At 60.1% G+C, this 113518-nt stretch carries 106 protein-coding genes and 2 pseudogenes (1 of these 108 running past the window's edge); 54 read left to right on the top strand and 54 right to left on the bottom strand.

Features of this window, described 5'->3' with window-relative positions:
* Positions 1–761, bottom strand: the 5' portion of a protein-coding gene (gene norW / locus H8F21_RS05185) for an NADH:flavorubredoxin reductase NorW (RefSeq protein WP_203584121.1). 373 nt of this gene lie to the left of the window's left edge; the window shows 761 of its 1134 coding nt (coding positions 1–761); its start codon is at positions 759–761; its stop codon lies beyond the left edge, outside the window.
* Complete coding sequence (gene norV / locus H8F21_RS05180; RefSeq protein ID WP_203584120.1) at positions 758–2200, bottom strand: anaerobic nitric oxide reductase flavorubredoxin; 1443 nt, start codon at positions 2198–2200, stop codon at positions 758–760. Before norV ends, norW begins: the two co-directional genes overlap by 4 nt.
* A 161-nt stretch (positions 2201–2361) precedes the next feature.
* Here norV and norR point away from each other — a divergent pair, with 161 nt between their 5' ends.
* Positions 2362–3885 carry a nitric oxide reductase transcriptional regulator NorR gene (gene norR / locus H8F21_RS05175; RefSeq protein WP_203584119.1) on the top strand — a complete coding sequence of 508 codons (1524 nt, stop codon included), beginning with the start codon at positions 2362–2364 and terminating at the stop codon, positions 3883–3885.
* 19 nt (positions 3886–3904) lie between these two features.
* Here norR and H8F21_RS05170 read toward each other — a convergent pair whose 3' ends face one another.
* The gene (locus H8F21_RS05170; protein WP_203584118.1) at positions 3905–4114 is read right to left on the bottom strand and encodes a hypothetical protein; all 210 of its coding nucleotides are present in this window, start codon (positions 4112–4114) and stop codon (positions 3905–3907) included.
* A gap of 388 nt (positions 4115–4502) precedes the next feature.
* Here H8F21_RS05170 and H8F21_RS05165 point away from each other — a divergent pair, with 388 nt between their 5' ends.
* From H8F21_RS05165 to H8F21_RS05125, 9 genes and pseudogenes are all read left to right on the top strand, one after another.
* Positions 4503–7151, top strand: a complete 2649-nt coding sequence (locus H8F21_RS05165) for a nitrate/nitrite transporter (protein ID WP_203584117.1) — start codon at positions 4503–4505, stop codon at positions 7149–7151.
* Positions 7152–7182: 31 nt separating this feature from the next.
* Positions 7183–10947 carry a nitrate reductase subunit alpha gene (locus H8F21_RS05160; protein WP_203584116.1) on the top strand — a complete coding sequence of 1255 codons (3765 nt, stop codon included), beginning with the start codon at positions 7183–7185 and terminating at the stop codon, positions 10945–10947.
* The gene (gene narH / locus H8F21_RS05155) at positions 10944–12500 is read left to right on the top strand and encodes a nitrate reductase subunit beta (RefSeq protein WP_136476754.1); all 1557 of its coding nucleotides are present in this window, start codon (positions 10944–10946) and stop codon (positions 12498–12500) included. The genes H8F21_RS05160 and narH overlap by 4 nt, the downstream gene beginning before the upstream one ends.
* Positions 12493–13260, top strand: a complete 768-nt coding sequence (gene narJ, locus H8F21_RS05150) for a nitrate reductase molybdenum cofactor assembly chaperone (RefSeq protein ID WP_136476755.1) — start codon at positions 12493–12495, stop codon at positions 13258–13260. The genes narH and narJ overlap by 8 nt, the downstream gene beginning before the upstream one ends.
* Before the next feature lie 13 nt (positions 13261–13273).
* On the top strand, positions 13274–13957 hold the full coding sequence (narI, locus tag H8F21_RS05145; protein ID WP_203479963.1) for a respiratory nitrate reductase subunit gamma: 684 nt from the start codon (positions 13274–13276) through the stop codon (positions 13955–13957).
* Between the two features lie 12 nt (positions 13958–13969).
* Positions 13970–14794, top strand: coding sequence for a peptidylprolyl isomerase (locus tag H8F21_RS05140; protein ID WP_203479964.1), 825 nt, complete (start codon positions 13970–13972; stop codon positions 14792–14794).
* Between the two features lie 188 nt (positions 14795–14982).
* Positions 14983–16177: pseudogene (locus H8F21_RS05135) on the top strand (GGDEF domain-containing protein).
* Positions 16178–16252: 75 nt separating this feature from the next.
* Positions 16253–17218, top strand: coding sequence for a DUF72 domain-containing protein (locus tag H8F21_RS05130; RefSeq protein ID WP_203479966.1), 966 nt, complete (start codon positions 16253–16255; stop codon positions 17216–17218).
* Positions 17202–17570: a Rho termination factor N-terminal domain-containing protein gene (locus tag H8F21_RS05125; protein WP_203584115.1), complete on the top strand. Its 369-nt coding sequence runs from the start codon at positions 17202–17204 to the stop codon at positions 17568–17570. The genes H8F21_RS05130 and H8F21_RS05125 overlap by 17 nt, the downstream gene beginning before the upstream one ends.
* Before the next feature lie 20 nt (positions 17571–17590).
* Here the strand turns inward: H8F21_RS05125 and H8F21_RS05120 are convergent, their stop codons facing one another.
* The gene (locus tag H8F21_RS05120) at positions 17591–17785 is read right to left on the bottom strand and encodes a hypothetical protein (RefSeq protein WP_136476761.1); all 195 of its coding nucleotides are present in this window, start codon (positions 17783–17785) and stop codon (positions 17591–17593) included.
* A gap of 226 nt (positions 17786–18011) precedes the next feature.
* Between H8F21_RS05120 and H8F21_RS05115 the strand changes: the two genes are divergently transcribed.
* Positions 18012–18842, top strand: a complete 831-nt coding sequence (locus H8F21_RS05115) for an alpha/beta fold hydrolase (RefSeq protein WP_203479968.1) — start codon at positions 18012–18014, stop codon at positions 18840–18842.
* Positions 18843–19376: 534 nt separating this feature from the next.
* On the opposite strand, the gene H8F21_RS05110 is transcribed toward H8F21_RS05115, so the two are convergent.
* Positions 19377–20183: an alpha/beta fold hydrolase gene (locus tag H8F21_RS05110; RefSeq protein WP_203584114.1), complete on the bottom strand. Its 807-nt coding sequence runs from the start codon at positions 20181–20183 to the stop codon at positions 19377–19379.
* Positions 20184–20296: 113 nt separating this feature from the next.
* On the opposite strand from H8F21_RS05110, the gene H8F21_RS05105 reads away from it, so the two are divergent.
* Complete coding sequence (locus H8F21_RS05105) at positions 20297–20557, top strand: GFA family protein (RefSeq protein ID WP_203584113.1); 261 nt, start codon at positions 20297–20299, stop codon at positions 20555–20557.
* A gap of 60 nt (positions 20558–20617) precedes the next feature.
* On the opposite strand, the gene aceE is transcribed toward H8F21_RS05105, so the two are convergent.
* Positions 20618–23287: a pyruvate dehydrogenase (acetyl-transferring), homodimeric type gene (gene aceE, locus H8F21_RS05100; protein WP_203584112.1), complete on the bottom strand. Its 2670-nt coding sequence runs from the start codon at positions 23285–23287 to the stop codon at positions 20618–20620.
* Between the two features lie 130 nt (positions 23288–23417).
* On the opposite strand from aceE, the gene H8F21_RS05095 reads away from it, so the two are divergent.
* Entirely contained in the window at positions 23418–23864 is a 447-nt protein-coding gene (locus H8F21_RS05095; RefSeq protein WP_203541585.1) for a MarR family winged helix-turn-helix transcriptional regulator, read from the top strand.
* Positions 23865–23992: 128 nt separating this feature from the next.
* On the top strand, positions 23993–24619 hold the full coding sequence (locus H8F21_RS05090; protein WP_203584111.1) for a hypothetical protein: 627 nt from the start codon (positions 23993–23995) through the stop codon (positions 24617–24619).
* On the opposite strand, the gene H8F21_RS05085 is transcribed toward H8F21_RS05090, so the two are convergent.
* The 7 genes and pseudogenes from H8F21_RS05085 to H8F21_RS05055 all read right to left on the bottom strand — a co-directional run bounded on the left by H8F21_RS05085 (position 24620) and on the right by H8F21_RS05055 (position 33886).
* A complete protein-coding gene (locus tag H8F21_RS05085) occupies positions 24620–26179 on the bottom strand; it encodes a GGDEF domain-containing protein (protein ID WP_203584110.1) in 1560 nt (519 codons plus the stop codon).
* Positions 26180–26234: 55 nt separating this feature from the next.
* On the bottom strand, positions 26235–27791 hold the full coding sequence (locus H8F21_RS05080) for a DUF2272 domain-containing protein (protein WP_203584109.1): 1557 nt from the start codon (positions 27789–27791) through the stop codon (positions 26235–26237).
* 143 nt (positions 27792–27934) lie between these two features.
* On the bottom strand, positions 27935–30286 hold the full coding sequence (locus H8F21_RS05075; protein ID WP_236042903.1) for a TonB-dependent receptor: 2352 nt from the start codon (positions 30284–30286) through the stop codon (positions 27935–27937).
* A 151-nt stretch (positions 30287–30437) separates the two neighbouring features.
* Positions 30438–30659, bottom strand: a pseudogene (locus H8F21_RS05070) (YbaK/EbsC family protein); the annotation flags it as partial.
* Positions 30660–30710: 51 nt separating this feature from the next.
* Positions 30711–31220 (bottom strand): GNAT family N-acetyltransferase, encoded by a 510-nt coding sequence (locus H8F21_RS05065; protein ID WP_203584106.1) that lies wholly within the window; start codon positions 31218–31220, stop codon positions 30711–30713.
* Between the two features lie 117 nt (positions 31221–31337).
* On the bottom strand, positions 31338–32513 hold the full coding sequence (locus H8F21_RS05060) for a trans-sulfuration enzyme family protein (RefSeq protein WP_203584105.1): 1176 nt from the start codon (positions 32511–32513) through the stop codon (positions 31338–31340).
* The gene (locus tag H8F21_RS05055; RefSeq protein WP_203584104.1) at positions 32510–33886 is read right to left on the bottom strand and encodes a pyridoxal-phosphate dependent enzyme; all 1377 of its coding nucleotides are present in this window, start codon (positions 33884–33886) and stop codon (positions 32510–32512) included. Before H8F21_RS05055 ends, H8F21_RS05060 begins: the two co-directional genes overlap by 4 nt.
* 258 nt (positions 33887–34144) lie before the next feature.
* Between H8F21_RS05055 and H8F21_RS05050 the strand changes: the two genes are divergently transcribed.
* Positions 34145–34474, top strand: coding sequence for a hypothetical protein (locus H8F21_RS05050; protein WP_203479980.1), 330 nt, complete (start codon positions 34145–34147; stop codon positions 34472–34474).
* 211 nt (positions 34475–34685) lie between these two features.
* Here H8F21_RS05050 and H8F21_RS05045 read toward each other — a convergent pair whose 3' ends face one another.
* The 5 genes from H8F21_RS05045 to H8F21_RS05025 all read right to left on the bottom strand — a co-directional run bounded on the left by H8F21_RS05045 (position 34686) and on the right by H8F21_RS05025 (position 39008).
* Positions 34686–35660 carry a 5-oxoprolinase subunit C family protein gene (locus H8F21_RS05045; protein ID WP_136476776.1) on the bottom strand — a complete coding sequence of 325 codons (975 nt, stop codon included), beginning with the start codon at positions 35658–35660 and terminating at the stop codon, positions 34686–34688.
* On the bottom strand, positions 35657–36529 hold the full coding sequence (locus H8F21_RS05040; protein ID WP_203479981.1) for a 5-oxoprolinase subunit B family protein: 873 nt from the start codon (positions 36527–36529) through the stop codon (positions 35657–35659). Before H8F21_RS05040 ends, H8F21_RS05045 begins: the two co-directional genes overlap by 4 nt.
* A complete protein-coding gene (locus H8F21_RS05035) occupies positions 36526–37908 on the bottom strand; it encodes an acetyl-CoA carboxylase biotin carboxylase subunit (RefSeq protein ID WP_203584103.1) in 1383 nt (460 codons plus the stop codon). The genes H8F21_RS05040 and H8F21_RS05035 overlap by 4 nt, the downstream gene beginning before the upstream one ends.
* A gap of 9 nt (positions 37909–37917) precedes the next feature.
* On the bottom strand, positions 37918–38163 hold the full coding sequence (locus tag H8F21_RS05030) for an acetyl-CoA carboxylase (RefSeq protein WP_203584102.1): 246 nt from the start codon (positions 38161–38163) through the stop codon (positions 37918–37920).
* A gap of 89 nt (positions 38164–38252) precedes the next feature.
* Entirely contained in the window at positions 38253–39008 is a 756-nt protein-coding gene (locus H8F21_RS05025) for a 5-oxoprolinase subunit PxpA (RefSeq protein ID WP_136476780.1), read from the bottom strand.
* Positions 39009–39124: 116 nt separating this feature from the next.
* Here H8F21_RS05025 and H8F21_RS05020 point away from each other — a divergent pair, with 116 nt between their 5' ends.
* From H8F21_RS05020 to H8F21_RS05010, 3 genes are all read left to right on the top strand, one after another.
* Positions 39125–40042: a LysR family transcriptional regulator gene (locus H8F21_RS05020; protein WP_203584101.1), complete on the top strand. Its 918-nt coding sequence runs from the start codon at positions 39125–39127 to the stop codon at positions 40040–40042.
* A gap of 121 nt (positions 40043–40163) precedes the next feature.
* Positions 40164–40496 carry a YegP family protein gene (locus H8F21_RS05015; protein ID WP_136476782.1) on the top strand — a complete coding sequence of 111 codons (333 nt, stop codon included), beginning with the start codon at positions 40164–40166 and terminating at the stop codon, positions 40494–40496.
* A 231-nt stretch (positions 40497–40727) separates the two neighbouring features.
* The gene (locus tag H8F21_RS05010) at positions 40728–41969 is read left to right on the top strand and encodes a DUF1835 domain-containing protein (protein ID WP_203584100.1); all 1242 of its coding nucleotides are present in this window, start codon (positions 40728–40730) and stop codon (positions 41967–41969) included.
* 342 nt (positions 41970–42311) lie between these two features.
* On the opposite strand, the gene H8F21_RS05005 is transcribed toward H8F21_RS05010, so the two are convergent.
* The 6 genes from H8F21_RS05005 to H8F21_RS04980 form a co-directional block, all read right to left on the bottom strand.
* A complete protein-coding gene (locus tag H8F21_RS05005; protein WP_203584099.1) occupies positions 42312–43259 on the bottom strand; it encodes a FecR domain-containing protein in 948 nt (315 codons plus the stop codon).
* Entirely contained in the window at positions 43256–43765 is a 510-nt protein-coding gene (locus H8F21_RS05000) for a sigma-70 family RNA polymerase sigma factor (RefSeq protein WP_203541600.1), read from the bottom strand. The genes H8F21_RS05005 and H8F21_RS05000 overlap by 4 nt, the downstream gene beginning before the upstream one ends.
* A 98-nt stretch (positions 43766–43863) precedes the next feature.
* The gene (locus H8F21_RS04995) at positions 43864–44187 is read right to left on the bottom strand and encodes a hypothetical protein (RefSeq protein ID WP_203584098.1); all 324 of its coding nucleotides are present in this window, start codon (positions 44185–44187) and stop codon (positions 43864–43866) included.
* Positions 44188–44357: 170 nt separating this feature from the next.
* Complete coding sequence (locus tag H8F21_RS04990; RefSeq protein WP_203584097.1) at positions 44358–44693, bottom strand: DUF2790 domain-containing protein; 336 nt, start codon at positions 44691–44693, stop codon at positions 44358–44360.
* Between the two features lie 65 nt (positions 44694–44758).
* The gene (locus H8F21_RS04985) at positions 44759–45511 is read right to left on the bottom strand and encodes an anti-sigma factor family protein (protein ID WP_203584096.1); all 753 of its coding nucleotides are present in this window, start codon (positions 45509–45511) and stop codon (positions 44759–44761) included.
* The gene (locus H8F21_RS04980) at positions 45508–46017 is read right to left on the bottom strand and encodes a sigma-70 family RNA polymerase sigma factor (RefSeq protein ID WP_203479993.1); all 510 of its coding nucleotides are present in this window, start codon (positions 46015–46017) and stop codon (positions 45508–45510) included. The genes H8F21_RS04985 and H8F21_RS04980 overlap by 4 nt, the downstream gene beginning before the upstream one ends.
* 131 nt (positions 46018–46148) lie before the next feature.
* On the opposite strand from H8F21_RS04980, the gene H8F21_RS04975 reads away from it, so the two are divergent.
* From H8F21_RS04975 to H8F21_RS04960, 4 genes are all read left to right on the top strand, one after another.
* Entirely contained in the window at positions 46149–47195 is a 1047-nt protein-coding gene (locus H8F21_RS04975) for a catalase family peroxidase (RefSeq protein ID WP_203541604.1), read from the top strand.
* Complete coding sequence (locus tag H8F21_RS04970; RefSeq protein ID WP_203584095.1) at positions 47192–47740, top strand: cytochrome b; 549 nt, start codon at positions 47192–47194, stop codon at positions 47738–47740. Before H8F21_RS04975 ends, H8F21_RS04970 begins: the two co-directional genes overlap by 4 nt.
* Before the next feature lie 80 nt (positions 47741–47820).
* A complete protein-coding gene (locus H8F21_RS04965) occupies positions 47821–49050 on the top strand; it encodes an MFS transporter (RefSeq protein ID WP_203584094.1) in 1230 nt (409 codons plus the stop codon).
* A 57-nt stretch (positions 49051–49107) separates the two neighbouring features.
* On the top strand, positions 49108–49656 hold the full coding sequence (locus H8F21_RS04960) for a cupin domain-containing protein (RefSeq protein WP_045183137.1): 549 nt from the start codon (positions 49108–49110) through the stop codon (positions 49654–49656).
* Positions 49657–49766: 110 nt separating this feature from the next.
* Here the strand turns inward: H8F21_RS04960 and H8F21_RS04955 are convergent, their stop codons facing one another.
* On the bottom strand, positions 49767–51257 hold the full coding sequence (locus H8F21_RS04955; RefSeq protein ID WP_203479997.1) for a DASS family sodium-coupled anion symporter: 1491 nt from the start codon (positions 51255–51257) through the stop codon (positions 49767–49769).
* A 355-nt stretch (positions 51258–51612) separates the two neighbouring features.
* Here H8F21_RS04955 and H8F21_RS04950 point away from each other — a divergent pair, with 355 nt between their 5' ends.
* Together H8F21_RS04950 and H8F21_RS04945 are read left to right on the top strand one after the other, a co-directional pair.
* On the top strand, positions 51613–51945 hold the full coding sequence (locus tag H8F21_RS04950; protein ID WP_203479998.1) for a hypothetical protein: 333 nt from the start codon (positions 51613–51615) through the stop codon (positions 51943–51945).
* Positions 51946–52046: 101 nt separating this feature from the next.
* Positions 52047–52469 carry a group II truncated hemoglobin gene (locus tag H8F21_RS04945; protein ID WP_203479999.1) on the top strand — a complete coding sequence of 141 codons (423 nt, stop codon included), beginning with the start codon at positions 52047–52049 and terminating at the stop codon, positions 52467–52469.
* Here H8F21_RS04945 and H8F21_RS04940 read toward each other — a convergent pair.
* The 3 genes from H8F21_RS04940 to H8F21_RS04930 all read right to left on the bottom strand — a co-directional run bounded on the left by H8F21_RS04940 (position 52460) and on the right by H8F21_RS04930 (position 53575).
* Positions 52460–52762, bottom strand: coding sequence for a hypothetical protein (locus H8F21_RS04940; RefSeq protein ID WP_203480000.1), 303 nt, complete (start codon positions 52760–52762; stop codon positions 52460–52462). The two genes, H8F21_RS04945 and H8F21_RS04940, sit on opposite strands and share 10 nt — an antisense overlap.
* 142 nt (positions 52763–52904) lie before the next feature.
* A complete protein-coding gene (locus H8F21_RS04935; RefSeq protein ID WP_203480001.1) occupies positions 52905–53093 on the bottom strand; it encodes a hypothetical protein in 189 nt (62 codons plus the stop codon).
* Between the two features lie 161 nt (positions 53094–53254).
* On the bottom strand, positions 53255–53575 hold the full coding sequence (locus H8F21_RS04930; RefSeq protein WP_136476798.1) for a YbjQ family protein: 321 nt from the start codon (positions 53573–53575) through the stop codon (positions 53255–53257).
* A gap of 163 nt (positions 53576–53738) precedes the next feature.
* On the opposite strand from H8F21_RS04930, the gene H8F21_RS04925 reads away from it, so the two are divergent.
* On the top strand, positions 53739–55169 hold the full coding sequence (locus H8F21_RS04925; protein ID WP_203584093.1) for an MFS transporter: 1431 nt from the start codon (positions 53739–53741) through the stop codon (positions 55167–55169).
* A 12-nt stretch (positions 55170–55181) separates the two neighbouring features.
* On the opposite strand, the gene H8F21_RS04920 is transcribed toward H8F21_RS04925, so the two are convergent.
* Entirely contained in the window at positions 55182–56072 is an 891-nt protein-coding gene (locus H8F21_RS04920; RefSeq protein ID WP_203480003.1) for an EamA family transporter, read from the bottom strand.
* A gap of 269 nt (positions 56073–56341) precedes the next feature.
* Between H8F21_RS04920 and moaA the strand changes: the two genes are divergently transcribed.
* The 4 genes from moaA (at position 56342) to H8F21_RS04900 (ending at position 60365) form a co-directional block, all read left to right on the top strand.
* Positions 56342–57355, top strand: coding sequence for a GTP 3',8-cyclase MoaA (gene moaA / locus H8F21_RS04915; protein ID WP_203480004.1), 1014 nt, complete (start codon positions 56342–56344; stop codon positions 57353–57355).
* Positions 57356–57555: 200 nt separating this feature from the next.
* The gene (locus tag H8F21_RS04910) at positions 57556–58977 is read left to right on the top strand and encodes a purine-cytosine permease family protein (protein ID WP_203480005.1); all 1422 of its coding nucleotides are present in this window, start codon (positions 57556–57558) and stop codon (positions 58975–58977) included.
* Between the two features lie 124 nt (positions 58978–59101).
* Positions 59102–59734 carry a hypothetical protein gene (locus H8F21_RS04905; RefSeq protein ID WP_203480006.1) on the top strand — a complete coding sequence of 211 codons (633 nt, stop codon included), beginning with the start codon at positions 59102–59104 and terminating at the stop codon, positions 59732–59734.
* Positions 59735–59747: 13 nt separating this feature from the next.
* Entirely contained in the window at positions 59748–60365 is a 618-nt protein-coding gene (locus H8F21_RS04900; RefSeq protein ID WP_203480007.1) for a helix-turn-helix transcriptional regulator, read from the top strand.
* On the opposite strand, the gene H8F21_RS04895 is transcribed toward H8F21_RS04900, so the two are convergent.
* Positions 60360–60575: a TOBE domain-containing protein gene (locus tag H8F21_RS04895; RefSeq protein WP_136476805.1), complete on the bottom strand. Its 216-nt coding sequence runs from the start codon at positions 60573–60575 to the stop codon at positions 60360–60362. The two genes, H8F21_RS04900 and H8F21_RS04895, sit on opposite strands and share 6 nt — an antisense overlap.
* Positions 60576–61025: 450 nt before the next feature.
* On the opposite strand from H8F21_RS04895, the gene fdnG reads away from it, so the two are divergent.
* From fdnG to H8F21_RS04865, 6 genes are all read left to right on the top strand, one after another.
* Positions 61026–64076 carry a formate dehydrogenase-N subunit alpha gene (gene fdnG / locus H8F21_RS04890; protein ID WP_203584092.1) on the top strand — a complete coding sequence of 1017 codons (3051 nt, stop codon included), beginning with the start codon at positions 61026–61028 and terminating at the stop codon, positions 64074–64076.
* A gap of 10 nt (positions 64077–64086) precedes the next feature.
* Positions 64087–64983, top strand: coding sequence for a formate dehydrogenase subunit beta (gene fdxH, locus H8F21_RS04885; protein ID WP_136476807.1), 897 nt, complete (start codon positions 64087–64089; stop codon positions 64981–64983).
* The gene (locus H8F21_RS04880; protein WP_203584091.1) at positions 64980–65624 is read left to right on the top strand and encodes a formate dehydrogenase subunit gamma; all 645 of its coding nucleotides are present in this window, start codon (positions 64980–64982) and stop codon (positions 65622–65624) included. The genes fdxH and H8F21_RS04880 overlap by 4 nt, the downstream gene beginning before the upstream one ends.
* Positions 65621–66532, top strand: coding sequence for a formate dehydrogenase accessory protein FdhE (gene fdhE, locus H8F21_RS04875; protein ID WP_203480009.1), 912 nt, complete (start codon positions 65621–65623; stop codon positions 66530–66532). The genes H8F21_RS04880 and fdhE overlap by 4 nt, the downstream gene beginning before the upstream one ends.
* A 66-nt stretch (positions 66533–66598) precedes the next feature.
* Positions 66599–66826: a hypothetical protein gene (locus H8F21_RS04870; RefSeq protein ID WP_203480010.1), complete on the top strand. Its 228-nt coding sequence runs from the start codon at positions 66599–66601 to the stop codon at positions 66824–66826.
* A gap of 84 nt (positions 66827–66910) precedes the next feature.
* Positions 66911–68452, top strand: coding sequence for an FAD-dependent oxidoreductase (locus tag H8F21_RS04865; protein WP_203480011.1), 1542 nt, complete (start codon positions 66911–66913; stop codon positions 68450–68452).
* A gap of 20 nt (positions 68453–68472) precedes the next feature.
* Here H8F21_RS04865 and H8F21_RS04860 read toward each other — a convergent pair whose 3' ends face one another.
* Together H8F21_RS04860 and H8F21_RS04855 are read right to left on the bottom strand one after the other, a co-directional pair.
* Complete coding sequence (locus H8F21_RS04860; RefSeq protein WP_203480012.1) at positions 68473–68910, bottom strand: CopD family copper resistance protein; 438 nt, start codon at positions 68908–68910, stop codon at positions 68473–68475.
* 24 nt (positions 68911–68934) lie between these two features.
* The gene (locus H8F21_RS04855; protein WP_203480013.1) at positions 68935–70125 is read right to left on the bottom strand and encodes an NnrS family protein; all 1191 of its coding nucleotides are present in this window, start codon (positions 70123–70125) and stop codon (positions 68935–68937) included.
* A gap of 483 nt (positions 70126–70608) precedes the next feature.
* On the opposite strand from H8F21_RS04855, the gene H8F21_RS04850 reads away from it, so the two are divergent.
* Together H8F21_RS04850 and H8F21_RS04845 are read left to right on the top strand one after the other, a co-directional pair.
* Positions 70609–71292, top strand: a complete 684-nt coding sequence (locus H8F21_RS04850) for a Crp/Fnr family transcriptional regulator (RefSeq protein ID WP_203480014.1) — start codon at positions 70609–70611, stop codon at positions 71290–71292.
* The gene (locus tag H8F21_RS04845; protein WP_136476815.1) at positions 71289–71480 is read left to right on the top strand and encodes a protein DnrP; all 192 of its coding nucleotides are present in this window, start codon (positions 71289–71291) and stop codon (positions 71478–71480) included. The genes H8F21_RS04850 and H8F21_RS04845 overlap by 4 nt, the downstream gene beginning before the upstream one ends.
* A gap of 7 nt (positions 71481–71487) precedes the next feature.
* Here H8F21_RS04845 and H8F21_RS04840 read toward each other — a convergent pair whose 3' ends face one another.
* From H8F21_RS04840 to H8F21_RS04785, 12 genes are all read right to left on the bottom strand, one after another.
* On the bottom strand, positions 71488–73326 hold the full coding sequence (locus H8F21_RS04840) for a nitric oxide reductase activation protein NorD (protein ID WP_203480015.1): 1839 nt from the start codon (positions 73324–73326) through the stop codon (positions 71488–71490).
* A 77-nt stretch (positions 73327–73403) separates the two neighbouring features.
* Positions 73404–74831, bottom strand: coding sequence for a cbb3-type cytochrome c oxidase subunit I (locus H8F21_RS04835; RefSeq protein WP_203584090.1), 1428 nt, complete (start codon positions 74829–74831; stop codon positions 73404–73406).
* A 3-nt stretch (positions 74832–74834) separates the two neighbouring features.
* Positions 74835–75275: a c-type cytochrome gene (locus tag H8F21_RS04830; protein WP_136476818.1), complete on the bottom strand. Its 441-nt coding sequence runs from the start codon at positions 75273–75275 to the stop codon at positions 74835–74837.
* 97 nt (positions 75276–75372) lie between these two features.
* Entirely contained in the window at positions 75373–75621 is a 249-nt protein-coding gene (locus H8F21_RS04825) for a cytochrome C oxidase subunit IV family protein (protein WP_203480017.1), read from the bottom strand.
* A 9-nt stretch (positions 75622–75630) separates the two neighbouring features.
* The gene (locus H8F21_RS04820; protein WP_203480018.1) at positions 75631–76215 is read right to left on the bottom strand and encodes a cytochrome c oxidase subunit 3 family protein; all 585 of its coding nucleotides are present in this window, start codon (positions 76213–76215) and stop codon (positions 75631–75633) included.
* On the bottom strand, positions 76199–77002 hold the full coding sequence (locus H8F21_RS04815) for a CbbQ/NirQ/NorQ/GpvN family protein (protein WP_203480019.1): 804 nt from the start codon (positions 77000–77002) through the stop codon (positions 76199–76201). The genes H8F21_RS04820 and H8F21_RS04815 overlap by 17 nt, the downstream gene beginning before the upstream one ends.
* 101 nt (positions 77003–77103) lie before the next feature.
* Entirely contained in the window at positions 77104–78492 is a 1389-nt protein-coding gene (hemN, locus tag H8F21_RS04810; protein ID WP_203584089.1) for an oxygen-independent coproporphyrinogen III oxidase, read from the bottom strand.
* Positions 78476–79822, bottom strand: coding sequence for an oxygen-independent coproporphyrinogen III oxidase (locus tag H8F21_RS04805; protein WP_203584088.1), 1347 nt, complete (start codon positions 79820–79822; stop codon positions 78476–78478). Before H8F21_RS04805 ends, hemN begins: the two co-directional genes overlap by 17 nt.
* Positions 79823–79907: 85 nt before the next feature.
* A complete protein-coding gene (locus H8F21_RS04800; protein WP_203480022.1) occupies positions 79908–80351 on the bottom strand; it encodes a CopD family copper resistance protein in 444 nt (147 codons plus the stop codon).
* 256 nt (positions 80352–80607) lie between these two features.
* The gene (glgB, locus tag H8F21_RS04795; protein WP_203480023.1) at positions 80608–82815 is read right to left on the bottom strand and encodes a 1,4-alpha-glucan branching protein GlgB; all 2208 of its coding nucleotides are present in this window, start codon (positions 82813–82815) and stop codon (positions 80608–80610) included.
* On the bottom strand, positions 82816–86127 hold the full coding sequence (treS, locus tag H8F21_RS04790; protein WP_203584087.1) for a maltose alpha-D-glucosyltransferase: 3312 nt from the start codon (positions 86125–86127) through the stop codon (positions 82816–82818).
* Positions 86128–86140: 13 nt separating this feature from the next.
* Positions 86141–88165 carry an alpha-1,4-glucan--maltose-1-phosphate maltosyltransferase gene (locus H8F21_RS04785; protein ID WP_203480025.1) on the bottom strand — a complete coding sequence of 675 codons (2025 nt, stop codon included), beginning with the start codon at positions 88163–88165 and terminating at the stop codon, positions 86141–86143.
* Positions 88166–88309: 144 nt separating this feature from the next.
* Here H8F21_RS04785 and H8F21_RS04780 point away from each other — a divergent pair, with 144 nt between their 5' ends.
* The 5 genes from H8F21_RS04780 (at position 88310) to H8F21_RS04760 (ending at position 94231) form a co-directional block, all read left to right on the top strand.
* Positions 88310–88468: a hypothetical protein gene (locus H8F21_RS04780; RefSeq protein WP_203480026.1), complete on the top strand. Its 159-nt coding sequence runs from the start codon at positions 88310–88312 to the stop codon at positions 88466–88468.
* 201 nt (positions 88469–88669) lie between these two features.
* Complete coding sequence (locus H8F21_RS04775; protein WP_203480027.1) at positions 88670–89833, top strand: isovaleryl-CoA dehydrogenase; 1164 nt, start codon at positions 88670–88672, stop codon at positions 89831–89833.
* Between the two features lie 17 nt (positions 89834–89850).
* Positions 89851–91458, top strand: a complete 1608-nt coding sequence (locus H8F21_RS04770; RefSeq protein ID WP_203584086.1) for a carboxyl transferase domain-containing protein — start codon at positions 89851–89853, stop codon at positions 91456–91458.
* Positions 91459–91460: 2 nt separating this feature from the next.
* A complete protein-coding gene (locus H8F21_RS04765; RefSeq protein WP_203480029.1) occupies positions 91461–92279 on the top strand; it encodes a gamma-carboxygeranoyl-CoA hydratase in 819 nt (272 codons plus the stop codon).
* On the top strand, positions 92276–94231 hold the full coding sequence (locus H8F21_RS04760) for an acetyl/propionyl/methylcrotonyl-CoA carboxylase subunit alpha (protein WP_203480030.1): 1956 nt from the start codon (positions 92276–92278) through the stop codon (positions 94229–94231). The genes H8F21_RS04765 and H8F21_RS04760 overlap by 4 nt, the downstream gene beginning before the upstream one ends.
* 79 nt (positions 94232–94310) lie before the next feature.
* Here the strand turns inward: H8F21_RS04760 and H8F21_RS04755 are convergent, their stop codons facing one another.
* On the bottom strand, positions 94311–94970 hold the full coding sequence (locus H8F21_RS04755; protein ID WP_203480031.1) for a LexA family protein: 660 nt from the start codon (positions 94968–94970) through the stop codon (positions 94311–94313).
* Positions 94971–95101: 131 nt separating this feature from the next.
* Between H8F21_RS04755 and H8F21_RS04750 the strand changes: the two genes are divergently transcribed.
* The 3 genes from H8F21_RS04750 to H8F21_RS04740 all read left to right on the top strand — a co-directional run bounded on the left by H8F21_RS04750 (position 95102) and on the right by H8F21_RS04740 (position 97588).
* A complete protein-coding gene (locus H8F21_RS04750) occupies positions 95102–95434 on the top strand; it encodes a DUF6124 family protein (protein ID WP_203480032.1) in 333 nt (110 codons plus the stop codon).
* A gap of 444 nt (positions 95435–95878) precedes the next feature.
* On the top strand, positions 95879–96391 hold the full coding sequence (locus H8F21_RS04745; protein WP_203480033.1) for a DUF4880 domain-containing protein: 513 nt from the start codon (positions 95879–95881) through the stop codon (positions 96389–96391).
* A 48-nt stretch (positions 96392–96439) separates the two neighbouring features.
* Complete coding sequence (locus H8F21_RS04740) at positions 96440–97588, top strand: M14 family metallopeptidase (RefSeq protein ID WP_203480034.1); 1149 nt, start codon at positions 96440–96442, stop codon at positions 97586–97588.
* An 18-nt stretch (positions 97589–97606) separates the two neighbouring features.
* Here H8F21_RS04740 and H8F21_RS04735 read toward each other — a convergent pair whose 3' ends face one another.
* Both H8F21_RS04735 and H8F21_RS04730 read right to left on the bottom strand, forming a co-directional pair.
* Positions 97607–98104, bottom strand: a complete 498-nt coding sequence (locus tag H8F21_RS04735) for a PaaI family thioesterase (protein WP_203480035.1) — start codon at positions 98102–98104, stop codon at positions 97607–97609.
* Positions 98105–98213: 109 nt separating this feature from the next.
* Positions 98214–99626, bottom strand: a complete 1413-nt coding sequence (locus tag H8F21_RS04730) for an amino acid permease (protein ID WP_203480036.1) — start codon at positions 99624–99626, stop codon at positions 98214–98216.
* Between the two features lie 346 nt (positions 99627–99972).
* Here H8F21_RS04730 and H8F21_RS04725 point away from each other — a divergent pair, with 346 nt between their 5' ends.
* Together H8F21_RS04725 and H8F21_RS04720 are read left to right on the top strand one after the other, a co-directional pair.
* Positions 99973–100890 (top strand): LysR substrate-binding domain-containing protein, encoded by a 918-nt coding sequence (locus H8F21_RS04725; RefSeq protein ID WP_203584085.1) that lies wholly within the window; start codon positions 99973–99975, stop codon positions 100888–100890.
* Positions 100891–100970: 80 nt separating this feature from the next.
* The gene (locus H8F21_RS04720) at positions 100971–102221 is read left to right on the top strand and encodes a 2-aminoadipate transaminase (protein WP_203480038.1); all 1251 of its coding nucleotides are present in this window, start codon (positions 100971–100973) and stop codon (positions 102219–102221) included.
* Between the two features lies 1 nt (position 102222).
* Here the strand turns inward: H8F21_RS04720 and H8F21_RS04715 are convergent, their stop codons facing one another.
* Positions 102223–102471: a hypothetical protein gene (locus H8F21_RS04715; RefSeq protein WP_203480039.1), complete on the bottom strand. Its 249-nt coding sequence runs from the start codon at positions 102469–102471 to the stop codon at positions 102223–102225.
* Positions 102472–102587: 116 nt separating this feature from the next.
* Positions 102588–102875: a hypothetical protein gene (locus H8F21_RS04710; RefSeq protein WP_203480040.1), complete on the bottom strand. Its 288-nt coding sequence runs from the start codon at positions 102873–102875 to the stop codon at positions 102588–102590.
* A gap of 155 nt (positions 102876–103030) precedes the next feature.
* Here H8F21_RS04710 and H8F21_RS04705 point away from each other — a divergent pair, with 155 nt between their 5' ends.
* A complete protein-coding gene (locus H8F21_RS04705; protein WP_203480041.1) occupies positions 103031–103462 on the top strand; it encodes a hypothetical protein in 432 nt (143 codons plus the stop codon).
* 38 nt (positions 103463–103500) lie between these two features.
* On the opposite strand, the gene H8F21_RS04700 is transcribed toward H8F21_RS04705, so the two are convergent.
* Positions 103501–104067, bottom strand: a complete 567-nt coding sequence (locus tag H8F21_RS04700; protein WP_203480042.1) for a DUF4174 domain-containing protein — start codon at positions 104065–104067, stop codon at positions 103501–103503.
* A 221-nt stretch (positions 104068–104288) separates the two neighbouring features.
* Between H8F21_RS04700 and H8F21_RS04695 the strand changes: the two genes are divergently transcribed.
* Entirely contained in the window at positions 104289–104789 is a 501-nt protein-coding gene (locus H8F21_RS04695; protein WP_203480043.1) for an anthrone oxygenase family protein, read from the top strand.
* A gap of 8 nt (positions 104790–104797) precedes the next feature.
* Here the strand turns inward: H8F21_RS04695 and H8F21_RS04690 are convergent, their stop codons facing one another.
* Genes H8F21_RS04690 through H8F21_RS04685 form a run of 3 tightly spaced genes read right to left on the bottom strand, consistent with a single transcriptional unit; the run spans position 104798 to position 108309 of the window.
* Complete coding sequence (locus H8F21_RS04690) at positions 104798–107158, bottom strand: DNA polymerase II (protein ID WP_203480044.1); 2361 nt, start codon at positions 107156–107158, stop codon at positions 104798–104800.
* A gap of 41 nt (positions 107159–107199) precedes the next feature.
* On the bottom strand, positions 107200–107331 hold the full coding sequence (locus H8F21_RS29750; RefSeq protein ID WP_268963044.1) for a hypothetical protein: 132 nt from the start codon (positions 107329–107331) through the stop codon (positions 107200–107202).
* 57 nt (positions 107332–107388) lie between these two features.
* Positions 107389–108309 (bottom strand): LysR substrate-binding domain-containing protein, encoded by a 921-nt coding sequence (locus H8F21_RS04685; RefSeq protein WP_203480045.1) that lies wholly within the window; start codon positions 108307–108309, stop codon positions 107389–107391.
* A gap of 111 nt (positions 108310–108420) precedes the next feature.
* Here H8F21_RS04685 and H8F21_RS04680 point away from each other — a divergent pair, with 111 nt between their 5' ends.
* The 5 genes from H8F21_RS04680 (at position 108421) to H8F21_RS04660 (ending at position 111860) form a co-directional block, all read left to right on the top strand.
* Positions 108421–109041, top strand: a complete 621-nt coding sequence (locus H8F21_RS04680) for a LysE family translocator (RefSeq protein WP_203480046.1) — start codon at positions 108421–108423, stop codon at positions 109039–109041.
* 90 nt (positions 109042–109131) lie between these two features.
* Positions 109132–109899: a sel1 repeat family protein gene (locus H8F21_RS04675; RefSeq protein ID WP_236042902.1), complete on the top strand. Its 768-nt coding sequence runs from the start codon at positions 109132–109134 to the stop codon at positions 109897–109899.
* A 103-nt stretch (positions 109900–110002) separates the two neighbouring features.
* Entirely contained in the window at positions 110003–110701 is a 699-nt protein-coding gene (locus H8F21_RS04670; RefSeq protein WP_203480047.1) for an AzlC family ABC transporter permease, read from the top strand.
* On the top strand, positions 110698–111021 hold the full coding sequence (locus H8F21_RS04665; RefSeq protein ID WP_203480048.1) for an AzlD domain-containing protein: 324 nt from the start codon (positions 110698–110700) through the stop codon (positions 111019–111021). The genes H8F21_RS04670 and H8F21_RS04665 overlap by 4 nt, the downstream gene beginning before the upstream one ends.
* Positions 111018–111860 carry a helix-turn-helix transcriptional regulator gene (locus H8F21_RS04660; RefSeq protein ID WP_203480049.1) on the top strand — a complete coding sequence of 281 codons (843 nt, stop codon included), beginning with the start codon at positions 111018–111020 and terminating at the stop codon, positions 111858–111860. Before H8F21_RS04665 ends, H8F21_RS04660 begins: the two co-directional genes overlap by 4 nt.
* Before the next feature lie 69 nt (positions 111861–111929).
* Here the strand turns inward: H8F21_RS04660 and ahpF are convergent, their stop codons facing one another.
* On the bottom strand, positions 111930–113498 hold the full coding sequence (gene ahpF / locus H8F21_RS04655; RefSeq protein ID WP_203480050.1) for an alkyl hydroperoxide reductase subunit F: 1569 nt from the start codon (positions 113496–113498) through the stop codon (positions 111930–111932).
* Between the last annotated feature and the right edge of the window lie 20 nt (positions 113499–113518).

The raw sequence follows: 113518 nt of genomic DNA, 5'->3' as shown, positions 1-113518 counted from the left end.
CCACGGTCTACCCATAAGCCCGCCTGTGCGGCGATCGTGGTGTCGGGTTTCAGGCCAATCGAGGCAATAACCACATCGGTTGTGATCCGGCGACCGTTGGACAAGGTCGCCAGCAGGCCGTCGTTGGTTTTTTCGATGGACTCCAGGCCCTGGTTGAACAGCATTTCCACGCCCATCTGGCACAGCCGGTGCTGCAGGCGGCTGCTGACCTCGACGGGCAGCAACGACGCCAGCAGGCTGTGGCACTTGTCCAGCAGAATGACCTGCTTGCCGGCGCGATTGGCATCCATGGCCAGTTCGGTACCAATCAGGCCGGCACCGAGAATCAAGACACGCTGCGCCTCTCTCAGGGCGCCCTGCGCGCGACGGTATTCTTGCTGACTGTTGAGTGTCACCATCCACTCGCGCCCGGGGATCGGCGGCACAATGGCCTGCGCCCCGGTCGCGAGAATGAGCTTGTCGTAGCCAAAGGTTTCGTTGTCGGCAACGATACGCTTATTTTCACGATCGATTGCCGTGAGCTGACAGTGCGAATTCAATGTCAGCCGATACATTTCGGCAAAATCTCCGGCAGACTGGCGCGTCATGTCGTCGGCGCTCTGCTTGAGGCTGATGACGTGACTGAGGTCGGGCTTGTTGTACTCATCGCAGGTGTCTGCCGCGATCAATCGAATCGGTACATCGCTGTCGAGCTTGCGCAGGTTCTTGACCACCTGGCGCGCCGCAAAACCGGAACCGACAATGACAATATCCTTGTTCATTTTGCCTCCGACGGCAGTTCGTCAAACACCGATTTCCCTAGCGAACATTCCGGGCAGAGAAAGCTGTCAGGTACATCGCACCAGGCAGTACCCGGTTGCACATCCTGCATGGGCTCGCCAATTGCCGGGTCGTAGATCCACTGACAGACACTGCATTGCATGCGCGGGCCGTTATCGACCTGCGCTTGCACCTCGCACACCTCAGCATCCGCAAGCGGTGCTGGTTGTGCGTCGGTCAAGGGCTGCAGCGCCCATTGGCGCGCTACCTCACGGCCGTGCGCACGGCAAATTTCCAGGGCGTCGCTGTCGGGCCGCCACTTGGCCTTGAGCGCCAGCGTGGTTTCAAAGCCGGCGTCCATCAAGCGGGTCTGAATACGATCGACCGCGCCGCCGTTCCAGCCGAAACTGCCAAACGCTGAAGCCTTCTTGTTGCGAAAACGCAGGCCGGTGATCTCTTCGAGCATGGCGGCGACTTTCGGCATCATCACGTTGTTCATGGTCGAGGAGCCGACCAGAACACCTTTTGAGCGAAACACGTTGGTCAGAATCTCGTTTTTGTCGTGGCGTGCGACGTTGTAGATTTTCACTGCCACACCGGGATCGACTTCGTGAATGCCCTGGGCAATGGCGTCGGCCATCATCCGAGTGTTGTTGGACATGGTGTCGTAGAACAGCGTGATGCGGTCTTCCTGGTAGTCGGCGGCCCATTCCAGGTAACGATGGACAATCTGCGTCGGGTTATCGCGCCACACCACGCCATGGGCGGTGGCAATCATGTCGACCGGCAGGTTGAACCCGAGAATCTCGGTAATCTTCGGTGTCACCAGGCGACTGAAAGGCGTGAGGATGTTGGCGTAGTAGCGTTGGCATTGCTCGAACAGTTCGATCTGGTCCACTTCGTCGTTAAACAGATGTTCATCGCAGTAGTGCTGGCCAAAGGCATCATTGCTGAACAGCACCGCATCGCCGGTGATGTAGGTCATCATGCTGTCTGGCCAGTGGAGCATCGGCGTTTCGACAAAAATCAGTTGTTTGCCGTTGCCGATATCCAGCGTGTCACCGGTATGTACGACGTGGAAGTTCCACTCGGGGTGATGGTGATGGCCATTGATCGACTCCACGCCATTGGCGGTGCAGTAGATCGGCGTGTTGGGGATTTGCGCCATCAGCTCAGTCAACGCCCCGGCATGGTCCTCTTCGGCATGGTTGATAACGATATAGTCGAGGGTGTCGAGGTCGATTTCGGCTGCCAGGTTCTTGATGAATTCGCGGCTGAACTTGTGATCGACCGTATCAATCAACACAGTCTTCTCTTCACGAATCAGGTAGCTGTTATAGCTGCTGCCTTTGAGGGTTTTGTATTCGGTGCCGTGAAAATCCCGCACTTCCCAATCGCGCTGACCAACCCAGTGAATATTGCTTTTGACGTGAATGGACATGTAGCCGCCTCGGATGTCGAATTGAAAGTTCTACACCCGAGATGGCAAGGTCCGTGCCAGATCGTATGTCATTGATTTTTATTGAAAATAAAAATAGCTATTGTCGATATGACTATTCAAGCTTACTGTCTTTATGACTAATCATTGTCGAAGTGACCAACATGAGTCTCTCGGTAGAATCCCTGGCGCGCATTGCCATTGAGTTGCAAAGCGGCATTTCTCATCAAGACCGATTCCAACGCCTGATCAACACCCTGCGCCAGTTGCTGGGGTGCGACGCCTCTGCCCTGTTGCGCTACGACCATCAACACTTCCGTCCTTTGGCCATCGATGGCCTGGCCCCGGATGTGCTCGGGCGACGCTTCAGCCTTGATGCGCACCCGCGACTCGAAGCCATCGCCCGCGCGGGTGATGTGGTGCGCTTTCCGGCAGATAGCCATTTGCCTGATCCCTATGACGGACTGATCCCCAGCCAGCAAGCATTGAAAGTGCATGCCTGCATCGGCTTACCGTTGTTCGCCGACCAGACGCTGATTGGCGCACTGACCATCGATGGCATGGACCCGGCGCAGTTCGATCACTTCAGCGACGAAGAATTGCGCCTGGTCGGCGCCCTCGCCTCCGCAGCGCTGAACAACGCCCTGCTGGTGGAGCAACTGGAAAACCAGGCCATTACCCCGCTGTCCATCAGCAATGTACCGGCGAGCAAACCGGGCACCGAGATCGTAGGACTCAGCGGGGTCATGCAGCAGCTCAAACGCGAGATCGAAATGGTTGCAGGCTCGGACCTGAACGTTTTGATCACGGGCGAAACCGGGGTCGGCAAGGAACTGGTGGCCAAGGCCATCCATGAAAGCTCATCACGCGCCAGCCAGCCTGTGGTTTACCTGAACTGCGCGGCACTGCCCGAATCGGTGGCCGAGAGTGAGTTGTTTGGCCATGTCAAAGGTGCCTTTACCGGTGCGATTCATCACCGCACCGGCAAGTTCGAAATGGCCGATAACGGCACGCTGTTCCTTGACGAAATTGGCGAGCTGTCGCTCAGCCTGCAGGCCAAGCTGTTGCGGGTTTTGCAATACGGCGACCTGCAACGGGTCGGCGACGACACCGTCTTGCGGGTCAACGTGCGGGTACTTGCCGCGACCAATCGCGACTTGAAGCAAGAGGTAATGAACAACCGCTTTCGCGCCGACTTGTATCACCGCCTGAGCGTATTCCCGGTACATGTACCGCCGCTGCGCGAACGCGGTCAGGACATCACCTTGCTAGCGGGCTTTTTCTGCGAACAGAGCCGAGTACGCATGGGCTTGAAGCGGGTGGCGCTGGCGACAAACTGCCTGTCGCAGCTGATGCAATACACGTGGCCAGGCAACGTTCGCGAACTGGAGCATGCGGTGTACCGGGCAACCATACTGGCCCGGGCGACCCAGCAAAGTGAAGCGCTGCAGCTCGAAGCCCAGCATTTCAATCTGCTAGGGGAACCGCTCGATACCCCGACGGCTGCCCAGCAGGCGCCTGTGCCCAACCTTGATCAAGGGCTGCGCGATGCAACCGACAATTTTCAGCGGCAACTGATCGAGAGCACACTTGAACGTTGCGCAAGCAATTGGTCTGCGTGCGCCCGCCTGTTGAATATCGATGTGGCCAACCTGCACCGTATGTCGAAACGCCTGGGGCTGAAATAGCGACCCTCCTCCCCGCCACTTACCGGTGTGAATCGCGCTCGATGAAGTCGATAGCGTGCTCTTCACCACAGAGGAAAATTCTCTCGCCCATGAGCAGTTCCAGGCCAATCGTGCCGTCGCGATGCGCAGGAAACACTGCGCCTAGCACGGTGAGCAACGCCCGCGGCACCTTGGCAACGCCACGACCGAATGCCCGAAGTGTTGACTCATAATTATTTACAATTGCCATGGCACGCACCCTCTGTCATTGAATTGTGGATACCTATCAATGCGCAAGCGCCGTGCCATGAAAAAAGCCATGTGAAACAGCGGCCCGCCAGCCTAAACGGTAAAAAGAACCATAATCATTCAGGGTTTAAATCACCCTATTAGGGTGAAAATCACCTTTCTGTCCCTTGTATTGGAATTCTGGATCCATCTGTATTGGCGAACTGTTCGATTGACGTCTAGCCTCTGCCCGTACGCTTTCGATGCATCCATAACTAGATCCTCAAGCACTAACCGTGAGTCAGCCATCGGTAACGTTGTTTTCAATGCAGTAGGGCGTCGTGTGCCCAGAAACACCTCCGGCTGATACAAAAGTGACGCGTTGAGTACCCAGAAGGGGCAGCGTAGCCATGGCCGAAAACCATTCAACTCGCGATCAACACCGCGCGCTTGGTCTCTCGACTTTAGCATTCACCCTGTGCTTTGCCGTTTGGACGCTGTTCTCGATCCTCGGGTTGCAGATCAAGGATGAGTTCGGCCTCACCGATACCCAACTTGGTCTGCTGATGGCGACACCGGTACTGACCGGTTCGATCTCGCGCATTTTTCTCGGCCTGTGGACCGACCGCTACGGGGGACGCTGGGTCTTCGGCCTGCTGATGCTGGTCTCGGCCGTATGTGTTTACCTGCTGACCTTCGCCAACAGCTTTGCGATGCTGTTGCTCGCCGCACTCGGTGTGGGTATGGCCGGCGGCTCGTTCATCGTCGGCACCGCCTATACCGCGACCTGGTTCGAGCCGAGCCGTCAGGGCACTGCCTTGGGGATCTTTGGTGCTGGTAACGTCGGCGCCGGCCTGACCAACTTCGGCGCACCGCTGCTGCTACTGGCCTTTGGCTGGCGCGGTGCGGCCCTGGTGTATGCCTCGGTGCTGGCGATCATGGGCATCCTCTTCGTGCTGCTGGCCAAGGACGACCCGCAGAGCAGCAGCCGTCGCGCGCAGCCCGTTGCGTTGGCCGAGCAACTGGCGCCACTGGCGGATTTGCGCGTCTGGCGCTTCTCGCTCTACTACTTCTTCGTTTTTGGCGCCTTCGTCGCCCTCGCCCTCTGGCTGCCGCACTACCTGATGGAGGTGTATGGCCTGGGAATGGTCGCGGCGGGTGTTGTCGCCGCGCTGTATACAGTGCCAGCGGCACTGTTCCGCATTCTCGGCGGTTGGCTGTCGGACCGTCACGGCGCAAGGAAGGTCATGTACTGGACACTGGGCGTGTCGGTGCTGTGCACCTTCCTGCTCAGCTACCCGCCCACGCGCTATATCGTCACTGGGGTGCGCGGTGAGCTGGAGTTCTCCATGCACATGGGCCTGACCGGCTTTGTCCTGGTAATCATTGTGCTCGGCGTGTTCATGTCCCTGGGCAAGGCGGCGGTGTTCAAGCACATTCCCACCTACTACCCGCAGCACGTCGGCGTGGTCGGTGGCCTGGTCGGCATGATTGGCGGCCTGGGCGGTTTTCTGCTGCCCCTGACCTTCGGCATGCTCAATGATGTGGTCGGCGTCTGGCAGAGTTGTTTCATGCTGCTGTTCCTGATCGCTGCCGGTGCTTTGGCCTGGATGCACTTCACCATCCGCATGGCCGAACGCGTGGAATGGGCCAACCAGCGCCCCTCCAGCGACCTACCGGAACTCTCCACCCCCAGTGGCTTCGTGCTCTACGAATGGCATCCGGAAGACCCGACGTTCTGGGCGACCAAGGGCAAGCGCATCGCCACACGCAACCTGTGGATTTCCATTCCCAACCTGCTGCTGGGCTTTGCCATCTGGATGGTCTGGTCGGTGGTGGTCGCCAAACTGCCGCTGGCCGGCTTCAACTACAGCGCCAACCAGTTGTTCTGGCTGGCCGCCCTACCCGGCCTTTCCGGTGCCACCTTACGCATTTTCTACAGTTTCATGGTGCCGATTTTCGGCGGTCGTCGCTGGACCGCAATGTCCACCGCCTCGTTACTGCTGCCGGCACTGTGGATCGGTTTCGCCGTGCAGAATCCGCAGACGCCTTACCTGGTAATGCTGATCCTTGCGCTGCTGTGCGGCCTGGGTGGCGGCAACTTCTCGTCGAGCATGGCCAACATCTCGTTTTTCTACCCCAAGCAGGCCAAGGGTGGCGCCATGGGTCTGAATGCCGGGCTCGGCAACCTGGGGGTCAGCGTCATGCAGTTCGTGGTGCCGCTGGTGATCACTGTGGCGGTGTTCGGCAGCCTCGGCGGTGAGCCACAGCAGCCTGCCGAAGGGCCGCCAATCTGGCTGCAGAACGCCGGCTTCATCTGGGTGCCGTTCATTATTGCGGCAGCGCTGGCCGCTTGGTTTGGCATGAACGACATTGCCAGCGCCAAGTCGTCGCTCAAAGACCAGATGGCCATTTTCAAACGCAAGCACACCTGGCTGATGAGCGTGCTGTACACCGGCACCTTCGGCAGCTTCATCGGTTTTTCTGCAGGCTTTCCGCTGCTGGCCGGGCACTTGTTCCCGCATATCGACGTGCTCAAGTTCGCCTTCCTCGGCCCGCTGATCGGTGCCCTGAGTCGCGCTTTCTCGGGTGGCCTGGCGGATCGCTTCGGCGGTGCGCGCATCAGCCTTTGGGTCTACGTGGCCATGGTCGCCTGTGTTGCCGGGGTGCTGTTCTTCATTGCCGGCAAGGATCAGCCAGGGGCCTTCTGGGGTTTCCTGACCATGTTCCTGCTGCTGTTCTTCTTCTCCGGGGTCGGCAACGCCAGCACCACCCAGATGATCCCGACGATTTTCCGCATCCAGACGCCCAGGCTGTTCCCCGATTTGCCGGCCGAGGAGCAGGCGCTGCAAAGCGAGAAAGAGTCCGCCGCAGCCGTGGGGTTCATCTCTGCGGTGGCTGCCTACGGCGGGTTTTTCATTCCGAAGTCGTTCGGTACTTCCTTCGACCTTACCGGCGGCGCACAAGCAGCGCTCTACGGGTTCATCGTGTTCTACGTGCTGTGCATCGTGCTGACCTGGCTCTACTACACCCGTCGCAATGCCGAGGTTCGCTGCTAGCGAATTGGCATATACGCCAAGGAGGATAGACATGAGTTACTTCATCGACCGCCTGCGTTATCTGGTCAATCGCCCCCCGGAATTTGCCAGTGGCCACGGTGAAACCCGCGACGAAAGCCGAGACTGGGAGGATGGTTACCGCCAGCGCTGGCAGTTCGACAAAATTGCGCGTTCGACCCACGGCGTGAACTGTACCGGCTCGTGCAGTTGGAAGGTCTATGTGAAGAATGGCCTGGTGACCTGGGAAACCCAGCAGACCGACTACCCGCGTACCCGCCCCGACCTGCCGAACCACGAACCACGTGGTTGCCCGCGCGGCGCGAGTTACTCCTGGTACCTGTACAGCGCCAACCGCCTCAAGTACCCGATGGTACGTAAGGCACTGATTCAGCTCTGGCGTGAAGCGCTCGCAGCCAACAGCGACCCGGTGCTGGCCTGGGCGAGCATCGTCGAAAACCCCGAGAAGGCCCGGCAGTACAAGTCGATCCGCGGTCGCGGCGGCTTCGTGCGCAGTGACTGGGATGAACTGCAAACCCTGATCGGCGCAGCCAACGTCTACACCGTCAAGCAATATGGCCCTGACCGCGTTGCCGGTTTCTCGCCGATCCCGGCGATGTCGATGGTGTCCTATGCGGCCGGCACCCGTTACCTGTCACTTATCGGTGGCGTGTGCCTGTCGTTCTACGACTGGTATTGCGACCTGCCGCCCGCCTCACCGCAAGTCTGGGGCGAGCAGACCGACGTTCCCGAATCTGCCGACTGGTACAACTCCGGCTACATCATCGCCTGGGGTTCCAACGTTCCGCAGACCCGTACCCCGGATGCGCATTTTTTCACCGAGGTGCGCTACAAGGGCACCAAGACCATCGCCATCACCCCCGACTACGCAGAAATTTCCAAGCTCTGCGATGAGTGGATGAGCGCCAAGCAAGGCACTGATGCGGCCCTCGCGATTGCCATGGGCCATGTGATCTTCAAGGAATTCCACCTCGACAAACCCAGCGCCTACTTCACCGACTACATCCGCCGCTACACCGATATGCCGATTCTGGTCGAGCTCGAGCCTCGCGAGGACGGCAGCCTGGTACCGGGCAAACAACTGCGTGCCAGTGATTTTGCCGACAATATGGCCCAGGCCAACAACCCCGAGTGGAAGACCATCGCCTGGGACGAAAGCAGCGAGCGCCTGGTCGTACCGCGCGGCTCCATCGGCTTTCGCTGGGGGGAGTCGGGACACTGGAACCTGGAGCAGGTAGATGCCGAGGGCACCGAGATCAACCTGTGCCTGTCGCTGCTGGGGCGCCATGACGAAGTGGCACGGGTGGCTTTCCCGTACTTTGGCGGTATCGAGCACAAGCACTTTCCCAACGTACCGCTGCGCGATGTGATCCATCACAACGTGCCGGCCAAACGCCTGCGCCTGGCTGACGGCCGCGAAATCCTGGCGATCACGGTGTTTGACCTGACCGCGGCCAACTACGGCATCGACCGGGGCCTGAGTGCCACGGTCGGCGGCAGTGGCGAAGACGACGGTGCCACAGCCTATGACCAGATGCGCCCTTATACCCCAGCCTGGCAGGAAGCGATTACCGGGGTACCTGCTGCACAGATGATCCGCATCGCCCGCGAGTTCGCCGAGAACGCCGACAAGACCCATGGCCGCTCGATGATCATCGTCGGTGCCGGTATGAACCACTGGTACCACATGGACATGAACTACAGGGGGCTGATCAATATGCTCATCCTCTGTGGCTGCGTGGGCAAGAGCGGTGGCGGTTGGTCGCACTATGTCGGCCAGGAAAAACTCCGTCCGCAAACGGGCTGGACACCGTTGGCCTTCGCCCTTGACTGGCAGCGACCACCACGCCACATGAACAGCACCTCGTTCTTCTACAACCACTCCAGCCAGTGGCGCTACGAAAAGCTGGAGGTCCGCGAGCTGCTCTCCCCCCTGGCCCGCCCGCAGGACTTCAGCGGCAGCCTGGTGGACTTCAACGTACGCGCCGAGCGGATGGGCTGGTTGCCATCGGCACCGCAACTGAACACCAACCCATTGCACCTGGCCGCCGCCGCCCAGGCCGCCGGGCAGAGCACGGCCGACTACACCGTGGAGCAACTCAAGAGCGGCAAGCTGCGCTTTGCCAGCGAAGACCCGGACAACCCGCAAAATCATCCGCGCAACCTGTTTGTCTGGCGCTCCAACCTGCTCGGTTCTTCCGGCAAGGGGCACGAGTACATGCTCAAGTACCTGCTCGGCACTCGCCACGGTGTGCTTGGCAAAGACCTGGGCGTCGCTGGCGGCCAGAAGCCGGAAGAAGTGCAATGGACCGACGCGCCGATCGAAGGCAAGCTCGACCTGGTGGTGACCCTGGACTTTCGCATGTCCACCACCTGCCTGTATTCGGACGTGGTCCTGCCTACCGCCACCTGGTACGAGAAGGACGACCTCAACACCTCGGACATGCACCCCTTCATTCACCCCCTGACGGCCGCCACCGACCCTGCCTGGGAAGCGCGCAGCGACTGGCAGATATACGACGGCATCGCCCAGGCCTTCGCCCGTGTCTGTGTCGGTCACCTGGGCGAGGAAACCGACCTGGTGACCCTGCCCTTGCAGCACGACAGCCCCGGTGAACTGGCGCAACCGCACGTACGCGACTGGAAAAAAGGCGAGTGCGAGCCGATCCCCGGCAAGACCATGCCGTCACTCATCGAGGTCAAGCGCAACTACCCCGAGACCTACGAGCGCTTCAGCTCCATCGGCCCCCTGCTCGATGAACTTGGCAACGGCGGCAAAGGCATTGCCTGGAAAACCCAGGAAGAAGTCGATCTGCTCGGCAAGCTTAACTACCGCAAGCATGAGGGTTCTGCCCAAGGCCGGCCGAAACTCGCCTCGGCGCTGGATGCCGCAGAGATGATCCTTGCCCTGGCCCCCGAAACCAATGGCCAGGTAGCAGTCAAAGCCTGGGAGGCGCTGTCGAAGATCACCGGCCGTGACCACTCGCACCTGGCGCGCCCCAAGGAAGAAGAGAAGATTCGCTTTCGCGACCTGGTCGCGCAGCCACGCAAGATCATCTCGAGCCCCACCTGGTCGGGCCTTGAAGACGAGCATGTGAGTTACAACGCCTGTTACACCAACGTTCACGAGCTGATCCCCTGGCGCACGGTTACCGGGCGCCAGCAGTTCTACCAGGATCACCCGTGGATGCGCGCCTTCGGTGAGAGCCTGATGGTCTATCGCCCGCCCATCGACACAAAGGCCATTGCCAGTGTTGCCGTGCCAAACGACAACGGCAACCCGGAGATCGCCTTGAACTGGCTGACCCCACACCAGAAGTGGGGCATCCACTCCACCTACAGCGACAACCTGCTGATGCAGTCGCTCTCTCGCGGCGGCCCGATTGTCTGGGTGTCCGAGACTGATGCGCAGGCAATTGGTGTTGTCGACAACGACTGGATCGAGCTTTACAACGCCAACGGTGCTATCGCTGCTCGTGCCGTGGTCAGCCAACGGGTACGACCGGGCATGGCAATGATGTACCACGCCCAGGAACGCATTCTCAATATTCCTGGCTCCGAGGTCTCCGGCACGCGCGGCGGTATTCACAACTCGGTCACCCGGGTCTGCCCCAAACCTACCCACATGATTGGGGGTTATGCGCAGCTATCCTACGGTTTCAATTACTACGGGACGGTAGGTTCAAACCGCGACGAGTTCGTCATCGTGCGCAAGATGCGCAATGTCGACTGGCTGGACGGTGAAGGCAACGATTACCAGCAGGAGTCCGTGAAATGAAGATTCGCTCCCAGGTCGGCATGGTCCTGAACCTCGACAAGTGCATTGGTTGTCATACCTGCTCGGTCACCTGCAAAAACGTCTGGACCAGCCGTGAAGGTGTTGAATACGCCTGGTTCAACAACGTCGAGACCAAGCCAGGAATCGGCTATCCCAAGGAATGGGAGAACCAGAAAAAATGGAACGGTGGCTGGGTACGCAACGCCGACGGCTCGATCAACCCGCGCATCGGTGGCAAATGGCGGGTGCTGGCGAACATCTTCGCCAACCCCGACCTGCCGGAAATCGACGACTACTACGAACCCTTCACCTTTGATTACCAGCACTTGCACAACGCCAAGCAGAGCGACCACCAGCCGGTGGCACGGCCACGCTCGCTGATCTCCGGCCAGCGCATGAAGAAGATCGAGTGGGGGCCAAACTGGGAAGAACTGCTGGGCACCGAATTCGCCAAGCGGCGCAAGGACGTCAACTTCGATCAGATCCAGGCCGACATCTACGGCCAGTTCGAAAACACCTTCATGATGTACCTGCCGCGCCTGTGCGAACACTGCCTGAACCCTGCGTGCGTAGCCGCCTGCCCCAGTGGCGCAATCTACAAGCGCGAAGAGGACGGCATTGTCCTCATCGACCAGGACAAGTGCCGTGGCTGGCGGATGTGCGTCAGCGGCTGTCCCTACAAGAAAATCTACTACAACTGGAAAAGCGGCAAGTCCGAGAAATGTATCTTTTGCTACCCACGGATTGAAAGCGGCCAACCCACGGTGTGCTCGGAAACTTGTGTGGGGCGCATTCGTTACCTTGGCGTGCTGCTCTACGACGCCGATCGCATCGAAGAAGTGGCGGCCTCGACCGATGACCGCGATCTGTACCATCGCCAATGCGAAATCTTCCTCGACCCGAACGATCCACAAGTGATCGCACAGGCGAGAAAGGATGGCGTTCCCGACAATGTCATCGCCGCCGCGCAAGCCTCGCCCGTGTATAAGCTGGCTATCGACTGGCAGCTGGCCCTGCCGTTGCACCCTGAATACCGCACCCTGCCAATGGTCTGGTACGTACCACCGCTGTCCCCCATCCAGTCCGCCGCTGAAGCGGGCCATATCGAGTTCGACGGTGTCTTGCCCAAGATCGAGTCCTTGCGCATTCCCGTGCGCTACCTGGCCAACATGCTCACCGCTGGAGAAGAGGCGCCAGTGGTGCTGGCGCTCAAGCGTTTGATGGCAATGCGTGTGTACATGCGCGCCAAGCATGTCGACAACACCGTCAACACCGCCGTGCTCGACGAGGTTGGCCTGAGCCAGCACCAGGTCGAGGAAATGTACCGCTACCTGGCCATCGCCAACTACGAAGACCGCTTTGTCATCCCCACCGGCCACCGCGAGCAGATCCCCGACGTATTTGCCGAGCGCAGCGGCTGCGGCTTCACTTTTGGCGACGGCTGCAACGGCGGCAAAAGTGAAGTCAGCCTGTTTGGCGGACGCCGGCAGACCACCACCCTGGTCAAACCTGTGCAAACCTTCGACCCGCTGGAGGACAGCCGCCATGAATGAGGCCCCGGTGTTCAACAGTCAGGCCCAGGGTTTGCTGAGCTTGCGCGTGCTGGCCCGTCTGCTCGACTACCCCAGCGCCGAGCTGCAAGCTGCCAGCGCCGAGATGACCGGCCTGATCGAGGCTGAATCGCGCTGGCCGGCATCCTTGCGCACGCAATTGGTGCAGTGGTGCCGGGAATTGGCGGCCAGTGAGCTGCTGGATATCGAGGAAGCCTACGTCGAGTTGTTCGATCGTGGCCGAGCCACCTCGCTGCTGCTGTTCGAGCACGTGCATGGTGAGTCGCGCGATCGCGGCCAGGCGATGGTCAACCTGCTGGCAGAGTACGAAGCGGCAGGTTTTCAGCTCGATGCCCGCGAACTGCCCGATCACCTGCCGCTGCTGCTGGAGTATTTGTCTACCCGTGACCATGGACAGATTGGTCAGTGGCTTGGCGAGATACAGCCGATCCTGGCGCTTCTCGGTGCACGCCTGGAGGAGCGCAACAGCCGCTACGCCCTGGTGCCCCGTGCGCTGCTGACACTGATCGGTGCCAGCGACACGATCGACGAGCAGCGCCCGGTTGCCAGCGCCGAGCCTCTGGACAATACCCCGCAGGCGCTGGACGCGGTCTGGGAGGAAGAGGCAGTGCGCTTCGAGGCCCAGTCCGACCAGGACTGCAGCCTGCAATCCAGCGAAGGCCGACGCTTGGCCGAGCGCAAGTACGAAGCTATTCCCCAAGTCATTCAGGTCATGCCATCAGCAATGTCGGACCGTGGTTGAACGGAGGCTTATCATGTACGAAGACTACTTGCTTCATTTTCTATACGGCTTTTATCCCTACCTGGTCGGCACCGTGTTTTTGCTCGGCAGCCTGCTGCGCTACGACCACGGCCAGTACAGTTGGAAAACCGGCTCCAGCCAGATGCTTTCCACCAAGCATATGCGCCTGGCCAGCAACCTGTTCCACATTGGCATCCTGGCGATCTTCTTCGGCCATCTGATCGGTCTATTGACCCCGCACTGGGTTTACGCCCCGTTTCTGTCGGCTGGGCACAAGCAACTCATGGCGATCATTTTTGGCGGCGTTGCCGGAGTGCTGTGCGTCATCGGTGGTGCCATGCTGCTCTGGCGGCGACTGTTCAACCCGCGGGTTCGTGCATCATCCAGCGTGATGGACAACCTGATTATCGCCCTGCTCCTGCTGCAAGCCTCACTCGGGCTCATCACCGTGTTCTTTTCACTGGACCACCTGGACGGCGGCATGATGTTGAGGCTAGCCAACTGGGCGCAGTCAATCGTGTTCTTCCACGGCGATGCGGCCAGCCACCTGATCGGCACGCCGTTGATCTTCAAGCTGCACATCTTCCTCGGCCTGACCATTATCTTGCTGTTTCCTTTCACCCGTCTGGTTCACGTGTGGAGTATTCCGCTGGGTTACCTTGGGCGTAATTACCAGATTGTCCGCCGCCGCGGCTAACAGGAGACTGACATGGACATGATTGCCGTCGAGAACCTGCCCCACAGCCCGGCAGCGGTAATTCGGGTTGGTGACACCCTGCTCAGCGAGGCCGATATCGCCCGCGAAACACCCTTTCACCCCTCCTCGTCACTGGCCGAAGCGCAACTCAAGGCTGCCCGCGCCCTGGTGGTACGCGAACTGCTCGGCCAGCGCGCCGCGATGCTTGGCCTGAAAATCGGCGCAGAAGACGAGAGTGACCAAGCGGTGAGCGCTCTGCTGGAGCGTGAACTGGCGGTGCCGGAACCGGATGAAGCGGCGTGCCGACGCTACTTCGACAGGCACCGCGAGCGATTCTGCGAGCCCACCCGGCTGCGCGTACGCCATATTCTGTTGCCGGCGGCCCCCGAGGATGCCCGTGCCCGCGACGCCCACTACCGGCTTGGCGAGACGCTGCTGGAGGAACTGCGCGAACACCCCGAGCGTTTCACCGAAATGGCCCAGCGCCATTCTGCCTGCCCCTCAAAGGACGAAGGTGGTGATCTCGGCTGGCTGACCTCAGGCCAGACCGTTGCCGAACTGGACCAGGCCCTGCAGCGCCTGCCGGCCGGCTTGCACGACCGACCGCTGGCGTCGCGCTACGGCTGGCACCTGGTGAGCCTCGACGAACGCCAGGAACGCAAGCCCCTGCCTTTTGCCCAGGTAGCCGAGCGTGTGCGCCACAGTCTGCGCGAAGAAGCAACTCGCCAGGCCCTGCGCCAGTACCTGCTGGCGCTGGAGGCAGAGATCGGAGTGGATGGCTTTCACCTCGATGACGACCCTATCGAGGGATCGGGTAACCGTCGCACCGACCTGTAGTAAACCAGGCGCTACGACGGATGGAGGCAACAGCACGCACACGTTTGCGTCAAAGTCATGGATAATCGGGGCGCCCTCTGCAAGGGGGCGCTTCGCGGTGAAAGCGTTATACGTCGGAACGCGGAAAAAATCGGCTCGAACGCTTACAATTGAGCCATTTCCTGCACATCAAACAGGCCAGTCCGGCTATGGCACTCGACCCTCCCACGCTTTTAGTTCTCTCCATCGCGCTTGCCGCTGCCGCCGCCCTGTACCTGGCGGTGGAATGGCTCAGCGTCCGAGAACCGTCGCTGCTGCTCTGGAGCGCCGGTTTTGCCACGATCACCGTCGGTTCGACCCTCGCATTGCTACGCATGAGCGGGCTGCTGTTGATCGGTATCTGGTTCGCCAACGGCCTGCTGGTAACCGCGCATTGGCTGTTTCTGATGGGCGTCGCTCGTTTTACCGAGACACGCCTGTCACGAGGCTGGTACCTGGTTTTCGTCGCCTGGCTGGCGCTGCTGCTGTTGCCCAGCGAGCCGTGGTGGTCAAAGGTGATGCTGATGGCCAACTCGCTGTTGGTGGCGTTGCTAGCGCTCAGGGCCAGTTCGCTGCTGCGCCCTCACGGCAGATCGCTGAGCGTCGGTGCCGTGCAACTGCGCTACGTGCTACTGATCCACGGCCTGTTCTATCTGCTCAAGGCCTTCACCCCCTGTGGTGCCGGGCACACTGATAAATCTAGCGGCCTTCCAGGGCGAAATCATCCAGATTTCGCTGGTCGAAGGTGCGATGGCGATCATGCTGATCGCACTGTCAATGACCGGAACCGAGCGTCATCGCCGAGAAGCGCGCATAGCACGCTTGGCTGCCCGCGACCCATTGACCGCCCTGTACAACCGCCGGGCCCTGGAGGTACGTGCGCCTCGCCTGCTGCAAGGCGTGTCGCCAACCCGGCCGGCGGCGCTGCTATTGATCGATATCGACAACTTCAAAAGTGTCAACGACCTGCACGGCCATGCCGCCGGAGACCGCCTGCTGGTGGCCCTGAGCGAGATGATTCGTTCGCACCTGCCCGAAGGTGCGCTGGCGGCAAGACTGGGCGGTGACGAGTTCGTGATTCTGCTGAGCAATACCTCCAAGCAGCGCATCGAAGAGCTGGGCAGCACCTTGCGAGAGCAGTTCAACAGCGCCGCATCGCACACCTTTGTCACCCCTTCTGCAGTAACCCTGAGCATTGGCGCGACCTTCTTCAACCAGCCGCCGGCAAGCCTTGCGGCCCTGATCGAGCAAGGCGATGCCGCGCTGTATGAATCCAAGCGCGGCGGACGTGACAGCATTCGCCTGGTGGACCGCACCGTTGTGAGTGCCGAGCCCCTACCCCTCCCCACTCGTCAGTCTTCCTGAACCCCGGCAAGGCGCTGCCGGTCGCTATTCAACAAAGGCCTGTTTGCGGGTCGCTTGAATAAGAAGGAAGGCAGCGTGAGCGAGATCCGCATCGGCATATCCGGTTGGCGCTACAGCCCTTGGCGCAAGGACTTCTATCCGAAAGGGCTACGCCAGGCCGATGAACTGGCGTTCGCCTCGCGGGCGGTCAACAGTATCGAGATCAACGGCTCGTTCTACGCCCTGCAAACGCCGGAGCGCTATCGCCAGTGGCGTAAACAAACCCCTGACGGCTTCGTGTTCTCGCTCAAGGCGCCCCGCTACATCACCCACATGCGCCGCTTGAAAGAGATCGAGGAACCGCTGGCCAACTTCTTCGCCTCCGGTCCCCTGTTATTGGACGACAAGCTTGGCCCCATCCTCTGGCAGTTTCCACCGAACATGAAGTTTGACGAGCAACGCTTCGCCGACTTTCTCGCCATGCTACCCCGCGATCGCAAGGCTGCCATAGCCTGCGCCCAACACTGCGCACAGCGCCTCAGGGACAGTGGCGCCACTGACATCACGGGTAACGCAGCGTTGCGCCATGCCGTGGAAATTCGCCACGAAAGCTTTCTTTGCGACACATTCATCAAGCTGCTGCGCAAGTACAACGTGGCGTTGGTGGTTTCTGACAGCGCCGGGAAGTGGCCGTATGTAGAGGATCTGACTGCCGACTTCGTCTACCTGCGCCTGCACGGTGACATCGAACTCTACAGCAGCGGCTACACCGCTAGCGCCTTGCGCCGCTGGCGCTTGCGAATCCAGGCTTGGAGTCACGGCACGCAACCTGACGACGCCCGGCTGGCCTCAACCCTGGCCGCACCCAAGCGCGCAAAACGCGATATTTATTGCTATTTCGACAACGACCAGAAGGTTCATGCCCCTTACGACGCTCGGCGCTTGCTGGACAAGCTCGGCCTGGATGGCGAACTGGCCACCGAGCCTGGTGTCCTGCCAGAGACGGTGGCACCGGGGCACCCGCACAATCCTAAGGAGAGCAACCATGCCACGCGGCGATAAAGACAAATACACTGACAAGCAGAAGCGCAAGGCCGAGCACATCGAGGAAAGCTACGAAAACAAAGGTGTGTCCAAGGATGGGGCCGAGGCCCGCGCCTGGGCCACGGTCAACAAACAATCGGGCGGCGGTGAACGTAAGGGCGGCTCCGGGCAGACCAAAAGTGCCAAAGCCAAGGCCGAGTCGCGAAAGTCCTCGGCGCGACATGCCGTCGCCACCAAACACGGTGTGCCCCAGCCAGATCAACGCCTGGAAGACATGACCAAAGCCGAGCTGATGGACCGGGCCCGCAAGCACAACATCGCAGGGCGCTCGACCATGCGCAAGGGCGAGTTGGTTAAGGCACTGTCATAGCGCTGGGTTTTGCGCTTTGCTCATTGGCTCTCGGGCTTGGGTGGCATAGCCGGGCTGTCGGGCGCCGGTGGGCTGCTCGGCTCGTCGGGCTTTTGCATCTGCAGGGATGGCTTGCTCTGGTCGGCATCCTTGGCCGGATGGTCGGGATCGCGGTCGAAACAGCCACCGAGCAGGGTCAGGCTGGCGAACAGACATAGCAATGGGGTGATACGCATGAGCTGTGCTCCTGATGATTTCGGAAATGTACGGCGCGGGACCGTACATAAGGTCGGAGTACGGCAAAAACCCGGGATTCACTCCACCGCGTAAAACCCTGACCAACGGTGGCTAAAGCTTACGGCCACTTGATCACCTGGGTCAGCACCACAGGCTGGCTCTCCTATGCTCATAGTTCGCCTTTAGCGCGGCATGCACCCATCACATCAACGAGGAGCAACGAACATGGCATTCGTCACGACCCAAGATGGCGTTGAAATATTTTATAAAGACTGGGGCCCACGCGACGCCCAGGTGATTTTCTTCCACCACGGCTGGCCCCTGAGCAGCGATGACTGGGACACACAGATGCTGTTCTTCCTGGCTCAGGGGTATCGCGTCATTGCCCACGACCGGCGCGGCCATGGGCGCTCCAGCCAAGTCTGGGACGGCCATGACATGGATCATTATGCCGACGACGTCGCTGCGGTGGTCGATCACTTGGGCGTACGCGGGGCGGCGCACGTCGGGCATTCCACCGGCGGCGGCGAAGTGGTGCACTACCTCGCCCGCCACGGCCAGGACCGCGCCAGCAAAGCGGCGATTCTTGGTGCAGTACCGCCATTGATGGTGCAGACCGCCAGCAACCCGGGTGGCCTGCCCACGTCAGTGTTCGATGACCTGCAGGCACAACTTGCCGCTAACCGTGCGCAGTTTTACTACGACATTCCTGCCGGTCCTTTTTATGGCTACAACCGACCAGGCGCGGTGCCGTCGCAAGGGGTGATTTGGAACTGGTGGCGCCAGGGCATGATGGGTTGCGCCAAGGCTCACTATGACGGCATCGTGGCGTTTTCGCAGACCGACTTCAGTGAAGATCTGAAAAGCCTCAGCCTGCCGGTGCTGGTGATGCATGGCGATGACGATCAGATTGTCCCTTACGAAAACTCGGGGGTGCTGTCGGCCAAGCTGCTTGGCAACAGCACATTGAAAACTTACAAGGGCTATCCCCACGGCATGCCGACCACCCATGCCGAAACCATCAATGCTGATTTGCTCGCGTTTTTACGGAGTTGATGGTTGGAGATCGCTGGGCAAGTCGGGGGCACATATCTGCGACGCTTTGTCGAGGGGGGCCCGAATTGCTGTGAGCATATCCGTTTGATGTGGTGGCACCACTGGCTGGTTTCGCCCTTACGGCGACCCGCTTTTGTCGGGGCAAAAGTGGGCAAAACCGTGTGTCCCTGCATCCGGCCCTGCGCTGCGCTCCGGGTTCCCTCATTCCACCCTTGCTCCCGCGGGGACCGCGCCGAAGGGCCGTCCTGGCCCTGCGGCGCTCGCCGGCCATCCATGGCCGTCGCCCCACTTCGCAAGGGTTCCATTCGGCCTACTGAAGGGACGATTTGTGGCGTCTGCACGATTTGTGTAGGTAGAAGCACAGCAACTGCAACTGCAACTGCAACAGCGAGGCGCTGGTGTGCCGCTTTTGATGTTGATCTAGTTTTTCTTACATCGCCAGTTCAGACACCCTGGATCGTCCCTTCAGTAGGCTGAGTGTAGGTATTGCGTAGTCGGGTGCAGGCCACGGATGGCCTGCGAGCACCGTAGGGCTTACTGGCCCCGCTCAGCCAGAAACTTGCCGACCACAGCCACTACCACCTCAGGCGCCTCCCGATGCGGAACATGATGGCAACCATCGAGAATCAAACATTCGCTCGGCCCTTTGGACAGCGTGGCGATATGCTCTGGATGCTTCACAGAACCGTACTCATCATGCTCGCCGTGAAGTACAAGGGTTGGGCAGCGTATTTCGTCGATTGCGCTCTCGATCTTCCAATCGTTAAAAGCTGGTGCCAACCAGGTTTTAGTCCAGGCGCCCAACACCCAGGGCGCTTTGTCGGCGTGGTATTTTTCCAGGCGCGCCATATGCGCCGGGTTTTCGAACTGTGCTTCAGCCTCACGTATGCCCTGCAGCGTACGATCTTCGACAAACGCCTGCGCCGCAATGGTAATCAACGCCGTGCACTGTTGCGGATATATCGAGGCACAGGCCGCCGCCATGCCGCCGCCGACGCTGTGCCCAAGCGCCACAAAACGATCAAGCTGCAACGCCGATTTAACCCAGGCAAAGAAGCGCTCGGCCTCATCGCGGATAAACTCAAGAGGTAGCGTGCCTGGATACACATCGGACCGACCGAAACCGAGCCGGTCATAGGCAATCACCTCGCGGCCGGTCGCCTGGCTCAGCAGTTGGGGAAAGTCGCGCCACAGGGCGATGCAGCCCAACGAGTCGTGGAATAACACGACAGGTGGCTTTTTCGCACGCTGTACCTCACCTGCCGGAAACCAGCGACAACAGAACAGCCGCCCTTGTGGGGTATCGATCCAGAGCGATTCGGTACTGATAGACGAAGACATGCAAGACCTCAGTGGACAGTTCAATTCGCAAAAAGTCAGGGTAACAGCTGTAAACAGGGCACTACGATAGCTCGCTAACGATTTCTTTCCGCCACCCTCCAGAGGAGCGCGCCATGGACCGTTTTACCGGTGGTTGCCTGTGCGGCAACGTACGTATCGTGGCGTCGGGCCGCCCTTACCGGGTTGGCCTGTGCCATTGCCTGGACTGTCGCAAGCACCATGGCGCGCTGTTTTATGCGTCGGCAGTGTTTGCCCAGGACCAGTTCACGCCCACGTATGAAAGCTGGGTGGTACGTCGTGAATCCTGGCTGCCAGCGTTCAACCTCAGTCGGCACTACGCGCACGACCGTGATCCCGCTGGGCGCCACGAATAGCGCCAGGTTTCAAGCGTGGGCCCTGTGGTACGTGCACAGGGCCCGTTACAACGGCGGCGTTCAAACACGGGCCGGGTCAACCTTGGCGGGGTCTATCTGCAGCTCGTGCAGTGCCTTGGCCACTCGTTCGCGCTCAATCACGCCGTCATCTGCCAAGGCCTTGAGCGCAGCCAGCACAATGAATTGCCGGTCGACCTCGAAATGCCGACGCAGGGCTTCGCGGGTGTCGGACTGACCGAAGCCATCGGTGCCCAACGCCACGAAGCGGCGGTCTGCCAGCCAGGGACGGATCTGGTCAGCGTGGATTTTCATGTAGTCAGTTGCCACCACCACAGGGCCTGGGTGGCCGTCGAGCACCTGTCGAAGGTACGGCACCTTTGCCTGTGCGAGCGGATTGAGAAGATTCCAGCGCTCTACCGCCTGCGCCTCACGCCGCACTTCAGTGAGGCTGGTGGCGCTCCAGACTTCGCTGCTGACCGCGTAGTCCCGCTCAAGAATCACGGCGGCTGCCAGCACCTCAGGCAGGATTGCGCCACTGCCCATGAGCTGGACATGACAGTCACCGCGCACCTCACGCTCCACAGGCAAGCGATACAAGCCTTTGAGAATGCCCGCCTGTGCGCCTTCGGGAAGATCCGGGTGCGGGTAGTTTTCGTTGAGCACGGTGATGTAGTAGTAAACATCCTCTTGCTCGACGTACATGCGCTGCATCCCACGATGCACGATCACCGCCAACTCGTAGGCATAGGTAGGATCATAGGAAACGCAGCAGGGAACCGTCGCCGACATCACATGGCTATGCCCGTCATCGTGCTGCAACCCCTCGCCCATCAGCGTCGTGCGACCTGAAGTAGCGCCCAAAAGAAAGCCTCGCGCCCGCGCGTCACCGGCAGCCCAGAGTAGATCGCCAACACGCTGGAAGCCGAACATCGAGTAAAAAATATAGAACGGGATAGTCATCACGCCATGATTGGCGTACGACGTACTGGCAGCTATCCAGGACGATGTAGCCCCGGATTCGTTCAGGCCTTCCTGCATGATCTGACCGTCGACACTCTCTTTGTAGTACGACAGCGTACCGGCGTCCTGCGGGGTATAGAGCTGGCCGACATGGGAATGGATACCCACCTGGCGGAACAGGCCTTCCATACCGAACGTGCGGGATTCGTCTGGCACGATAGGTACGATCTGCCGGCCGATGTTGGCATCCTTGAGCAAGGTGGCGAGGATTCGCACAAACGCCATGGTCGTGGAGATCGCACGGTCGCCGGTACCCTTGAGCTGCGCTTCGAGTATCGATAGCGGCGGAATCGGCAACGCTTCGACCTTGGCGTGGCGGGCAGGCACATGGCCCCCCAGGCTGTCGCGGCGCAACCTCAGATAACGCGCTTCGGGGCTGTCCGGGTCGGGTCGCAGGTACGGCATGTCTGCCAATTGCTCATCACTGAGTTCAAGGCCAAACCGGTCGCGAAACGCTTTCACCGCGTCGGCGCCTATCTTCTTGAGCTGATGGTTGACGTTTTGCCCTTCGCCCGCCTCACCCAGGCCGAAGCCCTTGACGGTTTTGGCCAGGATAACTGTCGGCCGCCCACTGTGCCGGACTGCAGCGGCATAGGCGTTGTAGACCTTGAGCGGATCATGGCCCCCGCGCGACAGCTTCCAGATCTGCTCGTCGCTCAGGTCGCTTACCAGCTCGAGCAACTGCGGATACTTGCCGAAGAAATGCTCGCGCACATAGGCGCCATTCTGCGATTTGTAATTCTGGTATTCGCCATCGACGCACTCCATCATGCGCTGGCGCAGCAAGCCACTCTTGTCCTTCTCCAGCAGCGCGTCCCAGCCTGAGCCCCAGACAACCTTGATTACATTCCAACCCGCTGCACGGTACAGGCTTTCAAATTCCTGAATGACTTTGCTGTTGCCGCGCACCGGACCATCGAGGCGCTGCAGGTTGCAGTTCACCACGAAGATAATGTTGTCGAGCTTTTCCCGCCCTGCCAAGGCTATCGCGGCTTGGGACTCGGGTTGATCCATTTCGCCGTCGCCCAGAAACGCCCAGACTTTACGACCCTGGTATTCCTTGAGGTTACGGTTTTCCAGGTAGCGCATGAATCGCGCCTGGTACGCCGCGGTAATCGGGCCCAGTCCCATGGAAACGGTTGGAAACTGCCAGAAGTCGGGCATCAACCGTGGATGTGGGTACGAGGAAATTCCATCGCGGTCAGTTTCGCGCCGAAAGTTGTCCAGTTGCTGCTCGGTCAAACGCCCTTCGGTGAATGCCCGTCCGTAGATACCGGGCGCCGAGTGCCCCTGAATGTACACCAGGTCACCCGCGAAGCTGTCGGTGCGACCACGGAAAAAATGGTCAAAACCAACGTCGTACAGCACCGCCGCCGACGCATAAGAAGCGATATGGCCGCCGACACCGGAATGCTTGCCGGCACGCAAGACCATCGCCAGGGCGTTCCAGCGGATGTAGGCGTTGAGCCGCTTCTCCAGTGCCAGATCGCCCGGGTAAGGCAACTCCCGTTCCGAGGCGATGGTGTTCACATAGGGAGTGGTGACCCGACCGTGGAAATCACCGTGCAGCGATACGTCGAAGTCCAGCAACTGATCAATCAGAAAGTGCGCCCTGGGCCGCCCTACCTCCTCGACCACCGAGGCTATCGAGTCGATCCATTCACGGGTTTCCTGCGGGTCGGGGTCCAGAAGTGGATTGCGCTGTGCCATGGGTAAAGCTCCTTGAGATGGGATAGCCGGTCAACGCCTCGACCGGACGATCGTTGCACTTGCAATTGAATCTAGCGCCATGCGCCGTATAATTGCAACTGCAATCACAATCTCTTTGCTGGAGCACTGCATGCCCCCCTCGTCGCCGGATCTCTGGTTCAATTTTGTTCGAGCACATCGCTGCCTGATCCGTGAGATCGAACACCGGTTGGCTGAAGCCAAGCTGCCGCCCTACGCGTGGTACGACGCGCTTTGGGGCATCGAAAGCGGCCAGGATGGCACCCGCCGGATGCACGAACTGGCGCAAGTGATGGCGATCGAGCGCTACAACCTCACGCGCCTGGTGGACCGCCTGGAAAAAGAAGCGCTCGTGGTGCGTGAAAAGGCCAAGGACGATGGCCGCGGCGCAATTGCCCGCATCACAGATAGGGGACGAGACTTGCGCAAGCGCATGTGGGAGGTCTACGAGGCAGCGGTCGAGGAACTTTTCCTGGTTGAATTCGACGACGATCAGCAACGCATTTTTGCCACGGCGCTGGCGCAGACCACCCGTAATGCCCGCTCGAATCAGCGCTAGACTTAACCCAGAGCAAGGGCGAGCGCCGATAGCCGCACTCTTCTCGGCTGATAGTGAAAATCTTTTGTACGAACCCGGGGCGAACAGCAGATGGTGTAGACAGCACCTGCACAACGGAGGCCCGGATCATGAACACTCGCCCGCGTTGCACAGCCTTTCACGAAGCAGGTCATGTGCTGGCCTTCTGGTGGAATGCGCAACGGATCAGGCGAGTGACGGTGCGAACCCGCGCAGAAGCGCTGATTGGCCCTATGGCCGATCTGCGCGGTAATCTGCTGCAGGTCAAAGGGCTGGTAGAAGCTGAATATTTTGTCGCCCTTCCCGCCTTCGAACCTTCCGGCATTGCCGAATACCTGCCCTCGATGATCGATGCCATCGAGCGCGACCTGCTGCATTGTTTTTCCGGTCCCGTGGCCGAGGCCATCTATCGTCACTGCCCGTCCACCCGGTTTCTAACCCGTAGTGGCGCTGGAGATCGCCAGCGGGCAATGGAGTTGATCAGTTTGCTGCCGGCACGCAAGGTTCTCGACGCCGAACCCAAGGCCATTGCCCGCTCGATCTGCCTGGTGCGCCGCTACTGGCCGGCGCTCAGCACGGTGGCGCAGTACCTGCATGCCCAGGGAACGGTCAATGGCGACGAGATCAGTGCCTTGTTAAGCACGCTCACCGGCGAGACGCCAACCCGCCAGGCCAACCCGTTGAGCAGCCTCGACGGTCGCCGCTGCCGCCCGGCCGATGCCTGCCTCACCGGTTGATCAACCCACCACCCGGTTGCGCCCGCTGTGTTTGGCTTGATAAAGGTGTTCATCGGCACGCTTGAGGATGGCCTCCGGCGTCGGTGTTTCTACGCTCTGCCCCGCAACACCAATGGAGATGGTCAGCGCGCCCGTTGGTACGATCTGGGTGGTTTCAATGGTCTGGCGAATCCGCTCGGCAATGGCCCTGGCGGTATGTTGCTCAGCCTCGGGCAGGATCAGCACGAACTCCTCGCCACCCGCCCGGCAAGCCAGGTCCTGCTCCCTGGAACAGCGTGCAATGATTGCCGCGACCTGCTTGAGGGCCTCATCGCCCACATCATGGCCAAAGGTATCGTTGACCCGCTTGAAGTGGTCGATATCCAGCGCCAGCACTGAATAATTTCGCTGCGCCTCGGTCAGGGTCTGCAACGCCGTATTCAGGGCGCGGCGGTTGGCCAGCCCCGTCAACGGATCGCTCTGCGCCTCCTGACTGAGGCTGCCAAGCTTCTTCTGCAACAATTGCACCCCGGTCAGCAGTGCACGACGAATAGCCGCTGCTTCTGCGTACCAGGCATTGATCGTTTTCAGTTTCTCCTCAGCCTGCGGCGCCGAAAGCAGCTCTGCGTGACCGGCCAACTGCCGCAAAGGACGGGTAATCAACGTGGTGGCGAGCAGAATCAGCAGCAGCCCCACGACACCCGCAGGAATGATTTTGAACAGAATGTCGCGCATTAACTGGCGCAGTGGCGCCAAGGCCATTTCGCGAGGTTGTTGCGCGACCACCGCCCAATTGGCATCGGCGATCTGTGCATACCCGGCGAGCATTTCAATGCCCTTGTAGTTGATGGCCTCCATCGAACCGTGCTCCCCACGCAGCGCTGCGTCGACCGTGGCACTGGTGGTCAGCACTTCACCAATTCGTTGATGGTCGGAGTGATACAACAGGCGCCGGTTTGCGTCGGCGATAAAGGCAAAGGTGCCATCCCTGTGGAAGTGGTTGCTGATCAAGGTGTGCAGGATGTCCTGCTTGCGGATGTAGATCGATGCACCGAGGGTGCCGAGAAATTCACCTGCGGGGCTGAACACCGGTTGCGAGATGAACACAATCAGGTTGCCTGCGGCGCTCTCGTAGGCATGGCTGACCAGAGGCCGACGCTCCTTCAGCGCTTGCAGGATTTCTTCCGCTTGCAGTGTGGTACCCAGCAATTGCGCATTGTCGGGATACAGTTGCAGGGCCTTGCCGTTGGCATCAACGATCAACACGGCATTGAATGCCTTGTCGTCGGACTGCAGGCGAACGACCTCTTCCCTGAGCAGCTTGGGGTTGTTGAAGTCACGCCCCAGCAGCTTGCTGCTGTAACTCAAGCGGTTGTGCGCAGAATCCAGAAACTGGCCAATGCTCGAGGCCACCTTGGCGGTATAGGCTTGATTGGCCTCCAGCGCAGAATGCACAAGCGCATCGCGCTGCACGCCATACGCCACCCAAGCGCTGTTGCACAGGGTGGCAATGACCGCCATGAAGACCAAAATCAAAATCAGGCCACGTAAGCCGATAGACACAGAATGCCTGTTGTTCATGAACCCTGCCGTTGTTGTTTGCTTCCTTGCAATAGAGTGCCCGAGCCTTGCGCTGTCAGCCAGAGAGTCCCGCACGATTCTTCAGCAATGCGATGACACGTTGGCCAGGTTCAAGGTAGCCATCGCTGTCGAGCCGGTACTCTTGCAGATCGCTGCTCAGGGTCACCGTGTCATCGACATTGCCGCCCAATACACGTGCCACATCTGCGGTCACCTCAACGACAATATCGGAATGGCTGATGTACTCGGCGTGGTTTTCGGCATAGGAGTAAGTAAAAGTTCCGAATGCGCGATTGCGCTGGATGATGTCGCCGATCTCCGGTTTCTGTTCGTTGATGCGATAGCCCCAGAACGGTTTGTCCAAACGTTCGGTCAAGCGCGCCTTGATCGCATTGTTGACGAACACCGAGTGGCCAGCGGCGAATTTGAAGTTGGCGTAGGCCGGCCCGGCCTTGCGCACCACCCAGGAGATGAACGCCGCCGACCACGGCACCTCTTCGCCGTTGGCATAACGGCTGCGACCATCGTAAGGCTCGCCAATCGCCGCCCACATCTGCCGAACATACTTGTAGTACGGGTCGCCCCTCTCGTCGGCCTGGCCCTTGTCGAAACGCAACCATTCATCCAGCGCGGCGCGCAGCAGTGCCTCCACCTCTGCTCGTAGCGGTTCACGCAGGTATTTGCCAAACACCACGCCCTCCTCCAGGCCCACCCTGACTTTACGCCAGCCAGGTTCTACCGAGGCGCCAAGGTCAGTGACCTTCTCGCCGAGCGTCATGTCCCGCACTATTACACCATTGGGAGACTGGCGCAGGCGCAAGCCCTCGGTGGTCACAAAGCGGTCACCCGCCACCAGCGCTTCATCGACCTGGACATGGGGATTGCCGCCCAGGGTGGCGTCGAGGTCTTCGTTCCAGAACAGTGATCCATGCCCGGCATCATCAACCACAAAGGCGCCCAGTTCCTGCTTGGCGACCCTGATGATGTTGCGGTCGTACCCCACTCCAGAAGGCCCATGGGTAAGGTCGGGAGGCACTTGGCGCATCGACCAGCGCGATGAATAGAAAAACTGCTCGGTACCCAGAAACAACCGCGACATCGACAGCCATGGGACACTGATCAGGCCTTCGGCGAGCAACTTGGCGAGGACCGCGCCACTGCCGTAGGCCCCCATCGAGAAGGCACCGCCTAGCTCGGTTTTGACAGCCCTGAAATAGTCGAGTATCGGCCCGTCGATCTGATCGGCCTCATAATCGGCATCGACAGCGAAAAGAATGGTGCTGCCCTTGCCCTTGGGCTGACCCACCCGCTTGGCGAAATCCATGGCGCTCTTGCCATTGGCCACGCCTTGCGCACTGGAGAAGTGCTCGATTTTGCGGCTGCTGTCCTGGTACACCGGCAAAATAGCGAACCCCTCTTTGGAAAGGTACTTCGCTTCAGCAGCAGTGATGGTTTTCGCGCGCTCCGAGCTTGCGTAGTAACGGATCAGGGTATCCACGCCTTTGCTGCGCAAAAACGCCAGAAATGTCTTGGCTGCGGTGGTATTGAGTCGGGTGCTGACATCCACCGCCGACCAACCTTGGGCGTTCGTGAAATCGTCTTTGTATGGCATACAGGCACCCCTTTAGCTTTCGCAGGAACAGGCCCCCTCGTGGGTGCCGCGGCGCAAGGCCCGGCAACCGTACGAGAACGATAGCTAACAGCGGGGTCAGGTCAAGGTGCATTGCCGGGCTTGCCTGCCCGAGCGGACGCAGGTCAAAAACCCAGGGTTGCCGACAATAGGTAAGTCCTTGGCGTAGACAGGGTCAGCCCCGCTTCACTGTCATCGGAAGCGCCTGCAGACGCCCAGTAGCGCTCATCCAGCAGGTTCTCGACGCTGGCACGCAGGGTGATGTCCTTGCCATCGACCTTGAAGGCGTAGCGGGCGCCGGCATCGTAGCGTTGCCAGCCGTCGATCTGCTTGCTGTTGGCCTGGTCGAGGTATTGCGAGCTGGAATGGATGCCACGGGCGGTTAACGTCAAGCCAGACACCGCCGGCACGTCCCACTCGGCACCGAGGTTGACGTTGTACTCGGGCGTTGCCGGGGCACGGTTGCCATCGAAAGTGCCACCTGCAGTGCCGGTCAACTCACTGTCGATGTACATTACCCCGCCGAGCAGGCGCAAGCCTTTGAGGGGTTCGCCAAACACGCTCAACTCCACGCCCTTGTTCTCGCGCTTGCCATTGGCGCCGAACACCCGGGTGTCGGCATTGGTCTCGTAGGCCGGCTGCCTGATACGAAAGGCGCTGGCCGTCAGCGCAAACGCGCCGAGGTCGTACTTGGCGCCGACTTCAACCTGCCGACTGATGAAGGGCGGAAATATCTGATCTTCGTTGATCGACGTCGACGGCGCGATTTTGCCTTGGCTCATGCCTTCCATGTAGTTGGCATACAGCGACAACTCATCGGTGGCCTTGAACAGAATTCCCGCCGAGGGCGAGAGTTTTTCTTCGTCATAGGCGGTGGCGCCTTTGATGCCGTTGCTCCAGTCATCCACCTGGACCCGCTGCCAACGGGCGCCAAGGGTCAACAGCAAGCGATCATCAAACAAACCCAGCGTGTCAGCCAGCGCAACACCGGTAAAGCGGTTCTCGGTGTAGACCTTGGCATCCTGGCGCGTCGGCGTGCCCGGTTCAGGGGTTGGCACCGGGTCGTAGATATTGCTGGAGCCGGAGGCATAGCGCGCGCCGCCGTTTTCAAAGTCCATATAGAAGTAGCTGGCGGCCAGGTTCAGCTCATGGCTTACCGGACCGGTGTTGAACCAGTTGCGCAACCCGGCGGTGCCGGTCTTGACGTTCTCGTCGCGGGTGAAGTCGCGAGGCTGTACGGTGAAATCACCGGCATCGTTAGAGACCGGTACGTTGTGGCGGAGGAAATCATGATCGCTTTTGCGTGCGCCAAGTGCAGCATAGGCCATCAGCGAGTCAGAGATGTCGTACTCTCCATTGACGGTGGCGAAGGTATCGTTGGTGCGCGCCTTGCTCCAGGCCTGGGCGTAGTTGCGACGCACATCATCGGCGTCAGGCACCTTGGCCTTGGCGCCGACCAGCACGCGTTCCTGGGGGGCGTCGGTGTCACGCTCGGTGTGACCGAAGTCTGTCGACAGACGCAAGCGCTCACCGCGAAAGTCCAGGCCCAGCACGGCCATTTCGCGCTTGACGCTCTGATGATCCCATTCGGTGTCGCCCGACTGTTTCACGCCGTTAAAGCGCAAACCAAACTGCTTCTGGTCACCGAAGCGCCGACCGATATCCACCGCCCCGCCAACCTGGCTGTCCGAGGCATAGTTGCCGGTGAACTCAGTGATCGGCGTGTCGGTAGCGCGCTTGGCCACGACGTTGATACCACCGCCGACACTGCCTCGCGGCGAGATCCCGTTGATCAGCTGACTTGGCCCTTTGATGATGTCTACCCGGTCGGCCATTTCCATGTCGATCGAATAGGTCGGCAGCACACCATACAAGCCGTTGTAGGAAACATCACTGTTGAACAGGCTGAAGCCGCGAATGGTGAACTGCTCAAAGCGCCCTCCGGCCGGATTGGTAGCGCGGACCGAGGGGTCGCTGGCAATCAGATCGCCCAACGTGCGAGCTTGTTGGTTCTGCACCGCCTCGCTGGTGTAGGTGGTCATGCTGAAGGGCGTTTCCATGAAGTCCCGCGAGCCCAGCAAGCCTTGCGAGCCCCGGCGCGTGACCTGGCCACCGGCATAGCGTTCGCCATCCAGGTCGGCACCTGCGTGGCTGCCAAGAATGCTCGTCGGTGCGATTTCCAGCGCCTCGGAACCTTGGGGTTCGGGCACCAGGGTATAGGCACCGGCACTCACCGGCAGCAGTTGCAGGCCGCTGCCCTGCAGCAAGCGGGCAAACCCTTGATCGACACTGTAGGTGCCGCTCAAGCCGGCACTGCGGCGGCCACTCACCAGGCCGGGGTCTACCGAAACGCTCACGCCAGCCTGCGTGGCAAAGCGCACCAGCGCCGACCCCAGATCACCGGCAGGCACCCGATAGGCGCGTTGTTCTCCCTCAGCCATGGCCAGTTGCGGTGCCAGCGCGCCAAAACCAAGCATCAGGCTCAAACACAGGGTGGAACAAGAAAACGAAGGTGCCTGAGGGAGGCATCGGCGTGTCGGTACGGGCATTGTTGCGCTCTCTAATCGGTTCACTTGCCTTTGATGACAAGCGAGTGCCGAAAAAGGGACAGGCGTAGCGCAATTTTTTTCAGCCCGGTACGCCTACATCCACGCCAACGCTTTGCGCGGCAACATCTACCCACTGCGCATTCACCAATGCGGCCAACCGCTCAGGCTCGATGCGCACCGCAGCGTTCGGTGCACCACCGGCTGGGTAGACCATGGAAAAATCCTTGAGCGACACATCGCAATACACCTGTAGCGGGCGGCACAAGCCAAACGGGCAGGCACTGCCAACAGAATGACCGGTCTGCCACTGGAACATGAGCCCATTGCCGTTGGCAAGCGCGCCGCCGAGCGATCAGTGCACGGCGCGGGTCACCAGGTAACTGAGCAGTTCGGGTTCGTCATCCAGTTCGATCGTACGTACCGGCCGTGGCAGGTTATCCAGAACCGCGCGCCAGAAGGCCTGGGCGGTTTCATCCTGATCATAGAAGCGCACCAGCCAGTCGAACTCCTCGCTCATCAGCACCTGGCTGGCAATGGCACGGCCTATGCCCTTGCGCCGGTAGCGCTTGAGGATGAACAGATCGGCCAATTCCAGGGCATTGAGCGCTGCAAATTCGCTGCGCTCTACCAACAGGAAGCCGGCGATAAAACCATCGACCAGAATCAGGTTGGCGCTCCACTGAGGGTCTTGCCAGTAGCGTGCAAGATGCTCCTCGTGAATGTAGAAACGGCCGTCCACCTCCACGTCCTCCTGCTCCCAATCCGAGGACTCGTAGGCATAGAACTGGTACAGGTTGCGGATCAGCTCGGCTTGTTCCGGGCCGGTTTGCAGCAGCTCGACGGTAAAGGGATTCGAAGGCATGGGTATCTCGGTCAGTAAACAATTAGCGCATTTTCAGCGGGCGCTATTGTTTACAAAACCGCTGGGCAATACCAGCACCCGTAGGCGCGAGCATGCCCCGCGAAGGTCAATAGCGATCTATATCCGCGCCAACGCCTGAGCCAGGTCTGCGCGCAGGTCTTCAACATCCTCCACCCCCACCGACAGACGAATCAGCGCATCACCAATACCGATCTGCGCCCGGGTCTGCGCCGGGATGCTGGCATGGGTCATGATCGCCGGGTGTTCGATCAGGCTTTCCACCCCGCCGAGGCTTTCCGCTAAGGCGAAAATATTCACACTTTCAAGAAAGCGCCTGGCCCCGGCCAGATCACTGTTGAGGTCCAATGAGATCATCCCGCCAAAGCCATGCATCTGCCGCCGCGCCAGACCATGCTGGGGGTGCGAGACCAACCCTGGATAATAAACCCGCGCCACCTGTGGCTGGCGCTCCAGCCAGTGCGCCAGCTCCAGGGCATTGCTGCAGTGGCGCTCCATGCGCAAGGCCAGGGTCTTCACCCCGCGCAAGGTGAGAAAGGCATCGAACGGCCCGGCAATGGCGCCCACCGCGTTCTGCAAAAAACCCAGGCGTTCGGCCAGCTCAGGGTTTCCCGCCACGGCGATTCCGCCGATCACGTCGGAGTGGCCGTTGAGGTATTTGGTGGTCGAGTGCACGACAATGTCGAAACCCAGTTCCAGGGGGCGCTGGACCCAAGGGCTGGCAAAGGTATTGTCGGCCACACAGAGAATCCCGCGCTGGCGGCAAATGTCGGCCACGGCCAGCAGATCGGTGAGGCTGAGCAGAGGATTGCTGGGCGTCTCGACCCAGACCATTTGCGTGTCCTCTTCCAGGGCCGCCTCGAAAGCCTCCAGGTCGGTCAGATCGACAAAACTGAAACGGTGCCCGGCACTACGCCGACGCACCCGCTCGAACAGGCGAAAGGTACCGCCATAAAGGTCATTGCCAGAGACTACGTGGGCACCGGCATCGAGCAGTTCCAGCACATTGGCGATGGTTGCCAGCCCCGAGGCAAAGGCGAAGGCCTGGGTGCCGCCCTCCAGATCCGCCACACAGCGCTCCAGCGCCCAGCGCGTGGGGTTGTGCGAGCGCCCGTAGTCCAGGCCTTTATGCACCCCGGGGCTTTGTTGGGCATAGGTCGAATTGGCGTAAATCGGCGGCATCAAGGCGCCCGTGGAAGGGTCTGGAGATTGCCCGGCATGGATCACGCGGGTGGCGAAGCCGAGTGAGGCGTTGCTTTCATCGTGCTGACTCATGGCAAGGACCTGCGCAAGTGGTTGAGCATGTCGACACGGGTAATCAGGCCATGAAAGCCCGAAGCATCGGCGATAATCGCCACCAGCCCACGGTCGAGTTCCGCTTGCAGTGTAGCCAGACTGGCACTGGGCGGCAGGGTTTGCAGTGTGTCGGTCATGGCGCTGGCCACCGGCAGGCTGAAGTGCGTAGGGTCGGCATGCATGCCCAGTAAAATATCCGACTCGTCGATCACCCCGACCAGGCGCTGGCCATTTTCAAGCACCGGCAGTTGCGAGACATCGGCCAGGCGCATGCGCTGGAAAGCGGTCAGCAAGGTATCGCCGGGACCTACGCTGATCACCCGGCCATCTTCGAAGCGTCGGGCGATGAGGTCGCGCAAGTCGCCGTAATGCTTGAACTGCAGCAGGCCCTGGTCGGTCATCCACTGGTCGTTGTAGACCTTGGACAAATAACGGGTACCGGTGTCGCAGACAAAACTCACCACCCGCTTGGGTTCGGTCTGTTCACGGCAGTAACGTAACGCGGCGGCAAGCAATGTTCCAGTCGAGGACCCACCGAGGATGCCTTCGGCGCGCAGCAACTGACGGGCATGTTCGAAGCTTTCTTCATCGCTGATCGAATAGGCCTGGCGCACGCTGGAGAGGTCGGCTATCGACGGCACGAAGTCTTCACCTATGCCCTCCACTGCCCATGTTCCGGGAGTGCAGAGCGTACCGCTGCGGCTGTACTCGGCCATCACCGAGCCGACTGGATCAGCCAGCACCATACTCAAGTCCGGCTGCACCCGGCGAAAGAACCGGGTCAAGCCTGTGAGGGTGCCAGCCGAACCGACGCCTACCACAATGGCATCGAGGTCATGGTGCATCTGCGCCCAGATCTCCGGTGCAGTGCTGCACTCGTGTGCCAACGGGTTGGCCGGGTTGTTGAATTGATCGGCGAAGAACGCCTCGGGAATCTCCGTGGTCAAGCGCGCGGCAACATCCTGGTAGTACTCTGGGTGGCCCTTGCCGACATCGGAACGGGTAATATGCACCTCGGCGCCCATGGCCTTGAGGTGCAGAACCTTCTCGGTAGACATCTTGTCGGGTACCACCAGCACTACCCGATAACCCTTGGCCCGGCCGACCAGGGCCAGGCCAAGGCCGGTGTTGCCAGCAGTCGCTTCGACGATGGTGCCACCGGGACGCAATCGGCCATCGCGCTCGGCCGCATCGATCATGGCCAAGCCGATGCGGTCCTTGATCGAACCGCCCGGGTTCTGTGATTCGAGCTTAAGGAACAAGGTACACGGACCGGTATCGAATCGACTGACCCGTACCATCGGTGTGTTACCGATCAGTTCGAGTACCGCCGGGCGGGAGTCATTGGCCATGGGTCACCTCGCAGCTGGAATGGTCAGCGGCTGAGCCGCCACCTGTACCGGTCGGCTCACTCGCCCTTGCAATACCTCGTTTCGACCATAGGCGCGCTTGCTGCACGCCGCAACCGCCCACAGCCAATCGGTAGGCGCAATTTTTCTCCATCGCCACGCTGAGCAAATTGTCGGGAAACAAATAAGGCAAACTGCTGGCCCCTTGCTGCTGTGTTCGTTGGCAAACTTGCTTTCCTTTCAATAGCTTAGGTTGCCACTATGCGGGCTTATGGATTAACCCTTGCAGCGCTTTTCCTTGCCACGTTCTCCCTGGGTGCCCAGGCCAAGGCGCTGGCCAAGAATGATCGTTATGTGTGTAATTGGGGATCGGATATAGCCGCGGGCGCGCAGCAATCGAAGCTATCAGGCGTAACCTTGTACTCGGCGCGCAAGCGCCTTCAGGTGCGCAAATTTCCCAAGCCGTGGATGCGCATGACCGCCATGGGTATCACCGAACAGACCTACAACAGCCAGTCACGGCTCAAGCCCGCCGCCATCAAGCAGACCTACTATGAACAGTGTGTTCACCACGCGGTGGCACAGCGCTGAACGCTGGGCCCAGGTAGGGTGCCGGGCCCATCGACTTTGGCCCATCGGCGCATCAATAGCGCTTCAGGGCACCCCGAAAATTGATCGTGCCGCTGCGCTGCGTGTGTTCAATTCATCGCCGGGCGTGAGCGGCAGCATCGATGCAGTGACCAATGCGTGAGCCTGCCCTCCTTCAACGGCAGGCAGGCTTGGCTTGCGCCAGGCGCGTCAGTTAGCCAGCAAACAACTCGGCCATGCGCTTGAGCTTTTTCTTGTACTGCTGGCGGGCTGCCAAGGCATCGTCCAGTGACACTTCACGAAAGCGCGCCTTCTGATTGGGTTGCATCTGCCCGACCAGGTCCAGGTCCGCGCTGATCACCGTGCCGATCATGGCGTAACCGCCACCAGACACCGCGTCACGGTGCAGGATGATCGGTTCGAGCCCCGCCGGCACCTGGATCGAGCCGATGGGGTAACAGCTGTCGACGATATTGGAAGGGTCCGACCCTGCCCCGAAAGGTTGTTCGCGGGCCTGAAAACTCAGGGCGCTGCCACCCTTGAAGCGATAGCCGATACGGTCAGCTTCCGAGCCAACCGTCCACGGCTCGGCGAAGAAGCTCGCCGCGGCAGCAGGTTGCAGGCGGTCGTAGTACAGCCCCGGCACCACCCGCAGTTCAACCTCACCGCCCAATGACTGGCGCAAGGCCATAGGCAGGCTGGCGCCAACCTTGCCCTTGCCGCTTGGAGCGCCTACCGGCAGTTCGTCTCCCGCTACCAGGCGTCGGCCGTTGAAACCACCCAGGCCGCCGAGGGTATAGGTGGAACGGCTGCCCAGCACTACAGGTACATCGATACCGCCTGCCACCGCCAGATACAGTCGCGCACCGACCTTGGGGTAGCTCAAGCGCAACACTTGACCGGCACGCACCTCAAAGGCGGTGTCCGGTGGCACCTGCACCTCGTCCAAAAGCGCAGCCATGTACGCGCCGCTGAAGGCCACCAGGGCATCTTCGCTAAATTGCAGTTCCGGGCCGAGCAACGTGCACTCCAGCGCCGCGGCGCCAGGCTCGTTGCCTACCAGCAGGTTGGCAGCCCGCAGGGCATACTGATCGAGCGCGCCGGAAGGCGGAATGCCCAGGTGGTAGTAGCCTTCACGGCCTAGATCCTGGACAGAGGTGGCCAGGCCAGGTTTGAGTACCTTGATCATGCCAGCACCTCCTGCAACGACTTGGGATAGTTGACCGGGTCAGCGAGAAACGCATCCAGGGAAAACTCGACCGGCCGGATCCGCAGATCGAAAGTGCCTGCGTCCACCTCCGCCACGGCCTGGTCATAGGCCTGGCGATCAATCGGTTTGAACTGGACGATGTCACCCGGACGGAAGAACACCATGTGCTCCTTGAGATATTCCAGGGTTTGCTGCGGGTCATAGATCGGCGCCGGGGTGACACCAAACATCTGGTACCCACCGGCACCGCGTACCGAATAGATACAACCGAAGCAACCGCCATGCCCCAGGGTCAGCTTTGGCGTGTCGGTGCGTGGGCGCAGGTATTTGGGCACTTGGAGTTGACGCTCGCGTTCGACCATCTGGAACATGAACGGCAGGCCTGCAACGAAACCCACCATCGACACGAACCACGGCGCGCCACTGTGCGCGGCGACAAAGGCATCAACATCGGCCAGGCCGTTGATGCGAGCGGCGTACTCAAGATCGGTGGCGCTTGGGTCCTGGTGGCGATCGCGAAAACGCATCAGGGTTTCATGGGTCCAGGGGTCGTTGTACAGCACCGGAATCTCGATGATCCGGGTCTGCAGGGTACGCTCGGCTACCGCCTTGACCTCAACGGTTTTAACCACGTCCAACAGCGTCTGCGGGTCGATCCGGTCCGGGTCGAAGCGGATCTGGAAAGAAGCGTTGGCCAGGCAAATATCCAGCACACCCTCAAGGTCGAGTTTCTCCAGCGCACGGGTAATGGCCATGCCGACAAAGAATGCTTCCAGCGACATGCTTTCGCTGACCTCGGCGAACAGATGTTCGTCGGCACCAAAACTGTAGCGAATCGGACGGTTCATGACGCATCTCCACAGCGATGCCGGGCCGGATCGGCCAGCCAGGTTTCCAGGGTGCCGGTATTGAATTGGGCGGTGATCAGCCAGGGCTGCTCCAGCAGTTGCCTATGCAGTGCCAGGGTGTTGGCCATGCCGGTCAACGTGGTTTGCGCCAAGGCCGTGCGTGCCCGCTGCAGCGCCTGGGTACGATCATTGCCATGGACAATGACTTTAGCCAGTAGCGAATCGTAGTACGCCGGCACTTTGTAGCCGCTGAACAGGTGACTGTCGACGCGAACGCCCTCCCCTTGGGGCCAGTGCAACGTCTCTACCTGACCAGGGCTGGGGAAGAAATCGCGCGTGGGGTCTTCGGCATTGACACGCATTTCTATGGCCGCGCCACGCAGAACAATATCGCTTTGCTGCAGGCCCAATGGTTCACCCGAGGCAATGCGCAACATGGCCTGAACCAGATCGATGCCAGTGATCATTTCGCTGATCGGATGCTCGACCTGAATGCGGGTGTTCATCTCAATGAAGAAGAACTCGCCGCTGACATCGTCATACAGGTATTCAAGGGTGCCCGCCCCTCGATAGTTCAGGGCCTGGGCCAGTTTTACCGCGCTGGCGCACAGAGCCTCGCGCTGCACGGTGCTGAGGACGGGCGACGGCGCTTCTTCGAAGATTTTCTGTCGGCGCCGCTGCAATGAACACTCACGCTCGAACAGGTGCACGGCGTGTTTGCCATCGCCCAACACTTGCACTTCTATATGCCGGGCCTGGCGAATGAATCGCTCCAGGTAAACACCGCCATTGCCGAATGCAGCCTGCGCTTCACCTCGTGCCTTGGCAAACTCGTGCTCGAACTCGGCCAGGTCGCGGGCCAGGCGAATACCGCGTCCGCCACCACCGGCACTGGCCTTGATCAACAGCGGGAAGCCAACCTGAGCGGCAGCCTCTCGTGCGCTTGGCAGATCATGCAGCTCGCCTTCTGATCCGGGCACTACCGGTACCCCAGCCAGCATTGCCGTTCGGCGCGCAACCGCCTTGTCGCCCATCTGGCGAATCGTTTGCGCCTCGGGGCCGACGAATATTGCACCACACGCTTGCACAGCTTGGGCAAAGTCGGCGTTCTCCGACAGGAAGCCATAGCCTGGGTGTACGGCATTCGCGCCGCTGGCCTTGAGGGCCGAGAGCACCGCCTCGGTGTTCAAGTAGCTACGGTCAGCGCGTGCCGGGCCCAGTACCTGAACCTCATCGGCCAGTTGCGCTGCCATCGAGTCGACATCGGCTTCGCTGCAGGCTGCCACGGTCGGTATTCCCAGCGCCTTGGCGGCGCGGATGATACGCACGGCGATCTCGCCACGGTTGGCCACCAGCAGTTTGGTAATTGCATGAGTCATAAGGCCCCCTTACTCAACCTGAAGGGTGGCAATGACCTGGCCGGGCTCGACCGGATCGCCGTCTTCTACCTGGAAGTCGACAAGCCTGCCGCTGACGCCGGCAGTCAGTTCGGAAAACTGCTTCATCACCTCGATCAAGCCAATGACGATATCGGCATCGACACGGGCACCGGGCTCGACAAAGCAAGGCGACTCGGGGGTGGCTTTACGATAAAACGTCCCTGGGAGAGGGGTGACTACGCATTGCTCGGCCATGACTGTTCCTTTTGAAATAGTTGTAGAAAGGCAGGCTAGAAAAATCAGCAGGGGCATGCGCTGGAGCGCAGCGCCCAGGTATCAACGACTCATGGGGTTGCCACGCGAATTCCTGCAGCGTCGAGCGCCGCCCGCGTGGCCTGGACCAACGCCAAGGCTCCGGGGGTATCGCTGTGCAGGCAAATGGAGTCGAATTCAATGGCCAGGTCCTGGCCCTCCACCGTCATCACTTTGCCCTGCTGGCAGGCGCGCACCACGCGGGCTGCAACCTCCTCGGGATCGAGTGCCCGAACCTTGCGGGTGAAAACAATCGAACCGCTCAGGTCGTAGTCACGGTCGGCGTAGAACTCACGCACGGTTGGCTGACCCAGTTCCTGGGCCACGCGCCAGGTAGCCGAATTGGGCATGCAATACAACATCAGCGCCGGGTCCAACTGATGCAGGGTCTGGACAAAAAGCCGTGCGGCTTCCTCATCGCGGGCCAGGTGCATGTACAGCGCACCATGAGGCTTGATGTGCTGCAGGTTCATGCCCTGAATGCGCGCCAGTTCCCGCAGGGCACCGAGCTGATAAAAGATGTCGTCGACCAGTTCCTGTGCCGGGGCATTGATGTGCCGGCGGCCAAATCCGACCAGGTCCCGAAAACCTGGATGCGCACCGACCGCCACCTGGAGTTGCTTGGCCTGCTCCAGCGTGCGCCGCATGGTGCCGGGATCGCCGGCATGGAAGCCGGTGGCGATGTTGGCAGAGCTGATAAAGGCCATCAGCTCGCTGTCCACGCCATCACCGATGGTCCATGGGCCAAAGCTTTCGCCCATGTCCGAATTGAAATCGACTGCGTGCATCAAGGGTGCTCCCGTTCATTCGCTTGATGCTCGAACAGTAGAATTCCGCTTGCCCCTTGGGAAGATCTATTATCAGATGGTGGGTATTCTGAAAAACAGATACCTCAAGGTGCTGCATGTCCCTCACATTGCGACAAGTTCGCTATTTCGTCGCCACTGCTGAGATCGGCCAGATTTCACAGGCGGCGCTTCACCTGAACATCTCCCAGTCGGCGGTAACCACCGCAATCAAAGAGCTCGAAGCCCTGCTTGGGGTGGCCTTATTCCTGCGCTCGGCACAAGGCATGAACCTGACTGACGCAGGCCGGCACTTTCTCAACCGTGCCTACGTGATTCAGCGCAGCGTCGAGGATGCCCTCAACAGCCCCCTGCCCGACTACCGCGCCAGTGGCCTGCTGCGTGTCGCCGCCAGCTACACGGTGATTGGCTACTTTCTCCCCCATCACCTGCAGCGCCTGGGGCATTGGCATCCGGATGTGACCATCGAAGTTCACGAACAGGAACGCCAGGCCATTGAACTGGGCTTGCTCGAACATCGCTATGACATGGCCGTGGTGCTTACCGCTAACCTCACCCACCCAGACATTGTCTCCGAAACACTGTTCAACTCGGAGCGCCGCCTGTGGCTCCCTGCCCACCACCCATTGTGCCAGCGCACCGCCGTGAGCCTGGCGGATGTCGCCCGCGAGCCGTACATCCTGCTGACGGTCGACGAGGCCGAGCAAAGTGCCATGCGCTACTGGGAAAATGCCCGCCAGCAGCCGTCGGTAAGGGTGCGTACAAGCTCGGTAGAGGCCGTGCGCAGCATGGTCGCCAATGGCAGTGGTGTCGCGATTCTCTCGGACCTGGTGCATCGCCCCTGGTCGCTCGAAGGTAAACGCATCGAGACCGTGGGCCTGAGCGACCCGGTGACCCCGATGAGTGTCGGCCTGGCCTGGCACCGTGAGCGCACATTCACACCAGCCATGCAGGCGGTGCGTGCCTACTTCCACGAAGCCTTCCTGACCCCGCAACAATCGCTGATGCGCAGATAGGCCCGCGTGCCTTCACATTGGACAAGCGCTCAAAGCCCACCATACTGTTTTTTCACTGCAAGCCAGCTTGCAGGCAGCACCCAGGATTGATCAGCGCACTTCAGCGCAATAAGGAGTTCCCATGGCAGGATGGTTTGAGTTGGGCACCAGCAGCGACGGTCAATACCGTTTTGTGCTCAAGGCAGGTAATGGCGAGACGATTCTTACCAGCGAGTTGTACAAGGCCAAGGCGTCCGCCGAAAGCGGCATTGCCTCGGTCCAGGCCAACAGTGGTACGGATGAACGCTACGAGAAGAAAGAAGCCAGCAATGGCAAATTTCACTTTAACCTCAAAGCAGCCAACCACCAGATCATCGGCAGCAGCCAGATGTATGCCAGCGCGCAATCACGCGATGCCGGCATTGCGTCGGTGAAAACCAACGGCAGCAGCAAGACCATCAAGGACAACACTTAACCCAAGGCTTTGCAGGTGTGTGCCGGGCGCTGTAGGGAAACTGCGCCCAGCCACCCTGAGCCTCCAGCCTGCTTTACTGGAATTTGCCTTTGCGCAAGCCCGAGCCTATAGTCGCGGTCGGCGTCTTCCACGCCACCGTCCGCGGAAAGGGCAGCGCCCAGGACAGTACACCAGGAATTCTACTTACGACTCCCGGCCTGATAGCGGACAAGGCTCGCACAAGGAGTTCGTATGCCTGCTCGACTGTCTTCACCGTCCCAGGATGGACGCATCAATCTGGAACAACAGCGCAAGCGCGCCAAAGAGCTGCTCCAACGGCTACGCACAGGCACCGCGCCTGAGCATCTGGCGCAACTGGGTTCACGTTCATCGGCACCGCGCCTGGCCGATGCACAATGGTTAATTGCCCGTGACCTGGGGTTCAGCAGTTGGCCCAAGCTCAAGGCCCACATCGACGCCATCGATTTCGCCGCACGCAACCCGCAATTCGTCGCCGACGATGAGGCCCGCACACAGCACTGGCGCTGCGGCAACGACATCCAGCACAGTTTGAATCTGGCTGGTTTTACCGGCTCGTTTCACATGTTCACCGACCCTTTATGCATGGGCCCGGTTCGTGACCTGCCCCTTGAGCAATACCAGGCCATGCGCATCGACTACATCAGCAAGGCCTACGCCCTCGAGCGCACGTTTGTGCAGCGCAAGATGCTCGATGAGTACGGTCAACTGCCGTTACTTGAGGATTGCCCGCGGGCGGTGCTCTGGTGCGAAGCGGATGCCTACGACCAACTGTTCCTGATACGCCTGCTTGCCAGCCTGGAACGCATGCCCCAGCGCCTGGAACTGATCCAGATCGACCATATGCCTGGTGTGCAACGATTCATCGGCATCGGCCAACTGGCGCCGGATGTACTCGCCTGGTTGTGGCCACAACGTCAAACCATCACCCAACCCATGCTGCAACTGGCCCGACACGCCTGGACGGCCTATTGCGCGCCCTCGCCAGAAACATGGGCGCAATTGGCACACCGCCGCGACCTGTGCCTGCCCCTGCTTGCCCCGGCACTGCTGCGACAACTGCAGGAATTGCCGGGATTGCACGATGGCTTGTCGCTGACTGAACGGTTGTCGTTGCAGATCATCAGCGAACAGGGTGAAGTGACGTTTGCCCGCGTGTTTGCCGAACTGATGGGCAAACGAGAGCCATTGCCGTACCTGGGCGACATGATGTTCCATGCGACGTTACGGCCCCTGATAGATGCACCGACAGCGTTAATCAGCGAAACACAGACAGACCTGGAGTGGACGCGGCGACCGCTGCGCTTGACCGCCCTGGGTGAACGAGTGCTGGCAGGTGACGCCAACTGGCTTGATCAACACGCCCCCGAGCGTTGGGTAGGCGGCGTACGACTGCTGGCCGGACAAGGACATTGGGCCCTGGACAAAGAATTATGGCCAGTATGGCGCCCATAACCGGCGCCACCCTGCCTGCTTCCGACCTGCTCTTGACCTGCTCTTGATCTTGATCTTGATCTACCCGCCCCGTTAACCAGAAGGGCCGAGCGAAGGTGTTGCGAAAGGGCTAGCGCGTAGCGCCTTCGGCGAATGCCGAAGTTGCGAATCGTAGTGTTGCTTGCAACACGTAGATCGCAATGCCCTGTAGCGACACCGTAGCGAGGGGACCCGAAGCGCAGCGTAGGGCCCCTGGTGGGGCAAGCCCTTTGCTTACTTTGGGGCGACTGCCAAAGTAAGGCGCCGTAAGGGCGCAAAGGTGATTCAGCGCCACCCTAGCAAACGGATAAGCACTCAATTAGCTCAAGCCGAGGCTTGCCGAGCCACCAAAGTTACCCAGTAGCGACTTCGCGTTTGCACAGTCAACGGCAAACTCGCCGCCAACAAATCAAGAATCCGATCGGTATCACCGAGCTGAAAAGTACCAGTGACACTCAACGACTCCAGCGCCGGCTCCCAGCGCAAAACTCCCGGACGATAACGGGCCACTTCACGCAAAAACTGCCCCAGCGGCTGCTTCTCGACACTCACCACACCATCGCGCCAATCAGGCAGATGCGGATCGAAGCGACCCATGGCGCCACTACCATCGGCGTACAACGTCAATTGATCACCGTATTGCAGCGTCAAAGCCATACCCTCTTGCGGTCGTACCTGCACTGCACCCTGCACAACCGAAATACGACAACTTTCCGCATCGCGGCGCACACAGACCTGTGCCTGCCCCGTCGCGACGCGCCCAAGGCCAAAATCCACGTTGATGGCCTGCGCGCGACTGACGCTCAAGGCAATCTCACCTTCGATCAAACTCAGTCGATGCTGCGCCATGTCCAGATCCACAGCAGTGTCCGTATTTAACTGCAGCATGCTGCCATCAACCAGGCGCACACCCCGACGCTCGCCGACGGCAGTACGCAAATCCGCTCGCCACGCTGCAAAAGGCAATTGTTGGCTGAGCACCCAGCCAGCTGGCAGCACCACCGCCAAGGCCAGGCCCCGCTTGAGCAAGGTGCGACGATTGCTCTGCGGGCGGTCCAGGCTTGCCATCGCCAACGCTTGCGGCACTGCCTGAAAGCGCTGGCGCAAGCCCTCGGCGCGCTGCCACACCTGCTCATGACGGGGATCGGCTGCACGCCAATGATCAAGCCGCTGCAGATCGTCGGCACTTGCCCTTCCTGAATCGAGCAACGCCAGCCAACCGGCCGCGACCCGAGCCAGTTGCCGCGCCTCGGGGCTACTGGTGCGATTCATAGCTCAGCCAACAGGCAGTGCTCATAGGCTTGAGCCATGTAGCGCTTGACCGTACGTTCGCTGACCTGCAGACGCTCGGCAATCTGCGCATAGCCCAACCCTTCAAGTTGCGACCAGAGAAATGCCCGACGCACCGGCAGGGCCAAACCGTCGAGTACTTCGTCCAGTGCCTGCAGGGTTTCCAGCAACAACCAACGCTGCTCTGGTGACGGTATCAGCGCTTCGGGCAAGTGGGCCAGGGCTTCAAGATAGGCGTGCTCAAGACTGCGGCGCTTGTAGAAATTGACCAGCAGGCGCTTGCCCACCGTCAGCAGATAGGCCCTCGGTTCGCGCAGCTCTTCGAGCACCTGTGGGCTGGCCAGCACCCGCAGAAAGGTATCCTGGCTCAAGTCGGCCGCATCCCAGCGATTGTCCAGGCGCCGGTGCAACCAGCTCTCCAGCCAACTACGGTGATCTCGATAAAGACTGTGCAGCGTCTGCTCGGAAAGGACCACCGCTTCGCTCATCTAAAAAGCACCTGCAAGGGAAAGGAATCAAATGAGATTGATTCTAATTAAATACCCTGGCACAAGCCAAGTGCAGTTAACGCATCGGTTGATTTTATTCACTTCGACGGGCCAGGCCGGAAACGATAGCCACCATCAGCAAACTGACCCCCCAGCATTGGACGGTAACCGTAACCGCTCAGCAGCCCATAGAGCGCATGCAGGCCAAGAGCAATACGCGAGTAGATGGCGGCGATCCAGGTCGGCCATCCGCTCGCTGGCTGGCCTACGTGACCAATAGCGCGCAACTGTTGTTCATAGATGATCCCCAGTTCACGTGCCTCGCCAGCATGTCCCATTTCAACCAGCACGCGTTGCAACTGCCGCCAGCGGTTGAGGGCGAAAGTCCTTGGCAAGTTCGGCAGCAGGCCGGTCTTTTTCAAGGCTGGGGATTTGCTGACGCAACCACGCTGAACGGATCTTGGGGCTGACTGGAGCACGGGCTGAGAGTGCAACCAGCGCATAGTGTTCGTCAAGCCAGCAATACTAAATTGCCACTAGTCGTTCAGCCAGCCCATGCAGATTTTTCTCTGCAGCCTATGCCGTAGATGCATCAACGCGCAGCCTGAAACCGCGGGCATTGCCCTTCAACTTGATAGCGCAACGTCAGCAGTTGACCAGCGGTGTTTTCATAGGTCATCAACATCGGCGCCGCTGTGCAACCTCTGGGCATGGGGGTCTGTGCGATGAGCCGGGCGACATCGACCGATGCGCCGTAGGCGTAGTCCTGGACAGTAGGAACCGTCCTGCCGGTTTTTGCGGCATAGGCCTGCACAGCCTGCTCATGGGCAAGCAGACGCGCATCCTTCACCTCTGCTGCCCAACCCTGCGTGCCTGTACCAGCCAGCAGTACTAACGCTGCCACTGCCAAACCTTGCTTGCGCTTCATTTGCTTTTACCTCGCACGGAGTGAACAGGACTACTGAGAAGCTTACGCCTGACAGCGACGACCCACTACAAGGCGATGTCCAGAGCCTCGCGCAGTTGTGCACCACGGCTGTCGGATGCCGCACTGACCAATGCGTAGTTGTAGTCACCGTGGGACCAGTAGCGCGCCTGCAACTGCCCATCGGTGCGCTCACCACTGGGCATGCGAGCAAAATGCTCGCCAGGCGAGCGCAGAAACAGGCTGATTCGTTGCCCCTGGGCGTCTTCGAACACCAGCAGGGCTGCCGGCCCCTGTTCGTTGCTCAGCAGCCGTGCACCCAGTGGGGTGAAGCCGTAGGAGGACAAGTCAGGCAGGTTGCCGACATGACGAAAATATTGTCCCAGCCATGTTTGCAACCGCGCAGGATCACGGGCGCTCAAGTCCAGGGCGCTGGCATCGGCAAATAACCGGTGCGCCTGCACGGCATCAGCCATCGGCAGGTTGCCAGCCATCAGGCTGGATTCGCGCACTTGCCAGCCTCCCAGGCCGCCGACCCCCAGCGTCACCAGTAGCACCGCTGCACTGGCCCAGCGGCGCTGTCGGCGCCGGCGTAGCTCGCGGCGCAGGTGAGCCGGATCAAGCCGTGGATTAGGCACCTGCCCGGCGAACCCCGACATCGCCGCACGCAGTTGTCGGGCATCACGGCGCCAACCTTCGACGCGCATGGCCTGCTCGGGGTTGGCGGCCAGATAAAGTTCTACCGCGCGTCGACGCTCCGCTTCCAGGCATTCATCGACGTAGGCGTGCAGCTCGTCGTCCGATGGAATCAACTGACTCATTTCAACCTCCGCATCACCGGGGATGCTGTAGTGCCCTCGGCCAATTCACGCAGCGCTGCCCGCGCCCGCGACAATCGCGACATTACTGTGCCGATCGGCACATCCAGGGCCTGCGCGGCCTCCTTGTAACTCAAGCCCTCGACACTGATCAGCAGCAACAAGGCCCGCTGATCGGTGGGCAACAGCGCAAAAGCGGCCAGGCCAGACTGGGCCAGGACAATGTCCTCCGTCGCATTGCCCTGCTCTTGGGCACGTGCGAACCAGGACAGCCAGCGGGCATGCCGACGCTCGCGGCGCTTACCATCGATAAACTGCCGGTAGAGGATGGAGAACAGCCAGGCGCGCAAACTGTCCTGCTCGCGCTGCTGGCTGCGCCGGCTCAGGGCACGCTCGACGGTGGCCTGCACCAGGTCGTCGGCGCTACTGGCGTCGCGGGTCAGCCACAAGGCGAAGCGCCGCAGTCGCTGGAGCATCTCGCGCAGTTGCTGGTCATTTAGTTCATGCATTGCCGGGGCCTTGGCCTTCAAGCGATCAGTGTACGAGGCAGACGCTGTAGAGGAAAAAATATTCCCTGCCATGGGAATAAATTTCATACCCAGGCGTCGTACCGGCTCATTCACTGACCCGGATCGTCGCCATGAGCACTCCGTTACACGGTCGTCCCCGCACCCTGCGCCTGGCTGCCATTGGCCTTGGCCTGGCCGCCCTGGCCGCCGGTTTTGCCTATGCCGCCGGCTGGATCGGCAGCGACCGGCTTACCCCAAAGCGCATTATTGACACGTTCGAGTCCCAAGCCGGTCACTACCCGGGCTATCGAAAAAACCACGCCAAGGGTTTGTGCGTCAGCGGCTACTTCCAGAGCAACCAGCAGGCTGAACCGCTGTCCCGTGCCCGGGTATTCAGCCAGTCTCGGGTCCCGGTAATCGGCCGTTTCGCCATAGGCGGCAGCAATCCCTACAGCGCCGACACCAGTGTGCCGACCCGCAGTCTGGCGCTGCAACTGAGCAGTGATGACGGCGAAGTCTGGCGTACCGGTATGAATACCCCTCCGGTGCTGGCAGTGAGTACGCCACACGCCTTCTACCAGCAGGTTCTGGCCATGACCCCGGACCCCGCCACCGGCAAACCCGACCCAGCGCGCGTACAGGCATTTTTCGCCGACCATCCCGAAAGCGCAGCTTTCCGCCAATGGGCCAAGGACTATAAAGCCCCGAACAGCTTCGCTAACTCAAGTTTCAACAGCATCAATGCCTTTGCCCTGATCGACCGCGACGGCAATAGCCGTTTTGTTCGTTGGAGCTTGGTGCCGCAGACACCGTTCGTCGCCCTCGAAGGTCAAGTCGACGACCGCGACTACCTGCAACACGACTTGCACCAGCGCCTGGCCCAAGGCCCGTTGCGCTGGACCCTGCGCCTGACTCTCGCGCAAGCCGGCGACCCCGTCGATGACCCGGCCAAGCCCTGGCCGGTAGAGCGCCGTACCGTCGACGCCGGCACCCTGGTCATCGAGCATGTCGACGGCCCCGAGCAAGGCGCCTGCCGCGACCTCAACTTTGACCCGCTGATCTTGCCCACGGGTATCGAGCCATCGGCTGACCCGATTCTGGCGGCACGTTCGGCAGCGTACGCCGAGTCCTTCAACCGCCGCAGCTACGAATCGGCCCACCTGGGAGCACGCCCATGAAACCCGTTGCCTTTCATCCTATGGCGCGTCTGTTGCACTGGCTGATGGCAGTGCTGATCGTGGCGATGCTGTTCATTGGCGTCAGCATGATTGCCGACCTGACCCCGCGCCACACCTGGCTGCTTGGCCTGCACAAGGCGATTGGTCTGGCCTTGTTGCTGCTGGTGTTGGTGCGCATCGTCCTGCGTATGACCCTGCCCCACCCACCCTTGCCTGCCGACCTGCCAACGGTTCAGCGTCTGGCCGCCGGGGCTTCTCATCTGTTGTTGTATGGATTGATGCTGGCCATACCATTGATTGGTTGGGGCATGCTCTCGGCGGGCGGCTATCCGCTGCCGCTGCACCTGCCGGCGCTGCTGCCCCATGATCTGACCCTGTATGCCTTGCTGCGCCAGGCCCATGGCTGGCTGGCCTATGTGCTGTTTGCCACGGTGCTGGTGCATCTGGGCGCAGCGCTGGTGCATGCACTGGTGCGGCGTGACGGTGTGCTACGCAGTATGTGGCCTGCGCCGCTGGGCAATCCTGAGGCAAGCAACAAACAATAACGCTTCGCATTATCAAGGGATTCTGCCCGGACTTTTTTTGCGGCACAATGCAACGCTTGCCTTTTGAGCTTTGGATAGCCATGAACAGCGCACAGGATCCTGCCCAACCCACTTCATCGATCAGCACCGAGCCCAGTTTCGATCTGCGCCCGCTGCTGATTGCCAACATGGCCTGCACCATGGCGATGATGGCCTTTGTCTCCTTGATTGGCCCTATTGCCCGCACCCTTCGCCTTGCCACTTGGCAGGCCGGGGCTGCGGTGACGGTGGCCGGGGTGATCTGGATGTTGCTGGCCAGGCCCTGGGGCCAGCTCAGTGATCGCCTTGGTCGGCGCCGGATTCTGTTGCTCGGCACGGCCGGGTTTACCGTGGCTTACTGGGCCTTGTGCCTGTTCATCGATACCGCCCTGCACCTTCTGCCCAGCGCTACCCTGGCCTTTGCCGGGCTGGTGATCGGACGCGGCTTGATCGGCGCTTTTTACGCCGCGCTGCCGGTCGGTGGCACGGCGCTGATCGCTGACAACGTTGAGCCACAGCACCGCGCCCGCACCTTGGCATCACTCGGCGCGGCCAACGCTGTTGGCCTGGTACTGGGCCCGGCCTTGGCAGCGCTGCTGGCGCGTAACAGTTTGAGCCTGCCTTTTTATGTGATGGCGTTGCTGCCGATGCTGGCTTTTGTCGTGCTGTTGCTCAAGCTCAAGCGTCAGGAGCTGCACCTCAAGCAGCCGCCACGTCCGGTACGCCTGAGCGATCCGCGCTTGCGCCGGCCATTGCTGGTGGCGTTCGTGGCAATGCTCGGCGTTTCGGTCGCGCAGATCACCGTCGGCTTCTTCGCCCTCGACCGTTTGCGCATGAACCCGGCAGACGCCGCGCAGACCGCAGGCATCGCGCTGACCATGGTGGGCGTAGCGCTGATCTTCGCGCAGCTGCTGGTGCGCAGGTTGCAGTGGCCACCGCTGCGCATGATTCGCGCAGGCGCGAGCGTTTCAGCCTTGGGCTTTGCCGCCGCCGCTTTTGCTCCCAGCGCGCCATTGCTCTGGGCCAGCTTCTTTGTTTCGGCCTGCGGGATGGGCTTCGTGTTTCCGGCCTTCTCGGCATTGGCGGCCAATGCCATGGACGCCTCCGAGCAAGGCGCCACGGCCGGTTCCATGAGCGCTGCACAAGGCCTGGGCGTGGTTATCGGCCCCCTGGCCGGAACGCTGATCTACGCGGTAGATCCGCGCCTGCCGTACCTGATTGTGGCCGGGCTGCTGCTATTGGTCGGACTGTGGCCCCACCCCAATTCCGTGTCCATACAGGCGGGCCGCTAAAGCTTCGCGGAATGTGCTTTAATGCTCCGCCAAAAATTTTTAACACATAAGGCGGCTATGGACACGGGGACACGACTCAAACTGGTGCGTGAACGCAACAAACTCTCCCAGCGGGAGCTGGCCCGTCGTAGCGGGCTGACCAACTCGACGATCTCACAGATCGAGCAGAATCGCGTCAGCCCCTCGGTCAGTTCCCTGAAAAAACTGCTTGAAGGCATTCCCATGTCGTTGGCAGAGTTCTTCAGTTTTGACGAGCCGCCGCGTGAAGAGCGTTTTGTATTCCGCTCCACCGAGCAGCCTGACCTGGGCAACAGCGGCCTGCGCATGCTTTTGGTCGGCGCCAGTGTCGAAGGCCGGCAAATGCGCATGCTGCGCGAACTGTACGCACCGGGTGCCGACTCTGGTGACGAGCCTATCGTTCACTCCGAAGGTGAAGAGTGTGGCCTGGTAACCCGCGGCACCATTGAGCTGCGTGTCGATGGTCAGGTCAGCGTCCTCAACTCCGGTGACGGCTACTACTTCCCGACCACCCTGCCCCACAGTTTCAAGAACATCGGCCAGGACGAAGCAGAAATCATCAGCGCCAACACACCGGCGAACTTCTGATCGTAGGCTGCCCTGCGCTGGGGTCAGTGCAGCCTGTAGGTAGGGTTTCGGCCGGGTCGCGGCCGATCCCGGGGCAAGCCTGCGCCTACCGGTTGCGCCATTAGCGAACGCTACATCCATCCCAACCAGTGCCACCAGGTCGCCGCAAACACCAGCATCAGCAGATAGCCAATCACCGTTACCAGAATCCCGACGCGGGCAAATTGCTTGGCGCTGAATGTCTCGGTTCCCAGGCACACCATGTTCTGCGGTGCGTTGATCGGCAGGATAAAGCCATAGCTGACAACAAAGCCCAGGGCCATGGTCATGCCCAGGCGACTGAAATCACCCGGCAAGGTCTGCAGTACCGCAATCAGAATCGGCAACAGCGCCGAGGTCAACGCGGTGGCGCTGGCAAAACCCAGGTGAATCAATATCAGAAACGCCGCCAGAATCGAAAACACCCCCAGGGTTCCCAATTGATCCAGCCCGGTATTGGCCACTACTTGCGCGCCCAACCATTGTCCGGCCTGCGTGGTGAGCAAGGTTGTGCCCAGGCTGATACCAACCCCGAAGACAATCACCGTGCCCCAGGGAATCCGCGACTGCACATCTTTCCAGGTCATTACCCCGACGCGAGGCAGCAAGAGGATGACCAGCCCCGCGTAGGTTGTCGAAGTGGTATCGAAGCTGTGCAGCTTGCCCTCAGTCGCCCAGGCCAACAGCAGTAGCACCGACACCCCGAGCAGGCGCTTTTGCGCCCCGCTCATCGGTCCCAGTTCCGCCAGGGTCTTGCTGACCGCCGCCTTGCCGCCGGGAATGCTGTCGCTTTCGGGCGGCAACAATTTGAGCACAATGAAAATCAACACCGCCGACATGATCACCGCCCACGGCGCACCCGCGATCAACCAGTCGATCCATGACACCCGCGCGCCGAGCATCTTGTCCATGAAACCCACTGTCAGCAGGTTTTGCGCTGCAGCGGTCTGGATACCGATGTTCCAGATACTGGTGCCTTGGGCGACGATGATCATGATGCCAGCAGCAATGTTGGAGCGCTTGTCGACGCCGAAGGCGGCGATCACCCCCATCATGATCGGCACCACACACGCACTACGCGCGGTGGCGCTGGGCACTACCAGGCTGAGCAGGATAGTCACCGCCACTGCGCCGAGCAGAATACGCCGGGTGCTGACGCCAACGCTGGATAGGGTTACCAGGGCAATACGTCGGTCCAGCCCCGTGTGGGTCATGGCTGCAGCAATGAACAAGGCGCCCACTACCAGGGCCAGTGCGCTGTTGGAGAAGCCGGTAAGGGCCAGGCTGATGGCCGCCGAGGAGCCATAGGTCACCGATGGATCGGCCACGGTCGGCGCCGTACCGAGCAGAAACGCCATCAACGAGGTGATCATGATTGCACTGGCTTCGTAGGACACCGCCTCGCTGATCCACACCACCACGGCAAATGCCAGAATCGCCAGCACGCGGTGACCGGCCACCGGCAAGTCGGCGGGCAGCGGCAGCATCAGCACCCCAACCAAAGCTGCTATTGCCAACAACAAGCCAATTGGAATCTTGACCCGGGCAGGTTGTGCACTCGGTGCACTTGCCGACGAACTCATGAGCATCTCCCTGTAATACATGAGTGAGCATCATCAGCCACTTCACCTGTGAACGAACTGATACGCATCAACACCGGCAGAGGAAGCATTGTCAGACAAAATGTAGTGACCAAAAAAAATCACTACAAAATCTATTGACGCCGTTCGTCGGCCCTTGCATGATGAGGTCGTCTCCCCGATCGGGGACACTGGCAAGGGTGTTCCAGGCAGCTCGAAGGATCCATGAGCTGTGTGCGGATGGGTACTGCCCAAAAGGCAGCGTGTAAAAGCCCCCAGTTGTGACGCTGCTGTAGCAGCTTTCTTTCAAGGCTACATGACGTGTTTGAACTCAACTAAAAATGGCCTAGGGGGCTTTATGATGAATCTGAACAATCAACCGACTATCGACGAATTGGCTCAACTGTTCGCTGCGCGTAAAGACACGCTCGACAGCCACATTCTCTGGGTTTGCGAAGAGGGCGAGGTTCGCCTGGACAGCCTGGGGACCCTCACCGATGAAGCGCAGTTCGAGCAATGCACGCCGAACATGCGTGCCCGGTTGAAGATGTACCGTCGTGGTCAAGGCTATGTCGGCAAGAAAGCCGCCGCCGACACCCAATACGTAGGCCGTGTTTTGCAGACCCTGCAACACGAGTGGTCGACGCTGCAAAACCAACCAGGCGTCGCGGTAATCGATCGTCTCTGCTGATAACAGCGCTTATTGCAATACCAAAGCCCAGTGCCTGCACTGGGCTTTTTTCATGCCGTCGATATCTGGCTACAATGGCGCTTTTCCTGCAGAGAGTGGCCATGAACAACCGCGCATTCGGAATCGGCGACGCCTCCTATCAGGCCGCAGGCGGCATCGAGGGCCTGAGGCGCCTGGTCGATGATTTCTATCGTTTGATGGATGAGAACCCGGATGCCCGCCCGGTGCGACAGATGCACCCGGACAACCTCGACAACGCGCGAGATAAACTGGCCTGTTTTCTGAGCGGGTGGCTCGGTGGCCCGTCATTGTACAAGGAGCGCTATGGATCGATCGCCATTCCGGCATTCCATGCCCAATGGCCGATCGACCAATCCCACAGCGACATCTGGTTAAGTTGCATGGAGCAGGCCATCGCCAGGCAAGGCTATTCAGCCGCGTTTGCCCACTACCTGCTGCTGCAACTGCGTGTGCCGGCCCAGCGCATTGTCCAGGCCAGCCACAACCGCCATTCTCAGGCTTGACGCCGCAGGGGTATCTGCTCAAGCGGGAAGTCACCGGTAAGCAGGGCCCGGGCCCGATTTACCCCCCAGACCATGGCCCGGGTCATGGTTTCGCCGGGGCGGCTGGGGTAGTACTCCTCCACCATCGCCTTGCCATGACTGGCGTAAATGCCGATAAACAGTTGCGTGGCGCCCGTGCGCGACAGCCTGACCTGAACATCAATGTTGGTACCGTCACTGAGCAGCTCATCGTGACTGCGGCTATGAAGTTGAGCGTCCGCCCATTGCCAGTATGTTTCTTCCCTGATACGCATCGGTCATCCCCTGTATTGAAAGCAGCCGGACAAGTAAGGCATACATGCGCCTATGACGCGAGCATCTATGCCGCAACCTTTGAGCAAGGTCAAACAATGCATAAAAAACCCCGCGACATGGTGCGGGGTGTTGTGAAACAGTTCACTTTTTCAACGGGACCCTGGGCATGAAACGGCCCTTCTTCGCGCGTTGCAGGTGGCACGGTTTGGCGTGATCCGCGTCATCCTGGGTCATGTGGGCAAAGCCAAGACGAAATGCGGACTGGCCGCAACGTACCTGACTGTTAATGGGAAATTCGTCACCGTTGTCCTCGAAATACGATTCACTCATGCCCTGTCTCCCTCTGACAGTGGGTCGGTATGGGCAAATAGTTGGTCGCCCGGAAATTACCGTCCCAAGTGATTCAGAGACTAGCCGGTCATTTATCGACCATGAGGACAAAAAGCAAAAAGCCCGACCAGTGGCCGAGCCATTTTGTCGCACCCGAGTGTCTACCGGAGCTTGACCGCTGTCCCGGTGACAAACACCACGACCATGCCGCCGCGCGCAGACGGCATGCTGATTTCATAATCCAGGCCCACGACCGCATCAGCCTGCAAACTGCGCGCGCGGGCTTTGATTTCATCCGTCGCTTGCTCGCGGGCTTCCTTCAAGGCGCTTTCCAGGGTTTGCGAGCGGCCGCCAAAAAAGTCCCGAAAGCTGGTGAAGACGTCACGAACCACGTTGATACCCTGGACCGATTCGGCGCTTACCACGTCCAGGTAGGCGGCAATCTGGCGCCCCTCGATAGTGCCTGTGGTGGTGATGATCATGCTGCTCTCCTTCGGTCTTGCAGGTTGTACGCCGAGCCCTGGTGGCGCGGCAAAAGCGCGATGGTAACAAATGCCAGCGGCGATGAACCCAGGCGGTTGTTTGTGTTACCCCTCAGACGCTCTTAGACTGCAACCACGACTCACCCCTGCGAAGGAATCGCAAATGTCCTCCCCCGCTACGCCTGCAAGTGCTTCCTGGGCCGAACTGTTGCACGGTCGCAACGCCCTGCGTTCGATAGCATTGGCCGGCGGCGTGGCACTGCACGCAATCAACGTTTACATCGTGACCACCATTCTGCCTACGGTCATCGCCGATATTGGCGGGCTGGCGTTCTATGCCTGGAGTACGACGCTGTTCGTGGTCACGTCGATCATCGGCTCTACCCTTTCGGCACGCCTGCTCGAAGGGCTTGGCGCCCGGCGCGCGTTCCTGCTGGCACTGACGATCTTCGCCGTAGGTTCAATCCTCTGCGCAGCGGCGCCGAGCATGCCGGTGCTGCTTACCGGTCGCAGCGTCCAGGGCCTGGGCGGTGGGGTTTTGTTTGCCCTGAGCTATGCCCTGATCCGTCTGGTGTTTGACGAGCGCTTATGGCCTCGCGCGATGGCCATGGTCTCCGGCATGTGGGGCCTGGCGACGCTGTGTGGGCCAGCCATTGGTGGCGTGTTCGCCGAGGGCGGACATTGGCGCTGGGCATTCTGGGCCCTACTGCCGGTAATCGGCCTGCTGGCGGTCATTGTGGTCACTCAACTGAACAACAGCCTCGCCGCCACCTCCAGTAGCACACGCCCACCCTACGCTTTGATTGTCTGCCTGGTCGCTTCGGTGCTGGCTATTTCGGCAGCCAGCCTCAGCAGTCACTTGCTGTGGAATTTGCTCGGCATTGGCGCCGGCCTTGCTATCGCCGTGCTGATTGCCCGCCTGGATCGAAACCCGCAAAGCCGCCTGTTGCCCACCGGGGCCTACTCGCTTAGCAGCCGACTCGGTGTGCTGTACGCAATGATGTGTCTGTTGATCGCCGCCGTCACTACAGAGATTTTCGTGCCCTATTTTCTTCAGCAGATCCACGGCCTCGGGCCTCTCGCCGCGGGCTATATGACCGCAGCCATGGCAGCTGGCTGGACAGTCGCTGCATTACTGAGCGCCAGCCGTACAGGGGATGCGGCCGAGCGGATGATGCGCGTTGGCCCGGTGATCATCGTGTTGGCAATGTTGGCCCTGGCATTGATGACAGCGCAGCTTGGATGGCTGCGCACCACAGTCGGCGTGGTCAGCTACTGCCTTGCCCTGGCCGGGGTTGGACTGGGTATCGGCCTAGGCTGGCCACACCTGCTGACGCGCGTGCTGAGCGCGGCGCGTCCTGGCGAGGAAAACCTGGCATCGGCCTCGATCACCACCGTGCAACTGTACGCCACAGCCCTGGCTGCGGCACTCGCTGGCGTCGTGAGTAACAGTGCAGGCCTGGTTGAACCTGGCGGCGTAGTCGGGGCGCAGCACGCCGCCACGTGGCTGTTCGGTGTGTTCACGCTTGCTCCGCTGCTGACGCTCCTGCTGGTTCGACGCATTACCGGCACCCGCGCACTTGCCCTGGCCTGATGCGCCGTTCAATCAAGCCCGGCCTTGCGCCGTAACCCGACCTGCCAACAGCCGTGACCCAAACACATTGATCAGCAACCCGACCATTACCAGCCCCGCCCCCCAGCCTTGCAGCGGTGTCAGCCGCTCGCCCAGCAACAGCGCCGACGAACTCAAGCCCACCACCGGCACCAACAACGAGAACGGCGCCACCTTGCCTGCGGGATAGCGTGACAGCAGGTAACTCCATAGGCTGTAGCCAAGCATGGTGGCAATAAAAGCCAGGTACGCCAGCGACAGGATTGAACTCCACCCGATCCCGCGCAACGAGCTTTCAATTAGGGTCGGTCCTTCCAGCCACCAGGACAGCGCCAGGAACGGCAACGGAGGGATTAATCCGCCCCAGATCACCAGGGCGACCAAATCTATATTGCCGAAGCGCCGGGTAATAATATTGCCCATGGCCCACATCGCCGCCGCACACAAGGTCAGCAACAGCGCGAAAAACGGCACGCTGGCGCCGTTCTCGCTGCCAATCAGAGTCAGCCCTCCCGCTGCGACCAGAAGCCCCAGCACACTTGCTGCACGCAGCCGCTCGCCAAGAAAGATCGCGGCAAAGAACAGGGTGAAAAAGGCTTGTGATTGCAACACCAGCGAGGCCAGACCCGGTGGCATGCCATTGCCCATCGCCTCGAAGAGAAAAGCGAACTGACCCAGTGAAATGGTAGCGCCATAAGCGATCAGCCAACGCCAGGGCAACTGCGGGCGCTTAACCAGCAACACCGCCGGAAACGCAACCAGGGCAAAGCGCAGCGCCCCCAGCAACATCGGCGGCAAGCCATCCAGGCCAACCTTGATCACGACGAAATTGACACCCCAGGCAACAATTACCACCAGGGCCAACAGTAAGTCCTTTAACGGCATATCCCGATCCAGCTTTGTAATATTTCGCAACAGCATAACCTTATGCTCGCGTTGCTCGCATCCCGGATGCGACCTGTACCTGCCTTTGATCCCGCCCCAGCCCAGAGCATTCGCGGCCCTGGCACCGATAGACGAGGCTTATCGATCAGTCACTAAAAGCAATTTGACGCCACCCCAGTGCCTCCCTATGCTCGATAAAGCGCACTCCTGTTCAATGCATTTGCACCCATGCATTCCCCGCAGCGACGGGAGCTTGATCAAAAGAGGCAATGGCATCTGTGAACGCAAGCGACAACACACTGGTCGATGGTTTCGATCGCAAGATCGACTATCTCAGAATGTCGGTCACCGATCGTTGCGACTTCCGTTGCGTCTACTGCATGGCCGAAGACATGCAGTTCCTGCCTCGCCAACGCATTCTTACCCTTGAAGAGCTGTATCAGGTGGCCGAGCGCTTCGTCGCCATGGGCACACGTAAAATTCGCCTCACCGGCGGTGAGCCACTGGTGCGCAAGGGCATCGTCGATTTGTGCGCCCGTGTTGCCGCGCTGCCAGGTCTGCGCGAGCTGTGCATGACCAGCAATGGCTCACAGCTTGGACGCCTGGCCAAACCGCTGTTCGATGCTGGCCTGTCGCGCCTGAACATCAGTCTGGACAGCCTCGATCACCAACGCTTCAAAACGCTGACCCGCACGGGTGATCTTGACCAGGTAATCGCCGGCATCGACGCGGCACGAGCAGCGGGCTTTCAGCGCACCAAGCTCAACTGTGTGGTGCTTAAGGGCCGTAACGATAGCGAGATCAATGATCTGGTGCGCTTTGCCATTGATCGTGAACTGGATATTTCTTTCATTGAAGAAATGCCGCTCGGCGTCATCAGCGAACATGAGCGGGGCGAGTCGTATTGCTCCAGCGACGAGGTTCGCGCGCGCATTGCCGAACAGTTCACCCTGATCGAATCCGCCGAGTCTACCCAGGGGCCATCACGCTACTGGCGCCTGGCCGAAGCTGCGCACATTCGTATTGGCTTCATTTCCCCCCACAGCCATAACTTCTGCGCCACCTGCAACCGGGTACGACTCACCGTCGAAGGGCGCTTGCTGCTGTGCCTGGGCAACGATCACGCCAGCGACTTGAAACAGGTTCTGCGCGCCCACCCCGGCGACACCGCACGCCTGGACAAAGCCATCCGCGATGCCATGACCCTGAAACCCTACAGCCATCACTTCGACGTCAATGGCGGCGTGCAAATCCTGCGCTTCATGAACATGACCGGCGGCTAGACGCTGCGCGGTTTACCTTCCTTGTTGATCCTCTGCGCTAACTTTCGGGCATAACTGCGTCTGTCTTCATGAATTTTCGCTACAACGTACTCACTTGACTACGCTTGTATATACATGATGATATCTGCAAACGTCACCGACCCTGCGTCCGGTCGGCGACCCAACCGCTCGACAACAACAAAATGCGGAGATCCACAGCAATGACCCAGGCCAGCGCATCGCGCAGCAAGCCACTGATCGAGCGGCGCTCGATCGACTACATCCCGGAAAATGAACGACACGGACGCCTGTACAGCCAGTTCACCTTATGGCTGGGCGCCAACCTGCAAATCACCGCAATTGTGACCGGGGCCCTGGCCGTGGTGCTCGGTGGCGATGTGTTCTGGTCACTGATCGGCTTGCTGATCGGCCAACTGGTGGGGGGCGCAGTCATGGCCCTGCATGCCGCCCAAGGGCCGAAGCTGGGGCTGCCGCAGATGATTTCCAGCCGGGTGCAATTCGGTGTGTATGGCGCAGTCATCCCGATTGCCCTGGTGTGCCTGATGTACCTGGGTTTCACCGCTACCGGCACGGTATTGTCGGGCCAGGCCATTGGCCAGTTGCTGAGCGTCAGCGACAGCACAGGGATCCTGATCTTTGCCGGCGTGATCGTACTGGCGACGGTGTTCGGCTACCGCATGATCCATTGGATCGGGCGCATCGCCAGCGTGCTGGGGATCATTGCCTTCGTCTACCTGTTCAGCCGCATCCTGATGATTACCGACATCAGCCAGCTCTTGGAAAATCGCCACTTCACCTGGGCCTCGTTTCTGCTGGCAGTATCATTGTCGGCCTCCTGGCAGATTTCCTTTGGGCCTTATGTAGCAGACTATTCGCGCTACCTGCCAAGCAATACCTCCTCAGTCAAGACCTTCCTCGCCGCAGGCCTTGGCTCGGTAGTGGGCGCGCAGGCCTCAATGATTCTCGGCGTGTTTGCCGCAGCAATCGCCAACGGTCAGTTCTCCGGCCGTGAAGTCGCCTACATCGTCGGCCTGGGTGGCACTGGCGCAACAGCAGCGCTGCTGTATTTCAGCATTGCCTTTGGCAAGGTGACCATTTCTACCCTCAACTCCTATGGCAGCTTCATGTGCATCGCCACCATCATCAGTGGCTTTCGCGGGCACATCGAAGTCAGCCGCCGTCAGCGCCTGATCTTCGTGCTGTGTATTGTCGGTGCCGCGACAATCATCGCCCTGCTCGGACAGCACTCCTTCCTCGCCGCGTTCAAGTCGTTCATCCTGTTCCTGCTGACCTTCTTCGTCCCCTGGAGCGCGGTCAACCTGGTGGATTACTACTTCATCACCAAGGAACGTTATGACGTTCCGGCGCTAGCCGATCCCAAGGGCCGCTACGGGCGCTGGAACATGCCTGGCATCATCGTCTACACCATTGGTGTACTGATCCAGATGCCGTTCATTTCCACCAAGCTCTACACCGGCCCAATGGTTGCCCACCTGGGCGGTGTCGACGTGTCGTGGATCATTGGCCTGATCGTCCCGAGTGTGCTGTATTACCTGGTCGCTCGCGGCAAGGCAGCCCAGGCACCCGTGCACATGATTCTGCCGAAACCGGCTGCATCCTAAGCTGAAAACTGGCGTTGCCCTCCGTTTACGGTGGGCAACGACCGTTCGGCGCACCGACTAATAACGACATATTTTTATGCTGTAATTGATCTTGTAGGCCACTTCACCCCTCGAGGGTACTGCCATGAAGATCAGAATGTCGGTCGTGTTGCTACTCGCTGCCTTGTGCGCGCTTCCCGTCTTGAGCCCTGCGGCTCAAACCCCTCCCCCGCCAGCCGACTCCGCTGCCTTGACTACCCGTCTGGCCCTGCGAGACCTATGGGTTGAGCATATTTTCTGGATTCGCAACTACGCCATTGCCAATCAAGCCGGTAATCGCCAGCAGGCGGCTATTGCCAGCCAGGAAGTGGTCAGTAACGCCACCGCAATAGCCAACAGCATCGCGCCGCTGTATGGCCAGCCTGCCGCTGAGCAGTTGCTTGAATTGCTCGGCGGACACTGGGGCGCGGTCAAGCACTACAGTGACGCCACTGTCAGTCAATCTGCTTCTGGCAAGCAGGCAGCCGTGAACGCTTTGACCAGCAACGCCAAGGCCTTGGCCAAATTCCTTTCCAGCGCCAATCCCTATTTGCCTGAAGCAACGCTGACCACCCTGCTTGCCGCACACGGGGGGCACCATATCGCCCAGATCGACGCGTTGGCAAAAAAGGATTACAAGGCAGAAGCTGCCACCTGGAAACACATGCGCGAGCACATTCTCGGGTTGGCCGACGCCTTGACGGCGGCGCTGGTCAAACAATTCCCGGACAAGTTCTGAGCGAGGTCTGTCGATGTTCGAAGGTCTGGGACGTACCCAACAGGATCTGCTTTCGGCCCTGCTTTACAAGGCTGCAGGCATGAGCATCGAAGAACTGGCCAGCCAGCTTGCCGTCACCCGCACGGCGGTGCGTCAGCACCTGGCCGCGCTGGAACGGGACGGCCTGGTGGTGCGCGGCGATCTGCGTGCCACTGGCCGGCGCCCCGAGCAGTTATACCGCCTGAGCGTGAGTGGCAAAGAGCTGTTTCCGCGCCACTACCACCTGCTGGCCAATTTGCTCATCGATGAAGTCGCAAGCCTGATCGGCCATGAAGCCCTGGTGGCCCTGATGCGCAGCCTGGGCACCAAGATGGCCGCAGACCTGAGTGCTACTCGACTCGATGAGCAACAGATTGCCGACCACATGAACGATGTCGGCTATGAGTCAGAGGTGTTTTTCCGTTCGGGAGAAGCGACGCAGATAGTCGCTCACAACTGCGTATTCCATCAGTTGGCCGAAGCTCACCCGCAAATCTGTGAGCTCGACCTGGCGCTGATTGGCAGCCTGGGGGGTGGGCAGGTGCAGCACCTGGAATGCATGCTGCGCGGTGGGCAGGTCTGTCGATTTCAGTTGATGCGCGACGCCTCATAACTTGGCGATCGACACCTCGGTGGATTTTACGAAGGCAATCACTTCACTGCCCACGCGCAGCTCCAGTTCGTGTACCGAACGCGTGGTAATCACCGAGGTGACAATGCCAGCAGGTGTCTGCACGTCGATCTCCGACACCACTGGCCCTTCAATGATCTCCTTGACCGTGCCCTTGAACTGATTGCGTACGTTGATCGCCTTGATGGTCATGCCTGCTTCCTCGTTCCGGGGTGCACTGCGACGCAGTGCTTGAGGTGCAGAGTGCACGCTCAGCGAGAAAACAAAAAAGAATAATTAATCATTTTGTTAGATCAATAATGAATATATGAGAAAGTCGCCCCCGGCCAGGCGGGGACGGCGAATGCTACTTTGGTCTAAGCCTGTGCATGGCCCGCCAATGCCCGAGATAGACAGGACAAGGCTTTGCCCACCCGCGGACGAGACGCGATAGAGGCGCTCGATAGGACCATCAACACCCTTGATTAGTCCTACATTCCATACGGGAATACACTAGCCGCCATCCGCGTAACCCGAGCCCTGCGCCAGACAGGGCCTGCATCAATCGTGACCTCATCCTCAGCCAACTGCGCTTGCGACGCCTTGTTGCCGGGCATACCTATGCCCGCTGTTTTGTGCAGCCGAAAGAATAAGGAGATAACCATGGGACTCGGCAGACGTCAGTTCTTCAAGCTCTGTACCGCCGGTGTCGCCACCGCCACGTGCGCGACCCTGGGCTTTGCCCCCGGCATGGCCCAGGCGACCCAGTCGCGCCAATACAAACTGCTGCGCGCCAAGGAAACCCGCAACAACTGCACCTATTGCTCGGTGGGTTGCGGGATTCTCATGTACAGCCTCGGTGACGGTGCAAAAAATGCCAAGGCCCGCATCTTCCATATCGAAGGCGACCCGGATCACCCGGTAAGCCGCGGTTCGCTGTGCCCCAAAGGCGCGGGTCTGGTCGATTACGTGCACAGCGAACAGCGCCTGCTGTTCCCCGAATACCGTGCACCCGGGTCAGACAAATGGCAGCGCATCAGTTGGGACCACGCGATCGAGCGTATCGCCCGGCTGATGAAGGATGACCGCGACGCCAACTTCATCGAAAAGAACGCCAAGGGCACCACGGTTAACCGTTGGCTGAGTACCGGCATGCTCTGTTCCTCGGCCGCCAGCAGCGAAACCGGCTCGCTGGATCAGCGCTTTACGCGCGCCCTGGGTATTCTCGGCACCGACAGCCAGGCCCGTGTGTGTCACGCGCCCACCGTAGCAGCCCTGGCCCCGACCTTCGGGCGCGGCGCTATGACCAACAACTGGGTGGACATCAAGAACGCCAACGTGGTGTTGATCATGGGAGGCAACCCGGCCGAAGCGCACCCGGTGGGTTTCAAGTGGGTGATCGAGGCGAAGATCCGCAACGGCGCCAAGGTTATCGTCGTCGACCCGCGCTTCAACCGCAGCGCTGCGGTCGCCGATATCTACTCGCCAATCCGCGCAGGCTCCGACGTAACCTTCCTGATGGGCGTGGTCAACTACCTGATCAGCCATGACAAGGTCCAGCACGAGTATGTGCGCCACTACACCAACGCCAGCCTCATCGTGCGCGAGGACTACCACTTCGATGACGGCCTGTTCAGCGGCTACGACGAAGAAAAGCGCAGTTACGACCGCAGTTCCTGGACCTACGAACTTGACGACAAGGGCTACGCCAAGCGCGACCTGACGCTAAGCCATCCGCGCTGCGTATGGAACCTGCTCAAAGCCCACGTCAGCCGCTACACAGCGGATGTAGTCAGCAATATCTGCGGCACGCCCAAGGATGACTTCCTGCAGATCTGCGACATTCTCGCCAGTACCTGCGTGCCCGACCGCACCGCGACTTTCCTCTACGCCCTGGGCTGGACCCACCACACCAACGGCGCACAGATGATTCGCGGCTCGGGCATGATCCAGTTGCTGCTGGGCAACATCGGCATGGCCGGCGGCGGCGTCAACGCCCTGCGCGGACACTCCAACATTCAGGGTTACACCGACCTCGGCCTGCTGTCGCTCCGTTTACCGGGCTACATGAACTTGCCGTCCGACCAGCAAACCAGCCTTGCCACCTACCTCAAGCAGACCACGCCGACAGCGCTGCTCGAAGATCAGGTCAACTACTACAAGCACACGCCCAAGTTCTTCATCAGCATGATGAAGAGCTTCTGGGGTGACAAGGCCACAGCCGCCAACGACTGGGGTTTCGATTGGCTGCCCAAGTGGGATGACAGCTACGACGTGCTTAACTACAGCAACCTCATGCACGAGGGCAAGGTCAACGGCTACATCGCCCAGGGCTTCAACCCGGTGGCCGCTTTCCCGGACAAGAACAAGGCCCAGGCCGCTCTGGCCAAGCTCAAGTTCCTGGTGATCATCGACCCGCTGGCCACCGAGACGTCCAGCTTCTGGCAGAACCACGGTGAACAGCACGATGTTGACACTGCGGCGATCCAGACCGAAGTGTTCCGCCTGCCCTCCTCCTGCTTTGCCGAGGAAGACGGCTCGATCGTCAACTCCGGGCGCTGGTTGCAATGGCACTGGGCCGGTGCTGCGCCGCCCGGCGAAGCCTGGCACGACGGCAAGATCCTCGGTCATCTGTTCATGAAGATCCGTGAACTGTACGAAAAGGAAGGCGGCGCCAACCCGGCCCCAATTCTCAACATGGCCTGGGACTATACCGACCCCTACGACCCCAAGCCCGAAGAAGTGGCCAAGGAGTCCAACGGCCGCGCGCTGGCCGACCTGCACGATGAGCAAGGTAAGCTGATCCTGCGCAAGGGCCAGTTGCTCAATGACTTCTCGCAATTGCGCGATGACGGCAGCACCCAGTGCTTCAACTGGATTTTCGCCGGTTCCTGGACCGAACAAGGTAACCAGATGGCCCGTCGCGACAACGCCGACAGCGGCCTGGGCTGCACCCCGGCGTGGGCCTGGGCCTGGCCGCAAAACCGCCGCATCCTCTACAACCGTGCCTCGGCCGACCCACAGGGCAACCCATGGGATCCGAAGCGCAAGCTGATCGGTTGGGATGGCGAGCGCTGGAGCGGCGTTGATGTGCCTGACTTTGCCGTTACCGCCGCACCCGGCAGCAAGATCAATCCGTTCATCATGTTGCCCGAAGGCCTGGGGCGTTTGTTCTCGGTTGGCGCCATGAACGATGGCCCGTTCCCTGAGCACTACGAACCGACGGAAAGTCCGCTGGCACACAACCCGCTGCACCCGAACGTCACTTACAGCCCGACAGCGCGGGTGTATGAAAGCGACCGCAAACGCATGGGCAAGCGCGAAGACTTCCCCTATGTGGCAACCACCTACTCAATTACCGAGTTGTTCCGCCACTGGACCAAACACGCCCGCCTGAACGCCATCGTCCAGCCTGAGCAGTTCATCGAGATCGGCGAAAAGCTCGCCGCCGACAAAGGCATTGTCCAGGGCGACATGGTCAAGGTCAGCACCCAGCGCGGCTACATCAAGGCCAAGGCCGTGGTGACCAAGCGCATCCGTCGCTTGGCCATTGATGGTCAGGATGTCGACACCATCGGCATTCCTTGCCATTGGGGTTACGAGGGCGCGACCCGCAAGGGCTTCCTGGCCAACACCCTGACCCCAGGCATCGGCGACTCGAACACCCATACGCCCGAGTACAAGGCATTTCTCGTGAATATTGAAAAGGTCTGAGGGCGAAACCATGTCCATGCAATCCCAAGACATTGTCCGCCGCTCGGCCACTAGCGTGCTGACCCCGGCGCCACACACCCGCGACCACCAGGCCGAAGTGGCCAAGCTCATCGACGTGAGTATCTGCATCGGCTGCAAGGCCTGCCAGGTAGCGTGCAACGAGTGGAACGACCTGCGTGACGAAGTCGGTCACAACGTGGGGGTGTACGACAACCCGGCGGACCTGTCTGCCGAAACCTGGACGCTGATGCGCTTCGATGAAGTCGAAGATGAAAGCGGCAAGCTTGAATGGCTGATCCGCAAGGACGGCTGCATGCATTGCGCCGACCCTGGCTGCCTGAAGGCTTGTCCGCAGCCCGGTGCGATCATTCAGTACGCCAACGGCATCGTCGATTTTCAGTCCGAGCATTGCATCGGCTGCGGCTACTGCATTGCCGGCTGCCCTTTCGATGTGCCACGCATCAGCCAGAAGGACAACAAGGCCTACAAATGCACGCTGTGCGTGGACCGCGTATCGGTCGGCCAGGAACCGGCCTGCGTCAAAACCTGTCCTACCGGCGCGATCAACTTCGGCAGCAAGCAGGACATGCTGCACCAGGCTGGCGAGCGGGTCACCGAGCTTCAGGGACGCGGTTTTGCCGGTGCCGGAATCTATGACCCGCAAGGCGTAGGCGGCACTCACGTGGTCTACGTGCTGCAGCATGCGGACAAACCCCAGCTGTATCACAAGCTGCCAACCGACCCGCGCATCAGCACTGCCATCCAGGGTTGGAAAGGCTGGATGAAGCCGGTGGCCGCCGCGGCGTTTTTCGCCACCCTCGCCGGCACCCTGTTCCATTACATCGGCGTGGGCCCCAACGAGGTCGACGAACAGGACGAGAAGCACGAGGAGGACACCCACGCATGAACACCGACAAATTGATCCTGCGCACCCGCTTTATCGACCGCGCCTGCCACTGGTTCATGGTGATCTGCTTTTTCGCCGTGGCGTTGTCGGGCCTGTCGTGGTTCTTTCCCTCGTTCAACGGCCTCAACGCCGTGTTCGGCACCCCGCAGTTGGCACGTATTCTTCACCCCTTTTTCGGCGTGGTGGTGTTCGTTCTGCTGATGTTCCTGTTCGCGCGCTTCGTGCGCTACAACCTGCCGGAGCGCGAAGACGCGCAATGGTTCAGGAACGTCAAGCAAGTGCTGGCCGGCAAGCATGATCCGGCGTTGAACATCGGCAAATACAACGCCGGGCAGAAGGTGTTGTTCTGGGGCATCATGACCTTGATCACGGTGTTGCTGCTCAGCGGTGTGGTGATCTGGCGGCCGTATTTCGCGCCGCTGTTCTCGATCCCCAGCATTCGTATCGGCCTTCTGATACACGCAGTAGCAGGTATTTCCCTGATTCTGCTGATCATCGGTCATGCCTACCTGGCGTTCTGGGTCAAGGGCTCGATTCGGGGCATGGTCACCGGCTACGTCAGCCGCACCTGGGCCAAGACCCACCATGACCGCTGGTACCGGCAGATCAACAAACAGAACAAAACCGGGAGCAAGCCATGAGCAGTATCCACATGACCCCGGTGCAAACACCTAGCGGCGGCATCGCCCAGATTGCGCCCGTACTGTTGCCATCGCTCAAGGACCGCTACGCCAAGCGTGCCGTGCGATTGCGGGAGCTTGCCGACAGCCATGCCATGGGCGACTACCTCGGTTTTTGCGCACAACTGGCACACGCCCAGCAGCACTTGCTTGAACGCCTGCCATTGCCACAGGCACTTGCTGACGGCCTTGCGCACCGCGTGGGTAGCGGCCAGGCGCCGTTGGCCACGGCCAACTATCCACGCGACCCGTATTGGCAACAACTGCTGCAAGGTGTGATCGAACGGCTGTACAGCGACGCCAACCCGAACGTGCGCAGTACCCTGGACAACCTCGGCGGCCATAGCCCAGCGCAACTGGAGGAACTGGCCAGCGCCTTGCTGGCCGGCGACTACGAGCAGGTTGGCAGCGGCCAGGCACTGTTCCTGTGGGCAGCGCTGTCGCTGTACTTCACGCAGTTGGCCAGCGCCCTGCCTGCTTCGGCCAGTGCCGTTATTGGCGAGCAACGCCAGCACTGCCCGGTATGCACAAGCGCCCCGGTCGCCAGCGTGGTGATGACCGGCAGCCAGGCCGGGCTGCGCTACCTGCAATGCAGCCTGTGCGAATGCCGCTGGCACATGGTCCGGGTAAAATGCAGCAACTGTGAAGCCACCGGCGCACTGGACTACTGGTCGCTGGAACGTCAGGATGCCGCGGTCAAAGCGGAAAGCTGCAACGATTGTCACAGCTACCTGAAAGTCTTCTACCCGGAAAAGGACCGTGACCAGGAACTGCTGGCCGATGACCTCGCCTCCCTCGCCCTCGACGCCGAGGTTGAGCGTGAGGGATTCGGCCGCAGTGGCGTCAGTCCGTTTTTGTTTCCTGGTTGAAGCAAGCATCGCGGGGCACGTCGAGTTGCCCCGCGGTAACCCACACCCAATCCCCCGGAGACCCTCATGGCCGTGAAAAAATCTTCCGCCGAACTCAAGCGCGACCTGAAAAGCGTCGCCTCCAACCTTGAGCGCACTGCCGGCGAAATCAGCAAACTGGCCGAACGAATCGAGGGTGTCGATGTTGTGGCCGTACTGCACCTGATGAACCGCCTGTACAAAGACTCGGACAAGCTTCATGCCTACGCCGACGAGATCAAGAGCGGGCGCATTGTACGCGCCAAGGCCGAATAACCCGGCGCCGCAGGCGACGGACAAATCCCGGCAGTAGACTTACACTTGCATAAGTTCCAGTTCTTCTTGAATGGAGCACATGCAATGAAGCACTGTGAAGTACTGATCATCGGCGCCGGGCCCACTGGCCTGGTGCTGGCCTTGTGGTTGAGCAAACAAGGCGTAAGCGTGCGCATCATCGACAAAACCAGCGGTCCCGGCACCACGTCCCGGGCGTTGGCGGTGCAGGCTCGAACGCTGGAGCTGTACCGCCAGCTGGATCTGACCACGGCGATTGTCGAGCGCGGCCGCCAGGTGCCCGCAGCCAACCTCTGGGTAAAGGGCCATGCCGCGGCCCGCCTGCCCCTGAACAGCATCGGCGCCGGCTTTACGCCCTACCCCTTCCTGCACATCTACCCGCAGGATGAACATGAACAGCTGCTGATCGACCGCCTTCAGGCCTTCACCATCGACGTGGAACGCAACACCGAGCTGAGCGACTTCACCCAAGATGACCAGGGTATCAAGGCCCGCTTGCGCCATGCCGATGGCACGCTTGAGCACTGCCAGGCCAGCTATCTGGCAGGATGCGACGGCGCGGGCTCGACAGTGCGCAAGGCACTTGGTATTGGTTTTCCCGGCGGCACCTACCAGCAAGTGTTCTATGTTGCCGACGTGCAGGCCTCGGGCCCGGCGCTGAACGGCGAGCTGCACGTCGACCTCGACGAAGCAGACTTTCTCGCGGTGTTCCCCTTGGCCGGCGATGGCCGAGCCCGGCTGATTGGTACTGTGCGCGACGCGCGTGCCGAACACCCCGAACAATTACGCTTCGACGATGTCGGCCAACGCGCCATCGAGCACATGAATGTGCAGGTCGAGCAGGTCAACTGGTTCTCTACCTACCGGGTGCATCATCGGGTGGCGGAACACTTCAGCCAAAAGCGTACGTTCCTGCTCGGCGATGCCGCCCATATACACAGCCCGGCAGGCGGCCAGGGCATGAACACCGGTATTGGCGATGCCATCAATCTTGCCTGGAAGCTGGCCAGCGTCCTGCGCGGCGAAGCCCGGCAAAGCCTGCTGGACACTTACCAGATCGAGCGCAGTGCCTTCGCCCAGCGCCTGGTGGCCACCACCGACCAGGTGTTCAACTTTGTCACCGCCGATGGTCGCCTGGCAGCCTTGTTACGCACCCGTCTGGCCCCGCGCTTGCTGCCGCGGGTGTTGGCCTTCAGGTCAGCCCAGGCGTTTGTTTTGCGCACCGTCTCGCAAATCACCCTGAACTATCGCTACATGCCGTTGAGCTACGGCGATGCAGGCTCACTTCAGGGCGGCGACCGCCTGCCCTGGGTCGCCGAGGACGGGCGCGATAATTTCAGCGGCCTGAGCCGTATCTGTTGGCAAGTGCAGGTGTACGGGGCTGTCAGCGCAAGCCTGGTGCAATGGTGCAGCCGTCGCGGTATACCCGTGGATGTATTTGTCTGGAGCCCGGCCCACGAATCTGCCGGGCTGGTACGCGACGCGGTGTACCTGATACGACCCGACACCTACATCGCGCTTGTCTGGAGCAATGCCGACGCAGCGGTGCTGGAAACCTATTTTGCCGAGCGTGGCCTCAACCTGCCCGTCGATAACCCGAACAGGTGAGCGCAAGCGTTAGCCTGTGATCAATGCCAGTAGAACATGGCCTTGGCCAGTATCACGATCAACAGCATGTGCCCAAGAATACTGCAACGAATCCAGCGAGCGCGGGACTGGGTCAGGCGCTGGCGCTTGAGCAGATACGCCAGCAGCAGGTAGTGGCCAATGATGCTCAAGGCGAGGATGATCTTCAGGCTGAGCAGCGTGGCAAAGCTGCTCGCCAGCGGCTGACTGAGAGCGCCGCGATGATGCCAGGCAAGACCGATACCGGCGCCATACAGCACCAGCACGACGCCATGCAGCACTTTACGCGAACGGCTGGAGATCGCCTGGTCGGCTGCGCCCTGAGCAGCCTCGGAAACTTGCTGTCGCGCGGTGTGCCAGATGAACACTTCAAAAAACAGTGTGCCGATAAAGGCGATCGCTGCCAGCAAGTGAATAACTAAAATATAGGGGTAGTACATTGTCAGCCTCCTGCTCTGGCGTCGTTATCCTGGATGACCGTCAACCCGCGCACGCATCAGCATTGGCGCGTAACGCCACGCATACAAGGCAAACGCCAGGGTCCAGCACAGCCCAGCCAGCCATAAGCCCGCCAACGGCAACCACTGCACCACCAGCACCCGGCTAAGGCCGCCAAGATTGAGCAACACAAATGCCAGGGTCATCCCTGACGGTGGCTGCAGCGGCCTGCCGGTATGCCCGAGGCTGACGCGGGTGACCATTGCCAGTATCAACCCACCGATGGCGCCCACTGTCAGGCTATGCACCGCAAGGCTGGGATTGATCGCCACGCCCAGGTGCCACAGGGCCATGCCCAGGCAGGCCAGCGCCATCCAGGCATAGGCCACATGCAACGACCACAACAGCGGGACCTTCCACAGCCCGCGATCATGCCAGCGCCACAGACGCACCGCGTGGCCAAGGGTCAGTATCGCGAACAACACCCCCACCCCGACATTGGGCAGTAGCGCCGGGCCAGTGATATACAACAGTGCTATCAGCGCAGAACCTGCCAACAGCAGCCAATCCAGCCACGGCCACGGCGCGACCGCATCGACCCGTCCCAGGCCACGCTGGGTGAAGAACGGAATCACCCGCCCGCCAATCATCACCATCATCGCCGCCACCAGCCAGATACCGCCCAGCACACCCTGGCGCTGCCAGCCGTCGTTGCCTTGGACCAAGCCGTACACCGCCACCGCATCGACCACGGTGAGCAGCAGCAACAGCAGCACGATGGGGTAGTTGCGCTTCTGCCGTACCCGCCACAGCGTGACCCCCATCAGCACCGCCACTACCAGCGGGAATGCCAGCTCCAGCACCACCAGCACGGGCCAGGGCGCATTCACCAACCAGGCAACCCGTGCCCCCAGCCACAGTGCAGCCAGGGCCGCCAAAGGCTTGCCACTGATACCCGGCTGACCGGTCCAGGTCTGCACGGCGGTGAGCAAGAAGCCAGCAATGATCGCCAGGCCAAAACCGAACAACAGTTCATGACGGTGCCAGGCCAGCCAGCCACCGGCGGGCTGCCAATCGCCCAGCGAGCCGTGCAAGGCTGCCAGCCACAGCGGAATTGCCAGCAAAGCCAAGCCACAGCCACCGAGGAAGAATGGCCGGAACGCCAGACGCAACAACGGCACGATGGCCATTGCTTTACGGCGATCAAGTACTTGCATTGAAACCACTCCTTAACCCTGTTGCCGGGGTGCCCCAGGGCGAAACCTATCCCGGCGTTATCGTCTACGATTTAGTGAGCCTAGCCCTTGTCGCACGTCAACGCGTGCTGGCCACAACTGCGTAAGCTGCCCATCGCTGCTTCATGCTTGATTGTGCAAGAGCCGTGCCCTCGCGCATTTGCTGGCTCGATCCCGCGATGCAGCCAACAATCAGGGTATAAATTACCCTTGATGGTTCTTTCTACCCTTTGTGACGCGGTAGATTTTACCCTTACACCTGGCTGATGCAGAGAATACGCGGGCTGAAGCCTGGTCCGACTCTTGCTGATAAGCCCCATCAGTCATTCGTTTGGAGTTCACATGAGAAGCATCATCCAGCCACTGGCATGGTTCGCCGCCCTAGGCTCGTTCATCGCGATCGCCAGCAATGTTGCCCTCGGTCTTATCTGAGCCCTCTTTTAACTCGCCTCAGGATGAACGCTCATGGTCCTTCACCGTGTCCATCACCAGATTCTGCGCAGTCACCACTTGTTCGAGCCGCTCAATGACGAGCAACTCGACGATCTGATGGCTTCCAGCCAATTACTCAGCGTCGACAAGGGAGAGCCGCTGTTTCGTCAAGGCGAGCCGGCCGAAGGGTTTTATTTTGTGATTGCCGGCGCGGTAAAAATCTACCGCCTGACGCCGGACGGCCAAGAGAAAGTGTTCGAAGTCATCGGCCCGCGCCAGACCTTTGCCGAAGCGATGATGCTGATGGACACACCCAACTACGTGGCCTCGGCCGAAGCCATCGCACCGTCGCAATTGTATCGGTTGTCCAACAGCACCTACCTGCGCCTGCTACAGAGCAACAGCCGACTGACCTTCGCGCTGCTGGGCAAGCTGTGCGTGCGCTTGCATCAACGGGTCAATGAAATAGAAACCTTGTCACTGAAGAACGCAACCCACCGCGTGGTGCGTTATCTGCTGACGCAAATGATGCAGGTTCAACCGGTCGAAACGCAGTTCGAACTGCCAATGGCCAAGCAACTGATTGCCGGCCACCTGTCGATTCAGCCAGAAACGTTCTCGCGCATCATTCGCCGCTTGATCGATGAAAAAGTCATCACCCAGGAAGGCCGGCATATCGTCATTCTCGATCGCTCACGGCTGGAGCAGTTTGAATGAAGGCCCTGCCCGTCTGCCTGTATTGCCAACACAGCAACCCCATCCACGGGGTTGAATGTGAACAATGCGGCATGCCGCTGCCAACCTCCCCGGCCCATGCAGCGGCAAAACAGCAATTGCGCTTTTTGTGGTTCTGCATTGGCCTGACCCTGTTCTGCGTGGCAATGGTGTTGTGGTTGCCACGCTAGATACACCTCAAGGCTGAGTTAACTGCCGATACAGTTGCGGCAATCGCAGCGGCAACTGTTCCGGCTGACGAATCAAGCTATAGCCATTGCTGCCGAACATGTACGGCAGATACTCCCCCGCTTTACGGTCGATAGTGATGCAGAACGGAATCAGGCCCTGGCGCCGCGCCTCGCGTACTGCCTCGCGGGTGTCCTCGACACCGTAGCGCCCCTCGTACAAATCCAGATCATTGGGCTTGCCATCGGTGACCAGCAGTAGCAGTTTGCGTCTGCGCTTGCTGGCACCAAGCAGGCGAGTCGCCTGACGAATAGCAGCGCCCATGCGCGTGTAATAGCCCGGCGTAAGTCCCTGGATTTTCCCGCGTGTACTGTCGTCATAGCGCTGCTCGAACGTCTTGAGCGCCTGCAGGCGTACCTGTTGGCGACGCAACGAGGAAAACCCGTACAAGGCGAAGTCATCGCCCAGGGTCGAGAGGGTTTCGCCGAACAACAACAAGCTGTCGCGAATAACTTCGATGACTCGGCTTTCATCGTTGATGTGCGCGTCGGTGGACATCGACACGTCTGCCAATAGCAGACAGGCCAGATCGCGGCGCGTCTGCCGTTGCGCCAGGAACAAGCCACGCTCGGCACATTGACCGTGGCTGCGCTCGACGTAGAAGTCCAGCCAGGCCTGCAGATCCAACTCTGAGCCTTGTGGCTGCTGGCGCAACCATTGGCGGTCGTTACGCAACAGCTCGAACTGACGTTGCAGGCGCCGCGCTGCCGGCTGTAGCCGGGGCGGCAAGGGTTGCGCCTGGGAATCCCTGGGTTCGAACATCTGCAGATTGACGAAATTCGGTTGCAGTCGCCCCGTGCGATAGTCCCATTCCGGCAGCTTTATGCCCTCGCCCAGCGGAATATCGTCGACATCGGCAGGCGGCAAATCCAGGTGCAACTTGAGGCCCCCGCCCTTGCGCAAACGGGTGCGTGAAAGGGTCAGTTGCTCGAGATCATCGGCAACCCGGGCGGCATCGGGGTCTTCGCTGTCGTCCGACCAGCGATCGAGGTCGACGTGCTCGGTCCAACTGAACAGGTTCTCCAGACGCACGATCAACAGCCCGCCCTCACGACGGGTTTCATCGATTCGGGTAGCGCGCTTGCGCCCGCTACGCTGCTCGCCCGGTGGGGTGGCCAGGTGTTCGTCGGTGTCTTCCAGCTCACCGGCCTGGGCGCCGGGCATGTGCAGCGGCGGGTACAACCACAGCGGCAACGGCCACGCCGCACGCTCGCTGCGCGGAAACTCACTGACGCTGCCCGGCTCGCGCAGGGCCTGGCACAGGGCACGCTCCAGGGCCGCCTCCGCTGGGCTCAGGGAGTCAGGGTCCGGGCGCAACTGCAGGTGGGCCTCGACCAGACGCTGGTAACGTGGCAGCAACGCCGGGTAGCGCTGCAACAGGATTTGGGTCCAACGCTGGTTGTCGCGCCCCCAATGGCGCATCGGTTCCGAATGCGCCGCCAGCAGCGCCAGCCAGCGATAAAGCGCCTCGTTCAAGCTGGCCTCGGGAAACACCGCCAGGTGGCTGGGCAAGCGCAGGTTCTGGCCATCACACCAGGCCAGCGGTACCTGTTTGCAGGTGCCAGCGATCTGCTGCAACAGTGTGCGGCGCAGCAGCAGGTCACGCTCGCTGGCGGCTTCCACACCTTGGTTCGCGGGCCCGCCCATGGCGCGAAACAACAGGGTCAATGCGCGCTGGCGAGAGGCTAGATCAACACTCGCTTCGGGAAAGTCCGGGTTGGCGCGGCGGGTAATGAAGCGATGCCAGACGCTGCCGACCCACTCTTCCAGCTCAAGGGTGAACGCCATGTTGCCTCCTGTGTTTACAACGCAGAAAACGGCCCGCTGCGGTAGCCGGGCCGTTGTTTGTTACCTGCCGCCACCGATCACGACGGCACCACCCGTGCCGGTGCGCGCAACGCCGCCCGCCCACGCTGGCGGAAACTCAGCAGGTAGCACAGCAGTCCGGCCATAAAGCCCACGCCACTGACCAGGCGCGCCCAGAACAGCCCGCGCAGGTGTTCGGTGGTGGACATGAAGGGTAAGGCACTGCCGTCCTCGGCCCAGCGTTGCAACATCACCTGCACCACGCCGGCTGCGGTGAGCAACAAGGTGATCATTACCATCGACAAGGTCATCAGCCAGAACCCCCAGACTTCCAGGTTCTGCGAACGCTCATCGGCGGCCTCACCCAAGCCACGCAGGCGCGGCATGGCGTAGCTGATCAGGGTCATGACGATCATTGCGTAAGCGCCGTAGAAGGCCAGATGGCCGTGCGCTGCGGTCAGCTGCGTGCCGTGGGTGTAGAAGTTCACTGGCGCCAGGGTATGCAGAAAGCCCCAGACACCCGCGCCAAAGAACGCCGTTACCGTCGTACCCTTGGCCCACAGCGTGGCGGCACGATTAGGGTGTTGCCGACGGCGGTTACGAACCATGGTGAAGGCAAACAGCACCATCGCCAGGAACGGCAGCGGCTCCATTGCCGAGAAAATCGAGCCGACCCACAACCAGACTTCAGGCGCACCGATCCAGAAAAAGTGGTGACCGGTACCGATGATGCCGGTGATCAGGGCCATGGCGATGATCACGTACAGCCACTTCTCCACGACCTCGCGATCGACACCGGTGATCTTGATCAGCACGAACGCAAGCATCGAGCCCATGATCAGTTCCCACACCCCTTCTACCCACAGATGCACAACCCACCACCAGTAGAACTTGTCGCGTGCCAGGTTGCCGGGGTTGTAGAAAGAGAACAGGAAGAACACCGCCAAACCGATCAACCCGGTCATCATGACCATGCTCACGGTGGTCTTGCGGCCTTTGAGCAGGGTCATGCCGATGTTGTAGAGAAAGCCCAGGCACACCACCACGATACCCATCTTGGTAATGGTCGGTTGCTCGAGGAACTCGCGCCCCATGGTCGGCAACAGTTCGTTGTGGGTCAGTCTGGCAAGGCCGGCGTAGGGCACCAGCAGGTAGCCGAGAATGGTCAGCACGCCTGCAGCAGCGAACACCCAGAACAATACGATTGCCAGTTTCGGGCTATGCAGCTCGCGATCGGCCTCTTCCGGAATCAGGTAGTAGGCCGCGCCCATGAAGCCGAACAGCAACCAGACAATCAGCAGGTTGGTGTGCACCATGCGCGCCACGTTGAAAGGAATGGCCGGGAACAGGAAGTCACCGATCACGTATTGCAGACCCATGATCAAACCGAACAGCACCTGACCGAGAAACAGGATCAGGGCAAATACAAAGTAGGGCTTGGCGACGGCCTGCGAAGCGAATTTCAGATGGGGATTGGCAGTACTCATCACTCAGCCCTCCTTGTTTGGCGGCCAGCCATTGGTATTGATTTTCGACGTCCATTTGAGGAACTCGGCGATGTCGTCGACCTCCTGGTCGCTCAAGTTGAACTGCGGCATGGCTCGGCGGCCTGGGACGTTCAACGGCTGCATCTTCATCCACGCATGCAGGAAAGGCTTGAAGCCGTCATCGCCACCACGGCGCTGGACAACGTTGCCCAACTCAGGCGCGAAATACGCACCCTCGCCCAGCAGGGTGTGGCAGCCAATACAGTTGTTTTGCTCCCAGACTGTCTTGCCGCGAATCACGGCGTCGGTTAATTGCGCGGCATTGCTCCGTTCGGGAAAGGTTTGTTCGGTGTGGTAGGTCAAGGCCAGGAATATCAGGAAGAAAAAAATACTCCCCCCAAAATAGATGTTCCTGGCCATGCCCTTGGTGAAGGTCTCTGACATGGTCGCGTCCTCATTGCTTGGCCTGGCCATGATAGAAAGCGAGGGCTGAAAACCTGCTTGATGGCGATCAAGAAACGCCGATGGTTTTACTCGGGTATTAGCTGCGAAGGCTCAAGGTCGCGCCAACCAGCAGTGCCAGCACCAGCGCCCAGGCCAATACCAGGGCGCGCCAGCGCCATGGCCCGTGGCGCAGTTCCATGAAACCGTCGGTGATCAACCAGGCTTTGAGCACCGCCAGCAGCAGGACTAGCCAAACGCTTGCCCTGCCCTGCGCCAGTGCCACGGTAACCAGGCTCAGGCATGCCAGGGCTAGCCAGCAGCGCAGCAAAAACTTCGATGCGTGCATGCGAGTTCCTTAATCCAGAACGTAGACCAGGGGAAACAGCACGACCCAGACCAGGTCGACCATGTGCCAATACAACACCCCAGACTCGAATCCGCTGCACCTGCCCGGACCATACACACCGCGCCAGCAGCCCTTGGCCAACCAGACCAGAATCAGCATGCCGAGCAGCACATGCAGAAAGTGAAAGCCGGTGAGCAGCCAGTACAGGGTAAAGAACGTGTTGTGCTCAAGACCCAGCCCCAGGCTGAGCAGATGCTGGTATTCACTCAGCTTCAGGCCTAAGTAGCCGCAGGCGACCAGCAATGCCAGCAACAGAAGCCCGCCCGCCTGTCGCGGTCGTGCCTGTCGCACCTGCTCCTGTGCCAGGGCAGCCAGAAACCCGGCACTGAGCAGACTCAAGGTCATCGCCAGGCCCGTAGAGGTGTCGAGCAACTGTCGGCTTTCAGCGAACAGCTGTGGCTTGAGCGCCTGAGTGGTCGCAAACGCCAGAATCAGCAAGGCGAATACCGACAACTCGGCGAGGATGAAAAACCACATCGCCAGATCCCCCGGCAAGCGCCGGGGAGCAACCTGCGGGTTAGCCGAAATGGACATCGACCACGTCCATCAACGCCGCAACCGTTACCGGGTCATCACTCAAGGGTTCGGCCAGGCAGGCCAGGCACGCTTCACGCGGATTCATTCCGGCGCCGATCATGCGTGCAGTAAAAATCAGCAGGCGGGTCGAGGCAACCTCCTCCAGATCGTGGTTCTCCAGACGTCGCAGCGCCTGTCCCAGGCGCACGATCTGGTTGGCCAGTGCAGCATCCACCCCGGCTTCATGACGCACGATATGCGCTTCATCGGCGGCTGCCGGATAGTCGAAACGCATCGCCACGAAGCGCTGGCGGGTACTGGGCTTCATACCCTTGAGCAGGTTCTGGTAGCCGGGGTTATAGGACACCACCAACATGAACGACGGCGGTGCCTGCAGTACTTCACCGGTACGTTCCAGAAACAGCTCGCGGCGATCGTCAGCCAGTGGGTGCAGAACCACGACGGTGTCCTGACGCGCTTCGACCACCTCGTCGAGGTAGCAGATGCCACCTTCGCGCACCGCACGGGTCAATGGCCCATCTTGCCACCAGGTGCCCTGCGCGCCGATCAGGTGGCGGCCGACCAGGTCAGCTGCACTCAAGTCATCGTGACAGGCAACAGTGTGTAGCGGCAGGTTCAGGCGCTGCGCCATATGCTGGACGAAGCGGGTCTTGCCGCAGCCGGTCGGGCCTTTGATTAGCACGGGCAGCCCGTGGCGCCAGGCCTGCTCGAAGAGCGCCTGTTCGTTGTGCTGTGGTTGATAGAAGGGTTTGCTTCGAGTTTCGGAAACAACGGTGAGGGTCATGCGACACCTGGCTTGGCAGCGGATTCGAGCACCACGCTAAAGGTGCAGGCGACCCACTGACAAGCACTGCGCCGGGTAAACTTGATCGCCGTCAAGCACCCTCAGACCGTGCGTGAAAACTGCCCTTTACGCCCGCCACCGAGGTAGGCGTCAAAGGCCATGGCGGTGTTGCGCATCATAAGCTGCCCTTGGGGCAGCAGTTGCAAGGTGTCCTGGTCAATTGCCAGTAAATGGTCATCCACCTGTTCAGCCAGTTGCTGCAGCGCCTCGGCAAAATAGTCATTGAAACGAACACCGTGCACGGCTTCGAACCTGGCAAAGTCGATGCGACCGTGACACATCAATTCATTGATCACCTCACGGCGCAACACATCATCGGCGTTCAGGCGATAGCCGCGCTGGACCGGCAGCATGCCCTGGTCCAGCCGCGCATAATACTGCGAGAGCAGCTTGACGCTCTGGCTGTAGCTGTCCCCCACTTTGCCGATCGATGACACGCCCAGGCCGATGAGGTCACAGTCAGCGTGGGTCGAGTAACCCTGAAAGTTACGCTGCAACGTGCCATTGGCGCGGGCCAGGCTCAGCTCATCATCCGGCAAGGCAAAATGGTCCATGCCGATGTACACATAGCCGGCTTCGGTGAGGCGACGGATGGTCAACTCCAACAGTTCCAGCTTGCGCTCTGGCGGCGGCATGTCCTGTGGACGAATCATGCGCTGGGCACGGACCTGCTGCGGAAGATGCGCGTAGCTGTAAGCTGCGATTCGGTCCGGGCGCAGGGCAATGATCTTGCTCAGGGTAACGTCGAAGCTATGGACCGTTTGCAATGGCAAGCCGTAGATAAGGTCGACACTGACCGACTTGAATTGCGCCTGGCGTGCTGCCGCGACCAAATCGTATATCTGCTGCTCGCTTTGCTGGCGATTGACCGCAGCCTGCACATCGGCGTCGAAATCCTGCACGCCAAAACTCAAGCGGTTGAAGCCCAGGCCTCGCAGTACCAGAATCTGCTCGGTGCTGATGGTGCGCGGATCGACCTCGATGGAAAACTCGTGGTTATCGCTGTTGTCCATGTTGAAGGCCTGGCGCAAGCACTCCATCAGCTCAGCCAGTTGCTCACCGGTCAGGTAAGTAGGCGTACCACCGCCCAGGTGCAATTGGGTCAGCCTGCGAGTGCGATCGAACAATTGCCCCTGCATGGCTATTTCGCGCTTGAGATAACCCAGGTATTCGCTGGCGCGGTGGGTCTTGCGGGTGATGATCTTGTTGCAGGCGCAGTAGTAACAAAGGCTCTGGCAGAACGGGATGTGGATATAGGCCGACAATGGCTTGGCAGCTGCCGCCTGATTGCTTGCCGTCACCGCCTGCAGGTAGTCATCGACGGCGAACGCCTCGTGGAACTGCGGCGCCGTTGGGTAGGAGGTGTAGCGCGGCCCTGGCCGGTCGTATTTCTTCACCAGGGTGCGGTTGAACTCAAATGCTGGCGTCATGATCGATCCAGTCGTGTTGGGACGAAAGCGCCGAATTATTCACGTCCTGCTCGAACAGCTGGCAGATGACATCCACCTCCAGGCGGCCGGCAGGCAATATGCTGATGTACTGCTCGCCCAACTCCACCAGCCCGGCGCGAGCCATGGCCTCAAGTTGCCGCCAGGCATTGGCGAAGTAGCGCTGAAAATCAATACCGTAGCGGGTTTCGATGGCCAGGATGTCTAATTCTAGATCACAGCTCAACCGCTCCGTTACCCTTTGTCGGACCTGGTCGCTGTCCTCGCAGCGCCAACCCCGAACCGTTGCCAACTGCCCCTGCTGCAACTGCGCCATGTAGTGGTCGAACGCCTCGGTATTTTGCCCATACAAGGTATCGAACTGGCTGATCGCACCTAGGCCGAAACCGACATGATCGCAATAGCCATGGCGCGTGAAACCCTGGCAGTTGCGGCGCAAATGGCCACGTTCCTGCGCAATAGCAAGATCGTCATCTGGGCGCACAAACTGTCCCAGGCCAATATGCTGATAGCCGGCTGCGAGCAGTTGCTCAAAGCAGATACGCCGCATCAGCGCTTTGTCTTCCTCACTGCTGGCTTGGAGCTTGATGCTCTGGGCGTAGCGCTTCGGTGCATGCGCGTAGTCGAATACCTGCAGGCGATCGGGCTCCAGCTCGATCAGGCTGGACAGCTTCAGGGCGAATGTCTGCGGCGTTTGCCAGGCATGACCATATCCCAGATCGACACTCACCGAGCGATAATCAAACGTACGCGCCGCATCGATCAGTGAATGAATCGGCGCAGGGTTCTGGTAACGCGCCACCGACTGTTCACCCGCGCTGCCAATATCCGGCACGCCGATATTGACATGGTTGAAGCCCTGATCACGCAGCAGCCCCATGGTTGCCCAGTTGGTGTGCTGCAGCTCGATATCGGCACTGTAGTCGCCGCTCTCGTGGGTAAGAAAATTGAAGCGTCTGTGCAACTGTGCCATCAGTTGTTGCAACTGCGCTGGTTCTGCGGGAATGCCGCTTAAATGAAACTGCTCGATCCGTTGTTGCGGGCTCAGGTGACAACCGACCAGATCGATCTCCCGCGCCAGGCACTGAAGATAATTTTCCGTGACTTGACCGGCCTGCCTGAAATTGGCCGGTATCTGCACGTTCAACGATAAGGGGCGCTGATGCTGACGACTGCTGCGCAAACCGCGCAATACGTCCAGCGAGCCGACACCGCCATGGAACTTGCGGATATCGACGTAGTAGTTGGGGTCGAGCAGGCCTTGATCGCGTCTAACGATCTGCTCGTTGCGGGAGTGAAGGACATCGAGCATAACAAAGGCTCCGAGACGGGCTGCGGAGTTTCAGTGTCTGCCTATACCGCCTTGGAGGCCTTGATTTGTATCAAGCGCAGAGGATTTACCAGGTCAGGTAGAACATGCCTTTGGCCAACACGACAATCACAATCATATGGGCGAACACACTGTTGTGTATGAATTTCACCCAGCGGGCACTCATGCGGTCGGTCTTGAACAGCACCATGGCACCGAGAAAATGCACCAGCACACTGCCGGCAACGACAATCTTGGCAAGCAGCAACGTCCCGAATGACGAACTCAGCGGCGTAGCGAGCACAGGCAGATAACGCACCCAGACCATACCGACCCCAGCACCGAACAACACCAACAGCACCCAGGGCATCAACTGCCGGGCACGTTGCCCTACCGCCTGCTCGAGCAGCAGCATCAACTTGGCAGGCAACTGCTTGCGGATATTTTCCAGAAACAGTACCTCGAAAAACACCGTACCAATAAAAATCAAGGCCGCGAACAAATGCAGAGTCAACAACACTGGATAAATCATCAGACCCTCGGCTCGCGTCCCATCAATGGCTCCGAGCCTACATCCCGGAGTGCTGAATGCGGTTGATACCGATCAAGAAAGGCCTTCGCAGGATGCTCCCGAATCACGCGGCAAGCCCTTTGCTTACTTTGGGGCGACTGCCAAAGTAAGGCGCCGTAAGGGCGCAAAGGTGATTAAGCGCCACCAGAGCAAATGGATTCGTGCTGAATTGAAGGGCCTCATCGCGGGGCAAGCCCGCTCCCACCGGAGGGCCCAACTAACGCGGACGCAGAATCAACACCCCCAACGGCGGCAAATTCAAACGCAATGACAAGGGCTGCCCATGACTGGGCACTGCCTCACTCACCACCTCACCAAGATTGCCAAAATTGGACCCTGCATAATCTTGCGCATCACTGTTGAGCACCTCAGTCCAACGCTCGCCGAACGGCACCCCTATGCGATACCCCTCCCGCGGCACTGGCGTAAAGTTGGCCACCACCAGCAACGGCTCGCCACTCGCACTCCATCGCAACCAGGCATAAACACTGTTGTGCGCATCATCACCGATCAACCACTGAAAGCCCTGCGGCTGACAGTCCTGCTCATGCAGGGCGCGCTCTTCGCGATACAAACGGTTCAAGTCACCCACCAGACGCTGCACACCCAGATGCTCCGGATACTTGAGCAAGTACCAGTCCAATTCACTGTCATGGTTCCACTCACGCCACTGACCGAATTCGCAGCCCATGAACAGCAACTTCTTGCCAGGATGAGCCCACATGAATGTTAAGTAAGCACGCAAATTAGCGAATTTCTGCCAGCGATCACCCGGCATCTTGTCGATCAAGGAATGCTTGCCATGCACCACTTCATCGTGGGAAATCGGCAGGATGAAATGCTCCGAATACGCATAGAGCAGGCCGAAACTCATCTCGTGATGGTGGTGAGTGCGGTGGATAGGATCATTCTGGATATAGTGCAGCGTGTCGTGCATCCAGCCCATGTTCCACTTGTAAGCGAACCCCAGACCACCCTGTTGAGTAGGCTGACTGACGCCAGGCCAGGCCGTGGACTCCTCGGCAATGACCAGCGCGCCAGGCGCTTCAATGGCGACTACATCGTTGAGGTGACGCAAAAAATCGATGGCTTCGAGGTTTTCCCGACCACCATGACGGTTGGGCACCCACTCGCCGGCTTTGCGCGAATAATCGCGATACAGCATCGAGGCGACGGCATCGACGCGTAGCCCATCGATGTGAAAATGCTTTATCCAGTGCAACGCCGAAGCCAGCATGAAGCCATGCACTTCGGTACGGCCAAGGTTGTAAATGAGCGTATCCCAGTCCTGATGAAAGCCTTCTAGCGGGTTTTCATATTCATACAGTGCGGTACCGTCAAAACGTGCCAGGCCATGACTGTCGGTGGGGAAATGTGCCGGGACCCAATCCAGAATCACGCCGATGTCGGCCTGGTGGCAGGCATCGATGAAGGCGGCGAAATCTTCTGCCGAGCCGTAGCGCGCGGTGGGCGCGAACAGTGACAGGGGTTGGTAGCCCCATGATCCACCGAAGGGGTGCTCCATGATCGGCATCAGCTCGATATGAGTAAAGCCCAACTGCTGTACATACGGAACCAGGCGCTCGGCCAGCTCACGCCAGTTGTAGAAGCGCGCAACGTCGCCGCTGTCATCACGCTCGCACTGCCAGGAGCCGGCATGTAATTCATAGATCGACAGCGGTGCGGTGATAGTCTGACGCTCACCACGCGCCTGCATCCAGCGCTCATCCTGCCAGTCGTGCGCCAGTGGCCCCGCTACCTTGGAGGCGGTGCTGGGCGGCAGCTCGGTGGCTCGGGCGAGGGGATCCGCCTTGAGCGGCAGAATGCCGTCACGCCCCAGCACTTCGTACTTGTAAGCTTCACCCGCCTTGAGGCGCGGGACAAACAGCTCCCAAACCCCGGAGTCGTGACGCAAGCGCATGGGGTGGCGGCGCCCATCCCAGTTGTTGAAGTCGCCAACCACCGATACCCGACGGGCATTCGGCGCCCACACCGAGAAGCGCACACCGTCGACGCCTTCAACCTGCAGCGGCTGCGCGCCCATGCTGGAGGAAAGGTCGCGGTGGTTGCCCTCACCGAACAGGTAGAGGTCCATGTCACCGAGCAATGGAGCAAAGCTGTAAGGGTCCTCGGTGATCTGCTCCCCGCCTGCCCATTGAACTTTGAGCACATAGCCTTGCTGCTCATTGAGGTGCGCCACAAACAGCCCGGGTACCGACTGCTGCATCTCTGCCAGCAGGCCCTGGTCATCGCGCTCCAGCACCTGCACACTCAAGGCATTGGGCAAATAGGCGCGGACAAACTGGCCGCCTGCACCATCAGGGTGCGGGCCAAGCACAGCGAACGGGTCAGTATGCTCGGCCCTGACCAGGGCATCGATATCACGCTGACTCAGCCCGCCTTCCTCGCGCTTAAGGTGTTTCATTCAACTCTCTCCCCAGGTACTTGTCAGGCCATGTAGGCCATGCAAAGGCACGGCCAACCAACTCGGGCGGTTCTCGGCTTCATACAGGATTTCGTAAGCCGCCTTTTCAAGGCTGAACAGTTCCAGTGCCGCACGCTCGCCGTCGGCATGTTCCCAGGCATGGGGCATGGCCGCAGTGGCCAGCCCATAGGCCTCGACAAAGGCATGTCGGGCCTGGTGCAGATAACGCCTGGCGACTCGCTGACGGGCTTGGCGGGCGCTGTCCGAGAGGTCGACACTAGAGGCACTGCGCAGCACCATGGCAGCAGCATAGTCGAAGGATCGCAACACGCCGCTGACATCCTTGTAGGGGCTGTGTCGGGCCCGACGTTCGTCCAGCGGCCGGGCGGGTTCGCCCTCGAAATCAATCAGGTAGGCATCGCCCTGCACCACCAGCACCTGGCCCAGGTGCAGGTCACCGTGCACACGCATCAACAGTCCACCCTGGGCCTGTGCACTCAAGGTGGTGACAGTGCTCAACAGCTCCTGACGTTGCTGCTGCAGGTCAGCGACCAGGGCCTGACTTTCGCTGTCCAAATCATCACGGTGGGCTTGCAGTACATCCAGGGCGCGGGTCAATTGAGCGCCGATATGCTTGCCCCATGCCTGGCAATCGCGCGCCGAGGCAGGCCGCGGGCGAAACGCCGAGTCTTTGCTCGGCGCCGCCAGTAGCAAGTGCATTTCACCCAAGCGTTGGCCAAGCATCGCGGCAAAGTCGGTCAGATCCTGCAGGGCATCGGCATGCCCCTCGAGCGCAGAGTTGCCAGGTTCCAGCTCGTCGCGAATGGCCCGTTCCAGGTTGTTCTGGGTCCACTCCCAGGCATCGCCCTGATTACTCAAATAACCTTGGGCGATCATCAGCAAGTGGTCCTGGCCGTTGCCGTCCACACGACTGACCCAACCGAGCAAGGGCGAGATATTGGCAAAGCCGGCGGCGGTCAGGTAGGCGCTCATCTCCAGTTCCGGGTGCACCCCGGAATTAACGCGTCGAATCAGCTTGAGCACCAGACTACCGCCGACGACCACCGAACTGTTGGATTGCTCGGCCGACAGATAGCGAACCTGGGCATCTTCTGCCAACTGCAGGGCGGTCATCTGCTCGCTGGCGTGAAAGCGCAACTCGCCGTCTTCACAGGGCAAGCGAGCGTCTTCCTGGCAGGCCCTCAGCACTGCATGAACAAAACTCTCCAGCACGAAGGCATCGGTGATCAGCCCGACCTGGCGCCCACGGCGAACCCGCGATAGCGCCAGTTGCTGTGGCGCAGCGCTGTTGATTTGCTCTTCGCCAATGAAGCCGAAGGGCAATTGATAACGACCGGTGTTGCCGCCACTGCTGACCTCGATCTCGGTGAGCAGCACGGGCGTCGTGGGGGTGCCAAACCGCACACCATAGGCAATCTGCACCTGTTCGATGGGCGCTTCCTTGCCGGCAAACCAGCGCCGCTTGGGCAGATACTGGGGCAGGATACTGTCCTGCAAAGTACTGCGCGCAGGCGCCTCCAGAAGCTCCTCCATGCGTTTTTTCAGCACCAGGGTGGTGAACTCCGGCAGGCTCTGGGCCGGCTCCATGTGCCAACTGGGCATCTGGTCCTTTGGCGCCAGCAGGAACCAGTAGAAGCCATAGGGCGCCAGGGTCAGCAGAAATGGCAGCTGGCCGATGGGTGGGAACGCGCTGCCGCCAAGCATCTCCACCGGCACGCTGTCGGCGTACTGGGACAATTCCAACTCGGCGGCCTGGGCTGCGCGCGATACGTTGGCCACGCAGAGTATGACCTCGCGTTTGCCATCGGTACCGGTGTACTCACGGATGTAGGCCAGGATTCGCCGATTGCTCGGCGAGAGCATGGTCAGCGTGCCGCGGCCAAAGGCTTTCTGCTGTTTGCGTACCGCCAGCAAGCGTCGGTTCCAGTTCAACAGCGAATGTGGGTCACGGGACTGGGCCTCGACGTTGACCGAGGCAAAACCGTATAGCGGGTCCATGATCGGCGGTAGCACCAGGCGCGCAGGGTCGGCTCCGGAGAAACCACCGTTACGATCAATGGACCACTGCATCGGGGTGCGCACGCCATCGCGGTCGCCCAGGTAGATGTTGTCACCCATGCCGATTTCATCACCGTAGTACAGGGTCGGGGTCCCCGGCATCGACAGCAACAGGCTACTGAGCAACTCGACCCGGCGTCGGTCACGCTGCAACAGCGGTGCCAGACGCCGACGAATGCCCAGGTTGATCCTGGCCCTGCGGTCTTCGGCATAGTAGTTCCACAGGTAATCCCGCTCACGGTCAGTGACCATCTCCAGGGTCAGTTCATCGTGGTTGCGTAAAAAGATCGCCCATTGGCAATTGGCGGGAATTTCCGGGGTCTGGCGCAAAATATCGGTAATCGGAAAGCGATCTTCCTGAGCCACGGCCATGTACATACGCGGCATCAATGGAAAGTGGAAGGCCATGTGGCACTCGTCGCCCTGCCCTTCACCAAAGTACAGCTGGGTGTCTTCCGGCCATTGGTTGGCTTCGGCGAGCAGCATCCGGTCGGGATAATTGGCATCGATTTCGGCGCGGATCTTTTTCAGTACCTGGTGGGTTTCCGGCAGGTTCTCGTTGTTGGTGCCGTCGCGCTCGATCAGGTACGGAATGGCATCCAGGCGCAGGCCATCGACGCCAAGGTCCAGCCAGTAGCGCATCACGTCGATTACGGCTTTGAGCACCTGCGGATTGTCGAAGTTGAGGTCCGGCTGGTGTGAATAGAAGCGATGCCAGAAGTACTGACCGGCAACCGGGTCCCAGGTCCAGTTGGACTTTTCCGTGTCCAGAAAGATGATTCGCGTGCCATCGTACTTCTGGTCGCTGTCGGACCACACGTAGAAATCCCGAGCCCTGCTGCCGGGTTTGGCGCGACGGGCTTTCTGAAACCAGGGGTGTTGGTCGGAGGTATGGTTGATGACAAGCTCGGTGATTACCCGCAGGCCGCGCTTGTGCGCCTCGGCGATAAAGCGTTTTACATCCGCCAGGGTGCCGTAGTCGCTGTGCACGGCTTTGTAGGCGGCGATGTCATAGCCGTCATCACGTCGTGGCGAGGGGTAGAACGGCAGCAACCACAGGGTGTTGACGCCAAGCTCGGCAATGTAGTCGAGCTTGGCAATCAGGCCTGGAAAATCACCGATGCCGTCGTTGTTCGAGTCAAAGAACGATTTGACATGAACTTGATAGATAATCGCGTCTTTGTACCACAGGGGATCGTCGATAAAGGCTGCCGGGCGGGTACGCTTGGCCATGTTCGACTCCTTTCTATTGGGCTTTTTCGATACGCCAGATACCGAACGGCAGGTGCCAGGGCTCGATGCGCATCCATTGGGTCTTGCCATGCCAGGTCCAGCGGTGGCCGGTCATCAGGTCCTCACCGAGCGTGTCGGCGTTATCGTCCAGGCCCAACTCCCAGAGCGGCAGTTCGAAGTTCGCCTCCTGGGCGTTATGCGGGTCAAGGCTGATGGCAATCAGAATGAAGTTGTCGCGTTCGGCAGTGCGCTTGCCGAAGTACAGGATGTTGTCGTTCCAGGCATGGTAGAAGGCAATGCCTAGATGGGTCTGCAACGCAGGATTCTGCCGGCGGATGCGGTTGAGCTGGGCGATTTCGGCGATGATGTTGCCGGGCTGGCTGAAGTCGCGCGGACGGATCTCATACTTCTCCGAGTCCATGTACTCCTCCTTGCCCGGTATCGGCGTCGCTTCACAGAGCTCGAAACCTGAATACATGCCCCATAGACCCGAACCCATGGTGGCCAGTGCCGCGCGAATAAGAAAACCTGCACGCCCGGACTCGTGGAGGAAAAACGGGTTGATGTCCGGGGTATTGACGAAGAAGTTCGGCCGGTAGCAATAGCGCCAAGGCGCCTGGTTAAGTTCCTCGAAATATTCGCGCAGCTCCTGCTTGGTGTTGCGCCAAGTGAAATAGGTATAGCTCTGCGAGTATCCAACCTTACCGAGACGCGCCATCATTGCCGGCTTGGTGAAGGCTTCGGCGAGGAAAATCACCTCTGGATACTGGCTGCGAATATTGGCGATCAACCAGTGCCAAAAAGGCAGCGGCTTGGTATGCGGGTTATCGACCCGAAACATCTTCACCCCTTCCTTTACCCAGCCGAGCACCACATCGCGCAACGCCAACCACAAAGAGGGCACAGCCTCTGCGGCATAGAAGTCGACATTGACGATGTCCTGGTACTTTTTCGGCGGGTTTTCCGCGTAGCGGATACTGCCGTCCGGGCGCCACGAGAACCAGCCGGGATGCTCCTTGAGCCAGGGATGGTCTTGCGAACACTGAATGGCAAAGTCCAGGGCTATTTCCAGCCCATGCTCCTGGGCCGCTGCGACCAGGCGGCGGAAATCCTCACGGCTGCCCAGCTGCGGATGAATCGCCTCGTGTCCGCCCTCCTCACTGCCGATTGCGTAAGGGCTGCCGGGGTCATCCGGTGCAGCCTGCAGGGCATTGTTGCGCCCTTTGCGATGGCGCTTACCGATAGGGTGAATGGGCGGAAAGTAGAGCACGTCAAAGCCCATGTCGCGGATCATCGGCAAGCGTCCATGGACATCATTGAAGGTGCCGTGGCGCTCAGGACTGTCGGTCACCGAACGTGGAAACAATTCATACCAACTGGCGAACAGCGCTTGCTGGCGTTCCACGTCCAACGGGAATTCCGGGCTGCGACTCAAGAAAGTTCGATGGTCGGCCTCACGCATCAGCACCGCCGTGTCGGCGTGCAACAGCCGTTCAACCTGTTGCTCTGGCGACTGAGTCGGCAGCGCCAGGCGCAATCCCAGCAGTTGTTCACGAAGCAGGCCCTGGCTGCGCTGAATATTGTGGTCGAGCAGCAGCAACGCTTCCTGCAACTCAAGCGAGACGGGCACGCCTGCGTTGAATTTTTTTTCCAGATCATGGCAAAACGTGGCAAACGGATCGATCCACGCTTCGATGCTGAACAGGTGCCTGCCCTGCTCGGTGACCGGCAGCCAAGCCTGCCACAGATCATTGCCGAGAAACGTCATGGGCACGCAATGCCAGCGCCGACTGTGGGCCTGACGCCAATTGAGCATCACCGCCAAGCTGTCATGGCCATCGGCATAAACCTTACTGCTGACCTCGACCCTTTCACCGACCACCGCCTTGACCGCAAACAGGCCGCCGTCCAGAACCGGCAGCGTATTCTCGATCACGATCCGCGGTTCCAACAGCGCCTGGGACAGGCTGATCGCCTGGTCTGGATGGTCGTTTGCCGTGGTTGTGCGGTCGGTTTCGAAGGGCTCATCGCGGGTCATCGATCCTAGCTCCGTTACGAGGTGGCAGTAAGAGTTCAGAGCGGGTGGGCGGCGCGGGGTTCAAAAAAAAATGAGCGAATGGCGTTGCCTGCAGTCGAAAACCATTGAGTCCATTCACCCAGATCCCACCAGCGAGGTCAGGCCATGAGCATCCCTATCCCAGCGCAAACCCCGGACCCAAACATAGACGACCCCACCCTGCCACCGCCGGTGCCGGAGGAAGATCCCGACGAACTGCCGCTCAAGCCGACTGTGCCCCCCGTCGGCGACCCACCCAGTGATGATCCGCCGGTAAAAGCTTAACGATAGCCACGCCCACGAATTAATCCCCGGCGCACCTTTACGTTTACGTAAAAGGGACTGGACAATCATCGATACGATGTTTACGTTAACGTAAAGGTGAGACAGGAACCGAGCCCTTGGCGCTGCGCCGCTCCTACAAGGACGGCGGCAAGCGCATGGGCTACGGTGTAACCCAATTTCAAGAACAACAAGGTGCCCTCCATGCATTACCCATCCCTGAACTTCGCCCTGGGCGAAACCATCGACATGCTTCGCGACCAGGTCCAGTCCTTCGTTGCTGCCGAGCTGGCACCTCGCGCCGCCCAGATTGACCAGGACAACCTGTTCCCCGCCGATATGTGGCGCAAGTTCGGCGACATGGGCCTGCTGGGCATCACCGTCAGTGAAGAGTATGGCGGCGCCGGCCTGGGTTATCTGGCCCACGTGGTTGCCATGGAAGAAATCAGCCGCGGCTCTGCCTCGGTCGCCCTCTCCTACGGCGCCCACTCCAACCTGTGCGTCAACCAGATCAACCGCAACGGCACTGCCGCGCAAAAAGCCAAATATCTGCCCAAGCTGATCAGCGGCGAGCACATTGGCGCCCTGGCCATGAGCGAACCCAACGCCGGCTCCGATGTCGTCTCAATGAAGCTGCGCGCCGAACAGCGCGGTGACCACTATGTGCTCAACGGCAGCAAAACCTGGATCACCAACGGCCCTGACGCCAACACTTATGTGATTTATGCCAAGACCGACCTGGACAAAGGCCCGCACGGTATTACCGCGTTTATCGTGGAACGTGACTGGAAAGGTTTCAGCCGCAGTAACAAATTCGACAAGCTGGGCATGCGCGGTTCGAACACCTGCGAGCTGTTTTTCGACAACGTCGAAGTACCTGCCGAAAACATTCTCGGCGCGCTCAATGGCGGTGTGAAGGTGCTGATGAGCGGCCTGGATTATGAGCGCGTGGTTCTTTCCGGCGGCCCCACCGGGATCATGCAGGCGTGCATGGACCTGGTGGTTCCGTACATCCACGACCGCAAGCAGTTTGGCCAGAGCATCGGTGAGTTCCAACTGATCCAGGGCAAGATGGCCGACATGTACACCCAGCTCAATGCCAGCCGGGCCTACCTGTACGCCGTGGCCCAGGCCTGCGACCGCGCCGAGACCACCCGCAAGGACGCTGCCGGGGTAATCCTCTACACCGCCGAACGGGCGACACAGATGGCCCTGGAAGCGATCCAGATTCTCGGTGGCAATGGCTACATCAACGAGTTCCCGGCCGGGCGCTTGCTGCGTGATGCCAAGCTGTACGAGATCGGTGCCGGCACCAGCGAAATTCGTCGGATGCTGATCGGGCGCGAACTGTTCAACGAAACCCGCTGAGCATAAGGATAACGTCCATGGCTACCCTCCATACCCAGATCAATCCGCGCTCGGCCGAGTTCGCCGACAACAGCACGGCTATGCTCGAGCAGGTCAATGCGCTGCGTAACTTGCTGACTCACGTTCAGCAAGGCGGCGGCCTCAAGGCACAGGAGCGCCACACCTCGCGGGGTAAACTGCTACCACGCGAACGCATCGACCGCCTGCTTGACGCCGGCTCGCCGTTCCTGGAAATCGGCCAACTGGCAGCGCACCAAGTGTATGGCGAGGATGTTCCAGCCGCAGGTGTCATTGCCGGTATCGGCCGGGTCGAAGGTGTCGAATGCATGATTGTGGCCAACGACGCCACGGTCAAAGGCGGCTCGTACTACCCGCTGACAGTCAAGAAACACCTGCGCGCGCAGGCCATCGCCCTGCAGAACCGCTTGCCCTGCCTGTACCTAGTGGACTCCGGCGGTGCCAACCTGCCCCGCCAGGACGAAGTGTTTCCCGACCGTGAACACTTCGGGCGGATCTTCTTCAACCAGGCCAACATGAGCGCCCTGGGTATTCCTCAGATCGCCGTGGTCATGGGCTCCTGTACAGCGGGTGGCGCTTATGTGCCGGCCATGGCTGATGAAGCAATCATGGTTCGCCAGCAAGCGACCATTTTCCTTGCCGGCCCACCGCTGGTGAAAGCCGCCACCGGTGAAGTGGTCAGCGCCGAAGACCTCGGTGGCGCCGATGTTCACTGCAAGACCAGTGGCGTCGCCGACCACTACGCCGACAACGATGACCATGCCCTGGCGATCGCCCGGCGCTGCATCGCCAACCTCAACTGGCACAAGCTGGGCACCCTTGCGCAACAGACCCCGATCGCCCCGCTGTATGACGCTCAAGAGCTGTACGGCGTTGTGCCAGCCGACGCCAAGCAACCGTTCGACGTGCGGGAGGTGATCGCCCGCCTGGTGGATGGCTCGGTGTTCGATGAGTTCAAGGCTCTGTTCGGTACGACCCTGGTGTGTGGCTTCGCCCACCTGCACGGCTACCCCATTGCGATCCTGGCCAACAACGGCATCCTGTTCGCCGAAGCGGCGCAAAAAGGCGCGCACTTTATCGAGCTTGCGTGCCAGCGGGGTATCCCACTGCTGTTCCTGCAGAACATTACCGGCTTCATGGTCGGGCAGAAGTACGAGGCCGGCGGTATCGCCAAGCACGGCGCCAAGCTGGTGACGGCAGTGGCCTGCGCGCAAGTACCGAAGTTCACCGTAATCGTCGGTGGCAGTTTCGGAGCGGGAAACTACGGCATGTGTGGCCGCGCCTACGACCCGCGTTTTCTATGGATGTGGCCGAATGCGCGCATCGGCGTGATGGGTGCCGAGCAGGCCGCAGGTGTGCTGGCCCAGGTCAAGCGCGAACAGAGCGAACGCAGTGGGCATCCGTTCAGTGCCGAGGACGAAGCGCGCCTCAAGCAACCGATCCTCGACCAATACGAGCATCAGGGCCACCCGTACTACTCCAGCGCCCGCTTGTGGGATGACGGTGTCATAGACCCGGCTCAAACCCGCGACATCCTTGGCCTGGCGCTGTCCGCAGCACTCAACGCCCCGATCGAGCAAAGCCGTTTCGGCATTTTCCGGATGTGACCATGAGCGACTTCACTACCCTTGAATTGATCAAGGACCCCCGTGGTTTCGCCACCTTGTGGCTGAGCCGGGAAGACAAGAACAATGCGTTCAATGCGCAGATGATCCGCGAGCTGATCCTGGCCATCGACGACATCGCCGGCGACGCGGCGTTGCGCTTTGTCCTGCTGCGCGGTCGTGGCCGACACTTCAGCGCCGGTGCCGACCTGGCCTGGATGCAGCAGTCGGCTGCGCTGGACTACAACACCAATCTTGATGATGCCCGCGAGCTGGCAGAGTTGATGTACAACCTGGCCAAGCTCAAGGTTCCGACCCTGGCGGTGGTGCAGGGCGCAGCCTTTGGTGGCGCGCTGGGCCTGATCAGCTGCTGCGACATGGCCATCGGCGCTAGCGATGCACAGCTGTGTCTGTCTGAAGTACGCATCGGTCTGGCGCCGGCGGTAATCAGCCCGTTCGTGGTCCAGGCCATGGGCGAGCGTGCTGCGCGGCGCTATGCGCTGACCGCCGAACGCTTCAGTGGTGAGCGTGCGCGCGAACTGGGCCTGCTCGCCGAAGCCTACCCTGGCGCTGAGCTGGAACAGGCCGTTGCCCAGTGGATCGACAATCTATTGCTCAATAGCCCGCAAGCCATGCGCGCCAGCAAAGAGCTGCTGCGCGAAGTCGGTCACGGCGAGCTGACCCCGGCGCTGCGCCGCTATTGCGAGAACGCCATCGCACGCATCCGGGTCAGCCCCGAAGGGCAGGAAGGTTTGCGCGCCTTTTTGGAAAAACGCAGCCCAGCCTGGCAGGCCGAACCGTCGAACAAGGAGCCGCGCCCATGACTCGCACAGCCTTGACCACATTGTTGGTCGCTAACCGCGGCGAAATTGCCTGCCGCGTCATGCGCACTGCCAAGGCACTGGGCCTGACAACCGTCGCGGTCCACAGTGCCACCGACCGTGACGCCCGCCACAGCCGCGAAGCCGATATTCGCGTCGACCTGGGTGGCGCCAAAGCCGCCGACAGTTACCTGGACATCGACAAACTGCTGGCAGCAGCGAAAGCCAGCGGCGCCCAGGCGATTCACCCAGGCTACGGTTTTCTCTCGGAAAACGCAGGTTTTGCCCGCGCCATCGAACAAGCCGGGCTGATCTTCCTCGGCCCACCGGCCAGTGCCATCGACGCCATGGGCAGCAAATCGGCAGCCAAGGCGCTGATGGAGAAAGCCGGCGTGCCACTGGTGCCTGGCTACCACGGCGAAGCCCAGGACCTGGAAACCTTCCGCGCCGCGGCTGAAAAGATCGGCTATCCGGTCCTGCTCAAGGCCACCGCTGGCGGCGGCGGCAAGGGCATGAAAGTCGTCGAGAGCGAAAGCCAATTGGCCGAGGCCCTGGCGTCGGCCCAGCGCGAGGCACAGTCCTCGTTTGGCGACGCACGCATGCTGGTGGAAAAATATGTACTCAAGCCACGCCACGTGGAAATACAGGTGTTTGCCGACCAGCACGGCAATTGCCTGTATCTCAACGAACGCGACTGCTCGATTCAGCGCCGCCATCAGAAAGTTGTCGAGGAAGCCCCAGCCCCGGGCTTGAGCAGCGCCCAGCGCCGGGCCATGGGCGAGGCTGCGGTCAAGGCCGCACAGGCCATCGGCTATGTGGGAGCAGGCACCGTGGAGTTTCTGCTCGACGCACGCGGCGAGTTCTTTTTCATGGAGATGAACACGCGCCTGCAAGTCGAACACCCGGTCACCGAGGCCATTACCGGCCTGGACCTGGTGGCCTGGCAGATCCGTGTCGCGTGTGGCGAGGCGTTGCCGATCACGCAGGAGCAAGTCCCCCTCAATGGCCACGCCATTGAAGTACGGCTATACGCCGAAGATCCGGCCAATGACTTCCTGCCGGCCACCGGCAACCTAGTGCTGTATCGCGAATCCGCACCGGGAGAAGGTCGTCGGGTCGACAGCGGGGTCAGCGAAGGCGATAACGTCTCGCCGTTCTATGATCCGATGCTGGGCAAGCTGATCGCCTGGGGCCAGACCCGCGAACAGGCGCGCCTGCGTTTGTTGGCAATGCTTGACGAGTTTGCCATTGGCGGTTTGAAGACCAACATTGCCTTCCTGCGACGCATCCTTGCCCACCCGGCGTTTGCCGATGCCGAACTCGATACCGGGTTCATCCCCCGCTATCAGGAGCAACTGCTCCCGGCACCACAACCTTTACCTGCACAATTCTGGCAAGCGGCGGCTGAAGCGTATATCCAGAGCCAGCCTTTGGCGCCGCGCCCGGACGACCGCTTTTCACCGTGGGCTGCCAACAGCGGTTTTCGTGCCGGCATGCCAGCACACATCAACCTGCATTTGAACTGCAACGGGCAGACCGAGGCACTGAGCCTGTCCCACACAGCCCCATCAACGCTGAAACTTGCAGGCGAGCACTTGCAGGTAGAGGACAACGGCCTGCGCCTGCGGCACCTGGCAGTCCGCCGTGGCGACACGCTGTACCTGCAATGGGATGGCGAACTGCACGCTGTTACCCGCTACGACCCAATTGCCGAAGCCGATGCCAGTCACAGCCATCAGGGGGGCCTGAGTGCGCCGATGAATGGCAGCATCGTACGGGTATTGGTCGAAGTCGGCCAGACGGTCGAGGCTGGCGCTCAGTTGGTGGTACTTGAAGCGATGAAAATGGAGCACAGCATTCGGGCGGCCCAGGCCGGGACCGTCAAGGCACTGTTTTGCCAGGAAGGCGATATGGTCAGTGACGGCGCGGTGTTGGTGGAGCTGGAAGAAAGCTGACATCTGCGACTTAATCGCGGGTAAGGCCGCTCCTACCAGCCTGTAGGAGCGGCCTTGCGCCGCGATAAAGCCAACTGCATCAAAATTTCGCCAACGCCTGCACCACAACGCCAAGCACGTGTGTCTGCTCGGTGTACAAGGCCTTTGGATAGGTCGGGTTGAGCGGCTTCAGATAGCGCTGACCACCCTCCTCGATCAACTGACGGAACACCGCGACGGGGCTGTCGGGTGAACGTGTGATCAGCAACTTGCCGGTTTCGGCCACAACATCGGTATCCACCAGAATCAACATGCCTTGCGGCACGCTCAAGCCCACCGGCGCAGTCATTGCGTCGCTTTCGACCTTCAGCCAATACCCACGACCCTGCGCCGCATAATCACTCGCCTGCAGCTCACGGCCCGGCGCAATGTCAACCTCGTCCAGGTTGTCCCAACTCAAGATGGGATAACGAAAATAAAACTCATGACGCTTGCCATCGGCACCGGTTATCGCCGCGGGAAATTCCGATGCGCCATAGGTCCCGCTGATTTCGCGCAACTCATTGGCATCCACTATCCGCAGCGGCGCAAAACCCACCTCGACGAGGATCTGATTCAGCACCCAGAGTTTGGGATGGCGCTCACCGCGCAACCAGTGACCCACAGCCCCTTGCGTGACACCGATGCGTTCGGCGAGTTTTTCCTGCGTGAGCTTTATCTCACGCATTCTGGCCTTGACCAGATCAGTCCAATTATCCATCGCTGGCACGATACGGACTGCCCTTCAGCTCTCAATACACAAATTGTAGTATTTAATCATTAGAAGCAAATACGAAACGTATTATTATCAAGTGCGACGTTAATTAGCTCACTCACAAGGTAGGCAGCCGGATGAAACAGACCGCTTCTGACAAGGACCTTGTCCTGGATAACGAATCTTTGAGTAACAGCGACGCTGCTCGGCGCGCCTTGGATTTCTACCTGAACCCGACCCCGCCTGCCAACTCAGCCCATACATCCTGGCTGGTACCGCGCGAGGGCATGAATGAAGCCCAGGCAAACGAGCATGTCGCCCAATTGCTGCGCTGGGCCGCCGCCACTGCGAGTGAGTCGGCCAATGGCTTGCAGGGCACGCAACGGGATCTGACGCTGGCGGTGGTGCACATGATCAACACGGCCAGGACCGTGCTTGAGCACCTACCAAGTGCGCCTCAACAATGTTGATCAAACGAGGAAGAAACGTGGGGAGTCGCTTCAAGAACGGCGCTAGCGTCGTTCATTGAATGAGGGAGCGGGTTCGGTAAAAGTTTTTTACCGAATTACATAAAATTCATTTGACTTGCAAATGATAACGATTATTATTGCTCAAAACTGGTCGCGAGACTGGTTGGATAAACTGAAAGCCCTTAGGTCGGACTCTCAGATTATCTCCTCATCAGGCTAATCACGGTTTTTGACCCGGCTTTTTGCCGGGTCTTTTTTTTGGCTCTTCAGGCTAATGAAGGCGGGTGTTGCTTGAATGGCAGCGATGATAGCAAATGAATGTCGCAGGGTGAAGCATGTGAAAGCGCTTTGCAGAATTAGCACTTGAGAATCAATCTCGTTAAGCTTAAGCTGTTGTCGCGTCAAGGAGGACGCCCCCTCCCCCACCTCGCAAGGAGCTTGTAAATGACCCGTCTGCTGCTGCCCCTTGAGCATCACCCCCACATTCAGGACATCGCTGACAATTCGGTGCTGGAGCAATTGAAACGGCTGCCACGCCGCGTCCAGCAGGTGGTACTCCTGAGTCGCCTCGACCAGTTGAGCTTTGCCGCCATCGCCGAACGCCTGGAGCTGCCGGCGCTTACCGTGGAGCGCCACATGAACCAGGCCCTGCAGAGCGTTCGCCGCGAGCATGACGCCGTGGCGAGTACCGCCGGCCAATGGTATGTGCGCCTGCAAAGTCCGCAAGTGACCGCCAGTGAACGCATCGACTTTCGACGCTGGCTCGACACTGACGCCGCGCACCGTGAAGCATTCCACGCCACTGAACTGTGCTGGCGGGCGCTGTTGGCCCCAGCCAGGCAATTGGGACACGACGGCTGGTATCGCCAGCCTCGGGCAGCGTTGACAGTAGGCGGTTGCTCGGTCGCCATCGGCCTGGCCCTGGCAGCCATGGCAGCGATTGGTTTCTGGTCGTGAGCCAGGCGTGTAGAGTTAGGCTGACAACAACTCTACAGGAGCCTGGTGATGACCGTGACGCTGTCTACCCTGCACATCGATTGCGACTTCGATACCGGTAACATTCTCATCAACGACGCCAGTGATCCGCGACACACGCGCCTGGCCATTCGCCCCGACACCTGCAGCGAACATTTTCAGTGGTTCCACTTCAAGGTCAGCGGCTTGACCCCAGGCCAGCAACATAGATTCGTTCTGGAGAACGCGGGTCAGTCCTCCTATAAGAATGCCTGGGCGGGCTATCAGGCAGTTGCCTCCTACGACCAACAGCAATGGTTCCGCATACCGACCCAGTTCGACGGCAAGGCGCTGAGCTTTGATCTGCAGGCTGAGCAGCCACAGGCCTGGTTCGCCTACTTCGAACCCTACACCCGCGCCCGCCACAACCAACTGATCGAACGCGCAATCAGCCTGCCTGGCGTGGAGTTGCTGGCAACAGGCCGCAGCCTCGATGGTCGCGATATTCCTCTGCTGCGTGCCGGCGACGGTGGCCAGGGCAAACGCAAGATCTGGATTATCGCCCAGCAACATCCGGGCGAGCACATGGCGCAATGGTTCATGGAGGGCGTGATCGACCGCCTGCAGCATAACGATCCAACCGTACAAGCGCTGCTCGAACAGGCTAACTTGTATCTGATCCCCAATATGAACCCCGACGGCGCTTTCCGCGGCCACTTGCGCACCAATGCCGCAGGCCAGGACCTCAACCGCGCCTGGCAATCAGCCAATACCGACAGAAGCCCCGAGGTATTGTTTGCCCAGATGCAGATGAAACAACAGGGCGTCGATATGTTCCTCGATGTGCACGGCGACGAGGAAATTCCCCATGTATTCACCGCAGGGTGCGAAGGCAACCCAGGTTTCACCCCACGCCTTGGCGAACTGGAAAAAACCTTTCGCGACAACTTGTGCAAACGCACCGTCGACTTCCAGCAAGTACAGGGGTATCCCCGCTCAGCGCCAGGCCAGGCCAATTTGACCCTGGGCGCCAACAGTGTCGGGCAGAGCTTTGATTGCCTGTCCCTGACTCTGGAGATGCCATTCAAGGATCACGACGACGCCCCCAACCCGGAAACCGGCTGGAACGGCCTGCGCTCGCGGGAACTGGCAAGCGCCGTGCTCGATGTGCTTGGGCAGATGGTCGAACGCCTGCGCTAAGGCGCTGTAACCGCTGCTTCAGACTTGACCGTGGGCCTTGTGCTTGAGCTTCTCGGTGTCGACCCGCACGAATACCGAGTCGGCACTCACGGTCAGCACATCATCGGCCCAGACCTCGCACACTACCCGACTCTTGCGCCCGACCTCGCCTTCGACCCTGGCCTTGAGCAACAGCTCGACGCCCATTGGCGTGGGCTTGAGGTAAGTCAGGCTCAATTGCCCAGTCACACAGTCGATACGTGGCAGGCTCCCCGGCTCGCGCCCCTCGGCGCGGTAGTGATAGGCCATGGCAGTCCAGTTGGAATGGCAATCGACCAGCATGGCCAACAGCCCACCGTAGACCAGTCCCGGCCAGCCGAGAAAGGTGCTGTCGGGCGAATGCCGGCAGATCAGGTGGATACCATCCTCATGCCAATGGCTTTGCAAGTGCAGGCCACTGGGATGGGAGCAGCCGCAGCCATAGCAGACGCCCTCGGGGGCGGCCAGTTCCTGAACGGATAGCAGAGCGTTGTTCATAAGCTTCCTGGTTGTCTGTATTGGAGGGAAAGCGTGGCTGATAGTACCGCTGCACAACGCAAAAGCCCATGAACGGGTCATGGGCTTTTGCGCATTGCAGAGGTACGGACTAGACGCGGCTACCTGATGTCAGCGACCGATCTGAAAAGTCATTGGCAACGGCCTTGCGACGGCTCAGGGATATCAACAGGATCGCCAGGGTCACACCCGCGGTCATCAAGGTTTCGTAGCGGTAGGCTGGGCTGATCAACATGTAGCCCAGCACGGTCACGATCAGGCCGATCACCAGCCAGGTCAACCATGGGAACAGCCACATCTTGAACGCAAGCTCGGTGCCTTCACGGTCAGTGATGGCGCGCATGCGCAGTTGCGATACGGCGATAACCAGGTACACCAGCAGGGCAATCGCGCCTGTGGTCGAGAGCAAGAAACCGAAGACTTTACCGGGGAATACATAGTTGACCAAGCAACCGGCAAACCCGGCAAAGGTCGAGAGTATTACTGCTACGGTGGGCACGCCATTGCCAGAAATGCGCTTGGTCATGGGCAGTGCTTCACCCCGAGCGCCGAGCGAATACAGCATCCGCGAAGCCGTATAGAGGCCCGAGTTCATGCAACTGGTCACGGCCACCAGCACCACCAGGTCGACCAACATTTTGGCCCCCGGCACGTTGAGCACCTCTAGTACACGCTGGAAGGAACCCACGGCCTTGAGCTGCGGATCGTTCCAGGCCACCAGCGAGACGATGAAGAAGATCGAGACGATATAGAAGATGGCGATACGGTAGACCACAAGGTTTGTGGCCTTGCGAATTTTTTCCTTGGGGTTCTCGGTTTCGTCCGCGGCAATCGTGACGATCTCAGCGCCGAAGAACGAGAAGATAGTGATCAACACCCCTCCCAACACAGCACCAAAACCATTGGGCATGAAACCGCCGTTGGCCCATAGCTGGCTGACTCCGGAGGTTTGTTGCGCCATCGGCCAGGCACCGAACACCGCCAGGGTGCAGACGACAATGAACGCCAGAATGGCTATTACTTTGATCAGCGCGAACCAGTATTCGAACTCACCAAAGTTTTTCACGCTAATCAGATTGGTGCATGACAGCACGATCATGATCAGGAAGGCGAACAACCAGGAAGGCACTCCGGGGAAATAGGCATGCAGGATGTCGGCGCCGGCTATCGCTTCCACCGGAATGATCAGTACCCAGAACCACCAGTACAGCCAACCAATGGTAAAGCCCGCCCAAGGACCGATGGCTTGGCTTGCGTAGGTCGAGAACGAGCCACTGTTGGGGTTGGCAATGGCCATTTCACCCAGCATGCGCATCACCAGCAGCACCAGCAGGCCGGTCATGGCGTAGGAGATGAGAATGGCGGGGCCCGCCGTTGCGATGGCGGTGGATGAACCGATGAACAGCCCGGCACCGATAATGCCGGCTATGGAAATCATCGACACCTGACGGGATGTCAATCCGTGCTGCAGCGAACGCTGTTTCTTTTGTTGTAGCGATGCCATGTTCAACCCTCAACTGGGTATGTCGATGCCGAGCAAGGGCAGCGACAGGGTTAGAGCAGAAATTGTTATTGGAAGAGTGGCGCTTATTATTATCGGAGGCGCGTCCCACGCCGCAGTAAAGTTCATCCAAACACTAGAACTCATGCAATTATCAATAAATTCAAAAACACGCAAACGCGATCAGTTAGTTGCTCGTCGAGGCTATTTCGCTTACTGCTAATTTCAGTTGAAATCCTTGACGCGGGTCAGTATTAATCTATAGGACCGTCACTCACAAACGACCTTTTAGAAAAACATAATTCCTTAACGGAATGATCTCACGCTTTTTTCGCCGGAACACTCAATCATGTCCAAACGCCTGATGCCCTCGACCACCGCGCTGCAGTGCTTTGAAGCCGCCGCCCGGCACCTGAGCTTCACTCGCGCAGCGCAAGAGCTGCACCTGACCCAGAGCGCGGTGAGCAAACAAGTTGCGCAACTGGAGGAGATGCTCAGCCACCCGTTGTTCCAGCGCATTCGCCGGCGCCTGCACCTGACGCCGGCCGGTGCCCTGTACCTGGCGCAGGTGAACACAATTCTGGTCCAGCTGGATATGTCCAGCCGTTACATCTTGAGCTACGGCGGCGAGACTGAAGTGCTGCGTATCGCCACCCAACCGACCTTCGGCGAACGCTGGCTGGTCCCTAACCTTAAAGGTTTTGGAGAGTGCCACCCGCGAATCCATCTCGATGTTCGCAATGCGCTGGAGCCCTTTGACCTGGTCCAGGCCAAGGCCGACATCGCCTTTTTCTTCGGTCAGGGCACCTGGCCCGGGGCAACCTGCATCGAGTTGTTCAACGAAAACGTGGTACCCGTATGCTCCCCTCAACTGCTCGCCCTGCATGCTTTCGACAGTGCCGGCACGCTTACCGCACAGCGTTTGCTGCAATGCACCTCGCGGCCGGAAGCCTGGCACGAATGGTTCCACGACCAGGGTCTGCACAGCGAAAACAGTTACCACGGCCCACGCTTCGACACTTTTTCCATGTGTATTCGTGCCGCCCAGGCAGGCTGCGGCATTGCCCTGATTCCGCACTATCTGGTGGCGGAGGAGCTGGCTGAAGGCAAATTGGTGCTCGCCTGGCAACACGCCAAGCCAAGCGAAGGATCTTACTTTCTTGCTCACGCCGAACACGCAGCCGAAGTCCCCAAGGTGCGAGCGTTTGTGCAGTGGATCCGCGAGCGGGTAAGGCAACAAGTAACACTTCAAGAATTTCAGGAATAATCGCAATCGTTTAATTCGTTTGCGCTCAGCACTGCGGCGTCGCTTATATATCAACTTAACTTGCCGGAGCCCGCGCGCACATGAGTCACGAATATATCAGCCAGTCCATATCCGTAGTCCACCCGATCACCGTCTCGCACGGCAAAAACGCGGAAGTATGGGACAGCAACGGCAAACGTTATATTGATTTTGTCGCAGGTATAGGCGTATTGAACCTGGGCCATTGCAACCCAGGCATTGTCGCAGCCATCCAGGATCAAGCTACACGACTCACTCACTATGCGTTCAATGCTGCCGGGCACCAGCCGTACATCGACTTGATGGCGCGCCTAACGGACTTTGTACCGGTCTCCTACCCCGTAAGCGGGATGCTCACCAACAGTGGTGCAGAAGCGGCGGAGAACGCCCTGAAAATTGCCCGGGGTGCCACCGGTAAAACAGCGATCATCGCCTTCGATGGCGGTTTTCATGGCCGCACCCTGGCCACTTTGAACCTCAACGGCAAGGTCGCCCCTTACAAACAACGGGTTGGCGTGCTGCCAGGGCCGGTTTATCACCTGCCCTTCCCCAGCGTCGACACCGGCGTCAGCAGCGACCAGGCTCTGCAAGCACTGCAACGCCTGTTCAGCGTCGAAATCGATGTCAATGAAGTGGCTGCAGTGATTTTCGAACCGGTCCAGGGCGAAGCTGGCTTCCTGGCCATGGAACCCGCGTTTGCCCAGGCATTGCGCACGCTTTGCGATGCCCACGGCATCTTGATCATCATCGACGAGATCCAGTCAGGCTTTGGCCGAACCGGCCAGCGCTTCGCCTTTTCACGTCTGGGCATCGAGCCAGACCTGCTTTTGCTGGCCAAGAGCATCGCCGGCGGCATGCCACTGGGCGCCGTGGTCGGGCGCAAGGCGCTGCTCGACTGCCTGCCCAAAGGTGGCCTGGGCGGAACCTACTCAGGCAACCCGATGGCATGCGCCGCCGCCCTGGCAACCCTGGATACGATGACCGACAGCAACCTTGCCGACTGGGGCGAGCTGCAGGAAACCACCATTGAGAGTCGCTATCAACGCTGGAAAGCCCAGCAGCTTTCGCCCTATCTGGGTCGCCTGACCGGTACCGGCGCGATGCGCGGGATCGAACTGATCGACGCCAAGGGCGCGCCGGCCTCGGCGCAACTCACCCAGTTGCTTGCAACAGCGCGGGATGCCGGGCTGCTGCTGATGCCAAGCGGCAAGGCACGGCACATCATTCGCCTGCTTGCGCCACTGACCATTGAACCCGAGGTATTGAACGAAGGCCTGGATATTCTGGAACGCTGCCTGGCGAACCTTGACTGATTCAGCCTGAAGGATGCCACCAGCGCTTGATTCGTGGCCATACGCCAAGGCGGGATAACTGAACACGGGGCGGTTCTGCCGGCACCAGCAAACGCTGCTCCCAGGAGTCGATCGCCGCCTGTAACTCGGCATCATGACTCAAGTGGTGTTCAACTTCGGGGCGCGGACCTGCTCCCAGCGAGCCAAGCTCGTACTCCGAAGCCATCATATCGAGTTCATCCTGGGAGTCGTTTTCAGGGTGGCCGTTCATCTCATGCACTCCCCGCACAGCAACCGGATTTTGCCTGCAACCTACAGGATACCCCCCGCAACGATTGCCGTTCGCCGAGGGGATGAAGGGCTACCCGTCAGCCATTGATGCGATGCTTACAGGCCCAACTCTTCAGGGGTGAGCATGTCGCATTCAAAAGCGATCCAGCCGAACTCCAGCTCCGCATGGCCATTGACGATTGGGCCGTAGTAGGTAAGGCCGTTGTCCAGGGTTACACAGATATGCGTCGGGCTGTCGGGGGCTGCCAGGGCGCCGGTGAAGTGGACCTTCTTCAGGGTTTCGGTGACAGCTTCCAGGCCGATCTTGATCCCCGGGTTCTCGACCGCCTCGACATCATCGCGCTGCTCGGCGCTAACGGTCACGGTGGCTGTGTGCTTGTACATGCTTGAACTCCAACGGCGGATAGATCGGCGTCTGCTGACGCGCGCGGGCGCCTAGGGTAAAGGACTCTCACAGAAAAATCCCCTTCGCGTCGACATCCGGCACCTCCAAAGACTGGTATTGTGCGCCCCCGCCTAGACTAATCAGGGAAAACACATTGACTGCTGAACAACACCTGACCTCGGATCTTTTCGAAGTCGACAAGCGCCTGAGCCTCAAACCCGTCGTAGACTTCAATACCTACCTGCACAAGGCCTTCGGCGACGGCCCATGCCGCTGCAGCCGCTGCCAGGCTGGCGCTGGCGACGAAACCGGGTACGAACACGCCCACACCTTCGAGCTGGCCGGGCAAAGGTTGCATCGACGCTTCGCCACCACCTCGGGCAGTGATGTGCTGATGGTGCTCAAAAAAGCCTGGCTGTCGTACACCAAAGCCGACTTGGTAGTGCCGGGCGAGCTCGACCTGGACACCTTGCGCGCCTTTGTCGAAGCGCAATTGCACAAGCGCCTGCTGCCCCTGCTGCTGGCCAGCGGCCTGATTCGGGACATCGATGGAAAGCTGATGCTGCAGGTTCAGACCGGCGACTGAGGGGCAACCCTGCACTTACCGGTTGTAGTTGAGGGAGCTCAATCCTCAAGTGGCTTTGGCGGCGGTAAGGGCTTGGCCGGTTTGCTTGGCTTGGCGGGCTTTCCGTCCTTGTTGGTTGCAGAAGCGGCCTGTTTCTGCTCCGCCACTGTCGGGGCAACGATGGCTTTTTCTTCGGCAGGCAGGGCATCGACTGCATCAAAGATTGCCTTTGGCTCCAGGGTGCCGGTGTGCTCGATTCGATGTTTTTCGCCATCTTTGCCTACCAGCACCACTTGCGTAATCACCGTGTCGGCAGCGCTGAACTTGAACTCACGTATCAGCGCCATGGTTGCCTGCTGATCGAGGAACTTGTCTTCGCGTTTGCCTATCATTCCGGCAATGCTGTACAGCACCAGGTTGCGCTCCTGGAATGCCGCCTTGGTAGCCGGGTCGTTCAGGGCTTCGTTCAGACCGCGAAGGGTAGGGTCTGCGGTACTGGGTGCAATGACTATCAGTGGACGGGCCTTGTTCAGATCCTGTTCCAAAGGACTGGGATCACTGTTGGCGGCGAAGACCGTTCCAGCAATGGCCATCAAGGTGGCGAGGGTCAGTGACCGTACGAGCATGCGCATCTCCTTCAAGTTCCATGCATCAAAGACTACAGATCGCGTCGAAAGATCTGAGGTGCGAGCCTAAACTACAGGACGAAATCCGTGGACAGCTCAAAGGTAACTTGCGGTTTCCATGTAAATCCTTGGGCATGTCCAGAACAGGCTGACATCTGAGACTGAGGATAGCTGATGGCTGTCCGCCACGCTTGCCCCTGCCACCGCCGAAGGACTGGACCATGAGCGTCGTTGATACCTTGCTGTTGTTGCTGATCCTTGCCACCGCCCTCGGCTGTGGCCTGATGGGTGGGCTGTTCTTCGCCTTTTCCAACTTTGTCATGAAAGCACTGGAGCGCATCCCCGAGCAGAGCGCGGTGGCGGCGATGCAGTCGATCAACCAGGTGGTGATCAACCGGTTGTTCCTGGCCTTGTTCTTCGGCACCGCGCTTACCAGTATCGCGCTGCTGGTCTGGGCCTATCAGCGCTGGCCGTTACCGGGCAGCCTGTGCATGGCGATTGGCAGCGCGCTATACCTGGCGGGCAATGTGCTAGTGACGCTGCTGTTCAACGTGCCGAAAAACCAGACCCTCGCCCGTCTCGACCCCGCCAGTAGCGAAGCTGCAGCAGCATGGCATCGCTATGTGCCGAGTTGGAATCGCTGGAACCACGTTCGCACGGCAACTGCCCTGGCAGCGGCAGCTTGGCTGATGTTGGCGCTGGGGTTGATTCGGGGCGAGTAACAGCTGCGCTAGAACAAGCCCATCTGCCGATCGATCAGGGCCGTGAAGTCGTCCTGAACAAATGGCAGGATGGCATCCGCCACCGGTTGCAGTTGCCGGGTCAGGTAGTGATCGTAATCGATGGCACTGTTCCGGGTTTCCAGGGGTTCGGGCCCAGCAACAGTCATTACGTAGCTGATCCAGCCGCCGTTCTGGTACTGCCGTGGCCGCCCCTGACGCTGGTTGAATTCATCGGCCATGCGCGCCGCCCGCACATGAGGCGGCACATTGCGCTGGTAGTCCGCCAGCGGCCGACGCAAGCGCTTGCGATAGATCAGCAATTCGTCCAGTTCACCTGCGAGGGTTTGGCGCACGTACTCGCGTATGTAGGCCTGGTAAGGTTGCCTGCGAAAAATGCGCTCGTAGAGCACTTGCTGAAACTGGCGAGCCAGTGGCGACCAGTCGGTACGCACACTTTCCAGGCCCTTGAAAATCATCTCTTCAAGCCCGTCCCCACGCTGGACCAACCCTGCATAGCGCTTCTTACTGCCCTCTTCAGTCCCACGGATGGTCGGCATCAAAAAGCGCTTGTAGTGCGTCTCATATTGCAGTTCCAAGGCGCTGTCGAGCTGATAGGCATCGCGCAAATGCTCGCACCACCACTGATTGACCTGCGCCACCAAGCGACGGCCAATGACATCGGCGTCGGCCTCGTTGTGAGCACCCTTGAGCCAGACGAAGGTGGAGTCGGTATCGCCATAGATCACCGTGTAACCCTGAGCCTCGATCAACTCGCGAGTGCGACGCATGATTTCGTGCCCGCGCAGGGTGATCGACGAAGCCAGACGCGGATCGAAGAAGCGGCAGCCACTGGAACCTAGCACACCGTAGAACGCGTTCATGATGATCTTCAAGGCCTGGGACAACGGCGCGTTGTGCTCGCGCTTGGCGCTCTCGCGGCCCTGCCAGACCCGCTCGACAATAGCCGGCAAACAATGGCGCGTTCGAGAAAACCGCGCCCCGCGAAAGCCGGGTACCGAGGTGTCATCACCCGGCTCACGCAGGCCCTCGACCAATCCCAGTGGATCGATAAGAAACGTGCGGATAATCGAGGGGTACAGGCTTTTGTAATCGAGCACCAACACCGACTCGTACAGACCGGGTCGGGAGTCCATGACAAAGCCGCCAGGACTGGCTTCGTCCGGGCGCTCGCCCTGGTTCGGCGCGACAAAGCCCTGGCGGTGCATCAAGGGAATGTAGAGATGACAGAACGCCGCCACCGAGCCGCCACTGCGATCGACCGGCAAGCCGGTTACCGTGGCCCGTTCAAGCAGGAAGGTCAGCAGCTGAGTCTTGGCGAAAATTCGCGTGACCAACTCGCAATCCTTGAGGTTGTAGCGTGCAAGTGCCGGCTTGTCCTCGGCGAACATGCGGTTGATCTCATCCATTCGTTGGTATGGGGTATCGATGGCCTTGCCCTCGCCGAGCAGGGTTTGCGCGACATTTTCCAGACTGAAGGAGGGGAAGCTCCAGGTGGCCGAGCGCAGCGCTTCGATACCATCGATGATCAACCGCCCACTGGCGCCGGCAAAAAAGTGCGCACGGCTGCCATGTGCGCGCCACTCCATTGCCTCACCGCCCCGCCCAAGGCTTAGGGGAACCTTGAGCTGTTCAGCGTGGGCCTGCAGGACGCGCAAGTCGAATTGCACCAGGTTCCAGCCAATGATCGCGTCGGGATCGTGCACCGCCATCCAGCGATTCAAACGTTCAAGCAATTGCGCGCGACTGTCGCAATACTCAAGGTCGAAATCGATGCCTTGGGCGTCACCATTCTCGGGACCGAGCATATACACCTGGCGCTGGCCGCAGCCTTCCAGGGCGATGGAATAAAGCTCGCCGCGCTCGGTGGTTTCGATGTCCAGCGACACCAGTTTTAGCGTCGGCCGATAGTCAGGGGCCGGTTTCAGATGCGCATTCTGGAACCCCCCCCGCTCGTCCGGGATGCCGCTGAAGCTGACCCCAGCGGTAATGAAGCGCTCCATCAGATAGCGTTCAGGCGGCTTTATGTCGGCCTCGTAGATCTGCACCCCGGCCGCACGCAAGCGCTTTTCCAATTGCATTAATTGGCGATGCTGGTGGCAGTACAAACCAAGCACCGGCCGTTGTTCGAAGTCCCGCAGCGCCAGTGGCCGCAATTCGACGCCACGCTCACCACGCAGTAATGCCTGGACCTGTTGACGATGAACCTCGGGAATAAAGGCGACAGAGGTCTGCAGCGGTATGCTCAAGCGTCGCGGACCTTGATCGGTGGCCAACCAGAATTCGACGCAGGTGCCTGCCGGGGTATCACGCCAATGCCGGGTCAGGACAAAGCCCTGCTGTAACTCCACCGCTGCAACCTCTGAACAACTGTCTGTAGGGCGATTCTACCCTAGCCGACTGCTCGCGCGCCCGGTGCAAAGCCGTGACGATGCGCACCCCCGGCAATCAACAAGGCCAGACCGATCAACACCAGCACACCGGTCATAAAGCGCGCAATGCCGTCATGCTTGCGCGTGTTCATCGACTTCATGGCTGAACGGGTATTTGCCGAGCATCGGCACGACGTCGCGCACCATCATTAGTCATACAAATAATCAACACCGTGTAGCGGTAGTTGCGGCACCAGCGCCAGCAAAAATTCGCCCAACGCTCGTACGTGCCGCGCCTGCGGACTCGTTCGCGGCCAGGTCAGATAATAGCTCTCGGCAGTGGCCACCGCCTGGGGAAATGGCATGACCAGCCGGCCGCTGTCGAGCTCGCCCTGAGCCAGCAGCAAATCGACCACGGCAACGCCGGCGCCTTGTTGCGCGGCGCTAATACCTTGATCGAGGGTATCGAATAACTGGCCACGGTCGATTGTCACTTGCGCAGCGCCCATTCTGGTCAGCCAGCGGCGCCAGTCGCGGCGATCTGCCGAAGGGTGCAAAAGGTCGATGAAATTCAGTCCACCCAGGTCTTCAGCCGCCATCGCCGGGTGCTCAGGGCTGCATACCGGCACCAGCCATTCGTCAAACAACTTGAGACTGTCGACATCGGCGCAAAAGCGCCCGTCAGCCAGAAGGATGGCGGCCTCGAAAGGCTCGCTGTAGAAGTCGACGTTATCAATATCCATCCACACACTCGAGAGCTGCACACGACTGTGGTGCTCCTGCTGGCGATACTGCTCCAGCGCCTTGAGCAACCAGCGCACGGTCAGGGTGGAAGGTGCTTTCAAACGAATACCGTTGCGGTCCTGCTTGAGCAGGCCGCAGGCGTTCTCGATAATTTTGAAACCGACTTTCAGCTCTTGGGCCAGCAGACGGCCGGGCTCGGTCAACGACAGTTTCGGTCCGCGGCGTTCAAACAATGCGCAGTCGAACATGCTTTCGAGGGTCTTGATGTGATGGCTGACAGCCCCTTGGGTCAACGCCAGCTCATGAGCTGCCCGCGTAAAGGAGCCATGTCGCGCCGCCACCTCGAAAGCCCGCAGCGCCTGCAAGGCTGGAATTCGTTCGGACACGGCCGACCTCAAGCATTAGTAAAACTAATACAAAGCCACAATAACACGCGTTTTTCAAGACGCTCGGCGCTGTCGACAATGCCAACTCGATTCCAGCTACCGAGCGCAGCAATGAACACCGCCCTGCTCCTGACCTATGCACTGTCCGTACTTCTACTGATCGCCACGCCTGGTCCGGTGGTGGCGCTTGTCGTCAACACTGCCGCCAATGCTGGCCGCCGTCAGGCGCTGATGACGGCCCTGGGAACCAATGGCGCCTCATTGGTACTGATCGCCCTGGCAGCCTCTTTGATCCTTACCAGCGCAACCATCGCACCCCACCTACTCGCGGCCTTGAGCCTGGCAGGCTGCCTATTCATCGGCTATCTGGCCATTGCCAGCCTGCGTCAGGCCCTTGGGCAACAGGGCGACGACGCACCTGCTCCGCCCCGTGCCCAGGGCGGCCTTTGGCGCGGCTTCGCCACGGGCTTGTCAAACCCCAAGGACATCCTGTTTTTTGTGGCCCTGTTTCCGCAATTCATTCATATCACCAGCCACACAGGTAACAGCCTGTTACTACTTTCACTGGTCTGGATAGTGTTGGATATGGCCATATTAGGGCTCTACATCCTGTTGACCAGCACGCTGGCTACCCCGCGGCAGCAACGCCTGGTCAGTCTGACCAGCGGTGGCGTGCTACTAGTGATCGCCGTGACGGGGCTGTTTTACAATCTGTGCTCACTTTGGCGCTAAATATTCTGCTGCTTTGGACAAGGGTCCTGAAATGGTTAAAATACTCACTTTTGCCCCAGGCCCCTTCGAGCCCCACTACGGACAGTTGGATTGAACCCTGTAGATCACCGCGTTCCTCGTTCGTTGATGCACAGCCGTCAGACACCGCCTCGCAAGCGCTTTGCCCTGCCGGGCGCCTCGCTATTTGCTGCCGTGCTCATCGTATTGGCACCCGCCGGCGTTCAGGCAGAGGGCCTGCAGATCGACCCGCACGCCGATCTGTTGTATCGCCAAGCCCTGACCCTGCTGGAACAAGCCGAGAGCCAGAACACCAGCTTCAGCCTGAAAACCAGCACCACCAACCAGGATCTGGCGCAACAGGGCCAGAACATGGGCCGCACCTTGGCCCCTGCAGTAAGCCTATTGAAAAAAGCCGTGGAACTCGACCATCCGGTAGCCCGCTACCGTCTGGCGCTGTACTACATGACCTACCTGCCCGCCGACCAGATCCCCGACGCCGCCTGCCCGTTGCTTGAAACCAGTGTTGCCCAAGGCTTTGCACCGGCAGCGCTGGGCATCGAGTCCTGGTGCCCGACCTACAACCAGAGCGCCGCCTTTGACCGCGACCTGGAAAACGTCAGCGCCGTCGCCAATCGCTACGCCTCTTACTATCCGCAACCGGCAGAGCGTTTGCTGTGTAACCGCACCCAGCCCCAGGGGCTGGCCATGCAGTGGGGTCGCCAACGCGACTACCAGGCTGAAATCTACCGCCTGCAAGGCAATAGCAACCCTTCCCAACGGCAGTTTTACTGGCGCAAGGCGGTAGATCTCAACGGCTGCTTCGCAGTCCAGCAGCGGTTGCTCAGCAGCAAGCATTGATGCGTGCTTGCGCAACCCAGCCGGCGCCATAGCAAGATCGTACAAGTCACCCGCGCGCGGCTCTGGCATGCTGTGCAACCTTGTTCAGTTGTCGCAGACGCCCATGTCCAATCCGCCTTTTGCCCGCCAAGCCTTTATCCAGGGTGCCCTTGCCATTGTGCCGTTGTCTCTGGCCGTCGCCCCTTGGGGTTTGCTGGCGGGATCCATGGCAATCGAAGCTGATCTCACTCCGTGGGAAGGCCAGGGGCTTTCGGCCATTGTGTTTGCCGGCGCCGCGCAGTTGGTGGCGATCGGCATGATCAAAGGTGGTGCCAACCTGTTCTCGATCCTGCTGACTACCCTGTTGCTGACCTCTCAGCACTTGCTGTATGGCCTGTCGATGCGTCCGGTGCTGTCAGGACTGCCGACACGCTGGCGGCTAGGCCTGGGATTTCTGCTTACCGATGAATTCTTTGCCCTGACCAGCCAGTACGACCAGCAGCAGTTCAATCGCTGGTATGCCCTGGGTGTGGGCCTGACGTTCTACATTGCCTGGAACCTGTTCACCTTGGCCGGCATCATTCTCGGCCAGAACATTCCGCACCTCGATCAACTGGGCCTGGACTTCTCTATCGTCGCGACGTTTGTCGCCCTGATCGCGCCATTGGTACGCAACCTGGCAACCGTGGTCTGCGTCGCTGTGTCCTTGTTCAGTTCGGTACTGTTCAGTTTCTGGCACTGGGAAACCGGACTGGTGGCGGCCGGCCTGCTGGGCATGAGCGCGGGCTTCATCTGCCAGAAGTTCAGTGGAGCACGCGCATGATTTTTGCGTTGATTATCGGCATGGGCCTGCTGGTGTTTCTCAATCGCTATGCCTTTCTCGAACCGCGCTTGCCCCTGCGCCTGAGTTCCAACGCACGGCAGTTTCTCGGCTTTGCCGTACCGGGCATGCTGACGGCGATTTGCGGTCCGATCATCTTCCTGCCCGGCCATGAGCTGAACCTGAGCCTGAGCAATCCGTACCTGCTGGGCTCAGTGGTCGCAGTAGTACTGGTACTGTGGACCCGCAGCACCTTGATCAGCATGCTGGTGAGCATGGCCTTTTTCTTTGTTTTTCGCTGGTGGTTGAACGGTAGCCCATGAACCTTGCGCCGCAGGAACAGACCCGCTTCTGGCAAGCGCCGGCACTTGGCGATATCGAACTGCTGCACGCACGATATTTCCAGCAGCGCTTTGCTCCGCATGTGCATGAAGGCTATGTGATCACCATCATCGAGTCGGGAGCACAGCGTTTCTGGCATCGTGGTAGCGAGCATTTGGCGCCAGTAGGCAGCATGGTGCTGATCAATCCCGATGAGCTGCACACAGGGGCAAAGGCCCACGAACAGGGCTGGCGCTACCGTGGTTTCTACCCGGAAACTGAGCGCATTACCGGCGTGCTGGACGAACTGGAACTCAAGCGTGATGGTTTGCCCAGCTTCGAAGCCAGCGTGCTGCATGATCCGCAACTGGCCAAGGCTTTCAGCTGGCTGCACCGCTCGGCGGAACACGGCGCCAGTGCCCTGGAGCAACAGACTGCCTGGCGCGAGGCAGTGTTGCTGCTGGTGCAACGCCACGCCCGAGTGGCCAGTGTCCGACAGCCTGGCAATGAACCCTGCGCCGTGGCCCAGGCCAAGGAGTTGATGGACAGTCGCCTGGCCTACCCGCCTTCACTGCAAGAACTGGCTCAGTCGGTGAACCTTTCGCCCTTCCATTTCGCTCGCGTTTTTCGCCAGGCCACCGGCCTGCCGCCGCATGCCTGGCTCAAGCAGCGACGCCTGAGCCGGGCGCGAGAATTGCTGAAAAACGACTGCCTGCCGTTCAATGTCGCGTTTGCCTTGGGGTTTTCCGATCAGAGCCACTTGAACCGACAGTTCAAGCAGGCCTATGGGGTGACGCCTGGAGAATACCGGCGTGCGTGCGTGGGCGAGCGTCTGGCTTGAAAAGCCCATCGCGGGGCAAGCCCGCGCCTACCGGTTAGGTAGGCACACGCTCGCCCCGCGTGATTTCCATCAGGCCGGCGCAGACGTCCGGATCAAGTGATCGAAAGCCGCCAGCGACGCCTTGGCACCCTCACCCACGGCAATTACGATCTGCTTGTAAGGCACGGTGGTCACATCGCCTGCCGCAAACACCCCCGGCAGGTTGGTCTGGCCACGGGCGTCGACGATGATCTCGCCACGCGGCGTCAGCTCGACAGTGCCTTTGAGCCAATCGGTGTTGGGCAGCAGGCCGATCTGGACAAAGATCCCTTCCAGTGCAATGTCATGCAGCTCGTCACTGTTGCGATCCTTGTAGCGCAGGCCGTTGACCTTCTCGCCATCACCCAGCACTTCGGTAGTGAGCGCACTGGTAATGACTTTCACGTTCGGCAAACTGTGCAGCTTGCGTTGCAAAACAGCATCGGCACGCAACTGGCTGTCGAACTCGATCAGGGTGACCTGCGCCACGATACCGGCGAGGTCGATTGCCGCCTCGACACCCGAGTTGCCGCCACCGATCACCGCCACGCGCTTGCCCTTGAACAGCGGGCCATCGCAGTGAGGGCAGTAGGCAACGCCGCGGCTGCGGTACTCTTTCTCGCCCGGCACGTTCATTTCACGCCAGCGCGCCCCGGTAGCCAGGATCACCGTCTTGGCCTTGAGCGAGGCGCCACTGGCCAGGCGTACTTCGTGCAGGCCGCCGTCGGTGCCTGGAATCAGCGCTTCGCCACGCTGCAGGTTCATGATATCGACGTCGTACTGTTTGACGTGTTCTTCCAGGGCCATGGCCAGTTTCGGGCCTTCGGTTTCCTGAACCGAGATGAAGTTTTCGATCGCCATGGTGTCGAGTACCTGACCACCGAAGCGCTCGGCGGCAACACCGGTACGGATACCTTTGCGCGCAGCGTAGATGGCCGCGGCAGCACCGGCTGGACCACCGCCTACTACCAGCACATCAAAAGCGTCCTTGGCGTTGATTTTCTCGGCCTGGCGCTCACCCGTACGGGTGTCCAACTTGGCGACGATCTCTTCCAGGCCCATGCGCCCCTGGCCGAATACTTCACCATTGAGGTACACACTCGGTACCGCCATGACGTTGCGCGAATCGACTTCTTCCTGGAACAACGCACCGTCAATGGCGACATGACGCACATTGGGATTGAGCACCGCCATCAGGTTCAGCGCCTGGACAACGTCCGGACAGTTCTGGCACGACAGCGAGAAGTAGGTTTCGAAGTTGAACTCACCTTCAAGGCTGCCGATCTGTTCGATCAACTCGGCGCTGGCTTTGGACGGATGGCCGCCAACCTGCAACAGCGCCAATACCAACGAGGTGAATTCGTGTCCCATGGGGATGCCGGCAAAACGCAGACTGATGTCTTTTGCAGCCCCTGGGCGATTGAGCGAAAACGATGGGCGACGGGCGTCGCTGCCGTCCTCACGCAAGGTAATCAGAGTGGACAGGCTGGCAATTTCAACCAGCAAGTCGCGCATTTCGCGGGACTTCGCGCCGTCATCGAGGGAAGCAACGATCTCGATCGGCTGAGTGACCCGTTCCAGGTAGGTTTTCAACTGAGTTTTAAGCGTGGCGTCCAACATACGGGCGATTCCTTTTTCAA

This window comes from Pseudomonas arcuscaelestis (assembly GCF_016881005.1).
Taxonomy (GTDB): domain Bacteria; phylum Pseudomonadota; class Gammaproteobacteria; order Pseudomonadales; family Pseudomonadaceae; genus Aquipseudomonas; species Aquipseudomonas arcuscaelestis.
The sequence above is the reverse complement of the archived record's forward strand: the minus strand, read 5'-3'. Positions and strand labels throughout refer to the sequence as shown.

What these genes read in the sequence shown, in the direction of transcription:
- norV (WP_203584120.1), bottom strand. Translation starts at nt 2,200, where the DNA reads ATGTCCATTCACGTCAAAAGCAATATTCACTGGGTTGGTCAGCGCGAT.
- norR (WP_203584119.1), top strand. Translation starts at nt 2,362, where the DNA reads ATGAGTCTCTCGGTAGAATCCCTGGCGCGCATTGCCATTGAGTTGCAA.
- H8F21_RS05170 (WP_203584118.1), bottom strand. Translation starts at nt 4,114, where the DNA reads ATGGCAATTGTAAATAATTATGAGTCAACACTTCGGGCATTCGGTCGT.
- H8F21_RS05165 (WP_203584117.1), top strand. Translation starts at nt 4,503, where the DNA reads ATGGCCGAAAACCATTCAACTCGCGATCAACACCGCGCGCTTGGTCTC.
- H8F21_RS05160 (WP_203584116.1), top strand. Translation starts at nt 7,183, where the DNA reads ATGAGTTACTTCATCGACCGCCTGCGTTATCTGGTCAATCGCCCCCCG.
- narH (WP_136476754.1), top strand. Translation starts at nt 10,944, where the DNA reads ATGAAGATTCGCTCCCAGGTCGGCATGGTCCTGAACCTCGACAAGTGC.
- narJ (WP_136476755.1), top strand. Translation starts at nt 12,493, where the DNA reads ATGAATGAGGCCCCGGTGTTCAACAGTCAGGCCCAGGGTTTGCTGAGC.
- narI (WP_203479963.1), top strand. Translation starts at nt 13,274, where the DNA reads ATGTACGAAGACTACTTGCTTCATTTTCTATACGGCTTTTATCCCTAC.
- H8F21_RS05140 (WP_203479964.1), top strand. Translation starts at nt 13,970, where the DNA reads ATGGACATGATTGCCGTCGAGAACCTGCCCCACAGCCCGGCAGCGGTA.
- H8F21_RS05125 (WP_203584115.1), top strand. Translation starts at nt 17,202, where the DNA reads ATGCCACGCGGCGATAAAGACAAATACACTGACAAGCAGAAGCGCAAG.
- H8F21_RS05120 (WP_136476761.1), bottom strand. Translation starts at nt 17,785, where the DNA reads ATGCGTATCACCCCATTGCTATGTCTGTTCGCCAGCCTGACCCTGCTC.
- H8F21_RS05115 (WP_203479968.1), top strand. Translation starts at nt 18,012, where the DNA reads ATGGCATTCGTCACGACCCAAGATGGCGTTGAAATATTTTATAAAGAC.
- H8F21_RS05110 (WP_203584114.1), bottom strand. Translation starts at nt 20,183, where the DNA reads ATGTCTTCGTCTATCAGTACCGAATCGCTCTGGATCGATACCCCACAA.
- H8F21_RS05105 (WP_203584113.1), top strand. Translation starts at nt 20,297, where the DNA reads ATGGACCGTTTTACCGGTGGTTGCCTGTGCGGCAACGTACGTATCGTG.
- aceE (WP_203584112.1), bottom strand. Translation starts at nt 23,287, where the DNA reads ATGGCACAGCGCAATCCACTTCTGGACCCCGACCCGCAGGAAACCCGT.
- H8F21_RS05095 (WP_203541585.1), top strand. Translation starts at nt 23,418, where the DNA reads ATGCCCCCCTCGTCGCCGGATCTCTGGTTCAATTTTGTTCGAGCACAT.
- H8F21_RS05090 (WP_203584111.1), top strand. Translation starts at nt 23,993, where the DNA reads ATGAACACTCGCCCGCGTTGCACAGCCTTTCACGAAGCAGGTCATGTG.
- H8F21_RS05085 (WP_203584110.1), bottom strand. Translation starts at nt 26,179, where the DNA reads ATGAACAACAGGCATTCTGTGTCTATCGGCTTACGTGGCCTGATTTTG.
- H8F21_RS05080 (WP_203584109.1), bottom strand. Translation starts at nt 27,791, where the DNA reads ATGCCATACAAAGACGATTTCACGAACGCCCAAGGTTGGTCGGCGGTG.
- H8F21_RS05075 (WP_236042903.1), bottom strand. Translation starts at nt 30,286, where the DNA reads ATGCTTGGTTTTGGCGCGCTGGCACCGCAACTGGCCATGGCTGAGGGA.
- H8F21_RS05065 (WP_203584106.1), bottom strand. Translation starts at nt 31,220, where the DNA reads ATGCCTTCGAATCCCTTTACCGTCGAGCTGCTGCAAACCGGCCCGGAA.
- H8F21_RS05060 (WP_203584105.1), bottom strand. Translation starts at nt 32,513, where the DNA reads ATGAGTCAGCACGATGAAAGCAACGCCTCACTCGGCTTCGCCACCCGC.
- H8F21_RS05055 (WP_203584104.1), bottom strand. Translation starts at nt 33,886, where the DNA reads ATGGCCAATGACTCCCGCCCGGCGGTACTCGAACTGATCGGTAACACA.
- H8F21_RS05050 (WP_203479980.1), top strand. Translation starts at nt 34,145, where the DNA reads ATGCGGGCTTATGGATTAACCCTTGCAGCGCTTTTCCTTGCCACGTTC.
- H8F21_RS05045 (WP_136476776.1), bottom strand. Translation starts at nt 35,660, where the DNA reads ATGATCAAGGTACTCAAACCTGGCCTGGCCACCTCTGTCCAGGATCTA.
- H8F21_RS05040 (WP_203479981.1), bottom strand. Translation starts at nt 36,529, where the DNA reads ATGAACCGTCCGATTCGCTACAGTTTTGGTGCCGACGAACATCTGTTC.
- H8F21_RS05035 (WP_203584103.1), bottom strand. Translation starts at nt 37,908, where the DNA reads ATGACTCATGCAATTACCAAACTGCTGGTGGCCAACCGTGGCGAGATC.
- H8F21_RS05030 (WP_203584102.1), bottom strand. Translation starts at nt 38,163, where the DNA reads ATGGCCGAGCAATGCGTAGTCACCCCTCTCCCAGGGACGTTTTATCGT.
- H8F21_RS05025 (WP_136476780.1), bottom strand. Translation starts at nt 39,008, where the DNA reads ATGCACGCAGTCGATTTCAATTCGGACATGGGCGAAAGCTTTGGCCCA.
- H8F21_RS05020 (WP_203584101.1), top strand. Translation starts at nt 39,125, where the DNA reads ATGTCCCTCACATTGCGACAAGTTCGCTATTTCGTCGCCACTGCTGAG.
- H8F21_RS05015 (WP_136476782.1), top strand. Translation starts at nt 40,164, where the DNA reads ATGGCAGGATGGTTTGAGTTGGGCACCAGCAGCGACGGTCAATACCGT.
- H8F21_RS05010 (WP_203584100.1), top strand. Translation starts at nt 40,728, where the DNA reads ATGCCTGCTCGACTGTCTTCACCGTCCCAGGATGGACGCATCAATCTG.
- H8F21_RS05005 (WP_203584099.1), bottom strand. Translation starts at nt 43,259, where the DNA reads ATGAATCGCACCAGTAGCCCCGAGGCGCGGCAACTGGCTCGGGTCGCG.
- H8F21_RS05000 (WP_203541600.1), bottom strand. Translation starts at nt 43,765, where the DNA reads ATGAGCGAAGCGGTGGTCCTTTCCGAGCAGACGCTGCACAGTCTTTAT.
- H8F21_RS04990 (WP_203584097.1), bottom strand. Translation starts at nt 44,693, where the DNA reads ATGAAGCGCAAGCAAGGTTTGGCAGTGGCAGCGTTAGTACTGCTGGCT.
- H8F21_RS04985 (WP_203584096.1), bottom strand. Translation starts at nt 45,511, where the DNA reads ATGAGTCAGTTGATTCCATCGGACGACGAGCTGCACGCCTACGTCGAT.
- H8F21_RS04980 (WP_203479993.1), bottom strand. Translation starts at nt 46,017, where the DNA reads ATGCATGAACTAAATGACCAGCAACTGCGCGAGATGCTCCAGCGACTG.
- H8F21_RS04975 (WP_203541604.1), top strand. Translation starts at nt 46,149, where the DNA reads ATGAGCACTCCGTTACACGGTCGTCCCCGCACCCTGCGCCTGGCTGCC.
- H8F21_RS04970 (WP_203584095.1), top strand. Translation starts at nt 47,192, where the DNA reads ATGAAACCCGTTGCCTTTCATCCTATGGCGCGTCTGTTGCACTGGCTG.
- H8F21_RS04965 (WP_203584094.1), top strand. Translation starts at nt 47,821, where the DNA reads ATGAACAGCGCACAGGATCCTGCCCAACCCACTTCATCGATCAGCACC.
- H8F21_RS04960 (WP_045183137.1), top strand. Translation starts at nt 49,108, where the DNA reads ATGGACACGGGGACACGACTCAAACTGGTGCGTGAACGCAACAAACTC.
- H8F21_RS04955 (WP_203479997.1), bottom strand. Translation starts at nt 51,257, where the DNA reads ATGAGTTCGTCGGCAAGTGCACCGAGTGCACAACCTGCCCGGGTCAAG.
- H8F21_RS04950 (WP_203479998.1), top strand. Translation starts at nt 51,613, where the DNA reads ATGATGAATCTGAACAATCAACCGACTATCGACGAATTGGCTCAACTG.
- H8F21_RS04945 (WP_203479999.1), top strand. Translation starts at nt 52,047, where the DNA reads ATGAACAACCGCGCATTCGGAATCGGCGACGCCTCCTATCAGGCCGCA.
- H8F21_RS04940 (WP_203480000.1), bottom strand. Translation starts at nt 52,762, where the DNA reads ATGCGTATCAGGGAAGAAACATACTGGCAATGGGCGGACGCTCAACTT.
- H8F21_RS04935 (WP_203480001.1), bottom strand. Translation starts at nt 53,093, where the DNA reads ATGAGTGAATCGTATTTCGAGGACAACGGTGACGAATTTCCCATTAAC.
- H8F21_RS04930 (WP_136476798.1), bottom strand. Translation starts at nt 53,575, where the DNA reads ATGATCATCACCACCACAGGCACTATCGAGGGGCGCCAGATTGCCGCC.
- H8F21_RS04925 (WP_203584093.1), top strand. Translation starts at nt 53,739, where the DNA reads ATGTCCTCCCCCGCTACGCCTGCAAGTGCTTCCTGGGCCGAACTGTTG.
- H8F21_RS04920 (WP_203480003.1), bottom strand. Translation starts at nt 56,072, where the DNA reads ATGCCGTTAAAGGACTTACTGTTGGCCCTGGTGGTAATTGTTGCCTGG.
- moaA (WP_203480004.1), top strand. Translation starts at nt 56,342, where the DNA reads ATGGCATCTGTGAACGCAAGCGACAACACACTGGTCGATGGTTTCGAT.
- H8F21_RS04910 (WP_203480005.1), top strand. Translation starts at nt 57,556, where the DNA reads ATGACCCAGGCCAGCGCATCGCGCAGCAAGCCACTGATCGAGCGGCGC.
- H8F21_RS04905 (WP_203480006.1), top strand. Translation starts at nt 59,102, where the DNA reads ATGAAGATCAGAATGTCGGTCGTGTTGCTACTCGCTGCCTTGTGCGCG.
- H8F21_RS04900 (WP_203480007.1), top strand. Translation starts at nt 59,748, where the DNA reads ATGTTCGAAGGTCTGGGACGTACCCAACAGGATCTGCTTTCGGCCCTG.
- H8F21_RS04895 (WP_136476805.1), bottom strand. Translation starts at nt 60,575, where the DNA reads ATGACCATCAAGGCGATCAACGTACGCAATCAGTTCAAGGGCACGGTC.
- fdnG (WP_203584092.1), top strand. Translation starts at nt 61,026, where the DNA reads ATGGGACTCGGCAGACGTCAGTTCTTCAAGCTCTGTACCGCCGGTGTC.
- fdxH (WP_136476807.1), top strand. Translation starts at nt 64,087, where the DNA reads ATGTCCATGCAATCCCAAGACATTGTCCGCCGCTCGGCCACTAGCGTG.
- H8F21_RS04880 (WP_203584091.1), top strand. Translation starts at nt 64,980, where the DNA reads ATGAACACCGACAAATTGATCCTGCGCACCCGCTTTATCGACCGCGCC.
- fdhE (WP_203480009.1), top strand. Translation starts at nt 65,621, where the DNA reads ATGAGCAGTATCCACATGACCCCGGTGCAAACACCTAGCGGCGGCATC.
- H8F21_RS04870 (WP_203480010.1), top strand. Translation starts at nt 66,599, where the DNA reads ATGGCCGTGAAAAAATCTTCCGCCGAACTCAAGCGCGACCTGAAAAGC.
- H8F21_RS04865 (WP_203480011.1), top strand. Translation starts at nt 66,911, where the DNA reads ATGAAGCACTGTGAAGTACTGATCATCGGCGCCGGGCCCACTGGCCTG.
- H8F21_RS04860 (WP_203480012.1), bottom strand. Translation starts at nt 68,910, where the DNA reads ATGTACTACCCCTATATTTTAGTTATTCACTTGCTGGCAGCGATCGCC.
- H8F21_RS04855 (WP_203480013.1), bottom strand. Translation starts at nt 70,125, where the DNA reads ATGCAAGTACTTGATCGCCGTAAAGCAATGGCCATCGTGCCGTTGTTG.
- H8F21_RS04850 (WP_203480014.1), top strand. Translation starts at nt 70,609, where the DNA reads ATGGTCCTTCACCGTGTCCATCACCAGATTCTGCGCAGTCACCACTTG.
- H8F21_RS04845 (WP_136476815.1), top strand. Translation starts at nt 71,289, where the DNA reads ATGAAGGCCCTGCCCGTCTGCCTGTATTGCCAACACAGCAACCCCATC.
- H8F21_RS04840 (WP_203480015.1), bottom strand. Translation starts at nt 73,326, where the DNA reads ATGGCGTTCACCCTTGAGCTGGAAGAGTGGGTCGGCAGCGTCTGGCAT.
- H8F21_RS04835 (WP_203584090.1), bottom strand. Translation starts at nt 74,831, where the DNA reads ATGAGTACTGCCAATCCCCATCTGAAATTCGCTTCGCAGGCCGTCGCC.
- H8F21_RS04830 (WP_136476818.1), bottom strand. Translation starts at nt 75,275, where the DNA reads ATGTCAGAGACCTTCACCAAGGGCATGGCCAGGAACATCTATTTTGGG.
- H8F21_RS04825 (WP_203480017.1), bottom strand. Translation starts at nt 75,621, where the DNA reads ATGCACGCATCGAAGTTTTTGCTGCGCTGCTGGCTAGCCCTGGCATGC.
- H8F21_RS04820 (WP_203480018.1), bottom strand. Translation starts at nt 76,215, where the DNA reads ATGTCCATTTCGGCTAACCCGCAGGTTGCTCCCCGGCGCTTGCCGGGG.
- H8F21_RS04815 (WP_203480019.1), bottom strand. Translation starts at nt 77,002, where the DNA reads ATGACCCTCACCGTTGTTTCCGAAACTCGAAGCAAACCCTTCTATCAA.
- hemN (WP_203584089.1), bottom strand. Translation starts at nt 78,492, where the DNA reads ATGACGCCAGCATTTGAGTTCAACCGCACCCTGGTGAAGAAATACGAC.
- H8F21_RS04805 (WP_203584088.1), bottom strand. Translation starts at nt 79,822, where the DNA reads ATGCTCGATGTCCTTCACTCCCGCAACGAGCAGATCGTTAGACGCGAT.
- H8F21_RS04800 (WP_203480022.1), bottom strand. Translation starts at nt 80,351, where the DNA reads ATGATTTATCCAGTGTTGTTGACTCTGCATTTGTTCGCGGCCTTGATT.
- glgB (WP_203480023.1), bottom strand. Translation starts at nt 82,815, where the DNA reads ATGAAACACCTTAAGCGCGAGGAAGGCGGGCTGAGTCAGCGTGATATC.
- treS (WP_203584087.1), bottom strand. Translation starts at nt 86,127, where the DNA reads ATGGCCAAGCGTACCCGCCCGGCAGCCTTTATCGACGATCCCCTGTGG.
- H8F21_RS04785 (WP_203480025.1), bottom strand. Translation starts at nt 88,165, where the DNA reads ATGACCCGCGATGAGCCCTTCGAAACCGACCGCACAACCACGGCAAAC.
- H8F21_RS04780 (WP_203480026.1), top strand. Translation starts at nt 88,310, where the DNA reads ATGAGCATCCCTATCCCAGCGCAAACCCCGGACCCAAACATAGACGAC.
- H8F21_RS04775 (WP_203480027.1), top strand. Translation starts at nt 88,670, where the DNA reads ATGCATTACCCATCCCTGAACTTCGCCCTGGGCGAAACCATCGACATG.
- H8F21_RS04770 (WP_203584086.1), top strand. Translation starts at nt 89,851, where the DNA reads ATGGCTACCCTCCATACCCAGATCAATCCGCGCTCGGCCGAGTTCGCC.
- H8F21_RS04765 (WP_203480029.1), top strand. Translation starts at nt 91,461, where the DNA reads ATGAGCGACTTCACTACCCTTGAATTGATCAAGGACCCCCGTGGTTTC.
- H8F21_RS04760 (WP_203480030.1), top strand. Translation starts at nt 92,276, where the DNA reads ATGACTCGCACAGCCTTGACCACATTGTTGGTCGCTAACCGCGGCGAA.
- H8F21_RS04755 (WP_203480031.1), bottom strand. Translation starts at nt 94,970, where the DNA reads ATGGATAATTGGACTGATCTGGTCAAGGCCAGAATGCGTGAGATAAAG.
- H8F21_RS04750 (WP_203480032.1), top strand. Translation starts at nt 95,102, where the DNA reads ATGAAACAGACCGCTTCTGACAAGGACCTTGTCCTGGATAACGAATCT.
- H8F21_RS04745 (WP_203480033.1), top strand. Translation starts at nt 95,879, where the DNA reads ATGACCCGTCTGCTGCTGCCCCTTGAGCATCACCCCCACATTCAGGAC.
- H8F21_RS04740 (WP_203480034.1), top strand. Translation starts at nt 96,440, where the DNA reads ATGACCGTGACGCTGTCTACCCTGCACATCGATTGCGACTTCGATACC.
- H8F21_RS04735 (WP_203480035.1), bottom strand. Translation starts at nt 98,104, where the DNA reads ATGAACAACGCTCTGCTATCCGTTCAGGAACTGGCCGCCCCCGAGGGC.
- H8F21_RS04730 (WP_203480036.1), bottom strand. Translation starts at nt 99,626, where the DNA reads ATGGCATCGCTACAACAAAAGAAACAGCGTTCGCTGCAGCACGGATTG.
- H8F21_RS04725 (WP_203584085.1), top strand. Translation starts at nt 99,973, where the DNA reads ATGTCCAAACGCCTGATGCCCTCGACCACCGCGCTGCAGTGCTTTGAA.
- H8F21_RS04720 (WP_203480038.1), top strand. Translation starts at nt 100,971, where the DNA reads ATGAGTCACGAATATATCAGCCAGTCCATATCCGTAGTCCACCCGATC.
- H8F21_RS04715 (WP_203480039.1), bottom strand. Translation starts at nt 102,471, where the DNA reads ATGAACGGCCACCCTGAAAACGACTCCCAGGATGAACTCGATATGATG.
- H8F21_RS04710 (WP_203480040.1), bottom strand. Translation starts at nt 102,875, where the DNA reads ATGTACAAGCACACAGCCACCGTGACCGTTAGCGCCGAGCAGCGCGAT.
- H8F21_RS04700 (WP_203480042.1), bottom strand. Translation starts at nt 104,067, where the DNA reads ATGCTCGTACGGTCACTGACCCTCGCCACCTTGATGGCCATTGCTGGA.
- H8F21_RS04695 (WP_203480043.1), top strand. Translation starts at nt 104,289, where the DNA reads ATGAGCGTCGTTGATACCTTGCTGTTGTTGCTGATCCTTGCCACCGCC.
- H8F21_RS29750 (WP_268963044.1), bottom strand. Translation starts at nt 107,331, where the DNA reads ATGAACACGCGCAAGCATGACGGCATTGCGCGCTTTATGACCGGTGTG.
- H8F21_RS04680 (WP_203480046.1), top strand. Translation starts at nt 108,421, where the DNA reads ATGAACACCGCCCTGCTCCTGACCTATGCACTGTCCGTACTTCTACTG.
- H8F21_RS04670 (WP_203480047.1), top strand. Translation starts at nt 110,003, where the DNA reads ATGTCCAATCCGCCTTTTGCCCGCCAAGCCTTTATCCAGGGTGCCCTT.
- H8F21_RS04665 (WP_203480048.1), top strand. Translation starts at nt 110,698, where the DNA reads ATGATTTTTGCGTTGATTATCGGCATGGGCCTGCTGGTGTTTCTCAAT.
- H8F21_RS04660 (WP_203480049.1), top strand. Translation starts at nt 111,018, where the DNA reads ATGAACCTTGCGCCGCAGGAACAGACCCGCTTCTGGCAAGCGCCGGCA.
- ahpF (WP_203480050.1), bottom strand. Translation starts at nt 113,498, where the DNA reads ATGTTGGACGCCACGCTTAAAACTCAGTTGAAAACCTACCTGGAACGG.